The following is a 113,446-nucleotide window of genomic DNA, read 5'->3' as shown; positions in this document are numbered from 1 at the left end:
TCCTGGTCGATCACCGAGCCGTCTGTCGAGATCCAGCGGTACGAGAACTGGAACGGCAGGGAGGCGACGGTGAAGGTCGCGGTGAAGCGGGGTGACGAGTCCTGGGCAGGGCAGCTTCCGGAGAACGTGGTGGAGGAGCCCTTCACACTGACCGAGACGGGCTGCTGCTGAGCGGAGGCGTCCTGCTTCGGAGCCCCGCCGGTCTTCGGGCCGGCGCCGTCGTCGCCGTTGCCGCCGAGCACATAAGCCGTGCCACCGCCCACCAGGGCGAGCACCAGGAGCGCCCCGCCGATCAGGTACGGGATGCGCTTCGGCCGCCGTGCCGGTACGGGTGCGGAATCGGGCGTGGGCATCGGTGCATGGGCCAGAGCCTCCGCCGCCGTTTCCGTCGTTCTTGCCGGAATGGCAGGTGGCGTGGGTGTGCCCGTGGCAGAGCTTGCCTGAGGGAAGCCAGGTGCAGGAGCGGCAGTCGTCGTTGTGACAGTCAATTCGGCCGCAGTCCCTCGGCTCGAAGCGACTGGACGGGGCTCAGCGGGACGGCTTTCGGAAGGAGTGCCTGCCGGCGTCGTCGCGCGCCGGGGATCGGTAGCGGCCTTCGAGACCCGAGATATCTTCAAAGTTCTCCCCGACTCGACCGAGGCCTCCCGTGCGGTCTCCGCGAAGGCTGCCTCGGGTCGGGGCAGTTCGCCGTCGACGGCAGTGGGGGTCTGTGCGGACGGAACGGCGCTACCGGCAGCCACCGCGGACAGCTCCCGCTCCGCCTCCTCGGGTGACAGCCGCTCGGTGGGGTCCTTGCGCATCAGGCCCTCGATGACGGATGCGAGGGGGCCGGCCCGGTGCGGCGGAGGCAACTGGTCGTCCACGACGGCGCGGAGGGTACTGAGAGGCGTCGTGCGACGGAAAGGCGACTGACCCTGGACGGCCGCGTAGAGCAGTGCGCCGAGCGACCAGAGATCCGACGCGAGGGTCGGAGTCTGCCCCAACGCCCGCTCAGGAGCCAGGTATTCGGGTGTGCCGACAACCTCGCCGGTCATCGTCAACGCGGTGTCCCCCTCAAGAGTGGCGATGCCGAAGTCGGTGAGGACCACCCTGCCGTCGTCGCCGAGCAGGACATTGGCGGGTTTGACGTCGCGGTGCAGTACGCCGGCCGCGTATGCGGCGCGCAGCGCGGCGAGAACCTCGGCACCGATGTGGGCGGACCGCTGAGGGGGAAGCGTTCCCTCGGATCTGATCACCTCGGCCAGTGAACGGCCGCGGACGAACTCCATGACGATCCAGGGGCGGCCGTCGTAGGTGACCACGTCGTGCACTGTCACCACGCTGCGGGCGCTGATGCGCGCCGCCGAGAGGGCCTCCCGCTCCATGCGGGTGTACATCCGCTGGATCTGATCCGTGGTCAGTCCGGCGGGGGCGCGTACCTCCTTGACGGCGACGTCACGGTGCAGCACCTCGTCAAGGGCCCGCCACACCGTGCCCATTCCGCCCTCCCCGAGAACGGACTGCAAGCGGTAGCGCCCGCCGACCAGTTGCTCGGCGACATCGTTGTCTGAGGCCACGTCATCATGACGCATCGTGCTCGTACTTCCTGTCTTCCGCGAATGACCAGGGCATGCCGGCGCCGGTCGGGGCGGCACAACCGGCTGCGGGCACACACTAAGTCACCATTCGCTCAACCAGAAAGCGGCGCTTGGGAGTTGTCCCGCCCTGAGACGACCGACGGCCGCCGTTCGACGCACACGAGCGTGACAACGCTGTCGGTCTCCTGCGTCGTGCTTGTCGTCCACGACCCAGACCCCGCCCCGCTCCGCGATGACGCAGCGCCCGGTCCGAGGTGTGCGCGGAGACGGCCGTCGCACCAACGGCGGCGGATCCGGGCGCCGGGAAGTTCCTGCGCGGCCGCTCGGGGTGGCTCCAGGGATGCCTCTGGTCGAAACGGTCGAGGCACGCCGGGACGCGCACAGCCCGGCGTGCCGTGCAACGGGTCAGGAAGTCAGGCGGAATGACTGGGCCGGCGAGCCGGAGCAGCTCTGCTGGGAGAGTTTCGCGCCGTTGGCCGTGGAGGAGCCGTCCACGGCCAGGCACTTGTTGCTGTGCCGGGCCACGAAGCGGTACTGCCCCGAGGCCACGGCCTCGGCGCGCCACTGCTGATTGGTGCCGCCGACGTAGTCCCACAGGTGCACTTTGGCGCCGTCCGCCGTCGCTCCCGCGCCACCGTCCACATCCCACGACTTGTTGTTGTGCTGGTTGACGACCTGGTAATAGCCGTCGCCGGTGGAGCGGAACTGCCACTTCTCGTTCGCTCCGTCGCCGCACGTCCACTGCTGGAGCAGGGTGCCGTTGACCGTCCCCCAGTCCGTGGCGTCCAGGCAGGCACCGCTGTTGGCATTGGCCACCCGGTACCAGGCGCTGGTGTCGATCGGGCCGGTCGGGTCAGTGCTGCCGGACGGGTTCCATACGAAGGTGGCGACCGCACCGCCCGGCAGGGTGTAGGCGAGGGAGCGGCCGTTGTCGGTGATGGAGAAGCGCTGCGTGCCGCCGGTGTTCACCACGTAGGCGACGCGCGTGCCGTCCGGGTTCTGGAAGGCGACGTCCTGGATGCCTCCGCTCTGGCTGGTGGAGCCGATCCGGGTGGCACCGACCTTGACGAACTTGCTGATGTGGCCGAGCGAGTAGTACTCCGCGCCCCGGTTGACGCTGCCGTTCGCGATCTCCACCACGCCGTTGCAGCGGGTGCCGCAGAGGCCCTGGTGCGGGCCGCCGTTCTGGTCGAGGGCGAGGTTCCAGGTAACGACGGTCTCGCCGCCGTTGCGCATGTTCTGCACGACGAGGTTCTCGGCCTGCCAGCGCAGGCTGTCCCCGAAGGTATTGGCCTTGTTGTCGCTGTCGGTGCCGGAGCACTCAGTGAAGAAGACCCGTTTGCCGGTGCTGTAGACCTGCTGCTCGGCGGCGGGATTTCCGAGGTAGCAGTGGAACGCCGCGCCGATCACCCGGCTGATCCCGCTGGTGCGGGAGAACACGTCCAGGGGGTAGTTGGGGTGGTCCCAGTTGTGGTCGAACGCGAGGATGTTCGTCGGCAGCCCGGCGGCCGTCAGCCGCTGGTCCAGGACACGGATGAAGTCGGCCTGCTGGGTGGAGTTCATCGACATCGAGGGGTAACTGGTCGGGTTCTCCGGCTCGTTCTGCACCGTGAGGTCGGTGAGAGTGATGCCCTCCTGGCCGTATGCCTTGATCGCTTTGACCAGGTAGTCGGCGAAGTCGCCGTAGTTCTCGGTGCGGAGGCTGCCGCCGTTGAGGGAGTTGTTGGTCTTCATCCAGGCGGGCGGTGACCAGGGGGTGCCCATGAAACGGATGGACGGGTTGACGGCGAGGGCCTGCTTGACGACGGGGACGATCTCCCGTTTGTCGCGGTCGATGGAGAACTGCCCGCGGGTGTCCTCGTAGGAATGCGGGTCGTTGGAGGCGTCGAAGTCCGTGCTCGCGAGTGGCTGGCGCAGGTAGGACAGGCCGATGCCGTCGCCCGAGGTGGAGAACAACGAGCGCATGAGGTCGTTGCGCCGGTCCGCCGAAAGCCCCTGTACGAGGTGTGCGGAGGCGCCGGTCACCGAGGCGCCCGCGCCGGTGTAGCGCTGGCCCCGCTGGTTGCCGTCGATGCGTACGTCAGTGCCTTGCGGCGAGCTGTTGAACGCGACCGTGCCGTCGGAGCTGAGCTTGCGGGTGCCGTCGCCGGTGGTCACCCAGACCTGGGCGACCGGATCGGCCGCGTGCGCGATGCCGCCGCTGAGGAGGCCCAGTCCCGTAGCGGTGAGGGCGAGGGACAGGGCAACGGCTGTTCCGGTCCGTCGGGGACGGATTCTGCGGAGGTGTGACACAGGAGCGGCTCTCCTTCGGTTGCTTGCACGTGGGGGATGCACCGGAAGGCTCCGCCGCGTGTCAGGGAGGCAACGGAGCCGTCCGGCATTCGAAGGGTTGGTGCGCTCACGCCGCCGAGATCCGCGCGTGACGGCGGTGTGACGGCGCCATGAAAGCACACTTACTAAACACTCAGTAAGTGGTCTGCATCACAATGATGGGAATCACCGCAAGATCATCCTCGGGGTGTTCCGCCAACGTAAGGTGGTGCGTGTGACTGACCGGCCGGTAGGAGAAGTCGCCCGAAATGCCCGCGACAGACCCCGCGTCCCGCGTAGTGCCGGGGCACAGCGGCGTCAGCAGGACATCCTGCACATCGCGATGGACACCTTCGCGGCGCGCGGCTACAACAACGCATCCTTGGCCGAGATCGCCGACCGGGCGGGCCTCACGCAGGCCGGCGTCCTGCATTATTTCCGCTCCAAATCGCTGCTGCTGACCAGCGTGCTCGAACTACGCGACGACACGGACATCGAACAACTCGGCACCGAGCGTCCGCGCGGACTGCAGTTCCTGCACCACCTCGTCGAGACCGCGCGCCGCAACGCGGAGCGGGAAGGCATCGTCCGGCTCTACGCCGTACTCTCCGCCGAGTCCGTCACCGACGACCACCCGGCCCAGGACTACTTCCGTGACCGGTACTCCGGACTGCGCGTTTTCGTCGCCGACGCCCTCACCGAGACGTGCGGACTCGGCAACAGCGCAGTGGACACGGACCGCGCGCGGCACGCGGCCAACGCGGTCATCGGCGTCATGGACGGCCTCCAGATCCAGTGGCTCCTCGACCCCACCGCCGTCGACATGGCAACCTCCACGGAACTGGTCATCGACTCGATCCTGACCGCGCTGACGGACGGTGGGCCCGGCGCACCGGAGTGAATGCAGGAACCGCGCCGGCTGCCCAGCAGAGTGACGTCGTGCGGCGCGAGGTTCGAAGGCGCAGGCAGAACGCCGAGTGCAGCCGAGGGCCTCGAAGTACGCCTTCTGTGCGGGGTAGGAGTCCTCGAACTCAGGCTGCGGCCCTACCCTGCGGCGGTCAGCATGTCCAGGCAGTACTCAACTTCGATCCGGAGCGAACACCAAGGCGCCGACTCCTCGAACACCGTCTGCACCTCGACGGTGTGCCCGGGTGCCGCCTGTCCCCGCCGCGGGCCGAACCAGTGGGCGGTGAGCGCCGGCTCGGTGACGCTTGCCCAGACGTCGTCGACGACGACGCGGTAGCTGCGAGTGAGGATGAGTTCGTGACCTGCCGGCGTGGTAACGAGTCGTCCGGTGGGCCAGGAGGTCACGCGGTGTCCTCCTCGGGACGGTGCGCGGTGCGGTGATCGTCGGAGGTATCGGCCCGACCGCGGTCCCGACGGGCGCGGTGAACCTCGGTCTCCAACGCCGCCAGTCGCTGCGACCAGCCGACAGGTTGGGCGTCGAACTGGGTGGGCCAGGCGGTGAGGTCGCCCGGCGGGGAGCGGACGAGGGAGCAGCGCCGGTGGCGTCCGATGCGCTGGTCCCGGACGAGGCCGCTCTCTCGCAGCACGCGCAGATGGCGGCTGAAGGCGGGTCGGCTGATGGTGAACCGGGAATCGATGTCACCCGCCGTCAGCGGGGCGCCGCCGAGGTCGCGGTCGGGGCACCCGGGACGAAACCGCTCGCACTCGCACCGGCGAACAGGGCCTTCCGGGCGTGGTTGTCAGTGAACCGGTCGGTGTCAGCCGGAATCCTTGGTCCACGAGGCGCCGGGAACCTCGCGTGCGGCCCAGTCCGCGAACGCGGTGGCCTCGCGACCGAGAACCTGCCGGACTCCGTCGGAGAGGTACGCATCGGCTCCGGTGCGAATCGCCTCCAGCATCGCCATCCGCCACCGCACGTACTCCTGGGGTGTGCCTGCCGCCCGCAGCCGGGCCACATGGGCGTCCGGATCCTCGGGCTCGAACCGGACCGTGGTCCCCGAAGCCGCCGAGAGGATTCCTGCCGCCTCCTCGAACGTAAGGGCAACAGGGCCCGACAGGGAGAGTCGCTCGCCGATGAATACGCGCTCGATGAGGACCTTCGCGGCAACCGCGGCGATGTCACTCACGTCGATGAACGGTTCAGCCCCTGCGCCCGCAGGCGCGGTGATGAGCCCGTTGACGGGCGCGAACATCGCCTCGGTGAAGTTCTGGTCGAAGTGGGTGGGGCGCAGCACGGTCCAGGGGACCGGCCCCGCCGAGAGTGCCTGCTCGGCGAGGTCCACTGCGCCGCCGGGAAGGAACTCCACCGCGCGCGCGGAGAGCAGCACCGCGTGCCGCACGCCCGCCGCGGCCGCGACCCTCAGGAACGAGGTCAGCTGACCGCTCCAGTCCCGTGTGGAGCCCGGGCCGACGATGAACACGCCGTCAGCCCCTGTGGACGCGGGCTGCCAGGTGGAGCTGTCATTCCAGTCGAAGCGTGTCGGGGTGTTCCGGCCGACTGCGACCGCGTGATGTCCCTGTGCTTGCAGCGTCTCGTCGAGACGCCGCCCGGTTTTGCCGCTGCCGCCAAGAAGAAGGAACTTTGCCATGCCCTCGAAGGTACGGAGCCGTCGGGCGATGTTGGATAGGTGATCAGCCAGAAAACATTGGTGTTCGTCTACGGTGGGGGCGTGGACGTGCTCAGCTTTCAGCTCACCCGTGCGCGCGCTCGTGGTGCGGTGTTCTCCGCCCTGCGTCGAGTGGCGCCCTGGGGGCTGGGATTCAGCGGGCAGCGACCCCTGACCGCGCACATCCTTCTCGACGGCACCGGCTGGCTCACCACATCCCAGGAAGAGCCGGTGCGGCTCACCGCGGGCGATGTCGTCCTCGCCACTCCCGGGGACCCGTATCAACTGGTCAGCGACGTCGGCGCGGACATCGAGACGATTACGGACGCCCGCAGCCGCGGCAGCGACGACGAGCCGGGACAGGCGTCCCACATTCTCTGCGGCGCCTACATCGTGGAAGGAAGCGTCGGGAAGAGTCTGCTCGAATCACTGCCCCGATTCGTACGTATTCCAGCCCAGGCGCAAAGCGCCCGGCATCGCGACGCGATCAGCCTGCTGGCCGCAGAGGCAGAAGGAACGGAGTCCGGACAGCAGGTTCTGCTGGACCGGCTGCTGGATCTCAACCTGGTCTACGCCCTGCGCACCTGGTGGCAGCAGGAGCAAGAAAAGGCGCCCGGTTGGTTCCGGGCGCTGGCCGACCCGCGTCTCGCACCGGTGATCCATGCGATCCATGAACACCCCGAGCGCGCGTGGACGGTGGACACCATGGCCCATACCGCCGAAATGTCCCGGGCCGGCTTCTCCGCCGCCTTCAAAGAGGTCATCGGGCAGAGTCCCGGCACCTATCTGACGCGACTGCGGATGGGACACGCCGAAGACGCACTCCTGCGTACCGATGCCACCCTGGCCACCATCTCGGCCGAAGTCGGGTACACCAACGAGTTCGCGTTCGCCACTGCCTTCCGCCGCACGCATGGCCTTCCCCCTGGCCGGTGGCGCGCCGCCCACCGGCCCACGGTCCAGCGAGAACCTTCAGACGTCGGCACACCGTGACAATTCGTCCGTGCCGGGAAGCGTCGCGCAAGGCCCGCACGAAAGCTGGAGCGCGGGACTCCCGTCCGTTTCCCGTACGGCATACGAGTGAAGATCGGAAGACGGCGTCACATGAGAGGACTGTCGGTTGTCATACGGTCATGTCGATCGAATTTCTGACTCACCGTCAGCCCATGCCCTCCCATCCGCGCCGACGTGACGGGCGAGCCCCGCTGCCCTCTCCCGCCGACCGCGCACGACTGCGTCGGGCGTGGGGGCTCACCGAGGCACAGGTTGCCGCAGCGTTCGGGGTGACCGCGGCGACCGTGCGTTCCTGGGAGACGGGGCGCACCACGCCCACCGGTCTACGGCGGGCTTCCTACGCCGCGTTCCTCAGCGGACTGGCCCACGCGCTGCCACCCGTGCCGGCCCCGGCCGCTCCGCCGACCGCGAGACCGGTCCGGCGCACCCTGCGCACCCGGTGCGCCCGTCCGGCAAGGACGGACACGGGGGCTCGCCCACTGCCGCCGGCCCCGCCTGCCCCGCCTGCCCCGACAGGGCCGGTTCCCAGAGCGGCCGGTCTGCCGGTCGGGCCCGGACCGGATCCGGTCTCGGCCGGCCGTCTGCGCAGGTTCCGGTTCGCGACCGCGGCGGTAGGGGTGTGGATGGTCGTCGGGCATCTGATGGTGACCGCTCCCGTGCCTCACCTGTAGTTCAGGGCGTTACGCCCGCCAAGGCCCCGACGTTTCCCGGTCGCCGCGTCACAGCCGCGGCCGGGAAGGGTCCAATCAAGTGAATGGGGCTGCAGAGCGCGTAACCGCACGTCGACGGGGCAGCCGTCGGGAGTGGATCCGGAGGATCCGGTGAGAGGCGGATGAGGACAGGGATGGGGACGAGCACACCGTTCGTGGGGGCGACGGCGGACACGCCGTCGGCGTTCGCGAGGTTCTTCGGCGAGGGCAGCGCCGGGGATGTGGGGACCGGCGCCACGCGCCCGGCCGCCTGGACCCGCCCCGGCGAGTGCAGGACTCGTACGGCGAAAGCCTCCGCATCCGTCCGAGAGGGGAGGCCGAAGGTGCTCCGCGAGCGAACACGGTCCGTCGTGGCTCGCGGTGTCCCCGAGACTCTTGACGCACGACAGAACCGCACACCCCATGTCGGCTGAGCCGTACGCAGCGGTCGCCCGCCGACTCCTGCGTCCCCGGCTCCCGGCGAACTGGTGGCCCGCCCTGCGGCGTACTCCGGTGGCTCTGTGGAACGACGACATGTCCGACTACGCGGCGGCCCTGACGTACTACGCGATCCTCGCCGTGCTGCCCGGGATGCTGGCCGCCGTCCTGGCGTTCGGGATGATCAGCCCGGACACTGCCCAGGAGTTCGTCACCCACGTCACCGCCTACGCGCCGGCCGAGGCCGGGGCAGCCCTGCACGCGGTGCTGACCCACGCGCTGCGCACGGACGGGACGACCTGGCCGCTGCTCGCGGTCGGCGTGGCCAGCGCCCTGTGGTCGGCGACCAGTTACCTCGCCGTCTTCCGCCGTGCCCTGCACCGCATGCACCGCGTCGAGGACCGGCGCTCTCCCTGGCGCAAAGCACCCCGCATCGTCCTCACCGCACTCGCGCTGCTCGGACTGCTCCTGCTCGGCTCGCTGACCCTCCTGCTGACCGGCCCGCTCGCCGAGACCCTGGGCCGCGCCTTCGGCCTGGACCACACGGCGGCCTGGGCATGGAACCTGCTGCGCTGGCCCGTGCTGCTGTGCCTGGTCGCCCTGCTCGTGGTGGTCGTCTTCCACACCGGACCGGCGTCCGCCCGCCCGGGTCGGCACAGCCTGCCCGGCGGAGCGCTGGCCGCCGCGCTGTGGCTGTCGGTCTCCGCGGGTTTCTCCTCGTACGCCGCCACCATCGGCGCCTACAGCAGGCTCTACGGCTCACTCGCCGGTGTCGTCGTCTTCCTGATCTGGCTGTGGCTGTCCAACCTCGCCCTGCTGACCGGCGCGCAGTTCGCGGCGGAACTCGCCGGTCGGCAGGATCCCTGACACGGTTCGTGGCCAACGGCGAGCCGGAACACCTCCAGGTTCTGCCCAGTAGGTCCTGGCCGGAGAAGGAACGGGAAGCCGGGCACGACTCTACGAACGGCATGCGTCAACATGGTCTGCCGGCCACACGTCATGTGGCGGCCTGGTGGGGCGATCGAGCGGTGAGGGCGGGGTTCGTGGATCAGAGCGAAGACCAGATCTTGGCTGAGGAGCTTGCCACTCTCGGCGCGACAGTTGGGGGCAGTGGTCGCCTGGTCCGGGTTGTGGCCAAGATGATGGGCAAGAACGTCCATGAGATCGATCTGCTTGTTCCCCTGCCGTTCGACGATGCGGTGAGGCGCGTCTCCGGGGTGCTCCGGGGGGCGGGCCGCGCAGTCGCGACGGTGTCAGCGGGCTCCGACGAGAACGAAGAGACGATCCGTGTCGTTGTCGGCGGCGGTGCCGGTGGTCTGAATCCGGTGGTGGTGGCCGCGCGAGTGCGGAAGGTCGATGAGGACAGTTCGGAGATCTGGCTGCGCGCGGCGGCCAAAGAGGGCTTGATCAGGCAACGAGCCGGAGAGAAAACCGCAGTCCGTCTCGCCGCACTGCTGGGCGAGGCAACCGGAGCGGTTCGGACGGACGGGTGAGCGGCGCAGTCGCCGGCAGCGGGAACCTTTGCCGATGAGTTTCGGTCACGGGAGTGGTCCAACTGCCGGAACAACGCTGAGGAGTGATCCGAGTGGACCTGTACACCGTCATGTGCGTGCGTGACCGGATCAAGGCACTGGAGTGGTTCGAGGTGCTCTTCGGGCGCCCAGCGGACGAGATCATCGGCGAGGAGCACCTATGGCGGGTCGGTGAGAACGCGTGGGTCGTCGTTGACGATCGTGACGTGCGCGCCGAGCGGGTAGGCGGAGCCATGATCACGCTCGGCGTGCACGATCTCGACGACATTCTGGCCCGACTCGCCGCACACGGGATCGACCACGAACCGGTCGAGACCTATAGCAACGGCGTACGCCACGTCGTCGTGCTGGATCCCGACGGGAACAGCCTCTCGCTCGCCCAGGCACCCACGCAGTGAGCATCTTTCAACCTGCGCAGGCGCGAATCGCACTGCATCTGCGCTGCTCGAAGCACTCACCCATGCTGCGGCTGCGCCGCGAGGTGCCCCCGTCACGAAAGCCCGGCCCTCATTCTGCCCAACAAGCCGTCACGGCCGGCCGGATGAAGCGGCGGGCCCTGACGACGGCACTACGACGGAGGCAGAGGTCAGGCGACGCCCGAGCCGTACCCGTTGTGGTCGGTGGTGTCGCCCCAGCACTCCCATACGCCGACGCCGACGGCCTTCCGCTTCCGGTGAGCCGATACACAGCTGAGCGTCTGCCGCGCCGCGCCTGATACACGGGCGATACGTCCCCGAGCGCCACCGGAGCCAAGCTCTGTGCCGGACGGGAAGCCGAGCGGGCTACCCGACATCCGCCCGGTGAAGCGATGTCCGACGACGGACGAAAAGGGGATGCACAGATGCACAGATCCACATACGGAAGGATGACCGCCGCCGCGACGGCGGGGATGGCGCTGATCGCGAGCGCACTGGCGGCCTCACCGGCGCGGGCCGTCGTGGGCGGCACCGAGTCGACCCGGGCCTACTCCTTCATGGGCTCGTTCCAGCCGTCCTACCCCGCGCCGCCGCGCGCGGACGGGCACGGTTGCGGTGTGGAGGTCCTGGCACCGCAGTGGGTCCTGACCGCCAGTCACTGCGCCGGAAGGAATCCCACCAACGCGAAGAACGGTGTCCCGCGCGGCTGGAAGGTCCGGGTCGGGTCACTGGACACCACCTCCGGAGGCGAGGTCGCCGAGGTCGACCACTATTACCGGCTGGCGACCAACCGCGACGAGGGTGGTTTCTGGGGCCGCGACATGGCATTGATGCACCTGAAGACCCCGGTTCGCGCCAAGCCGGTGGCAATCGCCTCGGCCACGCCACCGGACAACTCGCCGGTCCGCATCATGGGTTGGGGCATGACCTGCGACGACTTCGGCGAACCGACGTGTTTCCCCACGCGGCTTCGCGAGGCCGACACCGTCGTGCAGCCGGCCTCGACATGTCCGTCGGCGTACGACGGAGAGTTGTGCGTCGGGAGTGCCGACGGCAGCGTCGCCGCGTCGAACATGGACTCCGGTGGGCCCGCGCTGGTGCGCGAGTCGGGGGAGTGGGCGCTGGCCGGCGTGGTCAGCGGCCCGGACGAGAGCGGCAAGACCCTGTACACCGACGTCACCAGGCACGCCGACTGGATCAACGGCATCATCAGCGGCACCGCCGTGCCACCCGACGATGCGGTCCCGGACGTGGCGGGCACGGTGGACCTGGGTGGCTGTGCAGGCTCGGTGGTCCGCACGTCCGCCTCCCGGCCACAGGACCCGGCGTTGTTGCTGACCAACGGTCATTGCGTGCAAGGAGACTGGCCCCGGCCCGGAGCCGCGCTCGTGGACCAGCCGGCCGATCGCGGGGTGCCTGTCGCCGATCGCCAGGGCTACCCCCAGGCCACCGCCCGCGCGATGCGCCTGGTCTACGCGACGATGACCGGCACCGACATCGCGCTCTACCGTCTGGACAAGTCCTACGCCCAGTTGGCAGCCGAAGGCGCGAAGGTCTTCCGGCTCACCTCCGTGCCCATGCGCGCCGGTGACGCGCTGAAGGTGGCGTCCGTCGGCAGCCGCCACGCCTGCACAGTCGAGGCCGTGGTGCCTCGGCTGCGGGAGGGCGGGTACCAGATGACCGACTCCGTCCGCTATGCCGCCGGACAGGACTGCAACCCGTGGCACGGGGACTCCGGCTCGGCGTTGCTGGCCGCCGACGGCAGCACGGTCGCGGGGATCCACAACACCCACAACGACAACGGCGAGCAGTGCACCGACAACAACCCCTGCGAGGTCGGCCCGAACGGTGACGTGACCTCCTGGCAGGGCCGCGGCTACGGCCAACAGGTCCACATGATCGCTGCCTGCCTGAGCAAGGGGTCGACGCTGGACCTGACCCGCAAGGGCTGCGGACTCACCGGCGCCGGGCACCGTCCCGGTCACAGCGCCGCCGTCCCCGACGACCGGGCCGGCACAGCGGCTCCCTGAACCGCACCACGTGCCCCGGTCACCTTCGTAGGCGGACCCGGTCCCGGTGCGGGCGTGGTGGGACCAGAGTGCGGCAGGTCCGAGCCCCTGTCGCATGATGGTCGTCCAGCACCTACGTCCGATGGGAAGAGATGTCGGTTCCAGTGGCATCAGGGAGTGCCCCGGCGCCCGTCAGGATTCTGCTCGTGGAGGACGACGAGGTGATCCGCAGATCAGTCGCTCTGGCACTCGAGCGCTACGGCTATCAGGTCACCTCGGCCGGTGACGGGCTGACCGGCCTCGAACTCTTCCGGGAAGACCGGCACGACCTGCTGCTGATAGACGTCATGTTGCCGGCCCTGGACGGCATCGGGTTGTGCCGTCGGATCAGGGAGACCAGCACGGATCCGATCCTGATGATGTCCGCGCGCGGCGACGTCCTGGACGTGGTCTCCGGCCTGGAGGCCAGCGCGGACGACTACGTGGTCAAGCCTGTCGACACCGCCGAACTGGTGGCCCGGATACGGTCCTTGCTTCGGCGAGCCACCTTCAGCCCCTCCGCCCCAGCCGCGTCCTACGGACCCCCGATCGAACCGGCGAGCCGTTCGACGCGGCCGGACGATTCCGTTCGGCCGTGCGAGGCGGCCCCGCTTGTTTTCGGCGACCTGACCATAGACACCGCCGGTCTCGAAGTGCGTCAGGCGGGCGAACTGGTGCCGCTCGCCCCCACGGAGCTGCGGCTCCTTCTGGAGTTCGCCGCGAATCCCGGGGTCGTTCTGGACCGGCACACGCTGTTGCGTGATGTATGGGACTACGGCTGGGACGGCGACAGCCGCGTGGTCGACCTGTGTGTCCAGCGGCTGCGCCGGAAGATCGGAGCCGAACGGATCCAGACCGTCCGCGGATTCGGCTACAAGCTGCCACGTTGAGGTGGATGCTCTGCGAGACCTGCTGAACTGGCGCTCGTTGCGCTGGAAGATCGCTGCCCTTGTTTCGATGGCCTGCTGTGCCGTCGCGCTGACTGTTGGGGTGCTGGTTCATGACAGCACCTTGGCCCGGTCGATGAACGACGGCCGATCCAAGGCCCTTACGCAGCTGTCCCGGGACCTGCGCGACCACGAGCGGGACCCGAGCGCGCCCAACTCGCTGCGCATGTCGTCCGAGGATGTACCCGTCGACCTGCTGCGTCGGCTTCGTGACCGGCAGGGCTCAGCAGACGGCTACGCCACCTGGTACGAGCGGCACGGCGCCGGAGACCACCCCTCGATGTGGGCAGCTCGGATGTACCGGGGCGAGCCGGTCGCGGTGGAGATCGACATGACACCCGATCTGCTCACCCGGCGGGCCCTGGACCGGCACATGTGGAAGTACTCACTGGCCGCACTGGCCGTCGTCGTACCGCTGTCGGTGCTTGCCGCGGAACTACCCCACCGAAGGCTGCGGAGAGTGGCGCGGACCGCACGCCGCATCGAGGCCGGTGACCTGTCCGCCCGAACGCTCGCCTGCCGCGGCAAGGACGAGATCGCCGCGATCTCGGCCACCGTCGACTCGATGGCCGACAGCCTCCACGGACGGCTGACGGCCGAACAGCGTTTCACCGCCGACGTGGCCCACGAACTGCGCACGCCGCTGATGGGCCTGGTGACGGCGAGCGATCTGCTCCCCGAAGGGGAAGCCACGGAACTGGTCAGGAACCGGGTGGCGTTCCTGCGCACCCTGGTGGAGAACCTCTTGGAGATCTCCCGGCTCGACTCGGGAGCGGAACAGGCCGGGCTCAGGCCCGTTCCGCTCGTCGAGGTCATCAGGGAGTCGCTGGCCCGCACCGGACTGGAGACCCGACTCACCACGCACAGCGCCCCGTCGGCCGAGACCGACCCGCGCCGGCTCGACAGGATCGTGACGAACCTGGTCGTCAACGCGCACCGGCACGGCCGGGTACCCGTCGAGGTCGAGGTGGCGGAGAGCCACGTGACGGTACGGGACCACGGACCGGGTTTCCCCCGTGAACTGCTGGCCGACGGGCCCCGCCGGTTTCGTACAGGAGCGTCGGAACGCGGCCGAGGCCATGGCCTCGGGCTGACCATCGCCCTCGGCCAGGCCGAGGTCATCGGGGCTTCGCTGTCTTTCTCCAACGCACCCGACGGCGGGGCGGTCGCCACGCTCCGCCTCCCTCCTCCCGGCTGACGGATTGCATGCACGAACTCGAGTCGCCCCTGTAAAGGTGTGCGGTTCGGGCCGACAGGGCGAAAAGAGTGACAAGTCGCAAAATAGGGCTCATCATGGCCGGGTGATGGGGGGAATGTCGCGGGTTCGGGATGTGCGCCGCGGTGGCCACGTGCCGCCTGCGGCGGTGATGGCAGCAGCGCGTGCGGGGATGTTCTCCCTCTTGGGAACCCTCGGCGCGGTGATCGTGCATGGCCTCGCAGTCCGCGAACGCGGACTGCTGCCAACTGCTGTTCTTGCGGAGTGGCCCGTGGTGATCGGTCACATCGCGCCGGCCCTGCTCTGTGCCGGCCTGTTGCATGGACTCGACGACAGTGTGCGGCGGGTGCTGTACGCGGCCGGGAAGGAGTGGTGCGCGCTGCGCGCACTGCTGCGCAGGCTCATGGCCGGCGGCTGCACTCCATACGACGTGACAGAGGTCGAGGCCGCCTGGCGCGCGGGTTCCGGGCCAACTCGGGTCCCTCCCTTATCAGTTCTGCCGGCCGATGCGGTGGTCCGCCGCGGCCCGCCGCTGCTTCCGCTGCCGTACGCCGCCGCCTGATCTTCCACACCGGCACCCGTACGGCCTCCGGTGAGCTCATCCGTCCCTGTCGAGGACGGTTCTGTCCGCTATTCCGGCACGCGGGCTCTGCGTGAGTCCCGTGGCAGGGGGGAAGTCCCATGAACCGCATGTCACAGTCGGGTGGACCGATGACGTCAGCAGACAGGGCGAAGTCCGCCGTGAAGTCCGGGGGGAAGCGGCTCCTGGAGCGTGCCGGGTTCCATCTCGTGCGCAGCACCACCCCCAGTGGTGGCGTCGACGATTTCATCCCCTTCGAGCCGACGATGCGGGCCGCGCGGGCGGCCGGTCTGTCGGTGGGGGACTACATCGACGAGGTCATGAACGGGACGCCGGGGGCCACCCAGTCCACCGTCGACGAACTACGAAACCTCGGTGTCTTCGCCGCACAGCCTGACACGGTGCTGGAGATCGGTCCCGGGTCCGGACGGTACCTGGAGAGGACGCTGAAGGAATGCGCGCCGAGCCGCTACGAGATCTACGAGACGGCCGAGCCTTGGGCCAACTACCTGGTGGACACCTTCGGAGTGGTCGCCCAACCGGTGACAGGGTTCAGCCTCGACGCGACACCGGACGACAGCGTCGACCTTGTCCAGGCCCACAAGGTCTTCAACACCCTGACCTTCCTCGGCGCCTGCCGCTACTTCTTCGAGATGGCCCGCGTCACGAGGCCAGGCGGACGGATCGTCTTCGACGTCATGACGGAGAAGTGCCTCGACCCGGAGGCGATGCGTATCTGGGCGACGAAGGGCGGCACGGGTCACGACTCGTTCCCGGCCGCCATGCCTCGCCGTACGTGCGTGGACCTCTTCGCGACGCTCGGTTTCAGCCTTGAGGCCGACTTCCTGGTTCCCCTGGGCGTAGCGTTCACGGAGGTGCTTGTCTTCAAACTCGACTGAGTGTGGTGCCCGGTGTCGGTCAAGAAGGCTGTGCGGCCGCTACGGCTGTGACGGTCACGGTGTCGTCGCACTCGGCGAACTGCCCGTCGTCCAGGGCCACTTGGTGCGCTCCGGACCCCGGCAGCCGGACGACCATCGTGGGATACAGCACGGGTGCCGAACCGGACACGCAGTACCCGTCGGCCTCACCCTGCACCTGTACGAACGTCAGCTTCACCCACGCCTTGTCGCCCGGGGTCACCTTCACTGACGTCGCCGCTCCGGTCGGCTTGACGGTGAGCGGCACGTTCATCTCGGGAGAGCCGTTCCCGGCGCCGGCCACCGTGGGGTGCCCCTTGAGGACGCACGTCTGTGCGGACACGTTGGTGAACTCGACGACGGCCGCCCCGGTCCCCGTACCGGCCGGTCGCACGGCGGCCTGACGGGCGGTTGCCTTCAGACTGCCGGCGGAACAGGTCGGCGCCGAACCGCCCGGAGCGGGGGTGGCCGACGCAGGCACAGAGGTGGCGGGCGCGGACGGACTGACGCCGCCGTCTGCGCTGTCCGCACCGTCCTCACCGGGCTGACATCCCGCCACCGCCAGGGCCGCCGAAGCCACGAGGACCACCATGGCCGAACCGCGCATTCCGTTGACGTACCGCATGGTGTCCCCCTGAGCTCGAGTTGTCCGGAGCGCGGCTTTTCGCCGCCCCCGTCGAACCAGACAGACCCCTGAAGCTGGTAGTTCTCCCGCACTTTGACCTGTGACGCGCCGGTGACGAAACGCGTGTCGATTGCGAAGACGCCCGTGCGAAACAGAACCGCTCGGTCTTCTGCACCGTCTGGAGGGGAGAAGCAGAGCCGAGACGGGGGGCGCCTCATGGTTCTGCTGTTGCATTTGAGGCTTTAGGGAAAGGCTGTCGAAGTGGTGTTAGTGGATCAGAGGACGAGACGCGTCGGTGCGATCGCGGGAGTTGCCGTCGCGGCGGTCGTGGGTCTGTCCGGCTGCTCGGAGGACCCGGAGTCCGGCGAGGGCAAGAAGCAGCCCGTGAGCAGTTCCCCGGTCGACGACAAGAGCAAGTTGCCCGAGGGAGGCTCGTCAGCGGCGTCGGGCGTGGACCGGTCCTCTGCCGAGAAGGCGGTGACCGGCTGGGTCGCGGCGCTCATCAAGGGCGATGTCGAGGAGGCGTGCCTGCTGATGGCGGAGCCGGCGGACGGTTCCCGGCCCGCGCAGGTCGGCAGTACGAAGACATGCGGCGACGGTGCGCCCGAGCGCGAGCGGATGAAGGCGACCCTCGGACAGTTCAAGGAGTCGTTCACTCCCGACCCGCCTTCGAACGATCCGAAGGTGGAGGTCACGCAGGACCTCGGCGCAGGTGACAAGGTCACGGTCCCCGCAGCCGAGATCAACGTCGACGGCCAGCCCCTCGACAAGATCGTCCTGTCTCACTCGACCGGGGTGACGCAGGACCAGTTGGACATCAAGGTCGAGTCCAGCAGGATCGAGGGCTCCTGGTACGTGACCAACCTCGACTTCAACGTCGGCTGAAGCCGTCGCGCCGTACGCCGTGGTCGCGCTGACCGGCACCGCGAGCCGGAGGCCGAGCATGTAGCCGCGCGGGACATCAAACCTGTTCCCTCCTGCCGGATCTTGAGGGCCGACGGGAGGGGCAGGTCGATGACGATGCGGGTGGCGCACGATGGACATCTTCTGGGCTAGGGGACCTTGTATCCGGCGGCGCGGAACAGTTCGTACCATTCGGATCGGCTGAGAGGGATGTCGGAACCGAGCGCGGCGGCCGTGACGCGTTCCGGTGTGGTCGTGCCGAGCACGACCTGCATCTGCGCGGGGTGGCGCGTGATCCAGGCGACCGCGATCGCCTCGGCCGGTACGCCGTACTTGTCGCTCAGCCGGTCGATCACCGCGTTCAGCTCGGGGAAGCGTTCGGAACCGAGGAACGGGCCGTCGAAGAATCCGGCCTGGAAGGGCGACCACGCCTGGATGGTGATGTCGTGCAGACGGCAGTAGTCGACGACTCCGTCATCACGTACGACCGACTGATCGAGGTCCTGCATATTCGCTGCGACGCCCTGCGCGATCATCGGCGCGTGAGTGATCGACAGCTGAAGCTGGTTCGCCACGATCGGTTGCGTCACGTGCTTGCGCAGCAGGTCGAGCTGCCGGGGGGTCTGGTTGGAGACGCCGAAGGCGCGTACCTTGCCCGCCGCCGACAACTCGTCGAAGGCGCGGGCCACCTCCTCCGGCTCGACGAGAGCGTCGGGACGGTGCAGCAGCAGGATGTCGAGATAGTCCGTGTCCAGTGCCTGGAGTGAACCGTTCACGGACTCGATGATGTGGTCGTAAGAGAAGTCGAAGTACGGCCCGTCCTTGACGATGCCGGCCTTCGTCTGAATGACGAACTGCTCACGCTCCGACGAGCTGAGTTTCATGGCTTCAGCGAACCGACGCTCGCAACCGTGGTCGTCCGTGCCGTAGACGTCGGCGTGATCGAGGAAGGTGATGCCGGCGTCGCGCGCGGTGTTCACGAGGGTGCGCACCGCCTCGTCGGTCATGTCCTGGATGCGCATCAGTCCAAGGACGACGTTGGGGACCACCATGTCGGTACCGGGCAGGGTGAAGGTCTTCATGTGGCTCTTCCTTCCGGACGCCTTGGCGATTGCGCGGTGCGGTCGGTGCGACGTCGCGTGCTCACTCTAGAAATCACCGATCTAGAAATCCAACAACTCGTGGTTCTGGTATTAAGAACCGTGGGATGTGAATAAAATCGTCCTAGCGGGCGCGGAGGGGGCAAGCCAGGACTGTCGTCGACGCGAGTCCCCTCAGAGGTCTCCCACACGCATCAGCGCCAACGCTGATCAGATGCTCGCCAAGAGGTCCCAACGACGGCTGTGGACGTTCGTCGGCATCGTCACCGGCGCGGCGCGAAAGGCAGCAGAGGACAGGGGAGTCTCTCCACGACGCGCCGCCTAGCCTTTGCCGAAGTCCGGGAACGACGTTGTCGGGTGTGACTGATCAGTCTCCCTGGGACCACGCGGCGATCGGCAGCGACAGGTAGACGCCGAAGTCGACGAGCCCGGTGGCGGCGTGGATGTCCGAGTGCAGCACATCCACGCGCTCTTGGCGGTTGGCTTCCCTGTCGGCCGACCACTTCGACTTGATCTCGATCACCACCGTCAGACCGCTACGGTCCAGCGGGCTCAGTGGCCGGAAGCGGATCTCGACATCCCCGGGTTGCAGCTCGCCGTCGTACGGCTCCTCGGCGCACTCCACAGCCAGGGACACCAGGTGTGGCAGCACCGAGCCGAGTTCGCGGAGCTGAGGCTCGGGCACCGTGGGCGCGTAGGTCACTTCGACAAGCGGCACGCACGACACCCTAGACGGGGATCAGGCAAAACTGGCTACCAGAGAAGATCCCGATCACCCTTCAAAGACCGAGAAGTTGAGGGACCTGCTGAGCGAGTTTCGCGCGCAGCTGTGATGGCCAGTACGGGGCCACGTCAGCCTGTGATCGTGACGTCGTGGCCGGCTTCGACGAGCAGTTCCCTACCGGAGCCCGCAATGGCCGGTGGCTGGTGGGCCACCGGCCACGACGTGTGGTTGGTCCTCAGACGACGATTCGGTCGAGGTTGGGTGCTCCGCTCGAAGGGTTGGAGAACTGGATGGTGTTGTTTCCGGCCTTGAGCTGGACGGTGACGTCCTTGGTGACCACGGTGTTGTAGTCCGGTGTCTCGGGGAAGCTGACGGTTTGTTTGACGCCGTTGACTGTGACGACGGCGGTGCGGGCCTGGCCGACACTCATGAAGGAGACCTGCATGGTGTAGCTGCCCGCCGCCGACTTGGTGACGTTGTTGAACGTCGCTGTTCCGCCGTTACCGAGGTAGCTGAGCTTCTTGCCGCCCGAGCAATGAGCGCAGTTGGTGATCGTGGTGCCACCGGCCAGTGTCGACGCCTCGGCCTCGTACGACGCGTTCCCGCCGCCCGGCGGGGGGTCGGTCGGGGGAGGAGTGCTACCACCGTCCATGCTCGCGCCGAGGCTGTCCAGGGCGCTCTGGACCAGGGCCTGGGTGTTGGTGTTGAGGTTGGAGTTGGTGCCGTTGACGACCCATTTCGAGCCGGAGAACATCACCACGGTCACCCCGTTGTCGACCCCGCCGGTGGTCCCGCTGCTGGGGATGCCGAGCAGTTGGGCGGCCTTCACGGAGGCTTCGCCCAGTTCGCGGGAGTCGTTGTCCGAGGTGGTCTCTGGCTGTTCGCTGTCTGGGTGTCGCCGAAGATCGAACCGATGACCTTGCCGTTGTAGAACATCAGGGCGAACTGTCGGCCTGACATGCCGTGTTCTTGGTAGAAGAAGTGCGGGCAGGGACTCTTTTCGTCCCAGCAGTCGTCGCCCAGCACGTAGAACGGCACGCGGTGTGCGCCCAGTGCCTGGCCGTTGCTGTCTTCCCAGGTCGTCTCGCCCTGATGGTCGGGATCGGGATCGGGGTCGCTGCCGTCGGTGTCGATGGCCATGCCGGAGGTGTAGGAGTAGACACCTGGGGCGACCTGGTACACGTTTACGTTCTGAGACCGCGTCATGGTGTTGATGTGGGGCTTGCTGTTGACCTGGTTCGCGGCCGTCGAGTTCTTCTGGACGCCGGCCAGGACCTGGGCGGGGGTATACGAAGCGGCGGTGACCGGGGCCGCCTTGGCCGTTGTGGAGGTCGGTGCGGCATCGGCGTTGCCGACGGCGAGTGGGACGGCGAGCGCGAGGGCTGCGGCGGCTGCCACAGCGAGGCGCATACGGATCGATGACATGGCGGTGTGGGGCCTCCGTCATTCGTTAGGAATGTTTCCTAACAGACAGAAGCATCGGTGGGCCTGGTCACACAATCGTCTCGGTGTGTGGTTTTACTAAGCCCATACCTCCAAAGGCGCAGGCGGCCAAGCTTCTTGACGTCCCGTCAGTCACCAAACGTGCAGGTTGAGCGTCGCTCGTGATCCCGTTGACCGTGGCAAACAGGACCTGTTCATGCAGGTCGACCCACGCGTCCCGCGGGCACAGTGGCAGGTGCGTATGCCGGGCGGGGCGGGGTAGCTCCATGGGCGTCGGCGGCGAGGGTGGCTGCGTCGCACCCACGGCGGCTCGTGTACTGGCGCCGAGGCCTCGCAGGTCGGGGGCGATGACGCGGTACTGTCCGGAAGTCGCCCCCTGATGCTTGCTGCCCGTGACGCTGCGCAGCCGGACCCGCGACGGGCTGCTGTCGTGCCGGTCGAACGGACGGTCCCGGTGGGCTCCCCTCCGACGGGAACCCACCGGGACCGCGGTCGCGTCCGGGTCAGCGGACGGTGGTGACCCGGTGTTCCTTCAGCGCGGCACAGTTGGAGCCCGTCACGTAGGTGTACACGTTGTCGATGTGGCCACCCCAGTCGACGCAGTGTCCCTTGCCGTACACATAGCCCGGCCCGGCGTACGACGTGTACACGCCCTCGTCCTGGGCGTATTCGTCGGTGTCGGGAATGTAGACGTAAGCGCCCATGTCCTTGCCCACCCCCGGGTTGTTGCGGATGGTGGCGACGCAGTTCTTGCCGTTGGAGGCGTTGTAGGTCAGGTAGACCGTGCCCTGCGTGCCGACGGGCGTCGAGTTGACGGTCTTGTAGCTGCTCCCGCAGACCTTCTGCGGGGTGGTGTTCGGGGCTGCGGAGGCCGGCCCGGCCAGCGCGGTCGTGGTCGCGACCGCCATTGCCGCCACGGCGGCACCGCCGAGTGCAGAACGCTTGAATCTCATATTTCCCCCTTGTGCAGGTAGCTGTGTTTTGCTCCTGACAGGTCAGACAAGCGCCGTCTGTGCGAGGTTGTGACCGAACACCGGCTTGATCAGGCCGAGTTGCTCAGGATGCAGCCGCAGTGCGACCGGACTGCCGTGACCTCGGTGGTAGGAGGGGCGGATCAGCGGCTGCCATGGCAGATTCGAGGGGCAAAGCGGTATGAAGGGCAGGAAATGGTAGGAGGAGAGTCGGACGCTGAGACTCGTCCGCCTGTAGGACGTTGTCGTGTTCTCGGCGCAACCCCATGACGCGGCTCTTCGTCCCGGTCCGGCGCCGTCGGCTGCCGGACCGGGACGAGGGTACTCAGCCGCGCAGCGTCGCGACCGGGCTGTTGTAGGCCTCGGCCGTCAGCACCGGATGCCGTGCGGCGGACGCCGCCGCGGGCCAGGACAGACGTACCGTGCGGGATTCGCCGGGCAGCAACCACAGGTAGTTGTCGCTGTACAGCGTGGGCAGAACCCGGTCGCCGTGCGTGTCCTCCAGCAGTGACAGCCGGACCATGGCGGCCACCGCGGATCCTTGGTTGCGAATCGTCGCCGTCAGCTCCCGGCGGTCTCCGGAACGGGACAGTCCGGTGATGCCGCCGGTGAGCTTCACCTGCTTCGCCTTGTTGAGCGCCTGGAGCGCCGAAGCGCTGCGATAGCGCCAGTAGGTGTTGCGCGACACCTCGCGGCCCTGGGCGTCCTCCAGAGTGAGGTGCAGCAGGTGCAGCTCCGGGAGGTCGTCCGTCCAAGGGGCGGCGAACGCCTCGGACTTGGTGGCCCGCGCGACGTCCACCCGCGCCGACCTCGACTTGCCGAGCTGCCGGCCGGACAGGTCGAACAGCCGCGCGGTGACCGTGGCGCGGGGCAGATCGGTCGAGGTGTGATTCACCGCGATGACCTGCCAGTTGACGGGATCCGCCTGCACGTGGAGCGGTTCGCAGGCCGAACGCGCCCCGTAGTACGTGCCGTTGACGTCGAAGTCGTAGTCGTATGTCTGCCAGACGGTGCTGTGCCAGGCCGGGTGGGACATCCACAGCATGAGGCCGGAGGCGTTGTCCCACAGGTTGGCGTTCCACGCCTCGAACATGGCTCGGGTGTTCTCGTAGTTGACGAACTGCGCCTTCTTGGCGAAGTCGTCCAGGCCGAGGGCGGTGCCCAGACGCGTCTCGATGGCCGCCTTGTAGTTCTGGGGTGCCTGATTACCGTGCTCGCTCCAGTCGTGGTAGTACCACGCGCCCTTGATCGGCCATTCCGGTTCGTCGCCCGTCATGTTTCGTGTGCTCGCCGCGGTGGAGACGACGGGCATGCCGATCTCCGTGTGGAAGCCGAAATCCTTGCTGCCGTAGGTCGAGGGATCGAAGTACTTCTCCGGTTCCACCCAACCGTAGGGACCGCCACCGGTGATGATGCCTCCGGCGGAGTTGTTCTGGTACAGCAGGCCGGGCGCCTGCTGCTCGACCGCCTCGCGCATCCCCTTGTCGATCGCGGCCGGCGGGTTGCCCTCGTTGGCGCCGCACCAGATCACCACGCTCGGATGAATGCGGTAGCGCAGCACGGTGTCGCGGGCGAGGGAGTTGAAGGCCTCGTGGTCCGGCGGGTCCATGCCCCATGCGTTCGGGAAGTCGTTCCACACCAGGATGCCGTGCCGGTCGCAGGCGGCGAAGAACTCCTCCCGGTCGCTGCTGCCCACCCAGTTGCGGATCATGGTGAAGTTCATGTCCCGGTGCATGCGCACGGCGGCATCCATACGCTCCACCGGCATCCTGCGCAGGAGTTCGTCCCAGCCCCAGTTCCCACCGCGGGCCAGTACGCGAACGCCGTTGACGCTGATCTTCAGCGGGTCCGGTGTGTTCGAGACGGACTTGACGTCCGTCCACTGCTCGCCGTCGTCGGAGACCTGGATGACGTAGGTCTTCGGGTAGGCGGTCTCCCACACGATCGCGACCCGATCGAAGTCGCGACGGGAGCCAAGATCCACCTGGATCCACTGGTCGTCTTCGTAGGCGGAGGACCAGCGGGTGCCCGGGTCGCCGTCGGTGGCGTGCGCGGCCGGGTGGTCGGACTCCTCCGTGGAGGCCGTGGCCTTCTGGCGCAGGGCGAGGTCGGTGCCGGGGTCACTGCGGTCGATGACGCTGAACGTCCACAGCGAGTTACCCCAACTGGTGTTGCGCAGACCGAGGTTGAGCCGGACGTAGCGTGCCGTCCGGCGGTCGAGGTCCTCGACCTGGAGGCTGGCGTTGCCGTTGTTGAACGGCAGCGGTACCGCGCCGTTGTCCACCGACTGCACGTCGGTCCAGTCCGAGCCGTTCGCGGACACCTGGACGACGAACGTCTTCGCGTAGGCCTGTTCCCAGGTGAGGTCGACCCGGTCGAAGGACTGGGTGGAGCCCAGGTCGACGCGGATCCACTGGTCGTCCTCGAAGGCGGAGGACCAGCGGGTGTTCTCGTTGCCGTCGGTGACGTTGGCCGCGCCGTTGCTGTCCTGGTCGGTGCTGGAGGCCTCGGCCGGAGCGTGCAGGGCCAGGTCGGTACCGGGCCGCAAGCTGTCACCCACCGCGAGCGTCCACAGGGAACTGCCCCAGGAGGTGGCTCTGGTAAGGCACTTGACGCGGACGTGCCGGGCCTGCTGCCGGGCGAAGGTGACGCTCTGCGTGTAGGCGTCGCCCGTCGAGGTGAACGGGAGCGGTGTGTCGTACTCGTAGCCGAACTGGCGCATGCCGAACCGGCTCGTGCGCCGGTCGCTCTCCTGACCGCCCAAGGACGCGGTGAGGATGAGCTCGTACAGATGTGGTTCGCCCAGTCCGTTGGGCCACCACAGCTTGGGCTTGCGCACCTTCAGCTGCTTGAAGGCCGTCGGGGTGAAGACGACGTCGACGCTTTCGCCGGCCTTCATGGTGACGCTCCTCGACACCCGGACCCCGTCGAACGCCGCCGTGACGGTGGCCTGGTGGTCGGCGGTGTCGGCATTGCGGACGGGCACGACCACGGTCACCTCCGCGGTCGAGACGTCCGGCAGGACGGGCAAGACCGTGTCCACGCGCGGGTCACCGATGACGAGGTGCCCCGTGGAGCGCAGCCGGACGTGGTTCCAGATGCCGGCCGCCCGGTCGCGCACGGCGGGCATCCAGTCCCAGCCCGAAGACGCGAGATACGTGGGGGAGTTGAGGTTCATCTGCCCCGCGCCCGCGTCCACCCAGGACTCGCCCTGCGGCCCCTTGTCGCCCGGACTGCCGGGAACCGGCATGGGTGTGATCTTCACCGCGAGGGCGTTCTCACCGCTCGCCGACAGCTGTCGGGTGACGTCGAGCGCGGCACGGGCGAAGGGATACGTCAGGTCGCCGACACGAGTGCCGTTCAGCCAGACGTCGGCCTTGTGGTTGACGCCGTCGAACTCCAGCCACACATGGCGTCCCGCGCCGGTCCGCAGCCCGCGGGGCAGAGCGAAGTCACGCTTGTACCACCAGGAGTGGCGCGACAGGGCCTCTGGGATGTGCAGGTTGTTCAGGCCCGCCACCGGATCGGGCAGTTTGCCCTGCTCCACGAGCGAGCCCAGAACCGTGCCGGGAACCGTGGCCGGCAGCCAACCGCGCGTGTCGACCGTCGTCCTCGACAACCCGGCGCCGTCGGTGCCCGCCCAGTCGTCCATGGTGAGGCGCCAGCCCGACTCCACGGCGACGGTGCCGTCGTCGGCGACCGTGAGGTGCGGCGCATCCTCGTGACGGGAGTCCCAGTCGGTCCAGCCGGTGGCCGCGGGGCGGTGGGCGTCGGCCGTCCCGTACACCTCGAAGCCGTTCAGCCCCAGCGGCAGCGGGCTGGAGCGCTTCTGTGAGGTCATGCGCACCCAGCGTGCCTTCGCGGGGCGTGAGACCTGGATGTCCACGCTCCCGCCGGTGCCCGCGGAGGTGCGGTAGACCGTCGTCCACGACTTGTTGTCGAGGGACGTCTCCACCACGAAGACCAGTGCGTAACTCGACTGGATCTCCTTGCCGGTGGTGCCGCTGTGTACGTTTCCGGTGGTGGGGGGCGTGTACACCGGGTCGGAGGCGTCCGCCTCGAAGGTCAGACGGACACGGCTGACCTCGCAGACCGACTGGAGGTCGACGGCTATCCACTGCGGATCGCCGCCTTCGGCGCGCCAGCCGCTGCCCGCCACGCCCTGTTGGGAGAGGCGGTCCACGACGAACGAGCCCTGTGTGGCCGCGTAGTCCGTCGAGGAGACCGATACGGGCCGGTAGAGCGCCAGACCGTCCGGGGCGGAGCGGTCGACGGATGTGCCGGTGGGGGCGGCAGCGGCGTTGGGCACGGGGAGCAGCGAGCTGAGGCCGAATCCGGCCAGCAGGGTGGTACCCGTGGTGACGACGGTTCGCCGCGAAAGTGGGCGCGGCGAACTCGGCTGATCTGTCATGTGTGACGTCCCATCAAAAGCACAGGCCGAACGAGGCTCTGGCGTCCCCTGCGCCGAGCCGGTCTGACAACGTTGCCATAGGCTGTGTTGGTGCCGTGTTTCCTGTCAACCCCTGTGGCACGCCAGGCTCTGTCGCCGCTGCCCGGTTGCCGTGTGCGATGTGGCGGCAGCAAATTTCCGGCATCGCTCCGGGAGCGTGCGTTGTCGGCTTCCGTCCCGAGTTCCCCACCGCGTCGAGGCCTCCGGTCGCCCGACGTTGCCGTCCCGCGAGGATCTGGTCGGCGTGCTGACTGAAGCGGCTCTTCTCACGTGCTCGGAGAACTGGGCTCTGCGGTCGTCGCACTGTGGCACGTGCGAAGGCAGGTGCGCGGGGAGACGTCCAACTCGGTGTTCATGTGTCGGCGCAGGGACGTGGCGGTCGCGAACGCGACGTCGGCGGAACCATCTCGTCGACCGACAGCGTGCTCGATTGAACACATCGAGGTACTGGCAGGACGCCACGGACGAGGACGAGGTGGCGGTCGAACGGGACGCCCGGCCGCTGAGCGCTGTTCCATGACCACTCAGGCGGGTACCTCGGCTGAGACGAACAGAAAGTTGGGCAGACGGACGTAGCTGTCGATCGCCATCAGGACCATGCTGCACACCACGGCGTCGAAGGGGGCACCCAGGTTGGGCAGCCGTGTCAGATCTGCCTGGACGTAGGTGATTCCCTGCCGCAGCTCGGCCTCTCTCTCACGGGCGAAGGCACACATCAGCTCCGTCGGTTCGACTCCTGTCACCTGTGCTCCGCGCCCGGCGAGGATGCGGCTTAAGTACCCGTTACCGCATCCTGCGTCCAGCAGCCGTCGGCCGCGCACATCGCCCAGCAGCCGCAGCAGATAGGGATTGGCCAGGTGCCGTTTGGCGAAGTAAAGGGGCTCTTCACAGTTGAGGGTGTGACGGCCGCCGGCGGGGCGCTGGCTGGGTAGACGTCGAGGTCCCCTGAAGATGGAGGTTCCTACGCCACCATCCAGAAGACCTCGACTTGCCTGACGCTACCTTCGCGCGCCCCGACCTGACCAAGTTCTGCCGGCTCGATGACCTCGGACTTGAAGTCGTCGGCCAGCACCTCGAGCCCGACCGCGCTGTTGTCGCCTGCCGCGTTCTTGACGCCGACGACGGCAGCGAAGGTTGGTGCCGACGCTGCGGCTGCCAAGGCACGCCGCGCGACACCGTGGCCAGACGATTGGCCCACGTGCCGCTGGGCTGGCGACCGACCACGCTGTTGGTCTCGATCCGCTGCTACAAGTGCATCGGCTGCGGACACGTGTGGCGCGCCAAAACACCAGCCGCGCGGCCGAGCCCCGGGCGAAGCTGACCCGCACCGGCCTGCGGTGGGCGCTGGAAGGCATCGTGGTCCAACACCTCACCGTCGCTCGGGTCGCGGAGGGCCTCGGGGTCGCGTGGAACACCGCCAACGACGCCGTCCTGGCCGAAGGCAAGCGGGTCCTGATTGATGATGAGAACAGGTTCGACGGAGTCGCCGTCATCGGTGTCGACGAGCACGTGTGGCGCCACACCAGGCGTGGCGACAAGTACGTCACCGTGCTCATCGACCTCACCCCGGTCCGTGACGGCACCGGCCCAGCACGGCTGCTCGACATGGTCGAGGGCCGCTCCAAGTCCGCGTTCAAGACCTGGCTCGCCGAACGCCCCTCCGCGTGGCGCGACGCGGTCGAGGTGGTCGCGATGGATGGCTTCACCGGCTTCAAGACCGCCGCTGCAGAAGAGGTCCCCGACGCGGTCGCGGTGATGGACCCCTTCCACGTCGTCCGTCTGGCCGGCGATGCCCTCGACCAGTGCCGCCGCCGTGTGCAACTCGCGATCCACGGCCACCGCGGCTTCAAGGACGACCCGCTCTACAAGTCGCGGCGGACCCTGCACACCGGTGCCGGGCTGCTCACCGACCGACAGATCGACCGACTCAACCAGCTGTTCGCCGACGAGGACCATGTTGAGGTCGAAGCGACCTGGGGCGTCTACCAGCGCATGATCGCGGCTTACCGTGAGGAGGACCGCAGCCGAGGACGTGAGGCGATGGCCAAGCTGATCAACGACCTCGGCACCGGTGTCCCGAAGGCGCTGGTCGAGGTCGCGAAGCTCGGCAGAACGCTGAAGAAGCGCGCCGCCGACGTGCTCTCCTACTTCGACCGGCCCGGCACCAGCAACGGCCCGACCGAAGCCATCAACGGTCGGCTCGAGCATCTGCGCGGCTCCGCACCCGGGTTCAGGAACCTGACCAACTACATCGCCCGCAGCCTGCTCGAGACCGGCGGCTTCAGGCCACAACTAGCCCCCGGTGCGAGGGTCGGCCCGAGTGCTACGTTCGGGCCATGACTAGACCCAGTGAGATCCTCGGCAGCGTAGTCGCCGCCAGCGAGCGCGAGCAGCTCGAGACGTTCCTGGATTACCTGCGCGACGCCGTCGTGCGCAAGGCCCGCGGGGTGTCGGAGGAGGACGCCCGGCGCAGCCCGGTGCCGACCGGCACCAACCTCGGCGGCCTGATCAAACACCTGCGGTGGGTGGAACTGGGCGGGTTCGCCGAGCAGATCGGGCAGATCCCCGCCGCGGAGCTGCCCACGCCGCCGTGGACCGACGCAGACCCGGAGGCCGACCTGCGACTGGAGCCGAACGAGAAGCTCGACGACGTCATCGGCGCCTACCAGGCGGAGTGCGACCGCTCCCGCGAGATCGCCGCCCAGCACAGCCTCGACTACGCACCGCCGGGCAGGGAGCTGACGTTGCGGTGGGTGTACCTGCACGTGATCCTGGAGACCGGCCGGCACGCGGGCCACGCGGACATCCTGCGCGAGATGATCGACGGCGGCGTCGGCGACTGACGGCTCGCGGTGCGTCGTCGGTCCGTGTTCCGGTCGTCGGAGGCGGCGTTACACCGGTATCGGCGGAGGCTGACCTCCAACACCGTGGGCCGCCACCCGAACGGCTCGTGCGCCAACCGCCGGACCACCGTGCCCCTGGCCGCGCCCTGGCAGACGCAGCGACGACACCATCTGACGGGCTCGACAACCCGGCACCGGAGAATCGCCCGATCGGGCTCCAACCGCTGCCCGAGCACTTCGAGCCCGAGATCATAGTCACCTCCATCCTCGGGAGACCTCGACCCCTACCCGGCCACCGACGCGCCGACCGGACTACACCCTCAACTGCGAAGAGCCAGTAAAGGTGCCGGGCAGCAATCACGACGGCCTTACAGACGGCCAGGGCATCCCATTCAGGTGTCGCTGCCCGGCGGAAACCGTGACGACGGCACGCAGTTGCTGCCCCTGCCGGACAAGGTTCCAGCTGTGGTCGGCGTCGTCGGCCGGCCCTGACGCAGACCCGATGTCCTGTTCGCCGATCGCGGCGACGACCACGACAAGGACCGTCGCCTGCTCCGGGCTCGCGGCGTCCGCCCGTCATCGCCGAACCAGGCTGGAACACGGCAACGGCGCCACGACATCCACGAAGCCCTCCTCGGGCTCGCCACCCGCCTGATCACCCACCGGCACGTCCAACGCCTTTGTCAGAGCCTCTTGGCGAGGTTCCCGAGCGGACGAGTTGACGGTCGGCCGTCTTGGGCACATGTGGGCCAGCCATGACGTGGTCGCGTGCGGCTCGGGAGGGGTCCCGGGCCGCACGCGTCACGATGAAGTCACGCGTGGTCGGCGCAGGGTCGGACAGGACAGAAGCCGCCGTTCTGCTCGTACTCGCGTGAGCGGTTCGGAACCAGTTCGGCGATCCGGCCACGTATGCCGCACGGACGCCGGGGGACAGGGCGGACTTCGGCGGTGCGGTGGAACAGCCGATGGACCTTCCCGCACGCACCGGAAACGGGTGGGAATCGGGACGCACGAGGCGAATCGAGGATCATGTGAGTTCGAAGACGGTCGTCCCCCTTGTCGCGGTGCTGGTGCTCGCCGTGGCCGGTTGTTCGGAGGGCGGGTCCCACCGGACCGGGCAGGCGGGGACGCCACAGACGGCGCCCCTCTCTTCCTCCGCCGGCAGGACGCACTCCGGCGCTACGGCGACAGGAGCGGCGTCCCCTGGTGCAGCGACTACTTCCGAGGTCTGTCAGGGGGTGGACGCGGCAGCGTACGGCCAGTTGATCGCCATGTCCCTGGCCATCGGCGACAGGACCAGGCAAGGTGCCGCCCTGCGGGCCGACGTCGCGCGAACCTACGAGGACTTCGCCGCCCGACTGACCCTGATCCGCGCACAGGCCGTCGGCCGCCTTTCCGCGGCATTGACGCAGTGGGCTTCCGCCGGCACCGCGGTGGGCCACTACGTCGCCGAGAAGAAGCCGCGGCCCGGCCTGGTCATCGACTACGGGCCGACCGAGAAGCGGTGGGACGCGACGCGGAAGGCCACCGAGGAGATCTGCGGACACGACCTTCCCGACCTGAGCCAGGGGAGGAATTCCTGAGCCCGGGAGAAAGGAATCCCGAGTCCGGAAAGAATTCCTGGCCACTCGTACCCGAAGACGACGCGCGCCCTCGGCTACTTCACGCACGGCCCTCGGCTTCCGGGTTCTTGAGGGAAAACGCTCTGTTTCGACCCCGGCCGGACAGAGGTCCAGCCGTACTCTGGACTCCTGGCGTCCACCCTCATGTGCCGCGCACGAGTTGGCCCCCACGGGCCGGTGAGCACCTGCCGGAAGACGGCGTGGCGGCGTCGCCGTCGAGTTGCGACGTCCGAGGACCGGACCGAGAGGCGGAGCACCGCGGTATGAGCAAGTCGCCATGTTTCTCGTTCGACGGCTGGATCGCGGGCCTGGGTACCACCTCCGGCACCCGGTTCGTGGTCGGGCATTGGCCCCGCTCGCCGTTCGACGCGTTCAGTGACGTGATGGTGGAAAAGGGAGACGGCGAACGGGTGCTGTTGGCCCCCAGCGAGCGGATCGCCGAGTTCATCGCCGGCACCTATGTCTTCGACGCGGTGCACGTCGTACCGGTCGACGTCGACATCGCCGCGGACACCTGGCGCGTCAGCGCGGGACCGCTCCGGCTGCGCTTCACGACCGGCGCACGCCCTCTCGTGGGCCGGCTGCTGCGTGCCGTCCCCGCGCGCCTCGCCCGGCGTCCGGCGTGGGCCGCGCTGATCGACCACCCCGTCCGCCTCCTGATGCCCGGCGTCCGCACACGCGGCAGCGCGGGCGGGAACCGCAGGGAGTGGTACGGCGCGCAGGATCTCCACGCGATCAGTTCGGCTTCCGGCGTCCTCGAGGACACGGATCTCGGCGCTCTGGCGGCCGTCGACCCTCCCGTACGGTTCGGGTTCGGTTCGACGCCGCGGGCACCGGCGCTGACCCGGGTCACGACGACCGTGGCCCTGTCGCGCTCATAGCCGGCAACCGGTGGACGCCCCGGCCGCTGCTGTCGATATTGCCGGGCATGCCCGAACGGCGTACCCAAGACCATGTCCGCAAAGGGGGGCCGGGCCTTCGCGCGAAGGGGTGCGGCTCCGCCGACCTTTCCTGCCGCCCGCTCTCTTGACGGTTGGCATGTTCGGAGCAACACTCGGCTCAAGCTTTGTTAGGAAACTTTCCTAACAAAGCTTCTCTCTCGACCTGTCCACGCCCCCCACACGGGAGACAGACATGACCCGACCGCCCACCCTCCGCCGTGCAGCGGCTCTCTGTACGGTCGTCCTGGCCGTACTCGGAGCCCTGCTCACCGCCTCGGCCACGGCCACCTCGGCCCCGAAAGCACCGAGCGGCCCGAGTAAGCAGGCCGCCGCCAACCGCCAGGCCTTCCTCACCTTCTACGGCTGGTACGACAACACCCCGCCGGGCGGTGACATCTCCTACCCCAAGATCCACGACGAGGCGGGCGGCACCGGCACCTACTCCGACCCGATCACCTTCGCCTCTTCGACCGACGAGATCGCCGCCGGCACCAAGATCTTCGTCCCCCGGGTCGGCAAATACTTCATCATGGAGGACTCCTGCCAGGAGTGCGGCGAGGACTGGAACAACGAGGGCCCCAACGGCGGCCCCGGGCTGTACCACTTCGACCTCTGGGTCGGCGGGGAGGGCGGCAGCGCCTTCGACAGCATCGACTGCGAGGACGCGCTCACCCACTACAACCCGGACACCACCCCGGTACTTGAGAACGTGATCGTCAACCCCTCCGCCAACGAGCAGGTCGACCGGACGCCGATCTTCAACACCGACACCGGCGCCTGCTACGGCGGGGCGAAGCCGACCACCACGGTGGGCCAGTACAAGAACGTCTCGACCAGCCAGTGCCTGGACAACCCCGGCAACAGCTCGGCCAACGGCACCACGCTGCGCAGCGCCGCGTGCACCGGCGGCGCCGGACAGACCTTCAGCTTCCACGGCGCGTTCATGGAGAGCAACAAGAAGTGCGCCACGATGTCCGGTTCGGCCATCAAGCTGGCCGCCTGCGACGGCGGGCCGAAGCAGCAGTGGTCGATCAACCCCGACCTGACCATCTCCGACATCCAGACCGGGAAGAAGTGCTTCAAGGGCGGTAACGGCACCCTGACCGCAGGGAGTTGCTCGGGTACGGCCAGCCAATGGAAGTTCACGCCCAGGACCTAGCGACACTCTCGCCGTCCGTCCGCCCGGGGCAAGGACGTCAACGGCCTCGGGCGTCACGAGCCCTCGGGTACAGTGCCCCGATCATCGCCCCGTCCGGGTTCGCGGAGCCGATCAGGTCCGGCTCCGCGAACTCCGTCTCCGCCGCACCCGCCACGCTCTGCCTGACCGCCGACATCGACATCTCGGTGCTGCTTCAGTTCGAGAAGGCCGAGGCCGAAGTACCGGTCGCCGTGGTGCCGCGCCCAGGCAAGCAGCAGGCGCCCACTCACCCCAACCGCCGCCGCGGAGCGCGAAGCCGGATCGGCCCAGGCAAGAACTGGCAGCTGCCTGTCGGGTGCCGCCGGCTCCCGCACATAAGACCCGCGAGGTTCAATGCCATGCTCGTCGTCGATGCCAGCCGCAGCGGGTAACACCACCACGTATCCACTGACAGCGAGATCACCCAGAGTGTCTGCTGGGGCGGCATGACTGTCGTGGCGGGGATGTCGACGATTCTCCTGTCGCTTGGTACGGCTGGGCTTGCTGACGGCCCCGTGCTCGGTCTCGGAGCAGGGGGTATCAGGTCGATTCGCGTACCACGAGTTCGTTCGGCATGATCACCGGTTCCGTCGGGCCGCCGTTGATGAGACCGAGGAGCAGGTGGACGGCGGCGGTCGCCTGGTCGGCCATCGGGCTGCGGACCGAGGTGAGCGCTGGGGTCGTGTACGAGGCGGCCTCTATGTCGTCGAAGCCGACGACGGCCACGTCTTCGGGGACGCGGCGTCCGGCCTGGCGGAGCGTGCGCAGGGCTCCGATCGCCATCAGGTCGTTGGCCGTGAAGACAGCGTCGAGGTCGGGCTCGTCGTCCAGGAGCTGCTGCATGGCTTCGGCACCGGAGACTCTGGTGAAGTCGCCCAGCGCCACGATGGGGCGGCGGCCGGCGTCGCGCAGCGTCCGGCGGTAGCCGTCGAGGCGTTCGCGCGCCTCGTGGAGTTCGAGCGGTCCGGTGATGGTTGCGATCCTGCGCCGACCGCGCTCCAGAAGGTGACGTACGGCCAGCGTTGCCCCGCCGGCGTTGTCCAGGGCCACGTACGGGACGTCCTGCGCGGACGTGCGGTTGAAGGAGACGAGAGGAAGCCCCTGCCTGGCCAGCGCGGCCGGCAGGGGATCCGTACCGTGCAGGGCGACGAGGAGCACGCCGTCGACATGCCCGCCGGCGATGTACTGCTCCACTCTGGTTCGGCTCTCGTCCGATTCCGCGAGCATGAGCACGAGTCGTTTGCCCGCGGCTTCCAGCTCTCGGCTGACCGCGCGGACGACGGCTGAGAAGAGGGGATCGTCGGAGACGACTCCCTGCGGGGGGTCGGAGACGACCAGGGCGAGGGTGTCCGTGCGGCGCGTGACGAGATTGCGTGCCGCCCCGTTCGGCACGTACCCGAGTTCGCGCACAGCGCGCATGACGACGTCTCGGATCTGCGGTGCGACGGTCGCCTCGCCGTTGATGACGCGGGAGACGCTCGACTTGGACACACCCGCCCGGGCGGCGACCACTTCTAGAGTGGGGCGTTTCATGCCGGGCCGTCCTCCGTGCCGCTGCCCAGGTGCGCGCCCGGGAAGGGTTTTGTCATCGAAGGCGACCTCCGGCTCTGCGTCACGGCGATGCCAGCAGCGTATCCGCAGGCCGGGCGGCATGAGTCTGCTCGGCGATCCGGTTCACTTTGCGGAACAGGGTGTCCGTTCACCTTGATCGACCTTAGCTGAGGAACCGCTCCCTCAACGCGACAATCGATCAAGTCACCCATTTTTTCGCTGTGGTTGAGGGCCTTGACAGTGTATGACGCCCCATCCATTCTCCCCTCAGGGAACGCTCCCTCGCCTCAAACCCCACTTGAGGAGTCACAGGTGCAAACACTCGTGCGTAGATTTGCCCTGTTCTGGGCAGTCGCCGCTTCACTCATCGCATTCGTCGCGCTGCCGGCCCCGCCCGCTCAGGCGGCAGAGGTCCTGGTCTCGCAAGGCAAGCCCGCCACCGCCTCAAGCACCGAGGGAGCTTTCGACGCCCGCAACGCCGTCGACGGCGACCCCGGGACCCGGTGGTCCAGCGGTTTCGCCGATCCGCAGTGGATCCAGATCGACCTCGGGGCCGCCACGACGATCAGCCGCGTCGTCCTCAACTGGGAGGCCGCGTACGGCAAGGCGTTCAGGATCGAGGTGTCGAGCAACGCGCAGGACTGGACGGCGGTCCATGAGACGGCTACGGGCACAGGCGGCACCCAGAGCCTCGCCGTGACCGGCACGGGCCGCTACGTCCGGATGTACGGCACGCAGCGCGGCACCCAGTACGGCTACTCCCTGTGGGAGTTCCAGGTGTACGGCACCGACGGCTCCGGTGGTCCCGGAGATGCCGGCACCCTCCTCTCCTACGGCAGGACCGGCGCGGCCTCCTCTTCCCAGAGCGACCAGAACTGCTGGGAGTGCACACCGGCCAGGGCGTTCGACCGCGATCCGGCCTCCCGCTGGGCGACCAGCTCCACCACGGGATGGACCGATCCGGGCTGGATCTCCGTCGATCTGGGCGCGACCGCGCAGATCGACAAGGTGGTCCTGCAGTGGGATCCCGCCTACGCCAAGTCCTTCCAGATCCAGGTCTCGCCGAACGGACAGGACTGGACGCCCGTCTACTCGACCACAGCCGGCACGGGATTCAAACAGACGCTGGCCGTCTCCGGCACCGGCCGCTACGTGCGCATGTACGGCACGGAACGCGCCACCCCCTACGGCTACTCGCTGTGGGAGTTCCAGGTGTACGGCACCGGCGGCGCTCCGAATCCGGCCCCGCCCCTGCCGAGCGACCCGGCGAACCCGCCGCGGCTGGTGTGGAGCGACGACTTCGACGGCGCCGAGGGCAACACACCGGACGCCTCGAAGTGGCGGGCCGATCCGGGGACCGGGCCGAACAACGAGCTGGAGTACTACACCGACCACCGCAACGCGGCGCTGGACGGCGCGGGACATCTGGTGATGGAGGCGCGCAAGGAGGTCACCGCGGGATCGTCGTGCCCGCCCGACCCCCTGACCGGCAGCACCACGTGCCAGTACACCTCCGCGCGCATGAACACCGGCGCCACCTTCCAGTTCACCTACGGACGCGTCGAAGCCCGTATCAAGGTGCCCAAGGGCAACGGACTGTGGCCCGCCTTCTGGATGATGGGCGCCGACTTCCTCACCGGCCGGCCGTGGCCGTACAACGGCGAGGTCGACATCATGGAAGTCCTCGGCAAGGACGTGAAGACCGCGTACTCGACGGTCCACGCACCGGCCTACAACGGCGGAGGCGGAATCGGCTCCCCGTACAAGCTGCCCTCAGGCGCCGACTTCTCCGACGACTTCCACACCTGGGCCGCCGACTGGAACAGCAAGGGCATCACCTTCAGCCTCGACGGCCAGACCGTTCTCGCCCTGGACAAGGCCCAGGTGGAGCAGACCCGCGGGCCGTGGATCTTCGACCACCCGCACTACATGATCCTCAACCTGGCGGTCGGCGGGGACTGGCCCGGCCCGACCGACTCCAGCACGCCCTTCCCGGCCAGGATGCTCGTCGACTACGTGCGGGTCTTCCAGTAGACGCCCGCTGACGTCCGCGAGCCCCGACCGACCACTGCTCGCCGGCTCTTCACCCCCGACGCTCGTGAAGGAAGTGAGATGCACAGATATCCCGCACGTCTGTACACGCTGTTAGTAGGAACGTTGGTGGTCGCATTGGCCGCTGCCCTGAGCCTGACCGTCTCGGCCCAGCAGGCGCGGGCCGCCACGGTCACCGTCCAGGCCGAGTCCTACACCGCCCAGTCGGGCGTCACGTTGGAGGCGACCGCGGACGCGGGAGGCGGCCAGAACGCGGCCTTCCTCGCCAACGGCGACTGGATGCGTTTCGACAACGTCGACCTCGGCACCGCCGGCCGGTTGACCGTGTCGGCCCGGGTCGCCTCCGCGGTCGGCTCGGGCACCATCGAACTGCGCACCGCCGGCGCGACCGGACCGCTGCTCGCCGTCATACAGGTCGCCCCGACCGGCGGCTGGCAGAACTGGGCGACCAGGACCACTGACGTCACCACCCATCCCACCGGCGCACAGACCGTGTTCGCCGTGCTGCGCAGCACCGAGCCCGGCGACTTCGTCAACATCAACTGGTTCTCCTTCGTCGGCGAAGGAAGCGGGCCGGCCGCGGGATGGGTCCCCATCGACCAGGCCAAGTGGGATGCCCAGGTGGCACAGTTCCGTGCGATGACGCCGGCAGCCGTGCCCGGCAACGTGGTCCGGGTTCCGGAGTTCAACGCCACCTGCGACTACAGCCACTCCAAGCAGGACGACCCCATCGTGCTGCCGAACCTCGCCGGCGCGTCCCACATGCACAGCTTCTTCGGCAACGAGAGCACCGACGCGTTCTCCACGGCCCAGTCCCTGCGCAGCAACACCGCGACCACCTGCGCACCGGCCGAGGACCTCTCGGCGTACTGGATCCCCACCCTGTACCAGGGCAACACGGCCATCGAGCCCGAGAACATGATCGTCTACTACGGTTCCCGGCTGCCCGACCCCTCGGCGACCCTGCCCTTCCCTGAGGGATTCCGCATGATCTCGGGCGACGCCAAGGCGCAGACACCCACTCCGGCGGGTTCTCCCGGCCAGTACTGGTGCGCCGGCGCAGGCGGTGAGATCGGCCGCAGCACCGACGGCAACTGGCCGGTCTGCGCCCCAACGGCACACCTCACCCATCAGCTCGTTTTCCCTGACTGCTGGGACGGCAAGAACCTGGACAGTCCCGACCACAAGTCGCACGTCGCCAACACCTACGACGGCAAGTGCAGCGGCGCCTACCCCGTCGCCATCCCCAACCTCTCCTTCGTGGTCAGCTACCCGACCAGCGGCAGCGCGGCAGGCTTCCGACTGGCCTCGGGCATGGCCTCATCCATCCACGGCGACTTCTTCAACGCGTGGGACAACGCCGCCCAGGGACACCGCGTGAAGGACTGCATCACCCAGAAGGCCAAGTGCAACTCCGCCGGCACGTTCTGACCCTGCGTCTGGCATGCGCCACGGCCATGGCGCTGCTGGTCGTCGGCTGCACCACGCAGCCGACGACCAGCACGTCACCGAAGGCCGGCGCAGCGCCGACGGAATCCTTCAGCCCCACCGACATCGCCTGGATCCAGCTGATGATCCCCATGGCGGAGCGCGCGCAGAAACTGACCGATCTCGCACCCTCCCACGCGGCAAGTCCAGAGTTGACGGCGCTCGCGGCCAAGACAGGGACACGACTTCACCAGGACCAAAACCGCCTGCGCGAGCTGCTGAAGCTCGCGGGAGTCCCCGACACCAACCCCCACGAAGGGCACAACATGCCCGGCATGGTCAGCCTCCCCACCATCGAAAAGGCGGGTGCCACGACCGGCAAGGCGTTCGACCAGATACTCACTGACGCGCTGCGCGCCCACTTCACCCAATCCACCCTGTTGTGTACCGGGGAGCGAACCCAGGGCCACGCGGGCGAGGCGAAGAAGCTCGCCACCACCATCGCAAAGAGCACGACCGCACAGATCACCCGGCTGAACGAAGTACGCCCAGCGTGACCGGCAGCCCCAAGCAGCGCTACGGCAAGGTCATAGGAGTGGCAGGACACAGTGGGTCGACCAACATGAGACAAGCCCGAGGACAGGCTTTTCAGACGCCCGCTAGCCGCCGCGGTGGCGGTTCTCGCCACGGATGTGGCGCGGGCGCCAGACCATCGGCCCTGGCGGCTACTGCCGTTCCTGTCTCTTCGCCCTCGTCCGCACCGGCGCCCTTCGCTGGTTCCTCCACGCTCGCCATCTCACAGCCCCCGCGCTCGATCAGATGACGTTCATGGCCGTGGAGGAGACCTGTTTCGACCGACTCTCCGCCGAGGAAAGAGCACGGATCGATAACCGATGGTCCCGCCAGCCCCTCACACCGCGGATCGTCCAGCCGTAGTCGCCTCACGGCTGGAGATCAACGCCTCCTGAGCGGAGGGCCGGTGGGCTCGGCCGTGTCACAGCAGGCCGGGCTGCTGCCATTCGGTGCCGAGGACGTGGTGGTCGAGGAAGTTGAGGAACGTCTCGTACCACAGGCGCGTGTGATTCGGCTTGAGGATCCAGTGGTTCTCGTCCGGGAAGTAGAGGTACTTAGCGGGAACCTCGTGCCGCTGCAGTTCCTGGAAGAGCGTGGCGCCCTGCCCGACGGGCACGCGATAGTCCTTCGCACCGTGGATGACCAGCACCGGAGTGCGGATATTCGCGACGTCCCAGTGCGGCGAGTCGGCCTCGTAGCGCTCGGGGCGGGTCAGCGGGTCGCCGAAGATCTGCTGGAAGTACCAGGGCACATCGGTGTCGCCCTGGAACGCCCGCAAATCCCACAGACCTGCATGGCTGATGATCGCCTTGAAGCGGTCCGTGCTGGTGGCCACCCGGTTGGCCATGTATCCGCCGTACGAGCCGCCGGCCAGCGCCGAACGTGAGGCATCAATGTCGTTACGGGCCTCGGTCGCGTCGGTCAGCGCCATCACATCGGTGTAGGGACGACCGCCCCACTGCCCCCAGCCGCGCCGGTGGTTGATCTGCCCGTACCCGGTCGACAGGGCCGGATCCGGCAGCAGAACCGCATAGCCGCGCGCGGCGAACGGCCACGGATTCCAGCGCCAGGTCCAGCCGTTCCAACTGGACTGCGGTCCGCCGTGGACGGCCACAAGCAGGGGAGCGGGCTGCTCGGCGGAAGCGCCCGGGGGCAGCACGAGCCAGCCACGCAGCACGAATCCGTCCTCTGCCTCCGCGCGCACCTCGGTGAGTGTGCCGGGCAGGTCCCCGACACGGCCCGGGGCGGGCAGCTCGTCGGGAATCTGGTCGGCGACGTCGGCGTCGATCCGGACGGGCGTCGGCGGCGCGTCGACCGCGTGGCGCAGGGCGTAGAGCGTCCGCCCGTCGGGGCTCACGGCCAGCGAGCCGTACACACCTGAAACAGTAAGGCGCGTGACACCGCCGTCCGGGTCGCGCCGGAAGACGGGCGCATGCCCCTGCTCGTCGGATGTGAAGAAGAGCGTGTCGTCCACCGGTGAACAAGCCACGCCCCCGGGCCAGTTGTCGAACCCGGGCAGGAGATCCTGCACCGTGCCGTCGGCCAGGTCGATCCGTACGAGAGTCTCGTCCCAGGGGTCGTCGTAGGTCGCGTAGCGCATTCGGCAACACACGAGTGCCGAGCCGTCGTGGGTGAACCGCGGCGTCTCATAGAGGTGCTCCAGATCACCGACGACATGGATCTCCTCACCGCTGACCGCGTCGGCCACCACCACGGCGGTGCGATGCTCGGCCGGGACCCGCCCGGGCACGAACCGCCTGAACGCGACCCGTGTGCCGTCCGGCGACAACGCGGCATCCCCAGGATCCTCCAGTCCGATCCCCTGCCCACCGGCGACGACCGGCTCCACGTCGACACCTGCACGGACGAAGGTGTGCGGCTCCGCCGGGCCGAGGTCGTGGTCCCAAGCACGGGTCGGACCAGCTTCGTACAGGATCGCGGTGACCTTCGCGTCCCTTCGAGCCGCGCGCAGTTTCCCGTGTGCCTCGGCGTCAGCGGCCCCCGGCAGCAGTCCCGCGGTGTGGCACAGTGCGCCGGAGCCGCGCGCCACGGTGACCGCGGCGATCCCGCCTGGATGCCGGGCGACGGCGACGGCCTCCCCGCGCGGCGGCAACGCCCACAGCGCGGCGCCCTCATCGCCGTCCGCAGCGGCTCGTCCGGACAGGAAGTACAGCGTCCCGTCCGGACCGAACACCGGCCCCGACTCACCCTTGTCGGACCGGGTCAGCCGCAGCGCGTCGCGCTCCCCGGTCGGATCGATCTCCCACAGACCGGACACGAACCGCGTCCCGTCCTCGGACAACGACTGCACGGCGGCGACGAGACGCGTGCCATCGACTGAGAGGGCAAGGGAGTTGACGCGCGGGCAGGCGACGAAGGCGGACAGGTCACGGAAGGTGGACGGGCCACCGGAGGACTCGGTCATGCGGGCGATTGTCACCCGCGCACCACGCGAACGGCCAGGGAGCCTGACGCGAAGGCCTGTCTGTCAGCGGTGGTTCCGTCACGCTCGTACATCCGTGGAGGTGACGCCGTCCGTCCTGAGCCGCACCCTGCACGCCGCTGGGCGCGCAGCGGCCCTCACCATCGTCTGACCGGCCTGCCCGGTCAGGAGCTCCGGCCCGTGCCGGCGATCATCGTGACGAGCGTGTCGATGAGATCCTCGGCGCGGACCTCGCCCCATTTCTCGTTGGGCAGTTGGCCGCTCGCCTCCATGTCGGCGACGCCGTTCGCGGCGCTGATGAGCAGGGCGGCGTACCTCCGGGCGTCCTGCTCGCCGACCAGGTCGGCGACGATGGCGAGGAACTCGGCCTGGCTGGGCTCGGCCGCGCGGGCCAGCGCAGTGGGGTCGCTGGAGGAATTGCTGAACATCAGCTTGTAGAGGTGCGGTTGGGAGCGGCCGATGTCGATGAGCGCGATGACTCCGGCGCGCAGTTTTTCCGCGGCCGGCAGAGCGGGATCGGCGCGCAGGTCCCGCGTCAGGTCGCCCAGCCGGTCCCAAGCCTGCGTGCCGATCGCAATCAGCAGGCTCTCCTTGTCGGGGAAATGCCGATAGGGAGCCCCGCGGGTCACTCCGGCTTCCGCGCCGACCGCGCGGAGGGTCACCGCTTCGAGGCCGCCACGGTCCAGCAGGCCGGCCGCGGCGTCGAGCAGGGCGCGGCGAGTGGCGGCGGCCGATTCGGCACGGCTGATCATGCGGGCATCCTAGTCCATTCGTGATGACGCAGTCATCTGAGTCGGTTGACATCGTCATCTCGATGCGGCAGGCTCATTGAGGTGACAAAGTCATCTGAAACTCAAGAACTCATAGTCGTCACCGGGGCGTCGACCGGAATGGGCGCCGCCACCGCACGGGAGATGGCCCGCCGCGGCTTTCACGTTCTCGCCGGCGTCCGCCGTGACAGCGACGGCGAGGCCCTCCTCGACACCGGCATAGAGCCGGTGATCCTCGACATCACCCGTCAGGACCACATCGCGGCGCTGGTGGCACGCATCGACGGCGACGCGCAGGCCCGCACCCTGCGGGCCCTGATCAACAACGCAGGCCTCCCCATGGCCGGACCGATCGAGCTCATCCCGCTCGACGAATGGCGGCGCCTGTTCGAGGTGAACGTCTTCGGGCATGTCGCCCTCACCCAGGCACTGCTTCCCGCGCTGGTGCGCAGCCGCGGCCGCATCGTCAACATCAGCTCGCTCAACGGCAAGGTCTCCATGGCCGGTTACGGCGCCTACGCCGCCAGCAAGTTCGCTCTGGAGGCGGTCAGCGACGCACTGCGCAACGAACTGGCCCCGCACGACGTACAGGTGGTCGTCGTCGAACCGGGCGGCGTCAAAACCGAGATGGCGGGCCTCGGTCTGACGACCCTGGCCCGCCTCAGCGCCGCCATGACCGCGGACCAGACCGCCCGCTACGGCGCCTTGACGCAGGCGATCCCCTCCCACGTCGCCGCGTTCACCAAGGCAGGCGTGACCTCCGAGACCGCCGCCCGGACGATCGCGAAGGCCGCGACCACCCGTCGGCCCCGCGCCCGCTACACCATCGGCGCGATGTCGGGCTTCCTCGTCCGCGCCTCCGGCGTCCTTCCCGATCGCATGCTCGACCGGATGACCAACTCCGATCTCCGCAAGCACTACCCGGACCGGACCGGCGGGGCCCCGTCACGCGTGACCGGCATCGGCGGGGGAGTGGTTGATCGCGGCGAGGATCTCCTCGCGCTGCCCGGCGAAGTCGAAGTCGCCAACGCCGTCCGGCCGCGTGACCCGAAACCGGGGCGGGACCAGAACTGCCGTCGCCGTGCACCGGAGCACTGACGAGGGTGCCGTGGTCGTGGTTGCCGGCCGATGCGGCACCGGCGTGGATCTTGACACGGCGCCCAAGGTGACCAGCGGCAGTCACCCGAACCCCCGCCGGACCAGTGCTGCCGCGCGACGCGGTACGAAGAGCGGCGGAGGGCGAGCAGCCGCCAGGGGCGGCGCGTTGCTGGACCGGAGGATGCTGCCGTGTGCGTGAGCCAGGGTTCCCTGTTCCCTGTGCTTCTTCAGCGCTGACGTTCAGCGGGGCGGCTGCGCTCCGATGACGGACAGCAGCTGCAGGCGTTCGTAGCTCTCGCTGCCGGGAACGGCGGTGTAGACGAGCAGGAGATGTGACTGGTCGGGGTCCAGCAGCGTCTGGCAGGTCAGTTCCATCGCTCCGACCTGGGGGTGGATGAAGCGCTTGGTCTCATGGGGGCGGATGCCGACCTCGTGGGCCTGCCACGCCTGCCGGAACTCCTCGCTCTGGGCCAGCAGCAGTTCGGCGAGTCCAGCCGCGCGGGAGTGGGGTCCACGCAGTGTGGCCACCCCACGCAGGCCCGAGGCGAACATACGGGTCAGGAAGGGGTGGTGGTCGGGGGCGTAGAGCGCCCGGGTGGCGGGGTCGGTGAACCAGCGGTAGCCGAGGCTGCGGGCCGGCCCCTCGTACTGGGTGAGGTCGCCGGTGAGCGCGACGGCCAGGGGTGTCTGGCGCAGGGTCTCGCCCAGCTCGGTGACGATCTCCGCGGGCGTGTCCTCAAGGCGGTCGAGGATGCGCAGCAGGCCGGGGCTGATGTGGTCGCTGTCTGTCCCGCGGGGCGGCGGGGTGTGTCCGGCGAGCCGGAACAGATGGTCGCGTTCGTCCAGGGACAGGTGGAGGCCCTGTGCGATGGAGGCGATCATCCGCTCGGACGGCTGAGGGCCGCGTTCGCGCTCGATCCGCGCGTAGTAGTCGGTCGACATGTGGCACAGAATCGCGACTTCCTCCCGCCGCAGCCCGCTCGTCCGGCGCCGCTTCCCGCGCGGGAGACCGACGTCTTCGGGCTGCAACGCCTCCCGGCGATTCCTGAGGAATTCCGCCAGCCCAGTCCGGTCGATCGCCATCTGTTCCTCATTCGCCTTCTGGTTCCTGGATCATCATTCCTACCGCCCGTGCCAGTCGGTATCCACGGCCCGGCAATCCCCCCATACGCGCGCCTCCGGCTGCGGACTCGTTGCCGTAGCGGGGGATTGACAGGCCCTGCATAACGACGGCGGCGACCGTGACAGTGGAGGAAACGACACGACCTCTGGAGTGAGTACGCATGCCGCGTGATTCCATCGACATTCCCGTCCCGGACCTGTCCGGCAAACGCGCTGTGGTGACCGGCGCCAGTGACGGTATCGGGCTGGGCATGGCGGCATGGCTGGCCGCCGCAGGCGCGGAGGTGGTGCTCCCGGTACGCAATCCCCTGAAGGGCGAGGCGGCGCTCGCGAGGATCCGTCAGCAGGTGCCCAGTGGGCAGGTGTCGCTGCGCAGCCTTGATCTGTCCTCGCTCGCCTCGGTCGAGACGTTCGGCAAGACGCTGATCGGGGAGGGCCGGCCCGTCCACCTCCTGATCAACAACGCCGGTGTCATGACTCCGCCGGACCGGCAGACCACCGCCGAAGGATTCGAGCTGCAGTTCGGCACCAATCACCTGGGGCACTTCGCCCTGGTGGCCCATCTGCTGCCGCTGCTGCGGGCCGGTGAGGCCCGGGTCACGTCGCAGGTCAGCATCGCGGCGAACCAGAACGCCATCAACTGGGACGACCTGAACTGGGAACGCTCCTACAACGGCCAGCGCGCCTACAGCCAGTCGAAGATCGCGTTCGGGCTGTTCGCCCTGGAACTCAACCGGCGCAGCGAGAGCAGCGGTTGGGGCATCACCAGCAACATCTGCCATCCTGGCGTCGCACCGACGAGCCTGCTGGCCGCCCGGCCCGAGGTGGGGAGGGACAGGGACACCCTCGGTGTCCGTGTGATCCGTTTCCTGTCCGCTCGGGGCATCCTCCTCGGAACGGTCGAGAGTGCGAAATTCCCCGCCTTGTACGCCGCCACGTCCCCGGACGCCCGGCCCGGTCGGTTCTACGGGCCCAGCGGGCCGCTCCACCTGGGCGGCCCGCCTGCCGAGCAAAACCTCTACAGCCGCCTCACCAGCACGCAAGAAGCCGCCCGTGTGTGGCAAACCTCCGAACTGCTCACCGGGCTACGCCTCCAGGCGTAGCCCGGCCGATGGGCGGTGCCGGGCTGGAGCGCTCGTACGCCACCAGGCCCAACCGGGGCGGTCTTAATCAACCTGCGGGGAGAAGCCGCGATCGGTGGGCGACGTCGAAGATGAACAGGCCGACGGGGGAGGGACAGCGGTCCAAGATCGCCTTCTCGTACGCGTCGCCGTCGTCGAGCAACTCGTAGGCGTCGTCGGCGAGGTTCGTGGCGTAGCCGCTCTTGTATGCCAGTGCGTCGACGGCCTGCTGTCGGCCGTTTCGCGGACGACACCCAGGAGAACACGGTTGGGCCGATACTCATCTCTTTCACCCCGCCCTCGGCTAGTCTCCCAGGACTGTGCAGGATCCGCCGGAGTCGGCTTCGCCCCAGGAACGGGCGACGACTCGGCGGGTGGAGTTCCGTGTACTTCTTCTCGTACCGCGACGGTGCTCGACGGCCTTCCCGGATTCTCGAAGGAGCCTGAATTGCGTGTGAACGTGCGTTATCGACGACGCTCGCAACGGACGAGATTTCGCGCAGTGGCGACAGTCGTGGTGTCCGCGGCCTTTGTCGTGCCCCTCGCTGCGACCCCGGCGAGCGCGGAGGTGATGCGCGAGACTGCGGCGGTCCAACGGGACGGCATCGCTGCCACGCGCGCTCAACTGCAGCAGTTGGCGCGGAAGTTGGTGGACGAAGGAGTGCCAGGAGTGATCGTGCGGGTGGACGACGGTCACGGCAGGCCCATCGAGATCTCCGAGCAGGCCGCCTGGACGAAGAAGGACCATCTGCTCAGGGCGGACGACGAGGTGCGAGAAGCGTCCAACACCAAGACAGTGATGGCCACCCTCGTCCTGCAACTGGTCGCCGAGCACAGACTTGCCCTCACCGACCCGGTCGACAAGTGGCTGCCCGGCCAGGTGCGCAACGGCGGAGCGATCACCCTGCGCATGCTGCTCAACCACACCAGCGGGTTGTTCGACTACACCGAGGATCCCGCCCTCGCACCGGCCCTCACCGGCCGGGACTCGCACGTATGGACGTCGACGGAGATCCTGAGCCTGGTGAGCGGACACCCGGCCCTGTTCGAGCCCGGCACCGAGTGGTCGTACAGCAACACCAACTACATCGCGATTGGCGCGGTCCTGGAGAAAGTCACCGGTAAGAACCTCGCGGCGCTGGTGCGGGACCGGATCGCTGGACCTCTGGGGCTCCGGCACACCTTCTACGCCACCGGAGCCGCCTGGCACCACCGGCACGCGCACGGTTACGAACCTGACGCCGCCCACATGCCGCCGGACGTCCCCGAGGAGTTCAGGAACTACGCCGGACCGCAGCACGACGACCACGTGGACGTCACCGGCGACTACGTCACGGCCAGCGGAGCGGATGCCGCGATCGTGTCGACCGCCGGTGAGTGGTCCCGTTTCTACGGCGCGCTGATGTCGGGCCGCCTGCTGCCCGCCGCCCAACTGACAGAGATGCGCACCACCGTGCCGGAAGGCGGGCCGGGAGATCCGGAAGAACTCGGCTACGGGTTGGGCATCGAGACGGCGAAGACCTCCTGCGGCACGGTCTTGGACCACGTCGGTGTCGTCCCGGGGTATGCGACCTACAACGTCACCGATCCCACCGGCCGTCGCACGGCCGCCTTCTTCTTCGCCACGTCCACCCTCAGCAGGCAGGCGCACCGGACGGGCGCGGCACTGATGGACGCGGTCAACTGCGCCATTCTCGGTTGACCTGCGTGTCTCCGCGAGAGCCGCCTCTGGATCACAACGCGAAACGTACTCGCGGCTCCCCTGGCCACGTGCATCGATCGGCCGTCCCTGAACCTCAACTCGCTTGACCGATGCTCCAGATGGTCAGGCCCAACTGCTGTGTATGTACGGGGAGTTGTCGTGCCTGTTCTGATAGGCCACGGGACGCGGAACGTGCGTGCGGCTATCTGCCGCGCCCGGCCTCGGTAGTGATGATCTCCAGTGCCTCGGTGATGCGCTCGTGGTGGGTGCGGTGGGAGGCCACGCAGACGCGCAGGGTGTCTCGGTCGTGGACGACCGTGCTGGAGAGCGCGACGTGCCGGTGGGCGTTGATCCGCTCCAGCAGACGGCGACCCGCCTCGTCGGCCCGTTCGGCGGCGCCCGGGCTCTCGTCGGTGGGACGGACGCGGAAGATGACGGTGGACGGGTCGGGGTGTTGCGGGACCTCCAGTTCGGTGATGCCGGACAGAGTGTCGTGGACGTGTGCCGCCAGATCGAGCTTCTCGTCCAGGGCCTCCCGGAAGGCGTCCGCGCCGTGCAGATGCAGGGGAAGACAGGCCAGCGGATCGCGGATCTCGTGGGTCACTTCGGGCCCGAGATGACCGGAGTCCGGCACACTGCCCGCCGCCTGTATGTCCTGGAGGTAGCTGCTGGTGCCGTCGTGCGCGGCACGCGGGGAGGTGGGGTCAATTCGCGTGTGTTGCGAGGACTTTGTCCGACGCGAGGCATCGAGGAGAGCACGGGTTTCGAGGGGACGGACGTCTTCCTTCCGTGGGCGCGGGCAAGCCGGACGGCTCCAGCTCCCAGGAGTCGACAGATCGGGCTGTAACTATCCGTTCCGTAGGGAGAGTTGAGGCCCGCGCTCGTGTCGAGGCCGTCCTACGCGATGACGTGAAGTCGATCGGTGTGCTCGGGCGGATCACAGCCCTGCTCGACCGTGTGCATCCGCACGTCGACAGTTTTGCGGGGACCTGCCTCGACATCGCGCTGGGAGAAATCCGCTACCGGCCTCGGACGGGAGTCCCGATCGGGTGATCGCGGCGCGCTGGACGCGCCCACCTGACGCGAAGCCCGGGTCTGGCGCACGATTTCGAACGCCGCACCGCCGGCAGGGCGTGGACGCACTGGTACTTCTCGGGATCCCAGCGGATCAGGGCGTCCTGGGGTTGCGGCTCGGTGCCGATGCGTCGGCGACGTCGGTGGGTGTGCGTGCGCTGTGGCTGGCGACGGTGTCGGCGGCGGGGCCGCTGACGCGCGAGCTACTGGGCCGAGGGTCGTCGTCGCGCAGGAGGGAGTCTTCGGCGGCGAGCAGGGCGTGGTCCCGCGGTATCCGGGCCCGCCGCCGAACAACCGCAGCGCCGCGTTGAGGAGTCTTCCCCGGTGCTCGGCCTTCCGCTGTTCGGCCGACTCGCCGGCGTAACGGCCGGTCGGTGCTCTGGAGCCTGCCCGTCACCGGCCCACGCTCGTCGGCCGTGCTCCCCGCCGCCAAATTTGTCGTGTACAGAGTCTTGTGGCGTAGGGCGCCTCGTCCTTACTTTCCAGTAAGTCAATCTGAACGCAACGGTGTTCAGTTTCGGGCGGCTCTTCCGCCCTGCCCCCACGCCTTCAGCCACCCAGAGGAGAGAGCAGCATGCCTGCCTTCAGATCGAGGCACCTTTGCTCCGTAGCCGCCGCCCTCGTCCTGACCGTCGCCGCCCCGGCGACCGCGGCCACCGCCGCCGACACCTCGACCGCCGCGCTGCGGGAAGTCCTCTTCGTCGGCAACAACTGGGACGGCACCGCCGACGTCGTCAAGTCCAGCGGTGACTTCGCCAAGGTCGGCCGGATCAACGTGATCCCCGACAAGGACGCCCGGATGGCGGAGATCAACGCTGACCTGATCAAGTGGATCTACTTCATGGCCATCCGCAACGGGGTCGGCGAGGGCCACGACCAGTTCGTGGACGACATGTACACCACGCCGGACGGCGCGTCGGTGGTCGTCTCGCGGCCGAGCTTCGCCGACGTCGTCTCCATCGACCTGGCCACCGGGAACATCAACTGGCGTTTCCCTGTGTCCGGTTACCGTTCGGACCACATGGCCGTCTCGCCTGATGGGAAGCGGGTCGCGGTCTCGGCGTCGATCTCGAACACCGTACACGTCCTGGACATCGTCACCGGTAAGCAGCTCGGGTCGTTCAAGACCGGCGACAAGCCGCACGAGAACATCTTCACCAAGGACGGCAAGTACATCTACAACATGGCGATCGGCGACGTGAACACCTCGCAGGACGCCCCGTGGCAGGACTTCACCAAGGGCGACCGGCACATCACCGTCGTCGACGCGACCACCTACAAGCAGGTCAAGATCATCGACATGCGACAGCGGCTGGACGCCATCGGACTCACGGACTACTCGGACGCCGTGCGCCCGGCGGTGTTCTCGCCGGACGAGTCCAAACTGTATTTCCAGGTCTCGTTCTTCAACGGCTTCTTCGAGTACGACCTCGCCTCGGACCGGATCACCCGGACGAAGACCCTGCCGAAGAACCCTGCGACCAGCGACGACCGCACCACGTTCGTCAACGACTCGCGCCACCACGGCCTCTCGATGAGCCCGGATGGGGTCAAGCTGTGCGTGGCCGGCACGATGGACGACTACGCGACAGTGGTTGACCGGGCCACCCTCCAGGAGGGCCCCCTGGTCAGTGCCTCCAAGCCTTACTGGGCCACGGTCAGCGGCGACGGCAAGGACTGCGTCATCTCCGAGAGCGGCGCCGACCAGATCACCGCGATCGACTTCGCCACCGGACAGAAGGTCCTCTCGGTGCCGGTGGGCGACCATCCGCAGCGGATCCGGCTCGGTCATGTGGCGGCGAACTGGACCGGCACCGGCAGCTGACGCCCTGCCGCACTTCGGCAAGAACTGCGCCGGTTGCCCGGGTCGAGCAGCATGCGCATCGAGTCGAGGCCGAGGCGCTTGGCGATCGGACAGCACGCGCGCTTGGGCTCGCTGCACCCCACGTGGAAGACGGCCTTGACCGCTGTGATGAAGGGACGCAGCGACGAGCCTTCGTGGAACTCCGTGCATGGCTCGCTGACCAGGCGGCTTACGGGCGGAGGCTTCGTGAGCTGGAGCAGTTGATCACGCAACTGCGCAATCCCGGCACCAGTGAGCGGCTGGGCGCTTTCGTCCACGTCCGGTGCGCACATCCGCCGCGCCGAGCCATACCAGGAAGGTCTGTCAGAAGGTGCACGCTCGCTGCCACCGGGCAGCCGTCTCATCGAGAGTACGGCGCACCACCACGTCGACATCCTGATCGGCGGGAAAGGACAGTGGGACAGGCCGGGATCTGTCAGTGCGACCTGGAGAGATACCGCTTCACAGCTGCCTGGGTGGTCCTCTCCTTCGCCGCGGCGGGCTGTTCGTCCTCCTCCGGGCCGGACGCCGCCGTGGTCCGTCTCACGGGCCAACTTGCCGACCGGGACGGCGTCGAGACCGGCCGCCGGACGGTCGAGCTGATGGCACTGACTCTCGAGGGCGCGCTGCTGGTCCGGCAGGCCCCCCGCGGTCGTCGACGCGTTCTGCCCCAGCCGCCTCGGCGGCGACTGGGGCCACGCCTCGGCACACTCCTCGCCTCCACCGCCTTCGGCGCGGCCGCCGACCGCGCGCTGCCCGGTTCGGGAGTCAGCTCCCCACGGCTGGTGTAACGGCAACCTGGGTGCCGAGATGGGCCGCACCTTTCCCAAGTCCACCCCGTGATGGGTTGGCCCTGGCCGACCGTCTGAAAAGGCACCACCACGCAGTGCGCGTGCCGTCTCGGCGATCAACTCTCCGTTCCACCCTCCGGCCGCGGCTGTGTGGAGTGCGACGAGAGCGGGGGCTGGTGGTTTCATCTCCGGCGCTGCGCCGAGTGCGGGCATGTCGGCTGCTGTGACGACTCTCCGTCGCAGCATGCCCAGGAGCACTGGCTGCAGGCGGGCCACAAGATCATGCAGAGTTTCGAGCCGGGAGAATCCTGGTTTTGGAACTACCGGCAGCAGTTTGTGGTCCTCAACGAGCTCAACACCCGTGCGGTGCGCGACGAAGCGATGCGCGAGACTCTCGACGCCAGCGACACCGCTTGGCGGCAGTACCTGCTTGAGATCCTGCGCGCCGGCCGCGACGGTGGTCAGTTCCGCGCCGACCTCGCCCCCGAAGCGGCCGCGATGCTGGTCATCGGCTTCTTCAAGAGCCTGATCTTCCATCCTGGAGTGAGCGCCGACTCCGCGCGCCGGAGGGGGACAGCCTCCTCCAGGAGCACCTCCGCTCGGGTGTTGCAGCCGTCGCGGTAGGCGTCGGTCCAGTGCCGGGACTGCCGGGTTTGCACCGCCCGGCTAGCGCCTGCATCGCGGGGCGGGAGGCAACGCACCCTGGTCCGTGGACCCCACCGGTGCATCCGTGTTCCCCCCCGGTTCCGGGTTTCGGTGAACTCGGGAGCCGCGAGGGGGATTTGTCCTACGGTGTAGCTCTGTTTCCGGTGCGGCGACGGCGTTGCGGCGGGGAATTGCGGCGTGTCGAAGGCGGTTCCTGCACCGGACTTCCCGCCGCTGTGTCCGTGTCCGTGGCGGGATCCTGGGTGTGAAGGGCAACGGTGAGTTCGATGAGCTGTTGGGGCGTCAGCGGTGTTGCGAGCTTGCCCTTACGGACCAGCCAGCGGAGCTGGCGCATGTGCGGTGGACTGAGCCAGCGGAACACGCCGTTCACCACCTCCTTGCCGTGCCGGGTGAGTAGCGCCGCGGTGAGGGTGACCACCGCTGTCACGACCACTCCGCCCCAGCCGTGCCCGCCAGCGACAGCGGCAGTCGGCCCCCCAGCCGCACCGCTCGCCAGCAGCGTCGTCACCGAGGTCCTCATACCGTCCACCTCCCGCTGCGCCGCGCGCCGCAGCGGCGCCGCTGCGGGTCCTGACCTGCTGTGCGGATCATCGTCTTCTCCTCAGGCTCGGGGCCGTACGGAGGGGCAGGTCGGGGAGTTCACGTTTTTCCCGGGAACCGGCCGGACTTTTTCCAAGATTCTTTTCGGGCCTCATGCCATGGGCGGGCCGTGGCCCGGTCTCCGGCTGCGCACACCTGGCGCGACCGGCCGGCCGCGGAGTGAGAAGGGGACCGGCCTGTGCCCGACACGATGAGCCCGGCGGACAGAGAAGACGCGGACGACGAGGCCCTGCTGGATGTGCTGGAGGAACTTCCCCGGCCCGCTGTCGAGATTCGGATCCGTGTCTACGACCAGATCGTCCGCCGCCACCAGGACGCGATCGTCCGCCTGGTCGCCCGGGACATGAGCGACGACCTTGCCGCAACCCAGGATGTGGTCCAGGAGACCTTCACCGACGCCTTCGTCTACCTGGAGCGCCATACGACCCTGCCGCCGCCCCGGCTGCTCGGCCCCTGGCTGCGCGGCGTGGCGCGGAACAGGATGAAGGCCTACTGGCGCAAGCACCGCGTACGTCCAGCGGCGGACGAGAATGCGGTGGGGGAGCTGAGCGACCAGGAGCGGGCCCGGGACGCGGCGATTCGCGACAACACGGGAAGAACCGCGGAGGCGCGACGTCTGATCGCCGAGGTCGAGGCCGCTCTGAGCGAGGACGACCAGCAGCTCTTCCGCCTATGGTTTACCGAAGGACTGCGGCCCGCCGAGATCGCCGAACGGCTCGGCACGAATCCTTCCACCACCGGAAACCGCTGCAGCGAACTCACCAAGAAAGTCGGGCGCTACTGCGGCCTGCTCCTCCTGGTGCGCGGGGACCGCACGAACTGCCCAGACCTGCGCGCCATCCTGGAGACGCACGAAGAACAACACGGCCCGAGGTTCACCGCCGAATTGGCCCAGGCCGTACGACGGCACCTCGACACCTGCCCGACCTGCGGTGACTGCGCCGTCTGCCGAGACGAGAAGCGGATCCTGCTCAGCCAGGCAGCCCCGGTCGTCTTCCCGCTGCTGCTCGCGCTCGCCCTGCGCCGCGAACTCGCCCACCGCATCCGAGAGGTCTGTTACAGCGGCCCAGCACCCGGCGGCCTGCCCTCTACAGCATCGCCGCAGTCCGCGCCCGCCACGCAGCAGCGCCCGGCGCGGACCGGTCGAGGATCACGAAGGACACGTCTAGGAGTGTCGGTGCTCGTCGCCGGAGCACTGATCGCGGGCGTGGCCACCGTACGAGCCGTCTGGCCGGACGAGCCGCAGACGGCCCGGCCCGAGAACGTCCAGGTGGCGGCCGACATCCGCGACGCGATGCTCGCGCAAGGCAGTCTCGGCGCCGACTTCCAGGCCCGCTGGGGCGGTGACCCGGACTTCTTCGTCGGCAGTGCCCGTCTCGACATGCGCAGCCGGACCGCGGTCAACGCCGCCACCCACGTCCTGTACGACTACGGAGAAGGCCACACCTGGTACCCACCGGAGATCGTGCTCATCGGAAACCGCGCCATGGTCACACCAGACCAAGAGATGATCGAAACACAAGGCGGGCAGAGAACCGTCTCCGATGCCACCACCGCAGCATCCGGCGCCACCGCCGGATCCGAGAACCTCCCTGTGAAAAACGCGCTGGAAGCCCGATGGCTGGCCGAACCCGCTGATCTCTACGCGCTGCTCAAGGACGCGACCGTCTTCAGCACCAAACAGGCCGGCGCCACCCGCACGGTCACCGGCAGCACACCACTGCGCGCCCTGGCCTCCGACACTGCTGTCGGCCGCTTCTACCGCCCCTACGCAGCCAAAAAGGCCAACGGTCTCGTCCGTTTCACCCTGACCGTAGATTCCCGCGGCCTGCCAGGGAAACTTGTCATGAAGGTGCCTGCCACCCCCACGGTCTCCAAGGAACTCTACGACCCGTTCACCGTGACCTACAGCGGCTGGGCCACGGGCAGACCGATCACCGCACCGTCCGGACCTACACCGTCCCCACAGTGGAGCGCATGACCGTGAAAGGGCGACATCCGTGCCGACGTGGGCCGTTGCTCCACCTGCTTACGCGACCGCCCCCTGCGTACTGCTCTGCGATCTGGCCGCCACATGGTGGGTGACTGGTACGACCGGCGACTGCGCGACGAGAACGAGGCCAACCAGGAGCAGAGACGGCATGAACTCGCGGCCCGTCAGGAACGGCTGGCCGCCTGGATCGACGGCCTCACCGACGACGAGCTCCACGAGATGCAGCCGCCGCGGGAGGCGGTCGGCGCAGGGCGGGGCGTCCTTCGCGCCGAACTCGCCGCGTGCACCCGGGCGTCGGGCGGGTCCGGCAGCTGACAACGACGCCAGTCGTTGCCGGTGACGGGTGATGCGTGGCCGTCCCTCGTCCAGCACCCTGAAGACCGACGAAGGTGCGGGTCGTCCCGGCGGCACGCTCCATCTCCTCGGCCTCGCGCAGGTCGACGGCGAGCGGCCACTCGGAGAGCACCGGCACTCCCGCCTTCAGCACGGGCAACACGAGCGAGGCTTCGGAGCTCGCCGCCAGCGCGCGAAGCTCGATTCCGTCGACGGCGCGCAGCGCGGGCAGGTGGGCCCCGGCCGCCCAGCCTCCCGCGGCGCTCAGGCCGACGATGCCGACGCCGATCAGCTTACGGGGGTCAGGCACCGAGCTGCCGCCTCAGGGTCTCGGCGTCGTGCAGGGCCGTCATGTGCACGAACCGCCCGTCACGAACCTCGGGGGACGTGCCACGCCTATGACGACTCGCGCACCACCAGTTCGGTGGGGAGGATGACGTGCCGACGGGGCTCTTCGGGGTCGTCGATCTCCGTCAGGAGAATGCGGGCGATCGTGGTGCCGATCTCCTCGACCGGTTGGCGCACACTGGTGAGGGGTGGGCTGGTGTGCCGGGCGATGATGGAGTCGTCGAATCCGACCACCGCGACGTCGTCGGGAACGCGCCGCCCCTGCCGCCGCAGCTCCGCGAGCGCACCCGCAGCCATGACGTCCGAGGCGACGAATACGGCGTCGAGCGAGGGGACTTGTTCAAGGAGTGAACGCATGGCGGCTGCGCCGCCCTCCTCGGTGAAGTCGGATGAGGCCACGAGCCGCTCGGGGACCTCGTGGCCCGCCGCCTTGAGTGATTCACGCCAGCCCTGAAGCCGGCTACGGGCCACGTCCATGTCCAGAGGCCCGCTGATCGTGCCGATCATCCGGCGGCCTCGACTGAGCAGGTGCTCGACGGCGGCCGCGGCCCCGCCTGCATTGTCGGAGTGCACGTGACTGAGCGACTCCTCGGGCGAGCGGCGCCCGGCGAGCACCGTGGGCAGTCCCATCTCCTCCAGCATTGCCGGCAGCGGGTCGTGTTCGTGGACCGAGACGAGGAGTACGCCGTCCACCCGTCGCTCCGCCACCGACTCGGTGAGCTGGTCCCGTTCGGCCTGATCGCGTACGAGGACGAGTTGCAGTTGCGTGCGGGTCTCGGCCAGCGCGGTGCTGACCCCGCGGATGACTGCCGAGAAGTAGGGCTCGGCGCCCAGTCGGCTCTCCGACTCGGGAATGACGAGGGCGACCGAGTTGGTTCGGCTCGTCACGAGTCCCCGGGCTACGGAGTTCGGGACGTAGTTCAGCTCGGCGATGGCGGCGAGTACGGCTGCTCTGGCTTTCTCGCTGACGAGTTCGGAGCCGTTGATGACTCGTGAAACCGTGGTGCGTCCGACGCCGGCGCGGGCGGCCACGGTCTTGATGGTCGGGCGTTGCCTGCCCCCCATGGCATCTCCTCGCTCGCGAGCTGTCCCACCGGCTTTCACCTGCGCATTGTGTCAGACCCTCGTGAGGCTCCCGGAGGGGTCCCGGCGGGTCGGCAGGACATCGTTCCGCAACGAAGCGGATCCACCTTCTTGACAGGAGTCGTAGGGGGCCGTCACGCTTCGGGACCCTGGGTGGGTACGTTCCCACCACGTGTTGGGAACGTACCCACTATGACATATCGGGCCCTCGGAGCGGACCGTGGGGCTCGAGCTCCGGTGCGTCAGCGCCGCCGCTAGGAGGACTGGATGAACAAGGCCCAAAGAAGGTCGCGTACACGAGCCGTGGCCGCCGTATCGGTCGTGTCGGCTCTCGGCCTGGTCGTGGGCTGCGGGAGCAGCGACAGCGGCGGGACGGGCGGAGGCAAGAAGGACGGCAAGGTCACCATCACCATGGGGCTGTTCGGCGTCATGGGCTTCAAGGAGACCGGACTGCTCGACAAGTACATGAAGCAGCACCCGGACGTCGTCATCAAGGCCGACGTCGCCGGTGACGAACAGACCTACTACACGGCGCTGCAGACCCATCTGGCCGCGGGCAGCGGGCTCAAGGACATCCAGGGCATAGAGATAGGTCGAGCCAAGGAGCTGGCCGACACCCAGAAGAGCAACTTCGTCGACCTGGCCGGCGTGTCCGGCACGGACCACTTCCTGCCGTGGAAGCAGAGTCAGGTCACCACCACGGACAAGAAGGTCATCGGTCTCGGCACCGACATCGGCCCGATGGCGGTCTGCTACCGCAAGGACCTCTTCGAGCAGGCGGGTCTGCCGACCGATCGTGACGAGGTCGCCAAGCTGTGGGAGGGCGACTGGTCCAAGTACGTCGATGTGGGCAGGCAGTTCAAGCAGGGATCCAAGGACGACAAGGTCGCGTTCATGGACAGCTCCAGCGGACTGTTCAACGCCATGATCTACGGCCACTCCCAGCAGTTCTACGACAAGCAGGGCACGTTGATCTATGCCTCCAACCCTGTCGTGAAGGACGCCTGGAAGCTGGCCTCCAAGGCGGCCACCTCCGGTCTCACCGCCAAGCTCCGCCAGTTCCAGCCCGGTTGGGACCCCGGCCTGGCCAACAGCACCTTCGCCACCACCGTCTGCCCGGCGTGGATGCTCGCCCACATCAGCGAGAAGGCAGGACCGAAGAACAAGGGCAAGTGGGACGTCGCCAAGGCACCTCAGGGCGCGAACTGGGGCGGATCGTTCCTCGGCGTCATGGAGAAGAGCCCCGTGAAGAAGGAGGCGCAGGAGCTGGTGGCCTGGCTCACCGCCCCCGAACAGCAGGCCTACCTCTTCAAGAAGATCGGCAACTTCCCCTCGTCGCAGACCGCCCTGGCGATGCCCGACGTCGTGGACGCCAAGTCCGACTACTTCAGCGGCGCACCCATCGGCCAGATCTTCGGCGCCGCAGCCAAAGAGATCCCCGACGAGCAGGTGCTGGGCCGCAAGGACGGCACCATCAAGGACATCTTCTCGCAGGGCCTGACCTTGATCGAAGCCCAGAACAAGAGCCCGAACGAGGCGTGGAAGACCACTGACGAGCGCATCGAGAAGGCCGCCGGCTGACCTGGGACACCGCAGCCCACCCGTGGCGCCGCCCGGCGTCTCACGCACGGCCCGCCTGGGCCGCCGGGCCCGGCCCGTGCCTGCTCCTCACACCCTCCAGGAAGGACGCCTTCCGGTGGCCATCTCCACCTCAACACCCTCTGACGGACCCCCCGTCCACACCGTGCCGACCGGGAACGGCACCGGCGAGGACCGGGCTCGGCGGCGCACGCTGCTGCACCGCCTCGACGTGCGCGGCGCCCCCTACGCCTTCGTCGCCCCCTTCTTCATCGTCTTCGCCGCCTTCAGCTTCTATCCGCTCATCTACACCTCGTGGATCTCCCTGCACCGCGTCGAACTGTCGACCCTGAACGTCATGCAGTGGGTCGGCTTCGACAACTACACGGCCCTGTGGGACGACGACCGCTTCTGGAACGCACTGTTCAACACCTTCACCATCGGCGTGCTGTCGACCGTGCCGCAGCTGATGATGGCTCTGGGACTCGCCCACCTGCTCAACTACCAACTGCGCGGCTCCACGTTCTTCCGCGTCGCCGCCCTGACGCCCTACGCCACCTCCGTGGGCGCCGCCGCCCTGGTGTTCACCATGCTCTTCGAACGCGACTTCGGCATGATCAACTGGATGCTGAACCTGGTCGGCGTCGACAACATCGACTGGGAGAACAACAAGTGGGCGGCGCAGACGGCGATCTCCTCGATCGTCATCTGGCGCTGGACCGGTTACAACGCCCTGCTGTACCTGGCGGCGATGCAGGCGATCCCCCGCGACCGCTACGAGGCCGCGGCGATCGACGGCGCCTCACGCTGGCAGCAGTTCCTCAAGGTCACCGTCCCCGGCATCCGCTCCACCATCGTGTTCACCATCGTCCTGTCCACGATCGGCGCCACACAGCTCTTCGGTGAACCCCTGATCTTCGGCCAAGGCCCGAACGGCATCACCGGCGGAGCCGACAACCAGTACCAGACGCTGGGACTGCTGCTGTACGAGGAGGGCTGGAAGAACTACCAGATGGGCCGGGCCGCCACCGTCGCCTGGGCGATGTTCCTCCTGCTCATCGCCGTGTTCGTTGTCCAACAAGTCGTCAGGCGCGTCCTCGCGCGCAGGACGTGACCGGGAGATCATCATGACCACAGACAGCATCCCGGTCCGTACAGCGGACGCGCCGTCCAAGACCGCACCGAAGGCCCGCAGGAACACCACCTCCCGTGGACAGGGCCGGCGACTCTTCCGGCACCCGGGTGCCGGACGCCAGCACCATGCGGGCCCCGTCGCCTACATCCTGCTGGGAATCGCAGCGCTGTTCTCGCTCTTCCCGCTGTACTGGACGATGGTGGCGGCGTCGACCGACAACACGCGCGTCACCCAGACACCACCGCCCTTCCTGCCCGGCCCCCACCTGCTGGACAATCTCGCCAAAGCCTGGCAGGACGCGGCGTTGGGCAAGGCCATGCTCAACAGCATGATCGTGGCCGGGGTGATCTCCCTGTCCACCGTCCTCTTCGCCACCCTGGCGGGTTTCGCGTTCGCCAAACTCCGCTTCAAGGGCCGCAACATCCTGCTCATGCTCGTGATCGGCACCATGATGGTGCCACCCCAACTCGGCGTCGTCCCGCTGTTCATGATGATGGCGGAGCTGGGCTGGGGGCAGAAGCTGCCCGCTGTCATCTTCCCCACGCTCGTCAGTGCCGTCGGGGTGTTCTTCATGCGGCAGTACCTGATCGAGGCGCTCCCCGACGAACTCGTCGAGGCCGGCCGCGTGGACGGTGCCCACTCCCTGCGCATCTTCTGGAGCATCGTGCTGCCCATCGCCCGCGCGCCCATGGCCGTACTCTTCATGATCACGTTCGTGCACGCCTGGAACGACTTCTTCTGGCCGTTCATCGTCCTCGATATGACCAATCCGACAGTGCCCGTCGCCCTCACGCAGCTGAGCGCAGGATACGTCCGCGACCAGTCTCTGATCATGGCAGGCGCGCTGCTCGGCACACTGCCCCTCCTTGCGATGTTCATCGTCTTCGGACGCCAGATCGTCGGCGGCATCATGCAGGGCGCCGTCAAAGGCTGAACACCCCCTCCAGCCCCTGTCTCACACAGGACCTTCGCCATCCGCCGTCGAGCTTCGGCCTCCCGCGCAGCACCATCTCTGGAAGGACTCACGTGACCACCGCTACCCGACGCGTCGCGCCTACCCCGGACACCTCCGGCCTCAACCGATTCCCGCAAGGATTCACCTGGGGCACAGCGACCGCCGCCTACCAGATCGAAGGGGCCGCCTCCCTCGACGGGCGCACCCCGTCCATCTGGGACACCTACTCGCGCACCCCCGGCCGGGTGCGCAACGGCGACACCGGTGACGTGGCCACCGACCACTACCACCGCTGGCGGGAGGACGTCGCGATCATGGCCGATCTCGGCGTGAGCGCCTACCGGTTCTCCCTCTCGTGGCCTCGGGTGCAGCCGACCGGCCGCGGCCCCGCCTCTCGGAAAGGGCTCGACTTCTACCGAGCCCTGACCGACGCCCTGCTGGAGAACGGCATCGAACCGGTCGTCACGCTCTACCACTGGGACCTGCCGCAAGAGCTGGAGGACGCGGGTGGCTGGCCAGAGCGCGTCACCAGCGACCGCTTCGCCGACTACGCGGCCCTGGCCGCCCACGCGCTGGGGGACCGGGTGAAGACCTGGACCACCCTCAACGAGCCCTGGTGCAGTGCTTTCCTCGGATACGGCTCCGGTGTCCACGCTCCCGGACGCACCGATCCGGTCGCCGCCCTGCGCGCCGCGCACCATCTCAACCTCGCCCACGGCAAAGCCGTTCAGGCTCTGCGCACCGAACTGCCCTCCGACGCGCGGACATCCATCACGCTCAACATCCATCACGTGCGTGCACTCACCCAATCCGCCGAGGACACCGACGCCGCCCGCCGGATCGACGCTCTGGCCAACCGCGTATTCACCGGCCCGATCCTCGAAGGCCACTATCCACAGGACCTCCTCGACGACACGGCCCACCTGACCGACTGGTCGTTCCTGCACAACGGCGACACGGCCACCATTCACCAGCCGCTGGACTTCCTGGGCGTCAACTACTACACGCCCACCCTCGTCTCCGCGGCCACCAGCGATGCCGCTCACAACGCGGACGGCCACGGGGTGAGCGACCACAGCCCCTGGCCGGGGGCCGACCGGGTCGCCTTCCACCGTCCCGCGGGCGAAACCACCGCTATGGGCTGGGCAGTGGACCCCACTGGGCTCTACGACCTGTTGCTGCGACTCAAGACGGACCATCCCGCCATGCCGTTGATGATCACCGAGAACGGAGCCGCGTTCGACGACTACGTCAACCCGCAAGGCGAGGTGACGGACCCGGAACGGATCGCCTACCTGCACGCCCACCTGTCAGCCGTGCGGCAAGCGATCGCCGCGGGCGTCGACGTTCGCGGCTACTTCCTGTGGTCCCTGCTCGACAACTTCGAATGGAGCTACGGCTACAGCAAGCGATTCGGTGCCGTCTACGTCGACTACCCGACCGGCAAACGGATCCCGAAGGCAAGCGCGCAGTGGTACGCCGACGTTGTTCGTACAGGAAGCCTCCGGGCCCTGAGCGCTTCCCCGAAACCCGGTGAGCCATCAGGCTGCCCGTGATTCAGCAACCGAACGCCGCGCTGGATCGCGCCCCATGGAATGGTCCGGCCGGGGCGGCGGGGAGATGTTCATCGGGGAGTTCTATCGCTCGGGCTGAGAGGGACGATGCCGGGGTGCTCGGGAGAGCGGCCCACCGGGAAGGGGTCGCAGATCGAGCCCAGGAACATGCCGCGTGGGCAGGCGCGGTACCTGCCCGCGTTCGGTGGGGATGTGGTCCGGGCGCTCGTGGGACCTGCAGTAGTCGTTGATCCAGCCGATCAGTTCCGTGAGGTCCGAGTTCGTGGCGTTGCTGTCCAGCACGTTGTACTCGGTGTTCCGCTGCGAACAGGTAGTCAGGGTCGGATGGCTGGAAGCGTTCGAGGACGGCAACGGCCCGGGCACCGGTGCGGTCACCGGAGTTCCGCTCGGGGCCCACCAGGCGCTCGTGCGCTCGCCCAAAAGCCGACAACAACTCCCGTGCAACCAAACCGCTTGCTTCGCGAGTTTGAACCAGTGACCGCTTCATGCGGCACCGGATTCCGGCGATCAGGAGGAGAAAGTGCGTAAAGCCGTACTCGGGTTTTTCGTGGCACTGGCGGCTGTGCTTGCGGTAGTGCCGCTCGCTAGCGCCAGCCAGACGGAGACCGTCGCCTGCTGCGGGGGCACGGGGGGCTTCCCGTAAAGCACGCACCATCGGCTCGACGTTGGATGAGAGTCCGCCAGCTTGCTGGCGGGCCCTTCCCTTCGCTCGAGGCATTCCTCGCCCTCTTCGTGCGTCCCTCGGTGGCTCCGCCCGAGCGGACGCACAGGCCTGCCCGTGCTTTCCAGGCCTACTTCGAACACGGCGACCTCGCCGTAGAACGGGGACCGACGAAATGCAGCTCGCGGGGTGACGGAATGTCGCCGCGCGGCCCAAGCTTCGATCAGTCCTGGCGGTACTTGCGGGATCTGGTCCGTCAGGGCTGGGCGGTAAGCCATTGCTGTAGTTCTCGGTGGCGGAATTGATAGGCGTTTCCTGAGCGTCGCAGCAGGCCAGCGCCGTAGGCGTAGGCGAGCAAGGTGGTGAGGTGGAACGGCAGAACCTTCCGTGCGCACCACAGGAAGACCACGTAGCGGCGGGCCGACCGGAGCCCGACAATCAACCCGGGCATCAGCCCGAACGCCAGCCCCAACGGCAGGCCGAACGCAAACCCACCCGCTAGACCCAACGCCAGACTGACAGCCAGTCCGAATTTCGCGTCCTCCTGCATTACCTCTCCAGGGGAGGCGATGCGCCTCGGATCAGCCTGCGCCCCGATCGCCAGTCCGATCGCCAGCCCATACGCGAGCCCGATCGCCAGCCCATACGCGAGCCCGATCGCCAGCCCATACGCGAGCCCAGCACCCAGCCCGATCGCCAGCCCGGCTGGCAATTTGGCTGTCAGCCCGGGAGTCAGACGGCCCATCAGCCCGAACGTCAGTCCCACGGCAAGCCCGCCGGCCAGCGAGGCCAGGGAGCTCCTCGAATTCGTGCGGAGGGCCTGCCAACTCCACCTGCGCGGGAGGCTGGTGGTCTGACTCCCCGCTATCCATGCGGTGATACAGGGGTATATGGCGAACGTGGCGGTGAGGAACATGCTGATGGGCCATAGCAGCAGGATGGCGGGCAGACAGGCGAGCAAGATCGCCAGTGTCGTGAGTGCGGCATCCCAGGCGCGTACGCGGGCGTGCCCGGCGATCGGCCACAACTCGTACAGATGGATGTCCGTGCGCGCGCCGGCACCGGTGATTGAGCCATTGGCCAGCCGTGTGGAGTTGAGATGCCGGGCGATGCAGGTGAGCCACGTCCGGATCTGGTCGTCCTGGTAGCCGCGGGGCGGCGGATACAGGTTGCGGGTGGCAGGGATCAGCAGGGCGAGCAGGTGCTCGTCCAGTTCCTGCGGGGTGGAGAGGGCCCGCAGCGGTGCTGGGTCGGTAGTGCGGTAGACGGTGGCAGCCAGGGACAGGCGCCACGGCGTACTGAGATGCCCGGCCAGCAGGCTGGGTGAGTTCGTGCGCAGCTCCTGCAGGAGGCTAGCCCAGCGGGAGTTGCCCTCGGTTCGGGCGGCGAGGTAGGCGCGGGCCCGGGCCGGGGTCACGGGCTGGATGGCGATTCGGGTGGCTGGGGTGAGCCGGGCCGGCGGCCGCGACTCTGCTGTGGCCGCGAGCGCTTGGTAGTGGGCGGTGCGGCAGAGCAGGATCAGCGGCGCGGGGTCCTTACCGTGGCTGTAGGCATTGAGTGCCTTCAGCGCAGCCCGGGCGCGGGGGGCCTCGGGGTCGGGTAACTGGCGGCCCTGGGTGTCGCAGACCGATGTGCCGTCCGCATCGGTCAAGCCGGGATCCATCTCATCCAGCCCGTCCAGTACCGGCAGGATCCAGTGGCCGTGCACCAGTTGGTGGGCACGCAACAGGGGCTGGTCGTAGGACGTGGTGAGGTGAGCGGTGAGGAAGTCCTCCAGCGGTAGCGCCGGATCCCACTGGGCCAGCGACAGGCGCACCGGCACCGGGTCGGTGGCGCCGCGGGTTTGATCAACTCGGTGAGGAGCTCCAGCGCCAGGACCGTCTTGCCGGCGCCGGGTTCGCCGGTGATGACCAGCCGCCGCGCTTCGGTGCTGCTGTAGTAGGCGGCGATGGCCGGAATGTTGGGGGTGCCGTCGCGCAGCTGTCCGCGAGCCAAGGGCCCGGACGCGCTGGCCGGTGTCTCCCGGGTGAAGCGGACGTTGATCAGGTGGCGGTCTCCGTCGGTGAGGTCAGCACCCTGCAGGTCCAGGAGCTCCTTGCCCTCGGCCCGGGCGACTGCGTCTGCCAGGGTTCGGGCGGCAGACTCGCCCAGCGAGGCGGCATCCGCCCGCTGTCCCAGCCCGACCCTGGCCAGCAACAGGCCGGCAATTGCCACAACAAAGCCAGGGACCACGAAGACGAACGTGACCACGTTCATGATGGTCTCGCCCCGGCGTAGCTCCCGAATGCCCCAGCCTGCGGCAACCAGCGTCGCCACCACCCCGGCCATACACAGCACCGTCCAGATACGGCGCTCCTGTTGCCCCCCACCCATCACCATGGGTACGAGCATCCCAAGTCGCCTACACGTATCCACCCGCCGCCGCAAATCCGTTACCCAGCGGCGACAGCCCGTCCAGGTGCGCGGCCACCTCTCGCGAGGCAACCCGCCAGTGACCGTCTCCCGGATGCCGACATCACGTTGACGCTCACGCCGACCGAGGACCTCGCCAAGATCCATGTGACGGTCGCCGACCGCGACTTCGGCACGATCGGCTCGGCACACCTGAGCCCCGACCTGCTGCACGCCCGCTTCCTCGACGCCGACAGCGCCCCCGCCGTCCCTACAGCCGGCACCCAACCCGCGCGCGCTGTGGGCAACGCCGTCGAGCGGGAGTTGGCCGAAGCTGCACACCCGACACGTACCGGATCGGAACGGGCTTCGGCGAGGTCAAGGCCAAGTTCATCGAACGCGGGCAGATGATCCCCGAGGGTGACGACTGATGGCTGGCCCCACCGGCCGCGGCGACTCCCTGGACGCCACTCTCAACAACCTTCTGCGCGCCCAGGTCACCCCCCCCGCCACCGGCTGTCGACGTACAACGCCAAGCACTGGCACGCCCAGCTCTCCCAGCTCACCGGAACCCGCCGTGGATATGAGGCCCTGGAGACCGCTGGCCTGGACGTCCGGTCCGACACGCTTTTCAAGTGGCTGTCGGACCCTGAGTACAACGTCCGCCGCGATTACCGCGACTTCATCCACACCGCCTACGAGAACGTCGCGATCGTCCCCGCCGCCCCGCTCCCGGACCGCATCAGACTCGGCCGGTACGAGATCAGCGACGTTGTCAGGACCGGCGACCACGAACGAAGGCGCGGCACTGTGGACGCCGCGCCTCTGCGGATCGACGGAGAGCGCGGCAACTGAGACGCGATCGAGGAGTTCTGGTTCGCCGGGGAGCTCACCGACGACGAGTTCGAGGACCACTTCATCGACGACGCCATCGTGGAGATCATCGGCGAAGGCACCGATGGATGGGAGTTCCCCGGCGCCTCGTACTCCGTCGCACTCGTACTCCGTCGCACTCGTGCTCGTCATCGCGCTGCTGGCCGCGGTCGGCGCGGGCAAGTTCGCCCGCATAGACGGTGCCAGCTACCCCGCCGCCCTCAGCCGCGCCGCCACTACCTTCGCCGCGGTCATCACCCTCGCCGCCGCTGTCACCGCACCTTTCGCCGCTCTGTACTGAACAACCCGCCCAGTCACCCGCGCCCCGACGCCCGGCACGCACCCGCACCACCCTGACATCTGTCAGGGACGCGACGTCCCAGGCACGGTCTACGTTCGAGGCGCCGGCTCGGGTGTCTTCCGGCCGCTACAGCTTCGACCAAGGAGAAGAGATGCGCAGCATCCGTCGGATCTTCAGTGTGGGCACGGCCGCGCTCGTGCTCGGGGCAGGGCTGGTGGCGGGTTCTTCCGGTGCGGCTCAGGCGGCGGCGTCGGACTGCACGGGAGGGGCGCAGGGTTTCACCGACATCCCGGACAGTCTCAGCGGTCGCGGTGTGGCGGGGGCGGGGGCAGTGGTGGCCGACTTCGGCGGCAGGCCGTGGGCCGTGGCCTCGTACGCGATGCAGGCCGGCAACGTCGGCGGCCGGGAGATGGGGTGGGGCGTCCTGACAACCAGCTCCAGCATCTGGGGTCCCAGCGCGATCGGATGGGTCTGGATGGATGTCACCAACGACCCCAACAAGAAGTCGTGGATCCAGTGCGGCCCGTTCACCACGAGCGCGAGTGGCGCCAGGCTCACGACCGCGGCATACCCGACCAGCAGTTCGTCGGATCGGGCCTTCCGTGTCTGCGCGCAGATCACCAGTGCCTCCCCCGTCAGCGGGATCACCTGCACCCCCTGGTGGTAGCCCCCGACTCTTGGTCGGTTGTCAGTGCTCGTTCATAGGATCTCGGCATGCCTGATGCCTTCACCGTCCTGTGGACCCACGACACCTGCACGGCCCTGCGCGCGGCCGGTCATGTGGGCGAGCGGCCCCCGGTCGCGTTCAGCGGTGTCCATACCTCGCTGCCCGCCTGGTCAGGGGCCGAGGCCGGGGACGAGGTGTATGCGGTGCACGTCAACCGGGGCACGGTGTTCGTGGTGAGCCGGATGCGGGTGCTCGACAGGGACCGGGGCGACTGTTGCGGTGCGGCTCCCGCGACGTGGCAGGACGAGGCCTTCCCCGGACACGGCGAGTGGTCGATGCTCGGCGCCGGTGGGTGCGGCGCCGCACCCGTGCACGTGGACGCGACGCCCGTACGCTTCGACGTACCGGTCCCCGCCGACCTCCTGGGAGAGCTCGCCTGGCGCAACCGCCGAGGCCGGACCCGCGGGCTGAAGCATGTGGTCGACGGGCGTCTTGAGCGTGCGGTGAGCCTCCAGGGGTTCTACCGTCTGACCCCCGAGTCGGCCGGGGAGCTGGCTCACGTCGCCAGCAGCACCGTGTCTTGAACCAGCTGGCTCAGGGGGCCGGGTAGGGGCGCGGGTGGCCGCGTCGGACGTAGTCGTCGGCCGACGCGGCGACGAACGCCAAGGCCGCGGGGCGTCCGTGGGCTTCCAGGCGGCGTTCTCTACGGAAGTTCGCTACTCTCCGTGCTGATCAGTGCTTCCAGGCGGTGCCTGAGGAGCGGGGGCTCGCATACGTCGACGCACTCGATCGCTGGAGAGCGCCCGCTTTGTGGCGCGGCTCATTCTTCCCAGATTCTCCCCAGCGGCCCCGGAAGCGCCCTTCCGGGCGATTACTCAGAGCCAGTCTTTCCGCTTGAAGATGACGTACAAACTGGTGCACACGACCGCCATCAGGACGATCGCGAAGGGATATCCGAGCACCCAGTGCAACTCCGGCATCCGGTCGCAGTTCATGCCGTAGATCGTCCCGACCAGCGTCGGTGCGAACAGGATCGCCGCCCACGACGAGATCTTCTTGAAGTCGCCTACATAGCCGCCCTGACCTGCGACGATGTGGAAAACTTCGACTCTGACCTGCGCTGATGGTCCTTTCAGGTTCTTTCGAGAGGGTGCCGCGTTGTGCAGTCGGTTCTCCCCACGCGCTCCCCGAAGGAGCTGATACTCCCCAGATTCTCCCCAGGGCGGATGCCGGATGGCGGCCGTTGAGTGTGAACTTTCTTGTTAGAACTCCTAACAGAATGAGCCAGCTGGAATGACTGTGCGTCAGGTGGTGTTGCATGCGTGACGAGGGGGGTGTGCGGCGGTTATTGGGGCGGGCAGCCGCGGGCCGTCACGCCAGCGTCAGAGTCTGTCCGTCGTCAACGCCTGCACAGTCTCCCGTGCAGTGCCGCGCCCTTTGCTTGCGGTGAGCGATCGACTCCCTTCGGGAGCCGGCGCGAGTCCCGGCAGTCAGCGGTGGCCGCTGCCGTGGGCCTGGCTCAGTGGATTGGGGAGACCCTCAGTACCCGTCGCACGCCCTGTGACCAGTGGGACGAGTGTTCCTCGGGGTACACGCTGACGGTGCCGTCGGGAAGGTGACGGCCGATGACGTGGTAGTAGTCGGTCCGGCCCCGTTCGTTGTAGGCGCCCATGCTCAGCACCTCGTAGCTGCCTTCGGGGTAGTAGGGGAAGCACGTCGCCCACCGCACCGGGATCATGGTGCTGCGGTCACCGAGGAACGGCTTGGCGCCCTGCCGGTCCGCCGGGAGCCGCCCGGCACGACGGCGCATGCCCTGCCAGAGCAGGTACTGGGGGATGGTGATGGAGCCGATGTGGCGTCCGGCCGGTAGATGCGTCTCGGCGTCTTCCTTCTGTATGTCCTTCATCTGCCATTCCGCGCCTATGCCGCAGTACTTCAGTCCTCGCCCCGCCGGTTCAGGCCTCTCGATATCGTCCAGGACGAAGCCGATCAGCCAGTCGGCGTCCTGGCCGTCGTCGTGTCTGGCGGCAAGGCGCGCCCGCTCGGCCTCGAGGGCGACGGAGTGGACAGTGGGCCGGCCCGTGGTCCTGGACGCCCAGTCGGCGATCCGCTGCCGGGGGGAGGGCTGAGGTGCCGGTGGATCGTAGGGGTAGCGGTAGGGGTTAAGGGGGAACCTCGTCGCTGATCGCGGCCCACCCGACTGCGTCGATCAAGGCGAGAAATCGCTGCCACCCACCCAGACTGCGAATGCTAGGAGTCATGACTAGATCATCCCGGCGCCCGGCTTCGGCTCGCTGGACCAGCCAGGCCCTGGTCTCGGGCTGCACAAAGGCGTCGAGGGCCGAACGGCTCGGCATGCCGTGAACGGGGAATCCCATGGTGCGCAGCACTGCCGTACAGGCTTCGTGCTGTCGGTCGACGCGCTCGTCGTAGCCATGTCCGGCCTTCGCCACCGTTACCCCCTGCTGACGGAACTCCCGTCCCGCTTGCCCGACGTCGGATCTGAATCCTTCCCGGTTTCGCTCCTGGAACCCGTTGTTGTGGTATACGACACTGGACTCGCAGGTCACAGCAACCTGCGCCGTGCAGGACCGACGTGCCCCATGCCGTGCATACGGGACAACGCAGAAGGTCGGACCCCGCTACCCCAGTTGCTCAACAGGTAGCGGAAATCAGCGTGTTGTTCTTCTGCAAGCCCTTACAACCCCTAACGAAATGAGTGTTGGAGAACGGTAGGCTCGGTGGCCATGAGTCAGAGCGGTTCGCAAGCGGCGGCATTCTTCCGAGACGTCCGCCAGAGCGGCGTGGTCTGGCTTGTCCGGGATGACAACGGAAGCCCGACACACCTCTCTGCGGACTGCACGCGAAGCCTTCCCTTCTGGTCGACCTCACCCCGCGCCCAGAGGGCAGCATTGATCTGGGGGCATGGACTCCGGGTTGAGTCCATGCCCTTGGACACGTGGCGCGATCGCGTACTGCCCGATGCCGCCCGGGATGGACTCGTGATCGGCATCAACTGGAGCGGGGCGCGCCTGGTCGGCTGGAGCTTCACCCCCGACGAAGTTCTCAACCGGCTATCGGCGGCTCACACAACGACTTGAGTTGTCGGTGGGTGATCAGGCAGCAGGCGAGTTTGAGGAACGCTTCGTGGATGTCGGCTCGCCGTTCCCAGCGGACGCGTAGGCGTCGGAAGCCGTGCAGCCAGGCAAAACTCCTCTCCACGACCCAGCGGTAGGTGCCGTGGAGGGTGCCGCGGCGTGCGATCGCGGGCACGATGCCGCGGGCGCAGACCTGGTCGCGGTAGATGTCGTGGTCGTACCCGCGGTCGGCGAACAGCGAGTCCGGCTTCCGGCGAGGATGCCCGACCCGGCCGCGGACCGGCGGGATCGCGTCGAGCAGAGGCAGGAGCTGGGTGACGTCGTTGCGGTTGCCGCCGGTCAGCAGGACCGCGAGCGGGGTGCCGTGTCCGTCGGTGATCAAGTGATGCTTGGAGCCGGCTCGTCCCCGGTCGACCGGCGACGGGCCCGTGTGCTGCCCCCGTTTAGCGCCCTGACGTGCGAGGAGTCGACCACACAGCGGGACCAGTCCAGACGCGCGGCCGCGTTCAGTTCGGCCAGCAGGACCTCGTGCAACCGCTGCCAGACGCCGGCCTTGTTCCAGTCCCGCAGCCTGCGCCAACACGTCATGCCCGACCCGAACCCAAGGTCCCTGGGCAGATACTCCCACTGGATCCCGGTGTGCAGCACGTACAAGATCCCGCACAGCACTGCCCGGTCCGGCAACCGCCTGCAACCCAAATACCGGAACGTGCGCTCACGCGGCGGCAGCAGCGGCTCCAGATGGTCCCACAGTTCATCCGACACGATCCACGGCGACGTCCCCACACCGGACCGAACGCTCAACTCCCGTCCCGGACACGGCAGCCAGGACTGATCCACCTCATTGTGTTAGCCGCTGTTAGCCAGATGGGAGCGTCGATCACGCTTCGTGAGGGATGCCAGAACGGAAGAGGCGAGCGCGCTGGCGAGGAGCCTGTGCCAGCGCGCAGCATCAGGGTGCCCATCGTGCTCATTTGTCCCGGAAGAAACTAGCGAGTGCGGTGACGGAAGCGATGGGTGGCTGATGTCAGCTGACCTTGGTGAATGACCTTTCTGCTGTGTCACGTTCGTGCTGGTTGCTGGGGTCGGAGATCCCAGAAATGTCCCGGCGGACCCCCGCTGCTGACGGATGCCTCTTTCGGTTCTACCGGCGACTGCGGAACACCTTCGCTTGGGCGGAGCCGACACCGTCGCCGGCCACGACGTGGCCGGCGCCAACGGCACACCGCCTCTCGCATGGAGCCGACTACGGCGTCAACGAGGCCGTCCTCACCGCCTACGGGTCACCTCCGCTCGCGCGGAGCCGACGGCTCCAACTCCGGGTCCCGTGCGGCGGTCGTCGGAACACCTCCGCTCGCGCGGAGCTGACTAAGTAACACGCCCCGCGATCCGCTTCGCGGCTTGAACACGAGCCTCCATCCTGCCCGGTCGAGGAGAAGGGACACACCGCGTAGATTCCATGGACACCGACAAGATGCACCGGTGTGACGGACAGACGAGGCGGCTGCCGCGGGCTTGCGGCAGGCTGCCTCATCCATGACGGGGAATCGACATTGAACGAGACCGGAACGACCCGCGAGACGCAGCGCCACGGATCCGGCAGGGGTCTCGGTTCGGCGCGGGCTCTGGCCCGTCTCGCCCTGCTGTGCATCGCGGGCGCGGTGGCCGCGGTGGTGGCCGGCGCCAACCACTGGTTCATCCTGTTGCTGGGCCTCGCGGGTCTCGGACTGGCCGGCGCGGGCCTGTGGTGGGCGTTGGCACACCGAGGAATCACCCGGCTCCTCGGTGCCCTGCTGGCGATCACCGCACCCGTCGGCGTCCTGGTGCTCTACGCCGTGTCGGGCCTGTGGGTGGTCGCAGTGATCGCCCTCGCGGCGTGGACGGCCGCGCTCGGCTGCGCGCGCAGTGCCCTGCGCCGTCTGCGCAAGCCGCGCGGCATGCACACCCGCACGGTGCGCCCGCCCCGCCGGGCCGTGCTGATCATGAATCCGAAGTCGGGCGGCGGGAAGGTCGTGCAGCACGGACTCGTGGAGCGGGCCGAGGCGCTGGGCGCGCGAGTGATCCTGCTCGACCTCGACACGGAGCCGGACCCGGTGGCACTGGCCCGGCAGGCCGTAGCCGACGGAGCCGACCTGCTCGGTGTGGCCGGCGGCGACGGCACCCAGGCCCTGGTGGCGGGAGTGGCCGCCGAACACGGTCTGCCGTTCATGGTCGTGACGGCCGGTACCCGCAACCACTTCGCCATGGACCTCGGCCTGGACCGGGACGATCCGGTGAGCAGCCTGGACGCGCTCTCGGACGGTGTCGAACTCCGCGTCGACCTCGGGGACATCTCCGGCCGGCCGTTCGTCAACACGGCCTCGTTCGGCACGTACGCCCACATCGTGCAGAGCCCCGACTACCGTGACGCCAAAGCGGTCACCGCGCTCGACCAGTTGCCGGACCTGCTGGCGGGTGAGGCGGGCGCCGCACTCAGTGCCCGGACCGACGAAGAGCGATTGGAGACGCCCCAGGCGGTGCTGGTCAGCAACAACCCCTACGCGCGGGCCGACCCGCTGACCGGTGGCCGCAGGGAACGGCTCGACACCGGCGAACTCGGCGTGATCGCGGTTAGTGTCGGAGGCGCCGTTCAGGCCGCCGAAGTGGCGTTGCTGGGGGAGCGGGCCAGCGGTATCACGGTCCTGACGTCCCGCAGAGTCGTCGTGGAGTCCGACGAGGAGACCATTCCGGTGGCCGTCGACGGTGAGGCACTCGTCCTGCCGCCGCCCGTCGTGTGCTCGATACGACCCGGCGTGCTGCGGGTCCGCGTCCCACGGGAACGTCCCGGTGCACCGTACGTCGCACCGACCGTCGACTGGTACCGCATCATGCGCCTCGCCTTCGACCTGTCGCCGCACGCACGTGAGAACCACGACCGAGCAGCCCCCTCACGCGACAAGAACCAGGAGCAGAGCGATGATTGACCGTCGGACTCGGCAACAACGAGTACCGCAGGGCCTGTTGCACGACCTCGCAATCCTCGACCAGGCCCTCTACGAGACCGTGACGGTCACCAGCACACCCGCACTGGACTCGGCGCTGCGCCGACTGTCCGCGGCGGCCGATCACTCCAAGGTCTCCCTCCTGATCGCCGCCACACTTGCCCTGCGCCCCGGCCGCTCCCGCCGCGCCGCGGTGCTCGGCGTGGCGGCGATCGGCGTCGCGTCCACCACGGCGAACCTCCTGGGCAAGCGTCTTGTACGGCGACCCCGCCCCCACCGTGCCGTGAACTCGCCGTTCCCAGCACGGCATGTCCCCATGCCGGCGTCCGCCTCTTTCCCCTCCGGGCACACGGCGTCCGCCGTCGCCTTCGCCGCTGCGGTCGGGCCCGCGTTCCCGCCCGTCACCGTCCCCCTGGGACTCCTGGCCTGCGCCGTGGGCTATTCGCGCATTCACACCGGGGTGCACTACCCCGGCGACGTCATCGCCGGCGCCGTCCTCGCGGCGGCCGCACACTGGGACGGCCCGATCGGCGGCAGCGCCCGGCGTCTGATCTGTGACTCATCTGCCCGGTGATCGCCCGTGGTCCGGGCGGTCGGACGCCCGGATGGCAGGCGTCTCCCGATGGCCGGATCACGCCACGCCGCCGTTGCGGCGGGGGCGCATCTGGTGCCTGTAGCTGAGGCGACCGCGAAGCGCGGCATCGGCAAGCTCCGCCAGCGCAACCGGGGCCAGGTCCCCTACTACGAGCCGTGGCCGACGCTGAAGCGGGAGGCGTGGCGTCCCGACATCCGGACCGTCGTGCTCGCCAACCAGCGCATCGGCATCCACCGCAAGCTGATGAAGACGGCCGCCGCGGCCGACCTGTACCCGGTCGCGATCGGCACCGACGCCATCGTCTACCCCTCCGTCGGCCCAACACGTTGGGCGTCCTGCCGCTCACGGACGAGGGCAAGCCCGTCGCGGGCACTTTCCGACTCGGCATCTCGCCGGGAATGGTGAAGCACCAGGGCACCCAGACTGTCCTGTGGGCGGAGCAGCAGTTCGAGGAGGCCGGCGCCGTTCAACGTCTCGAACCTGATCAAGACCGACCCGACGGCCGGAGAAGGGTATCGCCGCTCGTGCACGCGATCGGCGGCTGCTGGTCAACTGCGCATCTGCCGGGCGCTGGTGAGCGCCTTGTCGACCGAGGACAGCAGCTTGTCGACGGCCCGGGTCTGCTGCTGGATTCGGACGCCGTACTTGCCGAACGGGGTGGCGTTGCCGACGGGCAGTGCAATGAGGTTCTTCATGTCCTGGACGACGTCGGCGACGAGCACCGGCAGCGGCGCGGTGCACTGCGCACCGCTGCACTCCACTCGGGGGATGAGCCGGGTGAGTTCCTTGAAGTCGTCACCGCCCGCCGGGCGGGACAGGGCCTGCAGTCGGCGGGCTTCGACATCGGCGGCGCGCAGGTCAGTGATGAGCGCGTCGAGGTCACCGTTGGCGACGTCGGCGGCACGGTCCTTGGCGCGACGCTTGCCGAGGATGATCCAGCCGATGGCGGCGAGCACGATGGTCACCAGGAGGCCGGTCACGGCGAGCACGACGGTGGTGGTGGAGCTGGCCCCGGTCGCGATCGTCATGCTGGCCTTCGTCAACTGGTTCGACGCGAGGGCGTACTGGTCCAGAGTGTGCATCGTGTGGGTAAGGGTGCCGCTCATGGGCGTGTTCCTCCTGGAGAACGGTTGGACGGACAAAATGTTGATCATGGAACCCGCGCCGCCGGGCGAGCTGCATCCCTGACCCTTCGGGGCTCGGCCCGCACGCCTTTGCGTCCGGACCGGCTCAAGGGCTGTGCCGTGGTGGGTTGTTCCGGCTACTTCACATTGGTCCTGAACCCGTCGTTGGGCGTGGGCTGAGTGGCGTATGGCCCGTAACACAGGTCAAAGCTCCAGTCCTCGTCTTTGACGTCGGCCGCTTGGAGGGCCGGAATCCTGACCCGTGCCTCTGTTCCGACAACCGCGAAACTGTTGTCGGACTGGAAGCAGCCCAGGTAGATGGTCTCCCCGCTCCTGATGTAGGCGGTCCTGCCGCTTTCCTGTACAGCTAGGTCCTGGTGGAGGATGACCTTTTGGAAGCTGGCGGTGCTGCCGACCGATTCGGGCGGATTGATGTACGCCCGTGCTCCGTTTTCGGAGGCTCCCGGCTGCGTGGTATTCATGTATGTAGGGGCGAAGAGCCCCATGAGCGCAAGCAGAGCACCGAAGCTACCAGCGGCGGCCTTTCTGCTGGATCCGGTCCGGGACGTGTACTTCCGTAGGTACTCCAGCTCAAGGTCAGACGGATCGTTGTTCGCCCATTTCAGAACCTCTCGAAAGCAATCGGCAATGTACTGATTGTGATCAGGTTTGTTGTAGCTGCGGACGCTATCGATCCAATATTGGGCAAGAGTAGGCCTTGTTACCCGCGGTTTAATCAGGATTTGCTGTACTCCTAGTACGTGCTTCCAGCTGGGAGGGCGCTTATGTGTCCCTGTTGCCCGGAGGAACTCGGAGACTTTTCCGCAAGAAGAGAATAGTCGCTTGCCGTGGCAGCATTTCGCGTGCAACGAGACATAGCGAAGGCTGAGCTTGTTGTAGTCAATTTCTTCACGTACGCAGGTGAGTAGATTTTTGTGCGCCTCGGGGGCGTTCTTGCGAATTCCGCCAAGTGCGGGGCCTGGCATTTAGCGCTCCACGGGTGTGTCGTCTGTTCCTGATGATTCTGGGCGTCGTGAGCTGAGCCGTTCAACATTGATGTCTCTGGCCCGCTTCCCCTGAGCACTCCTGACGCCTGATCACAGGATGCTGAACGAGGGGGTGTTTAAGCAACGGGATCAACCCTTAAGAGAACCAGAAAGGAACGTTCCCTACTTTTACTCGCTCCATCGTTCCCGCAGGTCAAAGGCAACGTTCCCAACTTTTCTGACGCCTGGATTCCTGGAAACCCGTGTATGTAGCTCAGCCGCCCGTGCATGGCGGTCCCGTTCACCCACTCAAGATCTAACTCGCCGATATGGCCGCTCCAATGTCCAATCATCAGATTGACGGTCTTTCAAGAGCTGGCCGCCGGAGCAGCCCGCTCGGTGTGGGTTACGCGTCGCCCTCGTCCTCGTCGGGCTCCTCGGGCGACGAATTCGGTGCGGCAGACTCCGCAGATGATCGGGCTGTCCTCCAGGGATTCGGGGGTTGCCTGGAGGCGGCGTACCGGCTTGCCGTCGTTGGTCCAGCACTCACAGAAGGTCGCGAACCGCTTGCCCGCGCACAACGCGCTCGGTGAGCGATCCATGACGCCGTATGTGGAGTCCGACGGGGTGGTCGCCCACGGCGCCGTCTACGCGGCGGCGATCCACCTCGACGGCACGGACCTGACGGAACTGCCCGCCTCGCGCTCCGCTCGGAGGACGATTGCCCTGCTGGTCGAGGTGGCCTGGCCGGACGACACGGCGGACGTCATCCGTCTGCCCGCGCCGTACCTGGCGTAGGACAACTGACACCGCCCACATCCCGGTCAACCCCGGCTGACCTGCGTCTGCGGCTGCCTCGGAGCCCGGTCCGGTCGGTGCCCAAGTGAAGACCGTGATGGCCCGGGTCGCCCGCGCCGACCTGGCCGACACGCAGGAGATGACGGGAGCGCTCGGCTTCGGCACCGAACATCCCTTCACCGGCACCAAGCCCAACTCACCGAGGGTTGCGGGGCGTCCGGGATGTGGTTCCCCGGACGCCCCGTGGACCCGCTTGTCGTATCTCGTAGCCACAGTCCGGAAGTTCTTGAGGGCAATAGTCGTCCGCTCGACCTCGTTACAGGGCTTGAAAATCGTCTTGTCGAAGCCGGTGGGTCGACCACCTTCGCTGTCACTGCGCCGGCGGTTGGCCCGCTGGTCTCGTGGCTCAGGTTTGGTGTGCTTGATCTGCCGCCTCCGTAGATATCGGCGGTTGCGTCGAGACGGGCAACGCGGATGCGCTCCATGACGGGGATGAACTGCGGGACGTTCCCCCAATGGCCCGGCATGACCAGGAACGCAAGCGGGTGGGGTCCGCGGGACATCAGATCAATCGCAACGGCTGCTGCTCCCCGTCTCAGGGGAGTGGGAAGCCGCACTGCTCCAAGCCGGAGGACACCGACCCTGTGAGTGAACCCGAAGCGCGTCAGCGCACGGACCAGGAATGAAGCGGCGCGGCGGACAGACCGTTAATTACGGGCGGTAGTTGCCGGTGACGGCGGCCGTCGGGATTGCCGTGTTTCTGTGTACGAAGAGGACCAGTACGGCTCTGCGTCCCGTCAGGCGGAGGGGTGCCTCTGCTGCAACAGCGCGAAACCCAGGGACGTGACGGTGTGGAACACCCCCCTGCCCTCGCGCTGGGTGGTGACCAGGTGGGCATTGCGCAGCACCTTCGCATGGTGACTCGCGCTCGCCGGAGAGATGTTCAGACGGTGGGCCAGCTCCGTGGTGCCGCATCCGCCGACGGTCGCCCTCAGCACCGCTGCTCTGGTACGTCCAAGCAGGTCGTCGAGCGACTGCACGGTGGACGCGCCGACGCCCTCCCACAGTGCGGTGTCGAACGAGGTCACACCGAGGGTGGGAACAGCCAAGGTGGGAGCCCGGGCCGGGTCCAGCGGCGGATACAGAAGTTCGGCCCGCGGTGGGGAAAACATCGTCGGCGCGATGACGAGACCTCGCCCGTCCAGGTGAACGTCCGCATCGTGCGCGTGGAGCACCTCAAGCACAGGCGGCCGCCAGCGGACCAACGGATCGCAGAGTGTGGCGAGGAGCTGCTCGACCCCGCCGTCGGCCATCGTCCCCACGTACGCGGCACGGACCTCGCTCAGATGGGAACGCACCCTGCTCCAGTAAGGAGCGACGGTGACACCGTGGCAAGCCCTGAGCGCCGCGGCCACCTGCAGGCGGGCTTCCCGGTCGCCGTCCATCAGGTTCCGGGCCCAGGATCGATGGGAGGGGTGGAAGTCGATGTTCTCCAGTTCGAGGCGCATCAGGGCGCGGGGAGCCCCCATCAAGTTGTCCACCGTCTCGTCGACGGATGCCGTGTCTCCCATCAGGCTCATCGCGTCGATCCGCGGGCCGCGCATGGGCGTCAACGCGGAGAGCGGGCCGACCTGTTCATCCAGCCGTCCACGCACCGATACCTGCCAGCGGCGGAGGGCGGGTCTCGCGTCGCGATCCCTCAACAGCCTCACACTGTCGAGCGTCTCCGCTCCCACGCCGATCGTTGCGGCTACGCGCGTCCGCGCCAGGTCCTCCGCCGTGAAGTGAATGCGTTTCACCGAGCGCCCCGTCCTACCCGTAGTTTCCGCCCACGGCAGTCTCAGCTCCGAGCGGAAGTCACGCAATGATCAATCAGGCCACGCCGGTCGCCCCGGGATCTCCAACAGGTATTCAAGACGGGCGAAAGGACAACGCCTGGACCAGGGCCTCTTTGAGGAGGGCGACAGTTATCTCATCGTCGACCCGCCTGTAGCAGCGCGGCTCCGGCCAGGCCCCTCGTCTGCTCTTGCGAGACAGCACCGTGTTTCGTTCTCCTCAGTCCTCGACTGATCCACGAGCCTGTACGACGCTGGTACTACTCCGCGCTGCACGATGGTTGGAAGTGGCTTCACGAACGATCACATGCCGCGGCGGGAGATGTCAGGGCACTGGACGAGCCGGCAGTTCGACTTGCCGGCGGCAGGTGTTGTGGCCGCAGGTCCAGCAAGACACCTGCGCCTTCTGCCGTGTGCCCGGCTCGCGGTAAGAGCGGCAGTTGCGCGGGTCCTTGGTCAGACCGCTCCTGCGTGCCCGGTCTCAGGGTGAGGCGGTGGCGCCCTGTTGGATCAGCTCGTTGGTGACCTCCTCAATGGCTTGGTTCAGTGCTTCCTCCGGCAGCTTGCCGCAGATGCTGTAGCCCTCGACGGCGTCGATGCCGCCGCCCGTGGAGAGGAGTTCGTCCTTGATCCAGGCCCGGCACTCGGGGCTGACGCTCGTGGTGGTGGTCTCGGTGGGCAGGGCGCTGTTGAGGGCATCGCTGACTTGGTCGGCCATGAGCTCGCCCGTGAACTTCTGGAGCGTCTTGTTGTCGATGCCGTCGCACTGGGGCGGGCGGGAGCCGGGGGCGGCCGACGCACCGGTGTCGATGGCGTCCTGGAGCTGCTTGCGCATAGCGGCCTTGCAGTCAGCCGGGCCAGCCTGGGTGTCGCCTCCGCTCCCGCTGCTGCAGCCGGCTGTGAGGGTGGCGAGGATGAGCATGGCGGCGCTGGCGGCTGTGCGGGTGTTCATGGATCCCCCGGGAGCGTTCTGGTGCTGAAAGGGCATCATGCGGTGCGCGCGGAAGCTGTGTAGGCACTGTGACCGTGTTGTGTTGCTGTGGGTCCGCCGCCCCGCGCTCGCCGCGACCGTCCCGGCAGCGCAGCACGCAAAGTGCGCACAGATCACCCAGTACCAGGCTGGCGCAGCCTACCGGATGGACCGCTACAACGCGTCCCGGGGAGCCACCCTGCCACCCTGGCTCTCATCCACGCCGCGATGGACGCCCGTCGACTGGGCGCTGGCCTTCACCTCCCGCTGGACTGGCTTGCCGACGCCGCCTCCGGCTACCTCAACGACGACGAGTACGGCAGCCTCGACGGCAACTGGCTGACCCAAGCCCTCGCCTACGCCACCACGCCCTGCAACGGAATCCCCGGCATCCTCACCCTCGTCCAACAGCGACGCCGAACCCCCATGGGGCTACCACCTCTCCTTCCGCACTCGGATGTCCCTGAACGTCCGCAACTTCACCCCCACTCCGCAGACGGTGTCCGTGCGCGCGTGTCCCACCGGAGGCTGGTCGGCGCGGGCGCACGGCCCGACTCGGATCTCGGTCCGCCCGCAGGGCCGTACCACCATGGATTTCACGCTCACCGCGGACCGCGGAGTGCGGCGCGGGACTGACCACCGACTGGAGTTCACGGCGCCCCTCGGCGACGGCGAGGTACCGCCTTCGGTGTCGCTGATCCGCCTCAGGTGACGAGGCCGTGCCGGTAGGCGTAGACGACCGCCTGGACGCGGTCGCGGAGTCCGAGTTTGGCGAGGATGCGTGACACGAACGTCTTGACGGTCTCCTGGCTGATCACGAGCGTTGCGGCGATCTCGCTGTTGGACAGGCCGTCCGCGATGAGGCGGAGGACCTCGAGTTCGCGGGGGGTCAGCGGGATGTCGTGCGGGGTGCGTTCGGTGGGACGGATCCGGGCGGCGTAGCGGCCCACGAGCTGGCGTGTCACCTCGGGGGCCAACAGGGCCGCGCCCGAGGCCACGGTCCGTATGCCGTGCAGGAGTTGGGCGGGTGGCGCGTCCTTGAGCAGGAAGCCGCTGGCCCCCGCGCGCAGCGCCGCGTAGACGTACTCGTCCAGGTTGAACGTCGTCACCACGGCGACAGGAGCGCTGCGGCTGTTCCGAACGCTAGGGATCAGACGCCCCCAGATCGTCACCGCACAGTGGACACCTGTGTGTAGCTCGCACGGGGGGCAAGGTGGAACCGGTTCAGTCGCGGATGTCCTGCAGCAACCATTCGCGCGGGATCTCGTGCCCCAGACCGCGTTCGCGGGCCCGCTCGTAGACGATCGCCGCGACGGCGTGGAACTGCGCGCCCTGGATGTTGCCGCGTTCCGAGAACGTCACCTGTTCCTCGTCGTCGCGGGCCCGGTCGTGGCCGGCGAGGACGGCGTCGAGACGGACCCGGCGGGCCCGGCCGGGCGGGGACTTGGGCCCCCGCCCGTGATGGTGACGCCAGACCGGGGCGTCGGGCTGGGCCCGGTAGGACACGTACTCGTCGTCGGTCGCCCAGCCCGGCGTGGACACGGGTGTGCCGGCGCTGCCCAGCCGCAGCCAGACGGCGAAGCGGTCCCGTGCCGCCGCGTCGGGGTGGCCGCCGACGCAGGTCACATGCGTGCCCGGGGACAGATGACCGCCGAGGACGACATCGCCGACGGCATCGGTGCAGCCCGCCACGATGTCGGCGCCGCGGTGGGCCAGTTCGGGCTCGTCGACCGCGACGACGTCCAGTCCGTGCAGCTCGCGCATCTCCGCCGCGAAGCGCTCGCGATGGGCGCGGGTGGGGCTGTGGACCTGGACGCGGGCGAGCGGACGTACGGCGCGGAAGGCCTCGATGTGACTGCGGGCCATGCCGCCCGAACCGAGCAGGCCCAGCACCCGGGCGTCCTCGCGGGCACCGAGGCGTACCCCGATCGCCGAGTCGGCCCCGACCCGCAGGTGCTGGAGCAGACCGTCGTTGAGCAGCGCGAGCGGTTCCCCGGTGCGTGCGTCGAGCAGGAGGACCAGTCCGCAGAACTTTCCCGGCCGCACGCAGTACTTCTCCTGTGTCCGCAGACCGGGTGGGCCGGTCTCTGTGAGCACGTCGGACTTCATGCGCAGGGCGACGTAGCCGCTGCGTGCGGAGCCGCCCTCCATGGTTCCCCAGCGGTAGACCCGCGTGTCGTCCACCGGCAGGTTCAGGTCGATGCGGGGACGGCACACGCCCACGCCTTCGGCCAGGTCCCGGTAGGACTCCTCAAGTGCCCGCACCACGTCGGGCATGGTGAGTACGGCGGCGGTGACCTTGTTGTCGAGGACGAGCATGATCCTCCGCTCGGTCGGATCCGGGGGCGTCGCGCGGTCAGCCGCGCAAGGGTGTGTCCGGGCCTTCGTGCGCCACCCGCGCGGCGAGATGGCGCCACATCGCCGACACGTTGAACGACGGTCCCAGATCGGGCAGTTCGGCGATGTCCTCGTCGGGAATCGGCCGCAGGGGAGCGCCGGTGGCGGCCGCGGCGAGGGTGACACGGGCGAGGGAGTCGACCGCGAGCGCCCGCGCGACGGCCTCGGCGACGGCGTGCACCGGGTCGCCCGTGCCCACGGCGACCAGGCCGTGCCCGCGCAGCACGACGACCGGGCGATCGCCGAGCGCGGCCACCATCTGCTCACCCAGGTCGCGGCGGCGGATCAGCGCCGAGCGGGGCCAGACGGGGATGCCGTCATGGGCGAGACGGGCGGCCGGGATGTCGTACGAGCCGATGAGGGGCAACCAGGGCAGATCCGCGACGGACGCGGCGACCACCGCCGGCGGATGGGCGTGCACCACGGCAGTGACCTCGGGCCGGGCACGCAGCACCTCGGTGTGGATGGGCAGTTCGCCGGGCACGTGCCAGTCGGCCGGGACGTCACCCTTGCCGTCGAGGTCCACCTGCCGCACATCGTCCACGACGGTGAAGGCGAGTCCCCGCTCCTGGGGCCCGCGCCCGCGCACCAGCAGGGTCTCGGGGCCGGTGCGCGCGCTGACGTGGCCGAGGATGTGCTCCACCAGCCCGGTGACCGCGAGCGCACGACACGCGAGAGCTACGCGCTCGCGCAGCGTCTCGTAGGAGCCTTCCAGGGATGTCATCGCCGCGGTCGCTCTCCTCGGTCGGAACGCCCCGAAGGCTATTGGACTGTTGGTATGACTTTAATCCATTGCGTAGGATGACGTCAACGAACCCTCTGACCATGGGACACTGCGCACATGCCATCGCGACCCAGTCAGCCTCAACCTGCTGAGACCGCAGCCGGGACGACCCCTGCGAAGAAGGCCGCCCCGGCGGACGGTCTGTTCAAAGCGGTCTCGTCGAGCCGGGTGTCCCAGCTGATCGTCGAGCAGATCCGGCTGCTGCTGAAGGAAGAGCGCCTGCAGCCGGGCGACCGGCTGCCCAGTGAACGTGAGCTGTGCGTGCAGTTCGGCGTCAGCCGGGTGACCGTGCGCGAAGCCCTGCGCAGCCTGGAGGCCAGCGGCCTGGTCGAGATCCGGGTCGGCGCCCGTGGCGGGGCGTTCGTGACGGTCCCCTCGTCGCAGCGTGTGGGGGAGGGGCTCGCCGATCTGCTCTCCCTGTCGCCGCTGACCGCCGCGGAGGTCACCGAGGCGCGGCTCGTCTTCGAACTCGGCATCGTGCCCCTCGTCGTCGAGCGCGCGACCGACGAGGACATCGAGGACCTGCGCGCGCTGTGCGACGAGCACGCCGAGGCGGTCAAGCAGGGTTCGTACGACATGGAGATGTCCGCGGACTTCCACACCCGCGTCGCCGCCTGCACCCACAACACCGCGATCGAGATGCTCGTCCAGTCCTTCCACGGCCCGCTGCTGATGAGCCTGCGGGAGGCGCAGAGCGTCGAGCCGCAGATGGGGCGGCAGGGCTCCAAGGAGCACCGCAAGTTCGTCGACGCGGTTGCCGACCGTGACGCCGAGACCGCCTCGGACATCATGCGGACGCACATCAGGCGGACCGCCTCGCGCGTGAAGGGCGGTGCCCCCAAGCGGGCCGGATCCGAGTGATCCACGACTGACGGAGCCCGGGTCCTGTTGGGCCCGGGCTCTTTTGTGCCTCACGTTAAGGGATTATGGTTAGACCATCAGTCATTGTGTCGGTCATTGCAGCAGGCACTGCAAGCGTCACAGTCATCACAGGAGGAACCATGGGGAAGAAGGGACGCGTCTTCGTCCGCGGCCTGACCTCGGAGACCTACGGGCTCGGGGAGTTCCGCCGCCAGCAGCTGGCCGTCAAGCGGGTGCGCGACGACTCGGTGGTCGTCGACGACGCGAAGGTGGGCCACTCGGGCGACAGCGAGAAGTCCCGGACGTGGTGGCGGGTGGGTCCGGGTGACGAGGAGTTCCTCACCCAGACGATCCAGGTCCACTTCGTCGAACTCCCGCCGGAGTCCAGCAACCACGGGCACGGCCACCAGAACGAGGCGGCCTTCTACATCCTCCAGGGGCGTGGGTACGAGATCCACGACGACCAGCGTTACGACTGGACCAAGGACGACCTCGTCTTCGTCCACACCGACTCCGTGCACCGGCACTTCAACCCCTACGACGAGACCGCCACCGCACTCGTGGTGAAGGCCAAGAGCACCTGGATGTTCATGGGCCTGCTGCAGCAGGGACGCAGCGGCCCGGTCGAGCGCGAGACCGAGTTCGGACCGCGCGAGGACTGGTCGCGCATCTGGACCCCCGGCGTGCTGGACCGCAAGAAGGTCATCGGTGTCGGTGACACCACCTGGGAGGACACTCCGCTCGGCCGCGTGCGCGTGATGTCCTCGCCCGAACGCACCGACGCCCGCATCTTCTCCATCGACGCCTTCGAACTCGACATCCCCGAAGGCAGCCGCTCCGGCAAGTACTGGAAGATGGCCGACGAGGTCTTCTACGTACTCGACGGGGGCGGTTACGCCCTCCAGTGGGAGGTCGAGGCGGAGATCGCGGAGAAGTACTACGCGCGCATCGCCAAGGAGCCCACCCGGCACGAGATCACCAAGGGCGACACGCTGTACGTGCCGCAGAACCACGTCTGCCAGCTCTTCGCCCACGACGGCACGCCCCTGCGGGTCCTGTCGGCACAGAACCGCGTCTTCAAACACCTCGGTTACGACACGGTGCACTTCATGGAGGACGCACCCGGGTACGAGCCCGCGCAACAAGCCTGACAGGCCCACGAGTTCGGCCCCACACCCTTCCTGCGGGGTGTGGGGCCGAAGCGTTTCCCGGTACGTCAGCGCTGTTCCGCGGTGGCCTCCTCCGCGGCCGCGACAAGGTCGTCGAGGCCCAGCAGCGCCGGGTCGCGCGCCGTCTCCAGACGCATGGCCAGCGCCCCGTGCACGGTCTTGCGGATCCGGCGCCCGTCCAGGCCGTACAGCAGCTTGCCCACCCGCCGGTGCACGGCCGAGTCCTCGGCCAGCACGGCCAGTTCGGGCCACTGCGCCGCCAGACCGCGCAGCGAGTCGGCGACGATCCGCGGGACGAGCGACTCGTCGGGCAGCTCCGTGCGAACGACGAGATCGGCCCGTGACAGGAACGCCTCGTCGACGGCCTCGGCGAAGTTCGTCGTCACCACCAGCAGTGTGCCAGGACGCTGTGCGCGCAGCGCGTCCAGGCCGCTGAGCACGGCGTCCGTAGCCCGGTGCACATCGACGGGGTTGGTGTCGAACGAGGCCGAGTGCCGCCGTACGGCGAGTGCCTCGACCTCGTCGACGAGCACGACCGTGTGCGGACGGCGGGCGGCGAGCTCCGGCAGGGTCTCCCGGAACAGCCGGGAGACCGATCGCTGGCTCTCGCCGAGCATCTCGCTGGGGAAGGCGTGCGGATCGACCTCGACCAGCGTGGTCGCCCCGTGCGGGGCCAGCGTGCGCGCGGCGGCCTGGGCGAGCCCCTGGGCCAGCGTGGTCTTCCCGGTGCCCGGCGGCCCCGCGAGGACCACCAGTCCGTGCGGGGCCACGGCCGAGCCGGCGAGCCGCCGCCCGTGCCGCAGCACGAGCACGGCGGTCGCCAACAGCCGCTCTTTGAGCCGGGGTTCGACGATCACGGAGTCCCACGGCCCGTCGTGATGGTCGGCGGGCAGGGCGTGGATCCCGCAGACGCCGTGCGGCAGTGCCTCGGTCACCGCTCGTGGCCCCCGTTCACGGCCACGTGGGCCGCGTCAGCGCAGGCCACTGGATCGTCGACGGGTCGCCGGCCTGCGCGTCGCGGATGTGCTCCGGCGGCTCCTCGAACAGCACCAGCGGATCGCACAGCGCGCGCATCGTCTCCAGCAGGCTGTCGAACATGTGGATGCGGACCACCTTCGCCGTCAGCTCCGGGTGGCTGTTGAGGTGCTGGTGCCACAGGAAGTGGTCCACGACGATGAGGTCGCCCTTCTTCCACGGGTGCCGCTCCCCGCCCTCCGGCTCGGTGCCCAGATAGCTCTCGCCGGAGCCCTCGACGACATACAGCCAGGCCTCGCCCGGGTGCCGGTGCATCGACTGGGCGCGGCCCGGGCCGATCTCGAACATGGCCATCGTGATGCCGGACGCCTGATAGCCGATGGCACGGTCGAGGAGGAACGTGGTGCGGGTGCCGCGCGGGGTGTTGCGCAGTTCGAGCTCGTCCCAGCTGGTGTGCAGCCGGCCCGAGCGGCGGGCCTCCTGGTCACGCGCGAGGCGACGCAGCCTGGTCGCGTAGGGATCGGCGCCGTCGCGGCCGGGGGAGAACGCGGGACGCGACGGCAGCTCGGCCACGGGAGTGTGTCCGGCGTCCTCCAGGACGGCCATGCCCATGGTCTCCAACAGTGGCGCGCTGGAGAAGGTGAGGTAACGCGTCGTGGCGTCCCCCTCGTTGCCGCTGCGGTGCCAGGACCAGGCCGGCAGGTGCAGGGAGTCGCCCGGCCCCCAGTCGATGCGCTTGCCGTCGATCTCGGTCCAGCCCCGGCCCGCCACCACGAACACCATGGCGTCCCAGGAGTGCCGGTGCAGCGTGGTCGTCGTCCCGGGGTCGATCTCGTGGGCGAGCGCGTCCATGGTGCGGGTCGGCCGGTCGCCGTCGGCGCCGACGTAGACGCCCACGCGGCTGCCCCGGTCGGTCGGGTGCATCACGACGTCCTCAAGGGCGACGACCGTGCGGTGGTGGGTGCGCCACTCCTCGATGAACGCGGCTCGTCGGCGTTTCTGGACGTGGTAGTGGGTGACTTCGGTCGTGGTGTGCGTACTCAACTTGGCTCCCAACGGGCGGATGTGAGCGGGGAGTTCGAGGAGATGTGGGTCAGGGGGTGGCGGGCTCCGGCTGGGGCACGCGGTACTCGCGGACGGTGCGGCTGCGTACGGCGCTCGCGGCGGAGACGACGGCGGGCACCAGACCGCCGGCGGTGAGAGCCCCGATCGGGCCGAGAGCGGCGGCGAACAGGCCCATCGCCGAGTCGCCGATCGCGGGGCCGCCGCGCGAGCACATCTGGTAGATGGCCGAGACCCGGCCGCGCAGTCCGTCCGGGGTCTCGACCTGGACGGCGGCGTGGCGGACGGTGGTCGCGACCGCGTCCGCGGCACCGAGGGCGACGGCCATGACGATCGCCACGGGGAACACGCGCGCCTGGGCGAGCCCCACGACGGCCAGGCCGTACGCGGCCGTTCCCCACAGCACGATCCGTCCGGCCCGTGCCGTGCGCACCAGCCGGAACACCCACACCGAACCGATCAGGGCCCCGGCAGAGGGCGCCGCGGACAGCAGGCCGTAACCGGTGGCACCGACGTGCAGGACGGTCGCGGCGAAGGCCGGCAGCAGCACCCGGTAGGCGCCGAACACCGTGGCCGTCATGTCCAGGCCCATCAACTGCCAGACCACGGGCCGCCGGGCGACATACCGCACGCCCTCCCGCAGGCTCTCCAACAGCGACCGCCGCTCAGTGTCGACGACCAGCGGCGGTACGCGCAGCACGGCCAGGACGACGACGAGGGCAGCGTAGGTGACCGCGTCGAAGACGTAGACCGCGCCCGGGCCGCCGGCCGCGATCAGGACACCCGCGAAGGCGGGCCCCACCAGCACGGCCAGCTCGCGCGAGGGGTTGAGCAGTGCGAAGGCGTCCACCAGGCGCTCGCGGGGGACCATCGCGGGGATCAGGGCCTGCCTGGCCGGCTGGTCGAAGGTGGCCGCCGCCGTCGCGAGGAGCGAGGAGACGACCACGGTCCACACCGTGGCTGCACCGGCCAGTGTCACGGCCGCCAGTCCCGCCGACACCAGCAGCGCGACGCCCTGCGTGGCCTGCAGCAGACGCCGCCGGTCCAGCCGGTCGGCATAGATCCCGCCGGCCGGCGACAGCACCAGCAGGGCCACCGCCTGGGCGAGGCCGACCAGGCCCACCTGGGCGGTGGAACCGGTGAGTTGGTAGACCTGGTAGAGATTGGCGGCGACGGCCCCCCGGGTCCCGATCTGGGAGAGGACGACGCCGCTCCAGTAGAGGGTGAAGTCGCGATGGCGCAGTACCTGGGGTATCGGCATCGCTCAGTCGACCGGGACCAGCGTCACCTTGTCCGGGGCCACCGTGAAATGGACGTCCGTCCCCGGCGGGATCGACAGGTTGGGGTTGGAGCGGTTGCGGATCTCCAGGTCGCCCACGCCCACGATGTGGTCGACGACGTCGCCCATGAAGGCACGGTTGCGGATCGTGCCCGCCCACTCGTTGGGCACGTCGCCGCGCGGCTCGCGGGACAGGTCGACGCACTCGGGCCGGATCGACAGGAGCACCGTGTCCCCGATCGCGGGCACGTTCTCCACCCCGCGGGCGACCATCCGGCCGTGCGCGGTGTCGGCGTGCACCTCGTCGCCGTCGACCGAGACCACCTTGGCCTCCATGAAGTTGGAGGTCCCGATGAACTCCGCGACGAAGCGCGTCGCCGGCTTGGTGTAGATCTCGCGGGGCTTGCCGATCTGTTCGATGCGGCCCTCGTTCATCACCGCGATCCGGTTGGACATCACCAGTGCCTCGGACTGGTCGTGCGTCACATAGATCGCGGTGAGGTTCAACTCGCGCTGCAGCCGCTTGAGTTCGAAGCGCATCGTCTCGCGCAGTTTGGCGTCCAGGTTGGACAGCGGCTCGTCCAGGAGCATCAGCTCGGGCCGGGTCACCAGGGCCCGGGCCAGGGCCAGCCGCTGCTGCTGGCCGCCGGAGAGCTTGGTGGCGGGCCGGGACGCGTAGGCGCCGAGCTCGATCACGTCGAGGACCTGGCCCACGCGGTCCTCGATCTCCTTGCGGCCGGGGCGCGTGGCGCGGGGGAGCACCTCGAGCGGGAAGGAGACGTTCTTGAAGACCGACATGTGCGGCCAGATCGCGTACGACTGGAAGACCATGCCGAGCCCGCGCCGGTTGGCGCGCATGTTGATGCCCTGCGTGTGGTCGTACAGGACCCGGCCGCCGAGCGTGACCCGGCCCTCCGTGGGGCGTTCCAGGCCCGCCACGGAGCGCAGGGTGGTGGTCTTGCCGCAGCCCGAGGGGCCGAGCAGCGTGAACAGTTCGCCGTCGTGGACCTCGAAGTCGACCCCGCCGACGGCGTACACACGGGTGCCCGCCGCGGAGGAGCGTTTCGCCCTGCGTCCCGCCGCTTCGTCATAACTCTTCTTGAGGGATTCGACCGTCAACATCGCTGAGGGTTCCTTCGGTTAGTTCGCGGAGTCGTTCTGCAGCCCGAAGCGGGCGCCGAGGCGGTAGGCGACGGAGACCAGCACGACGAGCAGGACGACCATCAGGACGCCCAGGGCGGCGAGGGTGGTGAACTGGCCGTTCTCGAACTGCTCCCAGATCAGCACCGACAGCACCTCCTTGCCGGGGCTGTAGAGCAGGATCGTGCTGCTCAGCTCGCGGAAGGACACGACGAGGATGTAGACCCAGCCGGCCAGGATGCCGCCGCTCATCAGGGGCAGTACGACGCGCCGGAAGGTCTGGAACCAGGAGGCGCCCGACACCGCGGCCGACTCCTCCAGTTCCGGGGACATCTGTGCCATCGCCGACGACGAGTAGCGCATGCCGTACGGCAGATAGCGCGTGCAGTAGGAGATCAGCAGGATCAGCAGCGTGCCGTAGATCGGCAGCGGCATCCGCAGGTAGACGAACGACAGCGCGAGGCCCAGGACGAGTCCGGGGATGACGATGGGGGTGAACGCCAGCAGGTCGAGCACGCGTCGGCCGGGAGCCTTGGTGCGCAGGACCACCCAGGACACGATCGAGGTCAGCAGCATCACGGCGGTGGCCGCGCCGATCCCGACGATCAGTGAGTTCTTCAGCGCGGTGAACGCCAGGGGCATGTGCAGCACCGTGCGGTAGTTGTCGAGCGTCATCTGGCTGATCGTCTTGCGGGTCGGCGCCGCGTAGTACTTGAGCAGCGAGGCGTAGACGAGGACCGCGACCGGCAGGACGACGGTGAGCAGGAAGTAGAGGATCACTCCCGCGCCGACGAAGGGCCGGGCCCGGCCGAGCTCGACCGGGCGGGGCCGGAAGGCCTTGCCGGTCACCGTCTGGAAGTTGCGTGAGGAGCGCTGGAGCCACGTCGAGAGCAGGACGCCCACCGCGGCGATGACGAGCAGGCCGATGGCGTACGCGCCGGCGGCTCCGTAGTCGACGGGGTAGGCCCGCAGCACGAAGTAGATCCGGCTGGTGAAGACGTAGATGCCGTTCTGCAGGCCGAGCAGTCCCGGCACCTCGAAGCTCTCCAGGGACTGCACGAACATCAGCAGCGCCGCCGAGATCATCGCGGGCCGCAGCAGCGGGACCGTGACGCGTCGCAGCACGGTCACCCGGCTCGCCCCCGACATCGCGGCGGACTCCTCCAGCGAGGGGTCCATCGCCCGGAAGGCGGCGACCATGAGCAGGAACGCGACGGGCGCGAGATGCAGGCCCTGCACCCAGATCATGCCCCACACGCTGTAGATGTTGATCGGTGTCGCGCCGAACAGGGGCTTGAAGACCAGGGCGTTGAGCAGTCCGCTCGACGGGTCGCCGAGGAAGATCCACGACGTGGCGTACAGGATGCCGGGGACGATCAGGGGGACGAGTGACGCGGCGAAGAACAGGGCCTTGAACGGGGTGTCGGTGCGCACCTGGATGTAGGCCAGGGTGGTGCCGAGCACGAGGGCCAGGGCGGCCGAACCGAGTGCGAACCACAGCGAGTTGAGCATCATCTCGCCGGACTGCGAGTTGCCGCCGTAGGCCCGGGAGAAGGCCCCGAAGGAGACGCCCTGTCCGTCGGCGCTCAGGAACGTGTCGTGGATGAGGTAGCCCAGCGGCACGATCGCGAGGTAGCCGACGATGATGACGGCGCCGCCGACCAGCAGTCCCTGCGGGGACAGCGGGCGGCGCAGCAGCCGGGCGACCCGGCCGGGGCCGGCGCCTTCGGCAGGCTCGGGCGCCGGAGCGGGTTCCGGATTGTCGTCGCGGGAGGTGGTGGAGGTCGGTAGGAGGGTCATCGGCCGTCACTTCCCCGCGGAGGCGACGCCGCGCAGCAGCGCGTCGTACTTCTTGTCCCAGCTGCCGTCGTCGTTGCTGAGGCCCTTGACGTCGAAGGGCACGAGGGTGATGCCGGTCAGGCTCTTGTCACCGGGGACCTTCGTCGACGGGGTCAGCCCGAGCTTGACCAGTTCCTTCTGGCCGTCGGTGAGCAGCCAGTCGTAGAACAGCCAGGCGGCGGCGGGGTGTTTGGCGTCCTTGATCATGCCGACGCCGTTGGGACGGCCGAAGGCGGGGATCGACGACTTTCCGCTCTTGGGCAGGTGCGTCACGGGGGCGCCCTGCTCGGCCGCGCGGTCGGTGATGTAGGTGTAGTTCATCGCCTCCATGGGCGTCTGGCCCGCGGTGAGGAACTGCATCATCGTCGTGTGGCCCTTGGCCACCTTGGCGTTGGCGGCGATGTCCTTCCACAGCTTGTCGACCTCGGCCTGCGACTTGCCGTGGTCCAGCCAGTACTTGGTGACGTTCTCGAACCAGTCGCTGTCGCTGACCTCCAGGGTCAGCTTGCCCTTGTACTTGGGCAGCGCCAGGTCCTCCCAGCTGTGCGGCTCGTCGCCCGGTTTGATCAGGTCGGTGTTCCAGGCGGGCTGGAAGACGTTGAAGCGGCTGGCGGTCCAGTGCTTGAACTTGCCGGTCGGGTCGACCTTGTCGAGGGCCGTGCCGTTGAAGTCGGCCAGGATGCCGTTGTCGGAAAGGGCGGTCATCTCCAGGAAGTTGGTCTCCACCGCGTCGGCGCCCGGTTTTCCGGCCTGGGCCTCCTGCATGGCGCGCTGCAGCACGGTCTCGGAGTTGCCGCGGAAGACGCTGACACTGATGCCGTACTTCTTCTTGAAGGCGTCGGCGACGGGGGTCGCGATGTCCGCGGTCATCGACGTGTACAGGGAGAGTGTGCCGCCCTCCTTCTTGGCCAGCTTCTGGGCCTCGGCGCGCTGTTGGTCCTTGGGGAGGCCGGCGATCTGCGCGTACACGCCGTTGGCCTTGGTATTGGAGGCGGTGGTGACGGCACCGCCGCATCCGGTGGTGACGGCCGCGATCAGCAGCACGGCCACGGTGAGGGTGGTTTTGCGGGTGCTCATGCGGTGCTCTCCTGGAGAGATGCGTACGGGGAGGTGCGATACGGGAAGGCGCGGTCAGTGCGCCGCGGGAACGCCGCGCAGCAGCGCGTCGTAGGCGGTGTTCCATTTCTTGGTGTCGGTCTCGGCTGTCTTCGACAGGCTGTAGGTCGTGGTGCCGGGCGGGATCGGGTCGGTGTAGCCGGGCACGTGTGCGGCGGCGGGGATGCGCAGGGACTCGGCGATGACCTTCTGGCCGGCGCCGAGGACCCAGTCGGTCCACAGCAGCGCGGCGGCGGGATGCCGGGCCCGGGCCATCAGTGCCACGCCGTTGGGGCGCAGGATCACGGGTTCGACGGCGGGCCGCCAGGCGACCGGGGCGCCCTTCTTCGCGGCCTTGTCGACGGTGTGGCTGTAGACCGAGAGGGCCACCGCGAACTGTCCGGCGCTGAGCAGTTCGCCCTGCACCGTGTGGCCCTTGACCACCTTCACGTTGGCGGCGATCTTCTTGAACAGGGCGTCGGCGTCGGCCTTGGACATGCCCTTCTCCTCGGTGAGGTACGTGTACATCGACGCGTACCAGTCCCAGTCGCCGACCTCGACGGAGAGCTTGCCCTTCCACTTCGGGTCGGCGAAGTCGGCGAACTCGGCCGGCTCCTCGCCCTTCTTGACCTGGTCGGTGTTCCAGCCGACGACGAAGGCGTTGAAGCGTTCGGCGGTCCAGCCGCCCAGGTTCTTCGCGGCGGCCTTCAGGCCCGCCTCGGCAGGGCCCTTGTAGGCGTGCAGCAGGTGCTGGGAGTCCAGGGCCCGCAGTTCGAGGTCGTTGGTGTCCATGACGTCGTTCTGCGGCTTGCCGGCGTCGTTCTCCTGGACGGCCCGCTGAAGGACCGTCTCCGAGTTGGCCCGGAAGGCGTGCACCTTGATGCCCGGGTAGGTCTTCCGGAAGGCGTCGACGAGGTCCTGGATGTCGGTGTTGGAGGTGTAGAGGTCGAGCGTGCCGCCCTCGCTCCGGGCGTCGGCGAGCAGTTTGTCGGTGCGCTCGGTGCCGGTGAGCGACTCGTAGGGGGCGTAGGGGTTCTTCTCAGGAGCGGAGCCGGCCGTGCCGACGGTGGGCGCGCCGCCGCAGCCGGTGAGCAGGAGACCCGCGGCCAGCAGGCCGGCGGGGAGAGCACCTTGACGCATCGCACACTCCTTGGACGAGGCGAACGGCTCGGGGTGCGGACGGAAGAGCACAGAGTGTGGGGGGACGCGGTCGCGCCGACGGTGGGACGGGCGGGTCGTCGGGCGGCCGGTGAACGCTTTGCGGATCGCGTCCGACCATGTCGGGTGCCTGCATGAAACAGCAGGATCGGTCTTATGGTCTAACCACCGGACCAGAGATTTGCCTTATTGTTACCAGCCGGGTCCGGCGGTTTTACAGGACCGTGCCGGGTGTCCTTTGCCAGGACGCTCGGGCGCTCAGCGGGGGTCCCGCCCGAAGACGAGCGACTTGATGGTGACCGGCACGGTGTTGGACGGTAAGCGCAGTCTGCCGAGGTCGACGTAGTCGAAGTCGCGCAGGCTCAGCCCGTCGATGACGAGCAGGTCGCCGGTGACGTCCAGCTCCTCGCGCAGCAGCCTGCCGAGGGTCATCGCGACGTCGCCGTCGAGCACGATGTACAACGGCCGCCCCGCGGCCGTGCGTTCGGCGACGGCGTCCCTGATGCCCCGCGCGAAGGGCAGCAGCCGTTCATGGCTGGGCAGCCCGCTGAATGACAGGGCGAGGGCGATGTCCGCGCCGGTCTGTGCCACGTCGAGGGCGAGCAGACGCCCGCGCACCGCGGCCTCGACCGCGCCGGGGTCCACCACCTCCCCGAGCTCGTGGACGGGGCGCAGGACCTGGAGATTGCGGCGCGGCAGCAGCGCGTCGGGATCGGAGACGCAGCCCGTGTTGCCGCTCAGCTGGACGCTGTACTCCGAGGCTCCGAGCGCGGTGGCCCGGATGCACTCGCCCGCGGGCAGCTCGGGATACGGCAGCGCTCCCGCATCCAGCCGCCGGCGCAGCGCCCGGCCGAGCCGTCGGCCCAGGTCCCCGAAGTCCGTGTCCTCGCGCCCGTAGACGTACTCCGCGACCCCGCCCGAGAACATCACTCCGTCGATCGGACCGGGGTCCGCCAGGGGATCGGTGAGGTAGAGGTCTCGGACGTGGGCGGGCGGTGGATCGCCGGTGACGGCGTCGATCAGGGCGTCGGCCATCGACTCCGCCACGGCGGTCAGCTCGGCGTGGGTGACGCTGTCGCCGGTCTTCCAGGTGAAGCCGGCCCGGGCCGCGTGGTCGCCGCCGGCCGGGTCGAGCCGGACGAGCCGGCCCGCCTCGTCGACCACCAGGAGGCGACCGCCGACGTGGAGCGCCGCGGTGGCGACGACCTCTCCGCCCTCCAGGACGGCGAACTTGGTGGTCCCGCCGCCGATGTCGACGTTGAGGACACGCCGCCGGCTCTCGTACGACACCTGCGCCGCTCCGGAACCGTAGGCGGCGAGCATCGCCTCCATGTGGTGCCCGGCGCTCGCGGTGACCAGTTCGCCCCCGCGCTCGGCGAGGATGCCGGTCACCGCCTCCGCGTTGCGCCGGCGCAGCGCCTCACCGGTGAGGATCACGACCCCGGTGTCCACGGCGTCCGGTCCGACGGCGGCCTCGCGGTAGGCCGTGTCGATGATCGAGCCGAGTCCGGCCGCGTCGATGTACTGGTCGTCGGTGTACGGGGTGAGCTCCACCGGGGACCGGTAGAGGGTCTCGCGGCGCACCACGTGGTAGCGGCTCGTGAGGTCCTCGCCGAGGCGCCGCAGATGCAGGCGCGAGAAGACGACCTGGGTGCCGGAGGAGCCGATGTCCATGCCGACGCTGTGCAGCGTGACGTTGTCCTGCCGCCAGATCGGGTTGTCCTCCAGAGCTCCGTAGTCCTCGTCGTCGTGCAGATGGTCGTGGTCGGGGAGGTGCGCCGAGTGGACCGTGCGCACCCCGTCGTCGTGGTCGTGTCTTTCGGTGTGCGGCACGGACCCGCTCCTTTGCGGACGTCGCATGGGTCAGACGGTGGCGGACTGCTCCGGCAGCGGTGGAAGCGTGGCCAGCTCGGCCTCGTAGACGGAGTCCATGCGCGGCTCCATGCCGTGCTTGGCGAGCGCGTCACGGAAGGTCTCGCGGACATACGGCGACTCGTCCGCGTAGTCGATCTGGTCGCCGCCGATGCGCTTGCTGATCCAGGCCTTCGGCACGCCCTGGGCGTTGCGCACGGAGACCACCTCGTGCTTGAAGGCGAGGTAGCGGCTCGGCTCCGGGCCGGTGTTGAAGTGCTGGTGGAACCACATGTTCGGCGGCACGATCAGCGAACCGGGACCCCACTCGTAGCGGCGGGGCTCCTCGCCCTCGGGCCACATCAGGCTGTAGCCCTCGCCGGAGAGGATGATGACGTGGGCGCCCGGGCCGTGCCGGTGGCCCTTCTTGTACGTGGCGGTCGGGAACTGCGAGATATGGCTGTTCATCGAACCCTTGGCCATCGCGAACCGGATGTGGCCGCCGCCCGCGCCGCGCTCCTTCGCCTCGATCAGCGGCAGGTTCACCGCGTCGGCGACGAAGTTCGTGTCGAGCAGCAGGCCCTTCTGCTCGCCCTTGGGGGAGAAGTAGTCGGGCTCGCCGGCGAAGCGGTCCGGGAAGTCACGCGGGGTGTCGAAGACGAAGCCGGGATCGCCGTAGAGGTTGATGACGGGCGGCATGTTGGTCGAGGAGACGAAGCGGGCCGCCTTCTTCCCCGAGCCGTTGAAGTGCTGGTGATGGGCGTTGAGCGGGATGGCGAAGATCGATCCGGCCTGCCACTCGAAGGTGACCTCGGCGCCGGCGTCGTTCCAGACCCTGGTCGAGCCCTGTCCCTCCAGGACGAGGATCATCTCCTCGAACAGCTGCCGCTGCGGGGCGAGCCTGCCGCCGGCCGGTATCTCGCAGACGTAGCAGTCGTTCGAGGTGCGGGTGGCCTCGTGGTTGATGAACACGCCCCGGCCGCCGCGCCGTTCCCACGGTTTCAGCTCGACCGTGCGCAGGTCGGGCACGTAGTGGGCGGCGATGATGTCCAGCCCTTCGGCGGCCACCCAGCGGGTGTAGGGGGATTCCTTCTCGGTGGCGAACTTCGCCGCCAGGGAGTCGCTGACGATCGCATCCTTGGCCATGTGGTGGCCCTTCCTGGTCGGCTCTGCGACACGATATGTGCGGACATTCACAGGGGGTGGATTGGTAGAACCATAAGGCCACCTCTGATGGCCGTCAACGAGTCGAACCGAGTCGGCTGCGACCCTGGGCGGCCACCTCCGCGGCGGCTGTCGCGGCTGCCTGCGGATCCAGGTAGTGCCCGCCGCGCGCAGTGGGTGTCAGGTCGTCGTCGAGGTCGTAGCGCAGGGGCATGGCCGTCGGGATGTTCAGGGCCGGCAGTTCGCCGTGGTCGAGACGGTCGAGGTGGGCGACCAGTGCCCGCAGCGAGTTGCTGTGCGCGACCACCAGCACGGTTCGGTGCGCCAGCAGGTCGGGTACCACGGCGTCGTACCAGTAGGGCAGCAGCCGGGCGGTGACGTCGGCGAGCGACTCGGTGCGCGGCAGCAGTTCGCGGGGCAGCCGCGCGTAGCGCGGATCGCGTGCGATGTCTCCCGCGGAGTTCTCCGGTACCGGCGGTGGCGCCGCGTCGTAGGAGCGGCGCCACAGGTCGAAGCGCTCGGCGCCGAACTCCCGTCGCGTCTCGCTCTTCTCCCTGCCCTGCAGGGCTCCGTAGTGCCGCTCGTTGAGGCGCCAGTGCCGGGCCACCGGCACCCAGGCCCGGCCGGCGGCTTCCATCGCCAGGGTGGCGGTGCGCGCCGCGCGGGTCAGCACGGAGGTGTGCACGGTCTGCGGCAGCAGGCCCGCGGTGAGCAGTGACCGGCCGCTGTCGCGGGCCTGTTGCTCGCCCCGCGCGGTCAGGTCCGCATCGATCCAGCCGGTGAACAGGTTCTTCGAGTTCCACGCACTCTCGCCGTGGCGCAGAAGGATCAGCGTTCGCATGCCGCCGATTGTGACCCCGTGTCCCGTCTCTTGTTTCGCGTTCTCACCATCTGGTCTAATGGACAGACCACCGGACCGGAAATGTGGCCGCAGGCCTGCCCGTCCGCAGTGGGTCAGCCGATCGCGAGAGGAAACAGGGACCTTGCCCAAGGTGATCTTCGTCGGCAGTGACGGTCCCGAGTACACCGTCGATGCGACGGTCGGGGAGTCGGTCATGGCGGCCGCGGTGAAGAACGGTGTGCCGGGGATCGTCGCCGAGTGCGGCGGCAACCAGTCCTGCGCCACCTGCCACGTCTGGGTGCGCGAGGAGTTCGCCCCACTGGTCGGCGCGCCCGGCGAGATGGAGGACGACCTGCTCGACCTCGCCGTCGCCGAGCGCCGCGACACCAGCCGGCTCTCCTGCCAGATCCGCGTCACCCAGGAACTCGCGGGCCTGACCGTCGAGATCCCGCCGGACCAGCCCTGACCGGGCCCCGAACGAACCGCTCAGCGCCGACGCCTACGGCCCCGTGACGGGTCAGTACCTGAAAGGGAAACGGCTGTGCTTCGAAAAGACATCAACGAACTGCTCACCCAGACCGGCCCGGGAACACCCATGGGCGAACTGTTCCGCCAGTACTGGATCCCCGCGCTGCTGGCCGAGGAACTGCCGGACGACGACTGCCCGCCGGTACGGGTCAAGCTCCTGTCGGAACGCATGGTCGCCTTCCGCGACAGCGAGGGACGCTACGGCCTGGTCGACGAGTTCTGCGCACACCGCGGCGCCTCCCTCTGGTTCGGCCGCAACGAGGGCTCGGGACTGCGCTGCCCCTACCACGGCTGGAAGTACGACGTCACCGGCCAGTGCGTCGAGGTGCCTTCGGAGGCCGACAACAGCAGCTTCTGCCAGAACGTGCAGCTCACCTCGTACCCGCTGGTGAGGATCGGCGACGTGCTGTGGACCTACATGGGCGACAAGGCCACCCAGCCTCCGCAGCCCGAGTACGAATGGGTGCACGTCGCGCCGGAGCGGACCTACACCTCCAAGCGCTGGCAGCAGTGCAACTGGCTCCAGGCCTTCGAGGGCGGCATCGACTCCAGCCACGTCACCTTCCTGCACTCCGGCGGCCTGAAGACCGATCCACTGTTCCGGGGCGCCAAGGGCAACGAGTACAACATGAACGACACCAAGCCCTTCTTCGAGGTCGCCGACAGCGAAGGCGGGCTCTTCGTGGGCGCCCGGCGCAACGCCGAGGAGGGCAAGTACTACTGGCGCATCACCCCCTGGGTGATGCCCGCCTTCACGATGGTCCCGCCGCGCGGCGACCACCCCGTGCACGGCCACTTCTGGGTGCCGATCGACGACGAGAACTGCTGGACGTACTCCTTCGACTACCACCCCGTGCGCGACCTCACCGACACGGAGCGGCAGGCCATGATCGACGGCCACGGCGTGCACAGCAGGAACATCCCGGGCACCTACCGTCCGGCCGCCAACATGGACAACGACTACCTCATCGACCGCGCGGCGCAGAAGCGCGGCGACACCTACTCCGGCGTCGCCGGCATCGCCATGCAGGACGCCTCGCTGCAGGAGAGCATGGGCCCGATCGTCGACCGCACCAAGGAGCGCCTCGTACCCGCTGACAGCGGGATCATCAAGGCCCGCCAGAAGCTGCGCAAGGCCGCGATCGCCCTCCGCGACCAGGGCACGACCCCGCCCGGCGTGGACCCCGAGCACCACCGGGTGCGCTCCGCGGCCGTCGTGCTGCCGCAGGCCGAGTCCTTCCTCGACTCCTGCCGCGACGCGGTCAAGGCCACGCCCGGCGTCCCGCAGGCCTCGGTGTGACATGACGACGGCCACCCTGCAGTTGAGCGAGAGCGCCCGCGCGGCCTCGGCGAGCGAGTCCCGGTACCGGATCGACGCGCCGATCGTGCCCGCCCGCGCCGCACGCGTCGTCTCCCTGGACGCACGGGCGGCGGCCGTCGGCCGTCACCTGGCCGCACGGCCCTGGGCGCACGCCCGCTTCTACACCCTCGACGCCGGCGAGCTGCTGCACGAACTCGACGGCCCCGTCGCCCCGTTGGAGGAGGTGCTCACCGGCACGGACGTGGTCGTCGTCCTCGCCACCGAGGACGGCGGCCGGGCGGCCGCGGCCGCGATCGGCCGGATCTGCGGCCGGCGGGGCATCACCACCGCCGGCGTGGTCCTGGGCGACGGCTTCGAGGCGGACGACGCGGTCGCCGCACTGCGGCCGTACGCCCGGGTCCTGCTGCTGTCCGCCGATGAGGGCGACGTCGTCGAACTGCTCACGGCACTCAGGGTCTAGGAGGCCTCGCACATGCCCGACAAGGTCACGCTGCGCGCGCTGCGGCGGATGAAGGACGACGGCCGCAAGATCGTCGGCGTCGTCGCCTGGGACTACCAGATCGCCCGCATCGTCGACCGGGCCGGGGTCGACCTGGTCTCCGTCGGCGACACCGTGGGCGTCAACCTCTGGGGGCACGCTAACCCGTTCGAGGTGACGATGGACGAGATGGTCGTCGTCGCCCGGGCGGTGCGGCGGGGCGTGGACCGGGCCCTGGTCAGCGTCGACTTCCCGTTCGGCCCGCTGCAGGAGGGCACCGGAAGCGCCGTCCGCGCGGCGGTGCGGTTCGTCAAGGAGACCGGGGTCGACCTGGTCAAACTGGACGGCGCCGCCGACTTCCCCGAGGCCGTCGAGGCGATCACCCGGGCCGGCGTCCCCGTCTTCGCGCAGTTCGGCATCACCCCGCAGACCGCGCTGCGCTACGGCGTCGAGTACAGCGCGATCCCCTCCGCCGCCGACCAGGTGCCGGTGGCGATGAAGGACGCCATGATCGCCGAGGCCAAACGGCTCGAAGAGGCCGGCGCCGCCTTGCTGAACTTCACCAACTCCGGTCCCGTGGTGGGCGCGGCCGTCGCCGGGGCCGTCTCGGTCCCGGTCGTCGGCGGCTTCGGCGGCGGGCCCTGGCTGGACGGGCGGATGCGGATGGCGCACGCCGCCATCGGATACGCCGCCTCGGCTCTCGACGATCCGCCGACGACGTACGCCAACGTCGCGCGGATCACGCTCGACGCGATCACCGCCTACGCGGCGGACGTGCGAGCCGCACGCCAGGTCGCCGGCGGTGTGCCCGTCCCGCCGACGACCTGATCACGAAAGGAGCACCACCGTGCCCACGGCCGTCATCGACGACATCACCACCCGCTACGAGGTCGCCGGCTCGGGACCGCCCCTGCTGATGTTCTCGCCCGGCGGGTTCGACTCCAGTCTGGAGGGCTGGCGGACCGTGGGCGTCTACCGGCGCCTGCGCCTGCTGGACCGGCTCACCGAGCAGTTCACCTGTGTCACCTTCGACCGGCGGGAGTCGGGCCGCTCCGGCGGTCGCCTGGAGCGGATCTCCTGGGCCGACTATGTCCGCCAGGGCGTCGGTCTGCTCGACCGTCTCGGCATCGAACGCGCCCACTTGATGGGCGGCTGCGTCGGCTGCTCCACCGCGGCGGCGCTCGCGGTGGCCCACCCCGAGCGCGTCCTGAGCATGGTCCTGTACTCACCGGCGGGCGGCGTGCGGTACCGGATGAAACAGCACGAGCGTTTCGAACGCCATCTCGCGTACGCCGATGAGAACGGCCCCGCGGGGGTCGTGGCCCTCGCCCGGAGCACCGACGAGGGTTTCACCAAGGACCCGCGGGTCGGCCCGTGGGCCCAAGTGCTGCGCACGGACGCCTGGTTCGCCGACGAGTACGCCCGCACCGACCCCGCTCGCTACCGGGCGACGGTGTCCGGCATGGTCCGCCTCCTGTTCGACCGGGACACCGTGCCGGGGCCCGAGCCCGAGGACCTGTTGACCCTCGACGTACCGGCGTTGATCGTGCCCGGCCAGGACACCTCGCACGCCCCGTCCGCGGCCCGCTACCTCCAGGAGTGCCTGCCGCGCACCGAGTACTGGGATGTACCGGTGGCCGAGCAGACCGAAGAGACCGCGCCGGCACGGGTGTTGGAGTACTTGACGCGTACGTCGGGGTGAGATTGCGCGCGGATCGGGAGGGAGCCGTCGCCCGGGTACGAGAAGGGGCGCGGCCACATGGGGGAAGCCGGCCGCGCCCCAGGTCGTTCGCGGCGCCCGTCAGGCGTGCGGTGCCGGATCCTCCAGCTCGGCGATCTGCGCGAGGCGCCGTGCGTGCACACCGCCGTTGAACGGGGTCGTCAGCCAGACCTGGACGATCTCCTCCGCCGCCTCCGGCGCGAGCACCTTCGCGGCGAGCACCAGCACGTTGGAGTCGTTGTTGCCGCGGGAGATGCGTGTGCTCCACAGGTCGTGGCAGAGCCCGGCACGGATGCCGCGGATCTTGTTGCAGGCGATGGTCTCGCCGAGCCCGCTGCCGCCGAGAACGATGCCGCGGTCGGCCGTCCCGTCGGTCACCCACCGGCAGACGTCCACGCACAGCGGCGGATAGTCGACCGTCTCCTCGCTGTGGCTGCCGCGGTCGTCGACGAGGTGGCCCCGGGCGGTGAGCCAGGCGGCGAGCCGGGTCTTGAGGGCGAAACCGTTGTGATCGGCGGCGATGGCGATGCGCATGCGGGTCCCTTCGGCGGGGGGTCGGGCACGGAGGCGGGTGGGGTGCGGTCCGGCGGCAGCGCTCCGTCAGGCGGTGAGCGTCCGAGTCGTCTCGGCGAACAACTCCTCCAAGGGCAGGGCCCGTTGAAGGATCCGCTGGTCGACCGCATGCCGCATGAGCTGCTCCAGAACGTGCCGGTTGGTCTCGATCCCGTACGGCAGCGGATCCGCCCCCGACTCCTCCATGACGCGCCGGTACATGCGGTCGGTGGGGGAGTCGCCGGCGCCGGTCCGCAGCCCGTCCACGTACTTTTGTTTGGCACGGGCGAACGCGTCGAAGACGTCGGCCGCCAACTCCGGCCGCTCGGCCAGGAGTTCGTCACGGACGACGACGAGATGGTTGATCGGGTAGAGCCCGCGCTCACGCAGCGCCGTGAAGCCCGCTTCCTCGGCGTCGGGGATCAGTGTGGTCAAGTCCGGCGACTTGGGCGGTGGTCCGATGATCGCCGCCAGGTCGCCCGCGAGGAGCGATTCCTCCAGTGAGCGCCCCGGTTCCAGCGACTCGACGTTCGCGGGCGCCCGGTACTGGGCCACGTGCTCGTCGCCCGACAGCACCCACGTCACCTTGTCGAGGTCGACGCCGTACTCCTCGCTCAGGACCGCCCGCGCCCACACACCCGTGGTGACGGTGTAGCCCCGGCTGACCCCGACCTTGCGCCCTTCGAGGTCCCAGGGTTCGCGGACCTCGGACGACGGGTCGTGGAAGACCGCGCCGTGGTGGAAGCCGCGTACCAGGAACGTCGGTACGGCCGTGAAGCGGGCCCCGTGCACCTTCGCCACGAGATAGGTGGTGAGCGCCATCTCGCTGACGTCGAACTCGTTCCCGCGCACCATCCGCCGGAACGCCTGTACCAGGACCGGGACTTCCTCGAACTCGAACGCGAAGCCGTGGGGCGTCACCGACCCGGTCTTGAGCGCCTCGTTGTTGCCCTGGGTGCGGGTCACTGTCCTGAGCTGAGGTATCGCCATGCGTCGAAAGGTAGCATGGTTAGTCCATTCGTCCATAGACTGTGCATCCCGAACGTGAGGAGACGACGTCATGGCGGAACAGGTGCTGGCGGCTGTGCGAACGGCGCCCGGCCGGACCGAGCTGCGGGAGTTCCCGATGCCGGACATACCCGACGACGGAGCCCTGCTGAAGGTGGAGGTCGCCGGGATCTGCGGCACCGACGTGAAGATGTACGGCAAACCGCCCTTCACCGACCCGGTGATCATGGGACACGAGAACGTCGGCGTCATCGCGAGAGCGGGACACGCCTTCACCGAGCGCAAGGGCCTCGCCGAGGGCGACCGCGTCTTCGTCGAGCACTACGTCGGCTGCTTCCGCTGCGAGTGGTGCCACGCCGGCGAATACCGCCACTGCGAGGCGACCGACTGGCGGACCAACCCGGACGCCCGCCGCTACGGCTACACCTCCGCCGACAACCCGTACCACCTGTGGGGCGGCTTCGCGCAGTACCTCTACCTGCCCTGGAACTCCGTCACCCATCGCGTCCCGGACGGCGTCTCGGCCGAACTCGCCGGACTGGTCACGCCGTTGTCGAACGGCATCGAGTGGGCCCTGGTCACCGCCGGCGTCGGCTATGCCTCCACGGTCCTGATCCAGGGCCCCGGACAACAGGGGCTGTCGCAGGTCGTGGCCTGCAAACAGGCGGGCGCCTCCCTGATCATCGTCACCGGCACCACCAAGGACGCGCCGCGGCTGTCCCTCGCCCGGGAACTCGGCGCCGACCACGTCATCGACGTGACCCAGGAGGACCCGCTCGCCCGCATCCTGGAGCTGACCGGCGGACGGGGCGTGGACGTCGTTCTCGACTGCACGGCCGGCGCCGGCACCGCGCCCGTCCTGCTCGGCATCGACGCGCTCAAGCGACGAGAGGGCACCATGGTCGTCCAGGGCGAACTGGCCGCCTTCCCCGACTTCCCCCTGAAGAAGCTCACGGAGAAGTCCATCGCTCTCAAAAGCGCCCGCGGCCACAGCTACCGCGCCTGCGAACTCGCCCTGGAGCAGCTCGTGTCGGGCCGCTTCCCGCTGGAGAAGCTGAGCACCCACAGCTTCCCGCTCGCCGAGGCCGACCGTGCCATCCGCACCGTCGGCGGCGAGAGCGGCGAGGACGCCGTGCACGTCTCCCTGCTGCCCTGGGCGGCGGCATGAGTGTCGTCGTCCGCAATCCTCTCCGCGCCGACCTGGCGACCGTCGACGCCCTCGCCGAGTTCGGCGTGGCCACCGTCCACGAGGCCCAGTCACGCACCGGGCTGCTCGATCCGGCCCTGCGTCCGGTCTGGAGCGGCGCGCGCGTCGCCGGCACCGCCGTGACCGTCAGTGTGCCGCCCGGCGACAACTGGATGCTCCATGTCGCGGTGGAGCAGTGCCGTGCGGGAGACGTCCTCGTCGTCGCACCCACCTCCGCCTCCGCGGCCGGCTACTTCGGCGATCTGCTCGCCACCTCATTCGCCGCACGCGGCGTCCGCGGACTGGTCATCGACGCCGGCTGCCGCGACATCGCCGAACTGCGGCGGATGGGCTTCCCGGTGTGGGCCCGGCACATCAGCGCCTACGGCACCGTCAAGGAGACCCTCGGCGACGTGAATATCCCGATCGTCTGCGCCGGACAGCGGATCGCGGCGGGCGACGTGATCGTGGCCGACGACGACGGCGTGGTGGTCGTTCCCCGCAGCGAGGCGCCCACCGTTCTCGCGGCCTCTCGGGCCCGCGAGGAGCGCGAGGCGGCGGTGCGCAAGCGCTACGCGAGCGGCGAACTGGGCCTCGACATCAACGCCATGCGGGAACGGCTGGCCCGCAAGGGCCTGACCTACCTCGACCGGGAGCCGACCGATGATCATTGACATCCACGGCCACTACACGACGGCCCCGCCCCCGCACCAGGCCTTCCGCGACGCCCAGTTGGCCAGGCTGACCGACCCCTCGCTGCCCGCCGCACGGCCGGCCGCCATCAGCGACGAGGCGATCCGGGAGAGCGTCGAGCACAACCAGCTCAAGGTGTTGCGGGAGCGCGGCGCCGACCTCATGCTCTTCTCGCCGAAGGCCTCCGGCATGGAGCACCATGTGCCGGACCCGGCGACGGCCCGCGACTGGGCACGGGCCGGCAACGACCTCGTCCACCGGGTCGCGAGCCTCTTTCCCCGACACTTCGCTCCGGTCTGCCAGTTGCCCCAGACCGCGAACGGCCCGCTCGACGAAACGATCGCCGAACTGCGTCGCTGCGTGGAGCAACTCGGTTTCGTCGGCTGCAACCTCAACCCGGACCCCTCCGGCGGCCACTGGACCTCGCCACCACTGACGGACCCGTACTGGTTCCCGCTGTACGAGACGATGGTGGAGCTGGACGTGCCCGCCATGATTCACGTCTCGACGTCCTGCAACCCCAACTTCCATACGCTCGGTGCCCATTACCTCAACGCGGACACCTCCGCGTTCATGCAGTTCGTCGAGGGAGACCTGTTCGCCCGCTTCCCCGCGCTGCGGTTCGTGATCCCGCACGGCGGGGGAGCGGTGCCCTACCACTGGGGCCGCTACCGCGGGCTGGCCGTCCGCATGGGCCGCCCCGACCCGGCCCAACACCTCATGGACAACGTCTGGTTCGACACCTGCGTCTACCACCAGCCGGGCATCGACCTGCTGCACCGCGTGGTCGGCGCCGACAGCATCCTGTTCGCCTCGGAGATGCTGGGAGCCGTGCGCGGGGTCGACCCGGAGACCGGCATCGCCTGGGACGACACCAAGAAGTACGTCGACCGGGCCGGTCTCACCGACGAACAGCGGCACAAGGTCTTCGAGGCCAACGCCAGGCGCGTGTACCCGCGCCTGGACGCACGACTCACGGCGGAAGGCAGGTAGTTGCAACCCATGGCCCGACTCCCCCTCACCTTCGCCTGCGGCGACTACGACCGCACGCGTGCCCTCGACGAGGGCACGGTCCGCCCCGACGGCATCGACCTGACGTATCTGCGGCTGCCCGTCGAGGAGACCTTCTTCCGGATGATGCGCCACCAGGAGTTCGAGGTGGCGGAGATGTCCCTGTCCTCGTACGTCCTGTCCCTGCGCGCCGACCCGTCACCCTTCGTGGCCCTGCCGGTCTACACCTCCCGGATGTTCCGCCACGGCGCCCTGTACTGCCACGCCGACTCCGGCATCACCACGCCCGAGGACCTGCGGGGCAAGCGGATCGGCACGCCCGAGTACCAGCTGACCGCGTGCGTGTGGATGCGCGGCATCCTCGGCGACCGGCACGAGGTGCCCTTCGACTCGGTCAGCTGGTTCACCGGCGGCCAGGAGACGCCGGGACGCGTCGAGAAGGCCGGTGTCGACCTGCCGGACTCGCTGCGCATCAGCCGCATCGCCGAGGACCGCACCCTGGCGCGCATGCTCGCCGAGGGCGAGATCGACGCGCTGTGCACCCCGCGCGTGCCGAGCCCGTTCGTCGCCGGGGATCCGCGCGTGCGGCGGGTCTTCCCGGATGTCGTCGCAGCCGAGAAGGACTACTTCGCGGCGACGGGGATCTTCCCGGTCATGCATGTGGTGGTGATCCGCCGGGACGTCTACGACCGCCACCGCTGGGTCGCCCAATCCCTGTACAAGGCGCTGCTGGCCGCCAAGGACGCCGCCTACAACACCGTGTACGACACCTCGGCCCTGCGGTTCATGCTGCCGTGGCTGATTCCCCAACTGGAGGAGGCACGGGAGCTGATGGGCCGGGACTACTGGTCCTACGGGGTCGAGGGCAACCGGAAGACCCTGTCGACGTTCCTGCGCTACCACCACGAACAGGGCCTGTCCGCGCGGCTCTGGGAGCCCGAGGAGTTGTTCGCCCCCGAGTCCTTGGAGGCGGCCGTCATCTGACGGCTGCACCAGCCGGCCCGGGGAAGGGGGCCGTGCCGCCCCTCAAGGGGCAACCACCGCGTCGGAGCGGGCGACCAGCAGGGACTTGAGCGGGATCCCCGGGTCGCCCGCCCGGTCCGCCGGGACGGTCGCCCGTTGCCCGAGGGCCCGACGCACGACCATGTAGTCGGCGGGGCTGTTGACGGCATCCACGGCCAGCAACTCGCCCTCGCGGTAGTACAGGACCGAGAACCGCTCCTCGGCGGGCTCGCCCCGCACGACGTACGCGTCATAACCGGTCGACAGTCCGGCGATCTGCAGCTTCAAGTCGCCCTGGAACGACCAGAACCAGGGCACCGCCCGATTCGCCGCGGGCCTGCCGAGCAGCGTGGCGGCGGCGGTCGTGGCCTGCGCCACGGCGTTCTGCACCGACTCCAGCCGGACCCGGCCCTCGCCGGTCAGCGGATGCGGCTGGACCGTGCAGTCACCGGCCGCCACGATGTAGGGGTTGCTGGTCCGCGCGCACCTGTCGACGACGATGCCCCCGTCGCACGCAAGGCCGACCTGGTCGGCGAGTTCGGTACGCGGGACGACACCGACGCCGACCAGGACGAGGTCGGCCGGCAGCGTCGAGCCGTCTGTCAGTCGCACCGCGCTCACCCGTCCGGCCACCCCGTCGAAGCCGGTGACGCCGGTCGACAGCAGGACCCGGGTGCCGCGCCGCCGGTGGGCGTGCAGATAGAAGTCCGAGACCACCGGGGCGAGCGCACGCCCCATCAGCCGCTCGGCCGCCTCCACCACGGTGACGTCCTTGCCGAGCGCGCGGGCCACAGCAGCCGCCTCCAGCCCGATGAAGCCGCCGCCGACGACCACGACACGGGCGGCGGAGGCGAGCCGGGTCCGCAGTTCGGCGGCGTCGTCCCGATCACGCAGCGAACGGACACCGTCCAGGTCGGCGCCCGGGACATCGAGTCTGCGGGGCCTGGCTCCGACGGTGAGGGCCAGCCGGTCGAAGGACAGTGCGCGCCCGGCGGCCGTCCTTGCGACCCCAGAACCCGGCCCGTCCGAGGGGTCGAGCGCGATGTGGGCCACGCGAGCGCCGCTGACGAGGTCGATGCCCGCGTCGGCGTAGTAGGAGGGGGAGCGGAAGGCAAGGGACTCGGCGTCGGCCTGCCCGGCCAGGAACTCCTTGGACAGCGGCGGTCGCTGGTAGGGCGCGTGGTTCTCCTCGCCCACGAGCGTGATCGGCGCGGTGTCTCCCAACTGCCTGAGAGAAACCGCTAGTTGAAGACCTGCCTGGCTGGCGCCGACGATGAGTGTTCCGCCCGTCATTGCGTGACCCCTCTCGACCACCGCGTTAATGTCATACCATTATACCAACAGGTCGAGGCGGCTCACAGGTCACCTCGGCGATCGCCTCGGCATGGGTGAACGAGCCGCAGCGGCCCGTCAGTTGTCGGTCGGGTCCTGGGCGGCGAGGCGTCCCGGGTCGGCGGTCCGGCGGAGGAAGTCCTCGACCAGTTCGAGTTGGGCGTCGTCGTAGTCGGCGCTCACCGGATGACGTCGTCCCGCGCCCCCGCCTGCCGATCGGGCCAGTTCCGGCGGGCGCGGACCCACTGTCGCGCTCCATCGCGGAGCGCGGCTGCCAGAGATTCGGTGTTCATCTACGTAGACACAGTTCAGTTCCGGTCTCTTCTCGCGTCAATTGGCCAATTTGTCTGTGACACCGGGTTGTTCATCAGATCCGCTTCCTCTAGCTTCCTCACAGGCGGATCACGCCGTAGCTCAAAGTTCACGTATATGACCTCGTAATAGAGGTTCGGACCACAGTGCGCGGTGCGGAGGCACGTGCTGTCCGGGCCGCAGCCCCCCACTCTCGGGAAGGCACGCCATGAACGAGTTTCTCAGCCGTCGCCAGGTGCTCGGCACCGTGGCGGGAGGCGCGCTGGCCACCTTCGCCGCCGGTGGCGCGGCCGCCGCCGCGCCGGTGGCCGCGCAGACGTACACCCCGCCCGCCCTGCGTACATGGCTGAGCCTCAACTCCGGGTGGCGCTTCCATCAGGGCGACGTGGCAGGTGCGCAGGCGCCCGCCTTCGACGACACCTCGTGGACCCCCCTCAGCGTCCCGCACACCTGGAACGGCCAGGACGGCGCGGACGGGGGCGGCAACTACTACCGGGGTGTCGGCTGGTACCGCAGGCGCGTCACTGTGCCGGCGGAGTTGTCGGGGAAGATGTTCTTCCTCCAGTTCGCGGGGGTCAACCAGGTCGCTGACGTCTGGATCGACGGCACCCTCCTCGGCCGGCACGAGGGTGGCTATTCGCGTTTCCGGTTCGGTGCCACCGCCCAGATCACGCCGGGTCGCGAGAGCGTCCTGGCGGTGAGAGTGACCAACGCGAACAACCCCGACGTCGCACCCCTCAGCGCCGACTACACGTTCGAGGGTGGCATCTACCGGAACGTCAGCCTGTACGCGGTCGACAAGCTCGCGCTGCGGATGCTCGACTACGCGGGCCCGGGCGCCTATCTGCGTCAGCGCAGTGTGACCGCCGCCTCCGCCACCGTCGACGTGAAGGCGACCGTCTTCAACAACAACAGCACCAGCCGCTCACTGGTGGTGCGCGCCGTCGTCACCGACACGACCGGCACGATCGTGGCCGACCGGAGCAGCGCGCCGCAGCCCATCGCGGCCAACTCCGGCCTGGACGTCGTGCAGACGATCACCATCACCAACCCCCGCCTGTGGAACGGCGTGGCGGACCCGTACCAGTACAGCGCCCATGTCGAGGTCCGCGACGCGACCACGGGCACGGTCACGGACGTGGTGACCGAGCCACTCGGCCTGCGCAGTTTCAGCCTCGACGCGGCCTCCGGCTTCACGCTCAACGGCCGTCACCTGAGCCTGCACGGCGTCAACCTGCACCAGGATCGCGCCGACGTCGGCTGGGCCGTGAGTGACGCGGACCACACGCAGGACTTCTCCCTCATCAAGGAACTCGGCGCCACCGCGGTTCGCATGGCGCACTACCAGCACGACCAGAAGGACTACAACCTCGCGGACGCCGCAGGCGTGGTCGTGTGGGCCGAGATCCCGCTGGTGGACGCGATCACGAACTCGGCGGCGTTCACGGCGAGCACGAAGAACCAGTTGCGCGAGTTGATCCGCCAGAACTACAACCACCCCTCGATCGTCTTCTGGGGGATCGGCAACGAGCAGCGCAGCGACAACACCGCCACGAACGCGCTGCTGGACGAACTCGCAGCGCTCGTCGCGGTCGAGGACCCGGAGCGCATCAGCGCCTACGCGAACCACCTCGGTAACGACGCCCAAGTCGCGGGACACGCGGACACCACCGCCTACAACAAGTACTTCGGCTGGTACGGAGGCTCGTACAACGACCTGGGAAGTTGGGCCGACAGCCTGCACGGGGCCGAGCCGCAACGCACCTTCGCCGTCTCGGAGTACGGGGCGGGCGCGAACACCACCCAGCACGCGCTCAACCCGTCGGCGCCCACCCCGGGCGGCTCCTTCCACCCTGAGGAGTACCAGGCGCTGTTGCACGAAGCTTCCTGGAAGCAGCTCGCCGAACGGCCCTTCGTCTGGGGGTCCTTCGTCTGGAACATGTTCGACTTCGCTTCCGACGGGCGCAACGAGGGCGGCCAACCGGGGATCAACGACAAGGGGCTGGTCACCCGCGACCGGTCGATCCGCAAGGACGCCTTCTACTGGTACAAGGCCAACTGGGCTGCCACACCCACCCTTCACATCACCAGCCGCCGCTGGACCACTCGAACCACAGCGTCGACGGAACTGAAGGTCTACTCCAACGCCACGGAGGTGACCGCCACGCTCAACGGCACCTCACTCGGCAAGCGGAGCAGCACGGACCACATCTTCAGATGGACCGGGGTACAACTGCGCCCAGGCGTCAACACCGTCACGGTGACGGCCTCCATTCAAGGCGCGACCCATACCGACACCGCCACCTGGACCCTCACCTCGAACGGACCGACTGACGACTGACCTCGCACGAGGCCGGACACCGGATCTCCAGACGCTGGGCCGCCGACTCCGGACCCAGCATTCGTGCTGCCAGGACGTCCGCTCCAGGTCCTCGTTGTCGGCGAGCGGGACTCGGGCAGTTCGACGTCGGGTGCGGGGGAGTGCGCAAGGCGGGTCTGCGCACTCTTCGCATCGTCCGCGCTGCTGCGCAGAACGGTGCGGAGGGGGTGGGGACGTGCAGTGTCCTGGATGGCGTGGTGTCCCGGACAATCAGGGAACGTCCTGCGACTTCAGCGGTGTTGGGGAATCCTGGGTGTCGTGACCGAAAATGCGTACGAAACGGCTCCCGGCAGTGAGGTCAGGACACTTCTCCGGGTTCTGGACGGGCAGCGTCGCCATGTCCTGGGCACCCTTGACGGGCTCGACGAAGAGGCTCTGCGACGGCCGGTGCTGCCATCCGGATGGCACTGCCTGGGAATGGTCCAGCACCTTGCGCTGGACGTCGAGCGGTTCTGGTTCCGCGCTGTTGTCGCCGGGGACGAAAAGACCATCCACGCACTGACGAGCGGCGACGAAGCGTGGAAGGTGGATCCGGAAGCACGGGCTGCCGCTGTCCTCGACTCATACCGGCAGGAGGCAGAGCTCGCCGACGCCGTCATCACCGCCACTGCCGCCGATGCAGCCCTGGCGTGGTGGCCTCACGACCTGTTCGGCGAGCCGCATCTGCACACCCTGCGCGACGTCCTGCTGCACGTCATCACCGAGACTGCCTGCCACGCCGGCCACCTCGACGCGGCACGGGAACTCATCGACGGCCGGCGTTGGCTGGTGCTGACCTGACACGGCGGCCCGTCTGGAAGACTCCCGCGCCGGTCTGCCTCTCCCGCTGCGCGGTTTCCTCGTCCGGCCCGGGCAGGGCGCGGGCCGCTGCGTACTGCGATGGCCCTTTCCAACCACCCGTTGCGCCGTGGGGGTTGAGGCGTCGAGGAGGCTGGTGCGAGTTCACGTCCCTGGAACCCTCGTACGAGCGAGTGCCTTCACCTTGTAGTTCGAGGGCCGGTGGAGGCATGCGGGGAACTCATTTCGGCTACGCCTCGGCCTCGTCCTGATGAACCGTGATGCAGCACACGGCGTGACGTACGAGGGTGTCGTATGCCCTTCGAGCCGAGGCCGCGCATACCGCGCCTGCCGGGGAACGATTGCCGCCCTGTAAAGCCTTCAGACTCGCGAGGCGACGGGTTCGCGGGTGGCTGCATGAGCCTGATCGCGCTGCTCATCGAAATCCCGGTCGCTTTTCTGCTGGGGCTGACGTCGGTCATCCACGGATGGGGCCGTGTGGACGAGCAAGCCGCGGCACCCGCGATGGACTGGGTTCCGGTCCTCTGGCTCGGCGGGTTCACATTGGGCGTGCTCGTGATCGCCGTTCTCTTCCTGTACTCGGCACATCCGTTCGCGGGTGCGATCCAACTCCTTGTGGCAGCCATCGCACTGTGTTTCACGATCGCTGCTTGGCACGACCAGTACGAGCGTGCTCATCCACGACCGCTACCAACGAGAGCCGGGATGCCGCCTTCGAACCACGTGCCCGACCGGTAGCACCGTCTCAACACCGGGGCCTTCAGATGGCCCGGAGGTGTTCAGTGTCTTGGCCCCGGTCGTGGTGCAGCGATGGCGTTCCCGCCCGGTGCTGTCGATGAGACGGACGTGCCGATCTGGGCGCTGAGGCGAAGGAAGGACACCAACTTCGTGATGGCCTGGAGCACATTCGCACAAGCCAGGGCGGTCCACAGGCCGGGCAACCCGGCTGTGTCGGCGATTGGCACGGACAGTGCGGCCAGGATCCCGAACCACAGCGCCGTGGACACCAGACTTGGCCCGGTGCGTTTGAGTCCGACGAGGCCGAAGCCTGCCACTGTTTGAAGAGCGTCGGTGACCACTACCGCCAGGATCAGTGGCAACAGCCGGATCACCTGGTTCTCCAGTGCCGGGGTCTTGGTAAACAGGCCCACTATCGGGTCTCGCAGCACGAACAGGACGGTTCCGAGTACGGCGACTGCGCACAGGGCCACCCCAATCCCGGCCCACACGCTGCGCCGGACGCGCACGGCGTCCCGTGCCTCGGAGTATGCGGCGATCAGCGGGACCGTGGCCTGGCCGACCGTGACCGCCGCGGTGAAGATGACGTTCACCAGCGATTCGGACACGCTGTGCACGGCAGCGCTGTCGGTGTTGATCCGGGCGGCCGCGAAGGTCAGTACTCCGAGCACCGAGAACTTGACGAGTACAGTCCCGCCGAGTGGGAGTCCCACCCGGGCCAGACGCAGTATCTGGCCCAGATCCGGCCGGCCGGGCCGTATCCGCCGTCCCGTCAGCACCGTGCGGCGGCGCAGTGCGTACTGGTTGAGGCTGGTAGTGACCAGGCTGGAGGCGAGCATGGCCAGTCCCGCACCGGTCAGCCCATAGCTCGGCAGCGGTCCTGGGCTTCCGACGAGCAGCACAGACAGTGTCACCGACACCGCAGTGCCCACCAGACCGGACCGCATCACCTGAGCGGATTGGCCCAGGGCGACCAGCACGGACGTCGCCGACTGGCCGACCGCGATCAGCAGTACGCTGCCCGCCAGCATCCACGGGAATGTACCCAGCTGGGCGAGGACGCCGGGCCGAACTCCGAACACTGTGCCGAGCAGCGGCACCGCTGCCACCGCCGCGGCACACACTCCGCCCACAGCGAACGACAGCCACAGACCGCTGCGTACCAACGGCAACAGGTTCCCGGGGTCGTTGCGGTGCGGCACGATGAACGGCATCACCCCGCGGAGCGCACCCGCCACGGTGGCAGTAGCCGGGCTGAAAACGGCCACCGTCACGGCGAACGCGGCCAGTGAGAGGGTGGCGTGGCGGCCCAGGAGCGCGGTGTCGACAAGTGAGCCCGCCGAAGCGGCGAGGGTGGTCACATAGAGCGGCGCGGCCGACTTGGCGATGGTTATGAATGCGCTGGAGTCGCTCACACGGCCGCATCCTGCCACTCAACTTCGCGCCTTTGCACACCAGTTGCCCAGACCGCCCCGAACCCACCGACGCGGCGGCAGGGAGACGTGAAGGGCCACATAGCAGTGCTCAGAAGCTGTGTGTGGACCTCGCACGACAACCGGCTGATGTGGCTAGGCCTTACGGCGTGCGAAGACGACCGCACCTGGGACGCCCTCGTCGGGGTCGATCAGCATGTGGGCGTCAATGGTGAACCCGGCATCGCGCAGCCAGGCCGCTACTTGGTCGGGCTGGCGGCGGTGAACGGGGACGTTCATCGGGTGCCCGCCGTAGCCCTGCGTCTTCAGCCTCGACTCGTCGCCGACGTGAAAGCCGATCAGCAGTGGTCCGCCGGGACGCACCACGCGCCGGAAGTGGCCGAAGACCGTGGGCACTGCTTCGTCGGGGACGTGAATCAACGACCAGAACGCGAGCAGGCCGACGACTGAAGCATCGGCGAGGTCGAGGTCGGTCATCGAGCCCACCTCGAACCGCAGGCGGGGGTGGTCGCGCCGGGCGATGTCGATCATCCCGGGGGAGAGGTCGATGCCGAAAGCGTCCACACCCAGCTCGTGGAGGTGAGCGGTGACGTGTCCGGGCCCGCAGCCCACGTCCGCCACCGGTCCGCCGCCGGCGGCGTGCACCAAGTCGGCGAACAGCGCCAGCGCCGCCCGCAGATATGGGGCCCCGGTCAGAGCCTCGCGTAGTTGGTCGGCATAGCTGACCGCGACTGTGTCGTACGAGATCCGGGTGTCCGCCAACCAGCGCTCTGCGTTCATGGCTCGACAGAGTAGTGCGGTGATCAGGATGACGAACCAGATCAACCGGGATCAACGACGAATCAGAACAGGTCAGTTGAGACGGAGGCCAGATCCTTCGAGACGGGACTTTCCGGCGGTAGCGACCGGTGTCTATGGGTTTCCTACCCCGCCGCTGGGTTGAGGGGTCGCTCCCCACCGCTACGGCCCGGCCTATGCCGAGCTGCACCTGCCTATAACCACGCCTCCCCGGTCCGGGCGGGTATGGTGCCCGCCGCTCGAACCGGCCGGCATTCCTCAGGGCCATGGTGGGCGCTACCGTGTCCGGGGGGGGGCGGCCGGGCGCGCGGGGCCCCCCCCGCACAAAACCCACTGTTCTCTAAAAACTTGCGGGGGTGGTGTGCGGGGTGG

100 protein-coding genes and 9 pseudogenes (1 of these 109 cut by a window edge) are annotated in these 113,446 nt (G+C 68.6%); 58 read left to right on the top strand and 51 right to left on the bottom strand.

Translation table 11 applies throughout. From position 1 onward, the window contains the following. Window positions 1–1,571 carry the 5' portion of a protein kinase domain-containing protein gene (locus ACWD5F_RS05185; protein WP_451251231.1) on the bottom strand. Its footprint begins 187 nt before the window's first position, so the window shows 1,571 of its 1,758 coding nt (coding positions 1–1,571); it begins with the start codon at window positions 1,569–1,571; its stop codon lies off the left edge, out of view. Window positions 1,572–1,982: 411 nt separating this feature from the next. Continuing rightward, window positions 1,983–3,869 (bottom strand): RICIN domain-containing protein, encoded by a 1,887-nt coding sequence (locus ACWD5F_RS05180; RefSeq protein ID WP_451251229.1) that lies wholly within the window; start codon window positions 3,867–3,869, stop codon window positions 1,983–1,985. A 349-nt stretch (window positions 3,870–4,218) separates the two neighbouring features. Between ACWD5F_RS05180 and ACWD5F_RS05175 the strand changes: the two genes are divergently transcribed. Further along, window positions 4,219–4,788, top strand: coding sequence for a TetR/AcrR family transcriptional regulator (locus ACWD5F_RS05175; protein WP_451252266.1), 570 nt, complete (start codon window positions 4,219–4,221; stop codon window positions 4,786–4,788). A 143-nt stretch (window positions 4,789–4,931) separates the two neighbouring features. Here ACWD5F_RS05175 and ACWD5F_RS05170 read toward each other — a convergent pair whose 3' ends face one another. The 3 genes from ACWD5F_RS05170 to ACWD5F_RS05160 form a co-directional block, all read right to left on the bottom strand. Next, the gene (locus ACWD5F_RS05170) at window positions 4,932–5,198 is read right to left on the bottom strand and encodes a hypothetical protein (protein ID WP_451251227.1); all 267 of its coding nucleotides are present in this window, start codon (window positions 5,196–5,198) and stop codon (window positions 4,932–4,934) included. Continuing rightward, window positions 5,195–5,440, bottom strand: a complete 246-nt coding sequence (locus ACWD5F_RS05165) for a hypothetical protein (protein ID WP_451251225.1) — start codon at window positions 5,438–5,440, stop codon at window positions 5,195–5,197. The genes ACWD5F_RS05170 and ACWD5F_RS05165 overlap by 4 nt, the downstream gene beginning before the upstream one ends. 171 nt (window positions 5,441–5,611) lie before the next feature. Then, entirely contained in the window at window positions 5,612–6,442 is an 831-nt protein-coding gene (locus ACWD5F_RS05160; RefSeq protein WP_451251223.1) for an NAD(P)H-binding protein, read from the bottom strand. 39 nt (window positions 6,443–6,481) lie between these two features. On the opposite strand from ACWD5F_RS05160, the gene ACWD5F_RS05155 reads away from it, so the two are divergent. The 10 genes from ACWD5F_RS05155 (at window position 6,482) to ACWD5F_RS05110 (ending at window position 16,239) form a co-directional block, all read left to right on the top strand. After that, on the top strand, window positions 6,482–7,453 hold the full coding sequence (locus ACWD5F_RS05155; protein ID WP_451251221.1) for a cupin domain-containing protein: 972 nt from the start codon (window positions 6,482–6,484) through the stop codon (window positions 7,451–7,453). A 140-nt stretch (window positions 7,454–7,593) separates the two neighbouring features. After that, window positions 7,594–8,145, top strand: a complete 552-nt coding sequence (locus tag ACWD5F_RS05150; RefSeq protein WP_451251219.1) for a helix-turn-helix domain-containing protein — start codon at window positions 7,594–7,596, stop codon at window positions 8,143–8,145. A 441-nt stretch (window positions 8,146–8,586) separates the two neighbouring features. After that, window positions 8,587–9,468, top strand: coding sequence for a YihY/virulence factor BrkB family protein (locus ACWD5F_RS05145; RefSeq protein WP_451251217.1), 882 nt, complete (start codon window positions 8,587–8,589; stop codon window positions 9,466–9,468). A gap of 176 nt (window positions 9,469–9,644) precedes the next feature. Beyond that, window positions 9,645–10,094, top strand: a complete 450-nt coding sequence (locus ACWD5F_RS05140; RefSeq protein ID WP_451251215.1) for a hypothetical protein — start codon at window positions 9,645–9,647, stop codon at window positions 10,092–10,094. Between the two features lie 92 nt (window positions 10,095–10,186). Further along, complete coding sequence (locus tag ACWD5F_RS05135; protein WP_451251213.1) at window positions 10,187–10,531, top strand: VOC family protein; 345 nt, start codon at window positions 10,187–10,189, stop codon at window positions 10,529–10,531. A gap of 467 nt (window positions 10,532–10,998) precedes the next feature. Beyond that, entirely contained in the window at window positions 10,999–12,579 is a 1,581-nt protein-coding gene (locus tag ACWD5F_RS05130) for a trypsin-like serine protease (RefSeq protein ID WP_451251211.1), read from the top strand. A 131-nt stretch (window positions 12,580–12,710) separates the two neighbouring features. After that, on the top strand, window positions 12,711–13,487 hold the full coding sequence (gene cseB, locus ACWD5F_RS05125) for a two-component system response regulator CseB (RefSeq protein WP_451251210.1): 777 nt from the start codon (window positions 12,711–12,713) through the stop codon (window positions 13,485–13,487). 1 nt (window position 13,488) lies between these two features. Continuing rightward, window positions 13,489–14,742, top strand: coding sequence for an ATP-binding protein (locus tag ACWD5F_RS05120; RefSeq protein ID WP_451251208.1), 1,254 nt, complete (start codon window positions 13,489–13,491; stop codon window positions 14,740–14,742). Between the two features lie 220 nt (window positions 14,743–14,962). Beyond that, window positions 14,963–15,322, top strand: a complete 360-nt coding sequence (locus ACWD5F_RS05115) for a hypothetical protein (RefSeq protein WP_451251206.1) — start codon at window positions 14,963–14,965, stop codon at window positions 15,320–15,322. Between the two features lie 149 nt (window positions 15,323–15,471). Next, a complete protein-coding gene (locus tag ACWD5F_RS05110) occupies window positions 15,472–16,239 on the top strand; it encodes a methyltransferase domain-containing protein (RefSeq protein WP_451251204.1) in 768 nt (255 codons plus the stop codon). Between the two features lie 19 nt (window positions 16,240–16,258). Here the strand turns inward: ACWD5F_RS05110 and ACWD5F_RS05105 are convergent, their stop codons facing one another. Continuing rightward, window positions 16,259–16,882: a DUF4232 domain-containing protein gene (locus ACWD5F_RS05105; protein WP_451251202.1), complete on the bottom strand. Its 624-nt coding sequence runs from the start codon at window positions 16,880–16,882 to the stop codon at window positions 16,259–16,261. Window positions 16,883–17,152: 270 nt separating this feature from the next. Between ACWD5F_RS05105 and ACWD5F_RS05100 the strand changes: the two genes are divergently transcribed. After that, window positions 17,153–17,767, top strand: coding sequence for a hypothetical protein (locus ACWD5F_RS05100; RefSeq protein ID WP_451251200.1), 615 nt, complete (start codon window positions 17,153–17,155; stop codon window positions 17,765–17,767). A 167-nt stretch (window positions 17,768–17,934) separates the two neighbouring features. Here the strand turns inward: ACWD5F_RS05100 and ACWD5F_RS05095 are convergent, their stop codons facing one another. The 7 genes from ACWD5F_RS05095 to ACWD5F_RS05065 form a co-directional block, all read right to left on the bottom strand. Next, complete coding sequence (locus ACWD5F_RS05095) at window positions 17,935–18,867, bottom strand: aldo/keto reductase (RefSeq protein WP_451251198.1); 933 nt, start codon at window positions 18,865–18,867, stop codon at window positions 17,935–17,937. Between the two features lie 385 nt (window positions 18,868–19,252). Next, window positions 19,253–19,603, bottom strand: coding sequence for a hypothetical protein (locus ACWD5F_RS05090; protein WP_451251197.1), 351 nt, complete (start codon window positions 19,601–19,603; stop codon window positions 19,253–19,255). Between the two features lie 241 nt (window positions 19,604–19,844). Continuing rightward, window positions 19,845–20,438, bottom strand: coding sequence for a CBM35 domain-containing protein (locus ACWD5F_RS05085; RefSeq protein ID WP_451251195.1), 594 nt, complete (start codon window positions 20,436–20,438; stop codon window positions 19,845–19,847). Then, on the bottom strand, window positions 20,435–21,034 hold the full coding sequence (locus ACWD5F_RS05080; protein ID WP_451251193.1) for a glycoside hydrolase family 75 protein: 600 nt from the start codon (window positions 21,032–21,034) through the stop codon (window positions 20,435–20,437). Before ACWD5F_RS05080 ends, ACWD5F_RS05085 begins: the two co-directional genes overlap by 4 nt. Before the next feature lie 521 nt (window positions 21,035–21,555). After that, complete coding sequence (locus ACWD5F_RS05075; protein ID WP_401714485.1) at window positions 21,556–22,005, bottom strand: spore-associated protein; 450 nt, start codon at window positions 22,003–22,005, stop codon at window positions 21,556–21,558. A 343-nt stretch (window positions 22,006–22,348) separates the two neighbouring features. After that, a complete protein-coding gene (locus tag ACWD5F_RS05070) occupies window positions 22,349–26,434 on the bottom strand; it encodes a discoidin domain-containing protein (RefSeq protein ID WP_451251191.1) in 4,086 nt (1,361 codons plus the stop codon). Between the two features lie 563 nt (window positions 26,435–26,997). Continuing rightward, the gene (locus tag ACWD5F_RS05065; protein ID WP_451252264.1) at window positions 26,998–27,315 is read right to left on the bottom strand and encodes a class I SAM-dependent methyltransferase; all 318 of its coding nucleotides are present in this window, start codon (window positions 27,313–27,315) and stop codon (window positions 26,998–27,000) included. 146 nt (window positions 27,316–27,461) lie between these two features. On the opposite strand from ACWD5F_RS05065, the pseudogene ACWD5F_RS05060 reads away from it, so the two are divergent. Together ACWD5F_RS05060 and ACWD5F_RS05055 are read left to right on the top strand one after the other, a co-directional pair. Then, window positions 27,462–28,813: pseudogene (locus ACWD5F_RS05060) on the top strand (ISL3 family transposase). Further along, window positions 28,810–29,316: a DinB family protein gene (locus ACWD5F_RS05055; RefSeq protein WP_450358224.1), complete on the top strand. Its 507-nt coding sequence runs from the start codon at window positions 28,810–28,812 to the stop codon at window positions 29,314–29,316. Before ACWD5F_RS05060 ends, ACWD5F_RS05055 begins: the two are co-directional and overlap by 4 nt. 46 nt (window positions 29,317–29,362) lie before the next feature. On the opposite strand, the pseudogene ACWD5F_RS05050 reads toward ACWD5F_RS05055, so the two are convergent. Next, window positions 29,363–29,567: pseudogene (locus ACWD5F_RS05050) on the bottom strand (ISL3 family transposase); the annotation flags it as partial. A 98-nt stretch (window positions 29,568–29,665) separates the two neighbouring features. Between ACWD5F_RS05050 and ACWD5F_RS05045 the strand changes: the two are divergent. The 4 genes and pseudogenes from ACWD5F_RS05045 to ACWD5F_RS05030 all read left to right on the top strand — a co-directional run. Then, a pseudogene (locus ACWD5F_RS05045) lies at window positions 29,666–29,892 on the top strand (IS5/IS1182 family transposase); the annotation flags it as partial. Between the two features lie 662 nt (window positions 29,893–30,554). After that, entirely contained in the window at window positions 30,555–30,899 is a 345-nt protein-coding gene (locus ACWD5F_RS05040; RefSeq protein ID WP_451251189.1) for a hypothetical protein, read from the top strand. A 302-nt stretch (window positions 30,900–31,201) separates the two neighbouring features. Then, entirely contained in the window at window positions 31,202–31,819 is a 618-nt protein-coding gene (locus ACWD5F_RS05035) for a hypothetical protein (protein WP_451251187.1), read from the top strand. Between the two features lie 253 nt (window positions 31,820–32,072). Further along, window positions 32,073–33,038 (top strand): ricin-type beta-trefoil lectin domain protein, encoded by a 966-nt coding sequence (locus ACWD5F_RS05030; protein WP_451251185.1) that lies wholly within the window; start codon window positions 32,073–32,075, stop codon window positions 33,036–33,038. Between the two features lie 558 nt (window positions 33,039–33,596). Here the strand turns inward: ACWD5F_RS05030 and ACWD5F_RS05025 are convergent. Further along, on the bottom strand, window positions 33,597–34,589 hold the full coding sequence (locus ACWD5F_RS05025) for a LacI family DNA-binding transcriptional regulator (protein ID WP_451251183.1): 993 nt from the start codon (window positions 34,587–34,589) through the stop codon (window positions 33,597–33,599). Window positions 34,590–34,931: 342 nt separating this feature from the next. Here ACWD5F_RS05025 and ACWD5F_RS05020 point away from each other — a divergent pair, with 342 nt between their 5' ends. From ACWD5F_RS05020 to ACWD5F_RS05010, 3 genes are all read left to right on the top strand, one after another. Continuing rightward, window positions 34,932–36,641 (top strand): discoidin domain-containing protein, encoded by a 1,710-nt coding sequence (locus tag ACWD5F_RS05020; RefSeq protein WP_451251181.1) that lies wholly within the window; start codon window positions 34,932–34,934, stop codon window positions 36,639–36,641. Window positions 36,642–36,767: 126 nt separating this feature from the next. Further along, window positions 36,768–38,090, top strand: coding sequence for a DUF1996 domain-containing protein (locus tag ACWD5F_RS05015; protein ID WP_401714476.1), 1,323 nt, complete (start codon window positions 36,768–36,770; stop codon window positions 38,088–38,090). 26 nt (window positions 38,091–38,116) lie between these two features. Beyond that, window positions 38,117–38,644 (top strand): DUF305 domain-containing protein, encoded by a 528-nt coding sequence (locus ACWD5F_RS05010; protein ID WP_451251179.1) that lies wholly within the window; start codon window positions 38,117–38,119, stop codon window positions 38,642–38,644. Between the two features lie 437 nt (window positions 38,645–39,081). Here ACWD5F_RS05010 and ACWD5F_RS05005 read toward each other — a convergent pair whose 3' ends face one another. Further along, entirely contained in the window at window positions 39,082–41,085 is a 2,004-nt protein-coding gene (locus ACWD5F_RS05005) for a prolyl oligopeptidase family serine peptidase (RefSeq protein WP_451251177.1), read from the bottom strand. Window positions 41,086–41,267: 182 nt separating this feature from the next. Further along, window positions 41,268–41,855 carry a TetR/AcrR family transcriptional regulator gene (locus tag ACWD5F_RS05000; RefSeq protein ID WP_451251175.1) on the bottom strand — a complete coding sequence of 196 codons (588 nt, stop codon included), beginning with the start codon at window positions 41,853–41,855 and terminating at the stop codon, window positions 41,268–41,270. A gap of 81 nt (window positions 41,856–41,936) precedes the next feature. Between ACWD5F_RS05000 and ACWD5F_RS04995 the strand changes: the two genes are divergently transcribed. Further along, window positions 41,937–42,971, top strand: coding sequence for an SDR family oxidoreductase (locus tag ACWD5F_RS04995; protein WP_451251173.1), 1,035 nt, complete (start codon window positions 41,937–41,939; stop codon window positions 42,969–42,971). A 240-nt stretch (window positions 42,972–43,211) separates the two neighbouring features. Here ACWD5F_RS04995 and ACWD5F_RS04990 read toward each other — a convergent pair whose 3' ends face one another. After that, a complete protein-coding gene (locus tag ACWD5F_RS04990; RefSeq protein WP_451251171.1) occupies window positions 43,212–44,054 on the bottom strand; it encodes a helix-turn-helix transcriptional regulator in 843 nt (280 codons plus the stop codon). 200 nt (window positions 44,055–44,254) lie between these two features. Between ACWD5F_RS04990 and ACWD5F_RS04985 the strand changes: the two genes are divergently transcribed. Together ACWD5F_RS04985 and ACWD5F_RS04980 are read left to right on the top strand one after the other, a co-directional pair. Beyond that, complete coding sequence (locus ACWD5F_RS04985) at window positions 44,255–45,196, top strand: SDR family oxidoreductase (RefSeq protein WP_451251169.1); 942 nt, start codon at window positions 44,255–44,257, stop codon at window positions 45,194–45,196. 520 nt (window positions 45,197–45,716) lie between these two features. Continuing rightward, entirely contained in the window at window positions 45,717–46,916 is a 1,200-nt protein-coding gene (locus ACWD5F_RS04980; protein WP_451251167.1) for a serine hydrolase domain-containing protein, read from the top strand. A 202-nt stretch (window positions 46,917–47,118) separates the two neighbouring features. Here ACWD5F_RS04980 and ACWD5F_RS04975 read toward each other — a convergent pair whose 3' ends face one another. Both ACWD5F_RS04975 and ACWD5F_RS04970 read right to left on the bottom strand, forming a co-directional pair. Then, on the bottom strand, window positions 47,119–47,520 hold the full coding sequence (locus ACWD5F_RS04975) for a hypothetical protein (RefSeq protein ID WP_451251165.1): 402 nt from the start codon (window positions 47,518–47,520) through the stop codon (window positions 47,119–47,121). A gap of 523 nt (window positions 47,521–48,043) precedes the next feature. Next, window positions 48,044–48,252 (bottom strand): annotated as a pseudogene (locus ACWD5F_RS04970) (tetratricopeptide repeat protein); the annotation flags it as partial. A 312-nt stretch (window positions 48,253–48,564) separates the two neighbouring features. On the opposite strand from ACWD5F_RS04970, the gene ACWD5F_RS04965 reads away from it, so the two are divergent. Beyond that, window positions 48,565–49,815, top strand: coding sequence for a YncE family protein (locus tag ACWD5F_RS04965; RefSeq protein ID WP_451251163.1), 1,251 nt, complete (start codon window positions 48,565–48,567; stop codon window positions 49,813–49,815). Here the strand turns inward: ACWD5F_RS04965 and ACWD5F_RS04960 are convergent. Continuing rightward, the gene (locus ACWD5F_RS04960; RefSeq protein ID WP_451251161.1) at window positions 49,779–50,111 is read right to left on the bottom strand and encodes a hypothetical protein; all 333 of its coding nucleotides are present in this window, start codon (window positions 50,109–50,111) and stop codon (window positions 49,779–49,781) included. The genes ACWD5F_RS04965 and ACWD5F_RS04960 overlap by 37 nt on opposite strands. A gap of 246 nt (window positions 50,112–50,357) precedes the next feature. On the opposite strand from ACWD5F_RS04960, the pseudogene ACWD5F_RS04955 reads away from it, so the two are divergent. The 3 genes and pseudogenes from ACWD5F_RS04955 to ACWD5F_RS04945 all read left to right on the top strand — a co-directional run. Next, window positions 50,358–50,624: pseudogene (locus ACWD5F_RS04955) on the top strand (DNA alkylation response protein); the annotation flags it as partial. A 150-nt stretch (window positions 50,625–50,774) separates the two neighbouring features. Next, a pseudogene (locus tag ACWD5F_RS04950) lies at window positions 50,775–50,948 on the top strand (UBP-type zinc finger domain-containing protein); the annotation flags it as partial. Between the two features lie 12 nt (window positions 50,949–50,960). Further along, complete coding sequence (locus ACWD5F_RS04945) at window positions 50,961–51,248, top strand: TetR family transcriptional regulator C-terminal domain-containing protein (protein WP_451252262.1); 288 nt, start codon at window positions 50,961–50,963, stop codon at window positions 51,246–51,248. 163 nt (window positions 51,249–51,411) lie between these two features. Here the strand turns inward: ACWD5F_RS04945 and ACWD5F_RS04940 are convergent, their stop codons facing one another. Continuing rightward, a complete protein-coding gene (locus ACWD5F_RS04940; RefSeq protein WP_451251159.1) occupies window positions 51,412–51,798 on the bottom strand; it encodes a hypothetical protein in 387 nt (128 codons plus the stop codon). 270 nt (window positions 51,799–52,068) lie between these two features. Here ACWD5F_RS04940 and ACWD5F_RS04935 point away from each other — a divergent pair, with 270 nt between their 5' ends. After that, the gene (locus ACWD5F_RS04935; RefSeq protein ID WP_451251157.1) at window positions 52,069–53,871 is read left to right on the top strand and encodes an RNA polymerase sigma factor; all 1,803 of its coding nucleotides are present in this window, start codon (window positions 52,069–52,071) and stop codon (window positions 53,869–53,871) included. 93 nt (window positions 53,872–53,964) lie between these two features. Then, entirely contained in the window at window positions 53,965–54,198 is a 234-nt protein-coding gene (locus tag ACWD5F_RS04930; protein WP_451252309.1) for a hypothetical protein, read from the top strand. 414 nt (window positions 54,199–54,612) lie between these two features. Here the strand turns inward: ACWD5F_RS04930 and ACWD5F_RS04925 are convergent, their stop codons facing one another. After that, on the bottom strand, window positions 54,613–55,629 hold the full coding sequence (locus tag ACWD5F_RS04925; protein WP_401714465.1) for a LacI family DNA-binding transcriptional regulator: 1,017 nt from the start codon (window positions 55,627–55,629) through the stop codon (window positions 54,613–54,615). Window positions 55,630–55,914: 285 nt separating this feature from the next. On the opposite strand from ACWD5F_RS04925, the gene ACWD5F_RS04920 reads away from it, so the two are divergent. The 4 genes from ACWD5F_RS04920 to ACWD5F_RS04905 all read left to right on the top strand — a co-directional run bounded on the left by ACWD5F_RS04920 (window position 55,915) and on the right by ACWD5F_RS04905 (window position 60,871). Further along, window positions 55,915–57,228: an extracellular solute-binding protein gene (locus ACWD5F_RS04920; protein WP_401714464.1), complete on the top strand. Its 1,314-nt coding sequence runs from the start codon at window positions 55,915–55,917 to the stop codon at window positions 57,226–57,228. A gap of 163 nt (window positions 57,229–57,391) precedes the next feature. Continuing rightward, the gene (locus ACWD5F_RS04915; protein WP_451251154.1) at window positions 57,392–58,339 is read left to right on the top strand and encodes a carbohydrate ABC transporter permease; all 948 of its coding nucleotides are present in this window, start codon (window positions 57,392–57,394) and stop codon (window positions 58,337–58,339) included. Window positions 58,340–58,352: 13 nt separating this feature from the next. Further along, a complete protein-coding gene (locus ACWD5F_RS04910) occupies window positions 58,353–59,294 on the top strand; it encodes a carbohydrate ABC transporter permease (protein WP_451251152.1) in 942 nt (313 codons plus the stop codon). 92 nt (window positions 59,295–59,386) lie between these two features. Then, window positions 59,387–60,871: a GH1 family beta-glucosidase gene (locus ACWD5F_RS04905; RefSeq protein ID WP_451251150.1), complete on the top strand. Its 1,485-nt coding sequence runs from the start codon at window positions 59,387–59,389 to the stop codon at window positions 60,869–60,871. Between the two features lie 935 nt (window positions 60,872–61,806). Here the strand turns inward: ACWD5F_RS04905 and ACWD5F_RS04900 are convergent. Next, window positions 61,807–63,366, bottom strand: coding sequence for a hypothetical protein (locus tag ACWD5F_RS04900; RefSeq protein ID WP_451251148.1), 1,560 nt, complete (start codon window positions 63,364–63,366; stop codon window positions 61,807–61,809). Between the two features lie 704 nt (window positions 63,367–64,070). Between ACWD5F_RS04900 and ACWD5F_RS04895 the strand changes: the two genes are divergently transcribed. Further along, window positions 64,071–64,352, top strand: a complete 282-nt coding sequence (locus tag ACWD5F_RS04895) for a hypothetical protein (RefSeq protein WP_451251146.1) — start codon at window positions 64,071–64,073, stop codon at window positions 64,350–64,352. Here ACWD5F_RS04895 and ACWD5F_RS04890 read toward each other — a convergent pair. Beyond that, complete coding sequence (locus tag ACWD5F_RS04890) at window positions 64,332–64,967, bottom strand: hypothetical protein (protein WP_451251144.1); 636 nt, start codon at window positions 64,965–64,967, stop codon at window positions 64,332–64,334. The two genes, ACWD5F_RS04895 and ACWD5F_RS04890, sit on opposite strands and share 21 nt — an antisense overlap. Here ACWD5F_RS04890 and ACWD5F_RS04885 point away from each other — a divergent pair. The 3 genes from ACWD5F_RS04885 to ACWD5F_RS04875 all read left to right on the top strand — a co-directional run bounded on the left by ACWD5F_RS04885 (window position 64,957) and on the right by ACWD5F_RS04875 (window position 66,366). Then, complete coding sequence (locus ACWD5F_RS04885; RefSeq protein WP_451251142.1) at window positions 64,957–65,115, top strand: hypothetical protein; 159 nt, start codon at window positions 64,957–64,959, stop codon at window positions 65,113–65,115. The two genes, ACWD5F_RS04890 and ACWD5F_RS04885, sit on opposite strands and share 11 nt — an antisense overlap. A gap of 151 nt (window positions 65,116–65,266) precedes the next feature. After that, complete coding sequence (locus ACWD5F_RS04880) at window positions 65,267–65,782, top strand: hypothetical protein (RefSeq protein ID WP_451251140.1); 516 nt, start codon at window positions 65,267–65,269, stop codon at window positions 65,780–65,782. A gap of 47 nt (window positions 65,783–65,829) precedes the next feature. After that, the gene (locus tag ACWD5F_RS04875) at window positions 65,830–66,366 is read left to right on the top strand and encodes a hypothetical protein (RefSeq protein WP_451251138.1); all 537 of its coding nucleotides are present in this window, start codon (window positions 65,830–65,832) and stop codon (window positions 66,364–66,366) included. Between the two features lie 291 nt (window positions 66,367–66,657). On the opposite strand, the pseudogene ACWD5F_RS04870 reads toward ACWD5F_RS04875, so the two are convergent. Next, a pseudogene (locus tag ACWD5F_RS04870) lies at window positions 66,658–66,846 on the bottom strand (CorA family divalent cation transporter); the annotation flags it as partial. A 455-nt stretch (window positions 66,847–67,301) separates the two neighbouring features. Further along, window positions 67,302–67,688 carry a hypothetical protein gene (locus tag ACWD5F_RS04865; protein ID WP_451251136.1) on the bottom strand — a complete coding sequence of 129 codons (387 nt, stop codon included), beginning with the start codon at window positions 67,686–67,688 and terminating at the stop codon, window positions 67,302–67,304. 841 nt (window positions 67,689–68,529) lie between these two features. On the opposite strand from ACWD5F_RS04865, the gene ACWD5F_RS04860 reads away from it, so the two are divergent. Next, entirely contained in the window at window positions 68,530–68,883 is a 354-nt protein-coding gene (locus ACWD5F_RS04860; protein ID WP_451251134.1) for a DUF2750 domain-containing protein, read from the top strand. Here ACWD5F_RS04860 and ACWD5F_RS04855 read toward each other — a convergent pair. Then, a protein-coding gene (locus ACWD5F_RS04855; RefSeq protein ID WP_451252260.1) for an IS5 family transposase occupies window positions 68,849–69,705 on the bottom strand; the annotation gives its coding sequence in 2 pieces (ribosomal slippage) (window positions 68,849–69,340 and window positions 69,343–69,705; 855 coding nt in all). The two genes, ACWD5F_RS04860 and ACWD5F_RS04855, sit on opposite strands and share 35 nt — an antisense overlap. 728 nt (window positions 69,706–70,433) lie before the next feature. Between ACWD5F_RS04855 and ACWD5F_RS04850 the strand changes: the two genes are divergently transcribed. Genes ACWD5F_RS04850 through ACWD5F_RS04840 form a run of 3 tightly spaced genes read left to right on the top strand, consistent with a single transcriptional unit; the run spans window position 70,434 to window position 72,861 of the window. After that, on the top strand, window positions 70,434–71,843 hold the full coding sequence (locus tag ACWD5F_RS04850; protein WP_451251132.1) for a diacylglycerol/lipid kinase family protein: 1,410 nt from the start codon (window positions 70,434–70,436) through the stop codon (window positions 71,841–71,843). Then, complete coding sequence (locus ACWD5F_RS04845) at window positions 71,836–72,435, top strand: phosphatase PAP2 family protein (RefSeq protein ID WP_451251130.1); 600 nt, start codon at window positions 71,836–71,838, stop codon at window positions 72,433–72,435. Before ACWD5F_RS04850 ends, ACWD5F_RS04845 begins: the two co-directional genes overlap by 8 nt. A 48-nt stretch (window positions 72,436–72,483) precedes the next feature. Then, a complete protein-coding gene (locus ACWD5F_RS04840; RefSeq protein ID WP_451251128.1) occupies window positions 72,484–72,861 on the top strand; it encodes a hypothetical protein in 378 nt (125 codons plus the stop codon). A gap of 143 nt (window positions 72,862–73,004) precedes the next feature. Here the strand turns inward: ACWD5F_RS04840 and ACWD5F_RS04835 are convergent, their stop codons facing one another. Next, window positions 73,005–73,562, bottom strand: a complete 558-nt coding sequence (locus ACWD5F_RS04835) for a hypothetical protein (RefSeq protein ID WP_451251126.1) — start codon at window positions 73,560–73,562, stop codon at window positions 73,005–73,007. A gap of 155 nt (window positions 73,563–73,717) precedes the next feature. Then, entirely contained in the window at window positions 73,718–74,566 is an 849-nt protein-coding gene (locus tag ACWD5F_RS04830; RefSeq protein WP_451251124.1) for a hypothetical protein, read from the bottom strand. Window positions 74,567–75,166: 600 nt separating this feature from the next. Here ACWD5F_RS04830 and ACWD5F_RS04825 point away from each other — a divergent pair. Continuing rightward, on the top strand, window positions 75,167–75,364 hold the full coding sequence (locus ACWD5F_RS04825) for a hypothetical protein (RefSeq protein WP_451252307.1): 198 nt from the start codon (window positions 75,167–75,169) through the stop codon (window positions 75,362–75,364). A gap of 243 nt (window positions 75,365–75,607) precedes the next feature. Here the strand turns inward: ACWD5F_RS04825 and ACWD5F_RS04820 are convergent. The 3 genes and pseudogenes from ACWD5F_RS04820 to ACWD5F_RS04810 all read right to left on the bottom strand — a co-directional run. Continuing rightward, a pseudogene (locus ACWD5F_RS04820) lies at window positions 75,608–75,957 on the bottom strand (IS5/IS1182 family transposase); the annotation flags it as partial. Between the two features lie 204 nt (window positions 75,958–76,161). After that, the gene (locus ACWD5F_RS04815; RefSeq protein WP_451251122.1) at window positions 76,162–77,229 is read right to left on the bottom strand and encodes an ArsR/SmtB family transcription factor; all 1,068 of its coding nucleotides are present in this window, start codon (window positions 77,227–77,229) and stop codon (window positions 76,162–76,164) included. Between the two features lie 451 nt (window positions 77,230–77,680). Continuing rightward, window positions 77,681–78,151, bottom strand: a complete 471-nt coding sequence (locus ACWD5F_RS04810; protein ID WP_451251120.1) for a hypothetical protein — start codon at window positions 78,149–78,151, stop codon at window positions 77,681–77,683. Between the two features lie 475 nt (window positions 78,152–78,626). On the opposite strand from ACWD5F_RS04810, the gene ACWD5F_RS04805 reads away from it, so the two are divergent. After that, window positions 78,627–78,881, top strand: a complete 255-nt coding sequence (locus tag ACWD5F_RS04805) for a hypothetical protein (protein WP_451251118.1) — start codon at window positions 78,627–78,629, stop codon at window positions 78,879–78,881. Here the strand turns inward: ACWD5F_RS04805 and ACWD5F_RS04800 are convergent. The 3 genes and pseudogenes from ACWD5F_RS04800 to ACWD5F_RS04790 form a co-directional block, all read right to left on the bottom strand. Next, a pseudogene (locus tag ACWD5F_RS04800) lies at window positions 78,874–79,287 on the bottom strand (LuxR C-terminal-related transcriptional regulator); the annotation flags it as partial. The gene ACWD5F_RS04805 and the pseudogene ACWD5F_RS04800 sit on opposite strands and share 8 nt — an antisense overlap. A gap of 106 nt (window positions 79,288–79,393) precedes the next feature. Continuing rightward, the gene (locus ACWD5F_RS04795; RefSeq protein WP_451251116.1) at window positions 79,394–80,488 is read right to left on the bottom strand and encodes an ornithine cyclodeaminase family protein; all 1,095 of its coding nucleotides are present in this window, start codon (window positions 80,486–80,488) and stop codon (window positions 79,394–79,396) included. Window positions 80,489–80,525: 37 nt separating this feature from the next. Then, on the bottom strand, window positions 80,526–81,290 hold the full coding sequence (locus ACWD5F_RS04790) for a class II aldolase/adducin family protein (protein WP_451251114.1): 765 nt from the start codon (window positions 81,288–81,290) through the stop codon (window positions 80,526–80,528). 117 nt (window positions 81,291–81,407) lie between these two features. On the opposite strand from ACWD5F_RS04790, the gene ACWD5F_RS04785 reads away from it, so the two are divergent. Further along, entirely contained in the window at window positions 81,408–82,211 is an 804-nt protein-coding gene (locus tag ACWD5F_RS04785) for a FadR/GntR family transcriptional regulator (RefSeq protein ID WP_451251112.1), read from the top strand. Between the two features lie 140 nt (window positions 82,212–82,351). Next, complete coding sequence (locus ACWD5F_RS04780; RefSeq protein WP_451251110.1) at window positions 82,352–83,362, top strand: cupin domain-containing protein; 1,011 nt, start codon at window positions 82,352–82,354, stop codon at window positions 83,360–83,362. Between the two features lie 65 nt (window positions 83,363–83,427). Here the strand turns inward: ACWD5F_RS04780 and ACWD5F_RS04775 are convergent, their stop codons facing one another. From ACWD5F_RS04775 to ACWD5F_RS04730, 10 genes are all read right to left on the bottom strand, one after another. Beyond that, complete coding sequence (locus ACWD5F_RS04775; RefSeq protein ID WP_451251108.1) at window positions 83,428–84,315, bottom strand: AAA family ATPase; 888 nt, start codon at window positions 84,313–84,315, stop codon at window positions 83,428–83,430. A gap of 16 nt (window positions 84,316–84,331) precedes the next feature. Continuing rightward, complete coding sequence (locus tag ACWD5F_RS04770) at window positions 84,332–85,399, bottom strand: cupin domain-containing protein (RefSeq protein ID WP_451251106.1); 1,068 nt, start codon at window positions 85,397–85,399, stop codon at window positions 84,332–84,334. A gap of 49 nt (window positions 85,400–85,448) precedes the next feature. Then, a complete protein-coding gene (locus ACWD5F_RS04765) occupies window positions 85,449–86,678 on the bottom strand; it encodes an MFS transporter (protein ID WP_451251104.1) in 1,230 nt (409 codons plus the stop codon). Between the two features lie 3 nt (window positions 86,679–86,681). Then, on the bottom strand, window positions 86,682–87,818 hold the full coding sequence (locus tag ACWD5F_RS04760; protein WP_451251102.1) for an ABC transporter ATP-binding protein: 1,137 nt from the start codon (window positions 87,816–87,818) through the stop codon (window positions 86,682–86,684). Between the two features lie 18 nt (window positions 87,819–87,836). Beyond that, window positions 87,837–89,636: an ABC transporter permease gene (locus ACWD5F_RS04755; protein WP_451251100.1), complete on the bottom strand. Its 1,800-nt coding sequence runs from the start codon at window positions 89,634–89,636 to the stop codon at window positions 87,837–87,839. 6 nt (window positions 89,637–89,642) lie between these two features. Continuing rightward, window positions 89,643–90,752 carry an ABC transporter substrate-binding protein gene (locus ACWD5F_RS04750; RefSeq protein WP_451251098.1) on the bottom strand — a complete coding sequence of 370 codons (1,110 nt, stop codon included), beginning with the start codon at window positions 90,750–90,752 and terminating at the stop codon, window positions 89,643–89,645. A 54-nt stretch (window positions 90,753–90,806) separates the two neighbouring features. Beyond that, window positions 90,807–91,910: an ABC transporter substrate-binding protein gene (locus ACWD5F_RS04745; protein ID WP_451251096.1), complete on the bottom strand. Its 1,104-nt coding sequence runs from the start codon at window positions 91,908–91,910 to the stop codon at window positions 90,807–90,809. A gap of 276 nt (window positions 91,911–92,186) precedes the next feature. After that, complete coding sequence (locus ACWD5F_RS04740; RefSeq protein ID WP_451251094.1) at window positions 92,187–93,761, bottom strand: ethanolamine ammonia-lyase reactivating factor EutA; 1,575 nt, start codon at window positions 93,759–93,761, stop codon at window positions 92,187–92,189. A 30-nt stretch (window positions 93,762–93,791) separates the two neighbouring features. Then, window positions 93,792–94,925, bottom strand: coding sequence for an ethanolamine ammonia lyase-activating protein (locus tag ACWD5F_RS04735; protein WP_451251092.1), 1,134 nt, complete (start codon window positions 94,923–94,925; stop codon window positions 93,792–93,794). A gap of 94 nt (window positions 94,926–95,019) precedes the next feature. Then, complete coding sequence (locus tag ACWD5F_RS04730) at window positions 95,020–95,784, bottom strand: 2,3-bisphosphoglycerate-dependent phosphoglycerate mutase (RefSeq protein WP_451251090.1); 765 nt, start codon at window positions 95,782–95,784, stop codon at window positions 95,020–95,022. 151 nt (window positions 95,785–95,935) lie between these two features. On the opposite strand from ACWD5F_RS04730, the gene ACWD5F_RS04725 reads away from it, so the two are divergent. The 5 genes from ACWD5F_RS04725 (at window position 95,936) to ACWD5F_RS04705 (ending at window position 99,813) form a co-directional block, all read left to right on the top strand. After that, the gene (locus ACWD5F_RS04725; protein WP_451252258.1) at window positions 95,936–96,250 is read left to right on the top strand and encodes a 2Fe-2S iron-sulfur cluster-binding protein; all 315 of its coding nucleotides are present in this window, start codon (window positions 95,936–95,938) and stop codon (window positions 96,248–96,250) included. Window positions 96,251–96,325: 75 nt separating this feature from the next. Next, window positions 96,326–97,612 carry an aromatic ring-hydroxylating dioxygenase subunit alpha gene (locus tag ACWD5F_RS04720; protein WP_451251088.1) on the top strand — a complete coding sequence of 429 codons (1,287 nt, stop codon included), beginning with the start codon at window positions 96,326–96,328 and terminating at the stop codon, window positions 97,610–97,612. 1 nt (window position 97,613) lies between these two features. Then, window positions 97,614–98,093, top strand: a complete 480-nt coding sequence (locus tag ACWD5F_RS04715; RefSeq protein WP_451251086.1) for a 3-methyl-2-oxobutanoate hydroxymethyltransferase — start codon at window positions 97,614–97,616, stop codon at window positions 98,091–98,093. 12 nt (window positions 98,094–98,105) lie between these two features. Next, the gene (locus ACWD5F_RS04710) at window positions 98,106–98,939 is read left to right on the top strand and encodes a 3-methyl-2-oxobutanoate hydroxymethyltransferase (RefSeq protein ID WP_451251084.1); all 834 of its coding nucleotides are present in this window, start codon (window positions 98,106–98,108) and stop codon (window positions 98,937–98,939) included. Between the two features lie 19 nt (window positions 98,940–98,958). After that, a complete protein-coding gene (locus tag ACWD5F_RS04705) occupies window positions 98,959–99,813 on the top strand; it encodes an alpha/beta fold hydrolase (protein ID WP_451251082.1) in 855 nt (284 codons plus the stop codon). 99 nt (window positions 99,814–99,912) lie between these two features. Here the strand turns inward: ACWD5F_RS04705 and ACWD5F_RS04700 are convergent, their stop codons facing one another. Both ACWD5F_RS04700 and ACWD5F_RS04695 read right to left on the bottom strand, forming a co-directional pair. Next, window positions 99,913–100,365 carry an RpiB/LacA/LacB family sugar-phosphate isomerase gene (locus ACWD5F_RS04700; RefSeq protein WP_451251080.1) on the bottom strand — a complete coding sequence of 151 codons (453 nt, stop codon included), beginning with the start codon at window positions 100,363–100,365 and terminating at the stop codon, window positions 99,913–99,915. Window positions 100,366–100,431: 66 nt separating this feature from the next. After that, window positions 100,432–101,373: an ABC transporter substrate-binding protein gene (locus ACWD5F_RS04695; RefSeq protein WP_451251078.1), complete on the bottom strand. Its 942-nt coding sequence runs from the start codon at window positions 101,371–101,373 to the stop codon at window positions 100,432–100,434. A 70-nt stretch (window positions 101,374–101,443) separates the two neighbouring features. Here ACWD5F_RS04695 and ACWD5F_RS04690 point away from each other — a divergent pair, with 70 nt between their 5' ends. The 4 genes from ACWD5F_RS04690 to ACWD5F_RS04675 are packed head-to-tail and all read left to right on the top strand — an operon-like array spanning window position 101,444 to window position 105,265. Continuing rightward, window positions 101,444–102,559 carry a zinc-dependent alcohol dehydrogenase gene (locus ACWD5F_RS04690; RefSeq protein WP_451251076.1) on the top strand — a complete coding sequence of 372 codons (1,116 nt, stop codon included), beginning with the start codon at window positions 101,444–101,446 and terminating at the stop codon, window positions 102,557–102,559. Continuing rightward, complete coding sequence (locus tag ACWD5F_RS04685) at window positions 102,556–103,251, top strand: 4-carboxy-4-hydroxy-2-oxoadipate aldolase/oxaloacetate decarboxylase (protein WP_451251074.1); 696 nt, start codon at window positions 102,556–102,558, stop codon at window positions 103,249–103,251. Before ACWD5F_RS04690 ends, ACWD5F_RS04685 begins: the two co-directional genes overlap by 4 nt. Beyond that, window positions 103,241–104,263, top strand: a complete 1,023-nt coding sequence (locus ACWD5F_RS04680; RefSeq protein WP_451251072.1) for an amidohydrolase family protein — start codon at window positions 103,241–103,243, stop codon at window positions 104,261–104,263. The genes ACWD5F_RS04685 and ACWD5F_RS04680 overlap by 11 nt, the downstream gene beginning before the upstream one ends. Before the next feature lie 9 nt (window positions 104,264–104,272). Further along, complete coding sequence (locus ACWD5F_RS04675; RefSeq protein ID WP_451251070.1) at window positions 104,273–105,265, top strand: ABC transporter substrate-binding protein; 993 nt, start codon at window positions 104,273–104,275, stop codon at window positions 105,263–105,265. A gap of 42 nt (window positions 105,266–105,307) precedes the next feature. On the opposite strand, the gene ACWD5F_RS04670 is transcribed toward ACWD5F_RS04675, so the two are convergent. Further along, complete coding sequence (locus ACWD5F_RS04670) at window positions 105,308–106,576, bottom strand: NAD(P)/FAD-dependent oxidoreductase (RefSeq protein WP_451251068.1); 1,269 nt, start codon at window positions 106,574–106,576, stop codon at window positions 105,308–105,310. 559 nt (window positions 106,577–107,135) lie between these two features. On the opposite strand from ACWD5F_RS04670, the gene ACWD5F_RS04665 reads away from it, so the two are divergent. From ACWD5F_RS04665 to ACWD5F_RS04655, 3 genes are all read left to right on the top strand, one after another. Continuing rightward, on the top strand, window positions 107,136–109,268 hold the full coding sequence (locus ACWD5F_RS04665; protein ID WP_451251066.1) for a glycoside hydrolase family 2 TIM barrel-domain containing protein: 2,133 nt from the start codon (window positions 107,136–107,138) through the stop codon (window positions 109,266–109,268). A gap of 297 nt (window positions 109,269–109,565) precedes the next feature. Further along, window positions 109,566–110,087 carry a mycothiol transferase gene (locus tag ACWD5F_RS04660; RefSeq protein WP_451251064.1) on the top strand — a complete coding sequence of 174 codons (522 nt, stop codon included), beginning with the start codon at window positions 109,566–109,568 and terminating at the stop codon, window positions 110,085–110,087. Between the two features lie 414 nt (window positions 110,088–110,501). Next, window positions 110,502–110,843, top strand: coding sequence for a DUF6234 family protein (locus ACWD5F_RS04655; protein WP_451251062.1), 342 nt, complete (start codon window positions 110,502–110,504; stop codon window positions 110,841–110,843). Window positions 110,844–110,884: 41 nt separating this feature from the next. On the opposite strand, the gene ACWD5F_RS04650 is transcribed toward ACWD5F_RS04655, so the two are convergent. Further along, on the bottom strand, window positions 110,885–112,258 hold the full coding sequence (locus tag ACWD5F_RS04650) for an MATE family efflux transporter (RefSeq protein ID WP_451251060.1): 1,374 nt from the start codon (window positions 112,256–112,258) through the stop codon (window positions 110,885–110,887). Window positions 112,259–112,411: 153 nt separating this feature from the next. After that, window positions 112,412–113,056 (bottom strand): class I SAM-dependent methyltransferase, encoded by a 645-nt coding sequence (locus ACWD5F_RS04645; protein ID WP_451251058.1) that lies wholly within the window; start codon window positions 113,054–113,056, stop codon window positions 112,412–112,414. Window positions 113,057–113,446 lie beyond the last annotated feature (390 nt).

The sequence above is a fragment of the Streptomyces sp. NPDC002499 genome (genome assembly GCF_053595415.1).
Note: the sequence above shows the minus strand (reverse complement) of the source record. Positions and strands in the feature narration are given on the sequence as shown.

What these genes read in the sequence shown, in the direction of transcription:
- ACWD5F_RS05160 (WP_451251223.1), bottom strand. Translation starts at nt 6,442, where the DNA reads ATGGCAAAGTTCCTTCTTCTTGGCGGCAGCGGCAAAACCGGGCGGCGT.
- ACWD5F_RS05150 (WP_451251219.1), top strand. Translation starts at nt 7,594, where the DNA reads ATGTCGATCGAATTTCTGACTCACCGTCAGCCCATGCCCTCCCATCCG.
- ACWD5F_RS05145 (WP_451251217.1), top strand. Translation starts at nt 8,587, where the DNA reads ATGTCGGCTGAGCCGTACGCAGCGGTCGCCCGCCGACTCCTGCGTCCC.
- ACWD5F_RS05130 (WP_451251211.1), top strand. Translation starts at nt 10,999, where the DNA reads ATGACCGCCGCCGCGACGGCGGGGATGGCGCTGATCGCGAGCGCACTG.
- cseB (WP_451251210.1), top strand. Translation starts at nt 12,711, where the DNA reads ATGTCGGTTCCAGTGGCATCAGGGAGTGCCCCGGCGCCCGTCAGGATT.
- ACWD5F_RS05110 (WP_451251204.1), top strand. Translation starts at nt 15,472, where the DNA reads ATGACGTCAGCAGACAGGGCGAAGTCCGCCGTGAAGTCCGGGGGGAAG.
- ACWD5F_RS05105 (WP_451251202.1), bottom strand. Translation starts at nt 16,882, where the DNA reads ATGCGGTACGTCAACGGAATGCGCGGTTCGGCCATGGTGGTCCTCGTG.
- ACWD5F_RS05095 (WP_451251198.1), bottom strand. Translation starts at nt 18,867, where the DNA reads ATGAAGACCTTCACCCTGCCCGGTACCGACATGGTGGTCCCCAACGTC.
- ACWD5F_RS05080 (WP_451251193.1), bottom strand. Translation starts at nt 21,034, where the DNA reads ATGTCATCGATCCGTATGCGCCTCGCTGTGGCAGCCGCCGCAGCCCTC.
- ACWD5F_RS05075 (WP_401714485.1), bottom strand. Translation starts at nt 22,005, where the DNA reads ATGAGATTCAAGCGTTCTGCACTCGGCGGTGCCGCCGTGGCGGCAATG.
- ACWD5F_RS05070 (WP_451251191.1), bottom strand. Translation starts at nt 26,434, where the DNA reads ATGACAGATCAGCCGAGTTCGCCGCGCCCACTTTCGCGGCGAACCGTC.
- ACWD5F_RS05055 (WP_450358224.1), top strand. Translation starts at nt 28,810, where the DNA reads ATGACTAGACCCAGTGAGATCCTCGGCAGCGTAGTCGCCGCCAGCGAG.
- ACWD5F_RS05035 (WP_451251187.1), top strand. Translation starts at nt 31,202, where the DNA reads ATGAGCAAGTCGCCATGTTTCTCGTTCGACGGCTGGATCGCGGGCCTG.
- ACWD5F_RS05030 (WP_451251185.1), top strand. Translation starts at nt 32,073, where the DNA reads ATGACCCGACCGCCCACCCTCCGCCGTGCAGCGGCTCTCTGTACGGTC.
- ACWD5F_RS05025 (WP_451251183.1), bottom strand. Translation starts at nt 34,589, where the DNA reads ATGAAACGCCCCACTCTAGAAGTGGTCGCCGCCCGGGCGGGTGTGTCC.
- ACWD5F_RS05010 (WP_451251179.1), top strand. Translation starts at nt 38,117, where the DNA reads ATGGCGCTGCTGGTCGTCGGCTGCACCACGCAGCCGACGACCAGCACG.
- ACWD5F_RS05005 (WP_451251177.1), bottom strand. Translation starts at nt 41,085, where the DNA reads ATGACCGAGTCCTCCGGTGGCCCGTCCACCTTCCGTGACCTGTCCGCC.
- ACWD5F_RS05000 (WP_451251175.1), bottom strand. Translation starts at nt 41,855, where the DNA reads ATGATCAGCCGTGCCGAATCGGCCGCCGCCACTCGCCGCGCCCTGCTC.
- ACWD5F_RS04990 (WP_451251171.1), bottom strand. Translation starts at nt 44,054, where the DNA reads ATGGCGATCGACCGGACTGGGCTGGCGGAATTCCTCAGGAATCGCCGG.
- ACWD5F_RS04985 (WP_451251169.1), top strand. Translation starts at nt 44,255, where the DNA reads ATGCCGCGTGATTCCATCGACATTCCCGTCCCGGACCTGTCCGGCAAA.
- ACWD5F_RS04965 (WP_451251163.1), top strand. Translation starts at nt 48,565, where the DNA reads ATGCCTGCCTTCAGATCGAGGCACCTTTGCTCCGTAGCCGCCGCCCTC.
- ACWD5F_RS04930 (WP_451252309.1), top strand. Translation starts at nt 53,965, where the DNA reads ATGGTGGGTGACTGGTACGACCGGCGACTGCGCGACGAGAACGAGGCC.
- ACWD5F_RS04925 (WP_401714465.1), bottom strand. Translation starts at nt 55,629, where the DNA reads ATGGGGGGCAGGCAACGCCCGACCATCAAGACCGTGGCCGCCCGCGCC.
- ACWD5F_RS04920 (WP_401714464.1), top strand. Translation starts at nt 55,915, where the DNA reads ATGAACAAGGCCCAAAGAAGGTCGCGTACACGAGCCGTGGCCGCCGTA.
- ACWD5F_RS04910 (WP_451251152.1), top strand. Translation starts at nt 58,353, where the DNA reads ATGACCACAGACAGCATCCCGGTCCGTACAGCGGACGCGCCGTCCAAG.
- ACWD5F_RS04890 (WP_451251144.1), bottom strand. Translation starts at nt 64,967, where the DNA reads ATGACGAGCACGAGTGCGACGGAGTACGAGTGCGACGGAGTACGAGGC.
- ACWD5F_RS04880 (WP_451251140.1), top strand. Translation starts at nt 65,267, where the DNA reads ATGCGCAGCATCCGTCGGATCTTCAGTGTGGGCACGGCCGCGCTCGTG.
- ACWD5F_RS04875 (WP_451251138.1), top strand. Translation starts at nt 65,830, where the DNA reads ATGCCTGATGCCTTCACCGTCCTGTGGACCCACGACACCTGCACGGCC.
- ACWD5F_RS04865 (WP_451251136.1), bottom strand. Translation starts at nt 67,688, where the DNA reads ATGAAGGACATACAGAAGGAAGACGCCGAGACGCATCTACCGGCCGGA.
- ACWD5F_RS04860 (WP_451251134.1), top strand. Translation starts at nt 68,530, where the DNA reads ATGAGTCAGAGCGGTTCGCAAGCGGCGGCATTCTTCCGAGACGTCCGC.
- ACWD5F_RS04845 (WP_451251130.1), top strand. Translation starts at nt 71,836, where the DNA reads ATGATTGACCGTCGGACTCGGCAACAACGAGTACCGCAGGGCCTGTTG.
- ACWD5F_RS04840 (WP_451251128.1), top strand. Translation starts at nt 72,484, where the DNA reads ATGGCCGGATCACGCCACGCCGCCGTTGCGGCGGGGGCGCATCTGGTG.
- ACWD5F_RS04835 (WP_451251126.1), bottom strand. Translation starts at nt 73,562, where the DNA reads ATGAGCGGCACCCTTACCCACACGATGCACACTCTGGACCAGTACGCC.
- ACWD5F_RS04830 (WP_451251124.1), bottom strand. Translation starts at nt 74,566, where the DNA reads ATGCCAGGCCCCGCACTTGGCGGAATTCGCAAGAACGCCCCCGAGGCG.
- ACWD5F_RS04825 (WP_451252307.1), top strand. Translation starts at nt 75,167, where the DNA reads ATGACGCCGTATGTGGAGTCCGACGGGGTGGTCGCCCACGGCGCCGTC.
- ACWD5F_RS04810 (WP_451251120.1), bottom strand. Translation starts at nt 78,151, where the DNA reads ATGAACACCCGCACAGCCGCCAGCGCCGCCATGCTCATCCTCGCCACC.
- ACWD5F_RS04805 (WP_451251118.1), top strand. Translation starts at nt 78,627, where the DNA reads ATGTCCCTGAACGTCCGCAACTTCACCCCCACTCCGCAGACGGTGTCC.
- ACWD5F_RS04795 (WP_451251116.1), bottom strand. Translation starts at nt 80,488, where the DNA reads ATGCTCGTCCTCGACAACAAGGTCACCGCCGCCGTACTCACCATGCCC.
- ACWD5F_RS04790 (WP_451251114.1), bottom strand. Translation starts at nt 81,290, where the DNA reads ATGACATCCCTGGAAGGCTCCTACGAGACGCTGCGCGAGCGCGTAGCT.
- ACWD5F_RS04785 (WP_451251112.1), top strand. Translation starts at nt 81,408, where the DNA reads ATGCCATCGCGACCCAGTCAGCCTCAACCTGCTGAGACCGCAGCCGGG.
- ACWD5F_RS04780 (WP_451251110.1), top strand. Translation starts at nt 82,352, where the DNA reads ATGGGGAAGAAGGGACGCGTCTTCGTCCGCGGCCTGACCTCGGAGACC.
- ACWD5F_RS04765 (WP_451251104.1), bottom strand. Translation starts at nt 86,678, where the DNA reads ATGCCGATACCCCAGGTACTGCGCCATCGCGACTTCACCCTCTACTGG.
- ACWD5F_RS04760 (WP_451251102.1), bottom strand. Translation starts at nt 87,818, where the DNA reads ATGTTGACGGTCGAATCCCTCAAGAAGAGTTATGACGAAGCGGCGGGA.
- ACWD5F_RS04755 (WP_451251100.1), bottom strand. Translation starts at nt 89,636, where the DNA reads ATGACCCTCCTACCGACCTCCACCACCTCCCGCGACGACAATCCGGAA.
- ACWD5F_RS04750 (WP_451251098.1), bottom strand. Translation starts at nt 90,752, where the DNA reads ATGAGCACCCGCAAAACCACCCTCACCGTGGCCGTGCTGCTGATCGCG.
- ACWD5F_RS04745 (WP_451251096.1), bottom strand. Translation starts at nt 91,910, where the DNA reads ATGCGTCAAGGTGCTCTCCCCGCCGGCCTGCTGGCCGCGGGTCTCCTG.
- ACWD5F_RS04735 (WP_451251092.1), bottom strand. Translation starts at nt 94,925, where the DNA reads ATGGCCAAGGATGCGATCGTCAGCGACTCCCTGGCGGCGAAGTTCGCC.
- ACWD5F_RS04730 (WP_451251090.1), bottom strand. Translation starts at nt 95,784, where the DNA reads ATGCGAACGCTGATCCTTCTGCGCCACGGCGAGAGTGCGTGGAACTCG.
- ACWD5F_RS04715 (WP_451251086.1), top strand. Translation starts at nt 97,614, where the DNA reads ATGACGACGGCCACCCTGCAGTTGAGCGAGAGCGCCCGCGCGGCCTCG.
- ACWD5F_RS04710 (WP_451251084.1), top strand. Translation starts at nt 98,106, where the DNA reads ATGCCCGACAAGGTCACGCTGCGCGCGCTGCGGCGGATGAAGGACGAC.
- ACWD5F_RS04700 (WP_451251080.1), bottom strand. Translation starts at nt 100,365, where the DNA reads ATGCGCATCGCCATCGCCGCCGATCACAACGGTTTCGCCCTCAAGACC.
- ACWD5F_RS04695 (WP_451251078.1), bottom strand. Translation starts at nt 101,373, where the DNA reads ATGGCGATACCTCAGCTCAGGACAGTGACCCGCACCCAGGGCAACAAC.
- ACWD5F_RS04690 (WP_451251076.1), top strand. Translation starts at nt 101,444, where the DNA reads ATGGCGGAACAGGTGCTGGCGGCTGTGCGAACGGCGCCCGGCCGGACC.
- ACWD5F_RS04685 (WP_451251074.1), top strand. Translation starts at nt 102,556, where the DNA reads ATGAGTGTCGTCGTCCGCAATCCTCTCCGCGCCGACCTGGCGACCGTC.
- ACWD5F_RS04680 (WP_451251072.1), top strand. Translation starts at nt 103,241, where the DNA reads ATGATCATTGACATCCACGGCCACTACACGACGGCCCCGCCCCCGCAC.
- ACWD5F_RS04675 (WP_451251070.1), top strand. Translation starts at nt 104,273, where the DNA reads ATGGCCCGACTCCCCCTCACCTTCGCCTGCGGCGACTACGACCGCACG.
- ACWD5F_RS04670 (WP_451251068.1), bottom strand. Translation starts at nt 106,576, where the DNA reads ATGACGGGCGGAACACTCATCGTCGGCGCCAGCCAGGCAGGTCTTCAA.
- ACWD5F_RS04665 (WP_451251066.1), top strand. Translation starts at nt 107,136, where the DNA reads ATGAACGAGTTTCTCAGCCGTCGCCAGGTGCTCGGCACCGTGGCGGGA.
- ACWD5F_RS04655 (WP_451251062.1), top strand. Translation starts at nt 110,502, where the DNA reads ATGAGCCTGATCGCGCTGCTCATCGAAATCCCGGTCGCTTTTCTGCTG.
- ACWD5F_RS04645 (WP_451251058.1), bottom strand. Translation starts at nt 113,056, where the DNA reads ATGAACGCAGAGCGCTGGTTGGCGGACACCCGGATCTCGTACGACACA.